This window comes from [Clostridium] fimetarium (assembly GCF_900111235.1).
GTDB lineage: Bacteria > Bacillota > Clostridia > Lachnospirales > Lachnospiraceae > Clostridium_N > Clostridium_N fimetarium.
Genome location: NZ_FOJI01000016.1, coordinates 1 through 85853, shown reverse-complemented (window position 1 = coordinate 85853; position 85853 = coordinate 1). Strand labels below are relative to the sequence as shown.

Below are 85853 nucleotides of genomic sequence, written 5' to 3'. Positions count from 1 at the left end.
TGGTACACAAAATCTCTTCTTTTTTTCCAAAACCACCAATATTCAATTGTCAATTTACATTTGCACCAGTAGATGCTAACTCCGAGAAGTTATTTAATAAAAATATATTTCCCTCCTAATTCAAAAATTATTCATAAAGTCTATGCAACAATTTCGTTGGGAATCATATTCTATAATTAGTTTTTTTATAATAGTATTTCACTAATTTATGCTAAATATTGCATATTATGACACATAGTACTATAATCTACATATTATAATTATGAAATTTAGTTTTAATTATATAAAAAGAGGAGTGAATATTATGTGTTGCTTTTTTGGATGTAGACGTAGGCGTAGACGTTGCAGAAATAGATTCTAAATTTGTACCAAACATTATTAATTAATTGAAAGGCGCCTGAGCTTCCATTCTCTAGCGCCTTTACTGAAAGTTTTAATATTAATGGCTATGAAATCCTAAACACGAACATAATAGGGCTCTTTACACTTCTCGCCTTTTAATGGACAGAATAATCAAGTTGGTTATATGAATGATGTGACAGCGTATGAAAGAGATGGAGTTACAGCTTTTAAAGATGAAAATGATGTTATACATACAGTAAAGTTGAGGTTTTATAACTTATCTTTATTTCACATAAAAAAATCAACTTATATTATTATAATAGCGAAATTGCGACAGCCAAACTATTGATTGTATTGTGGGTATGGTAAGTTCTATATGGTGTTTTGATAAATCGCGTAAAGTTATCTTCGGTAAATTAATAGAACAAAAAGAAGAGTTAATAAAGGAACTAAGAACTCATCCATCGGGCTGGGATTATGCGGAAAGAATCAGAGGGGTTATACCAGGACTTAATCATCAAAGCATGAAGTGGATGCAACGATTAATTAATCAGGCATTAGATGCCTGAAACAAGAAATTTATAAATTACTTACAAGCAGTAGGCTTAAAGGAGTCAAGAAATTTAGTCAAATGGAATCCTTGAGTTTTGTTTTTCGTATACTAAAATAGATAATCAAAAATGGATTCAAAAAAATATATAAAAAAGATGGAAAAAAAAGAGCAAGTATATTAAACTAAAGAAAGTAAATCATAATCTTAATTAATCTGGTAATTTCTTACCACTTGTTCCCGAAAATAAATTAACGCTATCGTTTTGATACCATTACTTGTTTTGTTTGTGTTTTTAGTTTATAACATTATGTATCCCCCATCTCATGTGTTTCTGTCAAAAGAGGAAATTTTATTGAAGGATTGTTAATTAGATAAAAGCCGAGAAAGCATGTAAATACAAGCCTTTTCGACTTTTTTTGTTATGAATGGTGATAGCCTATTTGGGGAACACTTAGATTGCTTGATTGTAATTATCACCATCTTAGTATATAATTTATATATAAATCTAATGAATAAATATTGATTTTTATTCATTAGATTAGAAATAGATAGCATTAATTTATAATGAAAGGATAAAAAAGCGTTGAGTAAAATTAGCAGAGTACTAAAGTTAACATTTGTACTAACAGTATTTTTATGTATCGCTATGAAGCCGAAAATAGTAGTAGCATCAGATATATCAAGTGATTTATATGTTACAGATAATGCAGGTATGTTGTCAGACAGTGAGGAAAAGCAACTAGAACAAATATTAACATCACTAGAGAAACAAACCACGATTGAATATGCAGTTGTAACCGTAAAATCATTAAATGGAGATACGATTGAAACTGTAGCAAATAAAACATTTCGTGATATGGGATTAGGTAATAAAGATAAGAATAATGGTTTATTATTATTTATCAGTTTAGATGATAGAAAGTTCCGATTAGAAGTTGGGTATGGTTTAGAAGGCGTAATACCTGATACAACTGCGCAAAAGATTAATGACGTAATGACACCTTATTTTAAAGATCAAAAATATTATGATGGCATTAAGCAAGCATTAGCAAACACATTCTATTATTTACAAAAGAGTGGTGAATATCCAAACCTATCCATAAATAATGATTATGGACTTAAGTATGAAGACACATCAAATACGGGTACTAATCCATGGGCTTTTGGAGGTGTTATTATTTTTATGATAATATTAATAATATCGCGTAAAAGAGGTGGACGTGGAGGCTCATCAGGTGGTGGATTTTGGTTTCTTGGCGGCGGTTCATCAGGTGGCGGTTTTGGCGGCGGTTCATCAGGTGGCAGTTTCGGTGGCGGTTCATCCGGTGGTGGCGGTTCATCCGGCGGTTGGTAATAGTAAAACAAATCAGAAAATAGGAGTAATAAAACATGAAAAATAAAGGAATATTGATTGGAATAGGCGTTGTAGTTTTAATAATTGTAATATGGATAGCAACTTTTAACTCATTACAGTCAGCAGATGAGAATGTGGATTCTAAGTGGGCGCAGGTGGAAAATCAATTAAAACGTAGATATGATTTGATTCCTAACTTGATAGAAACAGTAAAAGGATATACCACATATGAGTCAAGTACACTAGAAGCAATTACAGCAGCAAGAAGTGCTTCTCAATCAGCATCAAATTTATCTGAATTATCAGATGCAAATAATCAATTAACATCATCACTTCAGAAGTTAAGCGTAGTTGTTGAAGCTTATCCTGATTTAAAGGCAAATGAGCAATATCAGAGCTTAATGACGGAGTTGGCTGGCACGGAAAATAGAATTGCAGTAGCAAGAATGGATTATAATAATGCAGTTCAATCATTAAATAAGTCAATTAGAACATTTCCTTCATCATTAATTGCTGGAATGTCTGGAGTTGAAAAGAGAGATTACTTTGAAATTTCACAAGCAGAGACAGAAAATCCAACTGTGAACTTTAGTAAATAATTAAATATCCAAAGGTTGTAAATGCAATCATTGTGAAATTTTATAGACAAATAAAAAATAGTTTGGAAAGATTTATACTATAAGGAGGCTCATATGGAAAAACAACAAGTTGGAGTAATCGGATTGGCAGTAATGGGGAAAAACTTGGCTTTGAATATAGCTGAGCATGGTTTCGCAGTTTCTGTTTACAACAGATCCCCAGAAAAAACTGATGAATTATTAAAGGAATCCGAATTTGAGCATTTAATTGGTACTTTCAACATACAGGAATTTGTAGATTCTTTAGAAATGCCTAGAAAAATTATTATGATGGTAAAAGCAGGAAACCCTGTAGATGATACAATACAGCAATTACTTCCTTTCCTTTCTGAAGGTGACATCGTTATGGACGGTGGAAATTCATTTTTCAAGGATACGATTAGGAGAAACATTGAACTAAAACAAAAGAAGATTCATTTCATGGGAATAGGAATATCTGGTGGTGAAGAAGGCGCTAGAAACGGTCCGGCCATTATGCCAGGAGGAGATTTTGAAACATATAAGCTTATAGAACCTATTTTAAATTCTATCTCTGCAAAAGTAGATGATGAACCATGTTGTACGTATATCGGTGATAACGGAGCTGGTCATTTTGTAAAGATGGTGCATAATGGGATTGAATATGCTGATATGCAGTTAATTTGTGAGTCATACTTCATTTTGAAGAATATGCTTCATCTAACACCTCCCCAACTTCATAAAATATTTGCTGAGTGGAACGAAGGCGAGTTAAATAGCTATTTAATAGAAATTACTTCTGATATATTTGCAAAGAAGGATGACAAAGCAGACGGATATCTTGTTGATAAAATTCTTGATGTTGCTGGCCAAAAAGGAACTGGAAAGTGGACAAGCCAGGTTTCTTTGGATATGGGAATTGCAATACCAACAATAACTGAAGCTGTATTTGAACGATGTTTATCCGCAGTAAAAGGGGAGAGAGTATTAGCCAACCATGCAATTGCCATTGAGATTCCAGATATTCATATAGAAAATGAAGCAGAATTTATTGAATCAATCAGAAGAGCATTATATGCAAGTAAAATATGTGCTTATGCGCAAGGGTTTAGCTTAATGAGAGAGGCATCCAAGGAATATGACTGGGCTCTTCAATTAGGTGAAATTTCAAAGATATTTCGTGGTGGATGTATTATTAGAGCACAATTTTTAAATAAAATCAAAGATGCATATCAAAAAGATTCGAATTTAACCAATTTGATTTTGGATGATTATTTCAAAGAAATTTTAGGAAAGTATCAGAAAGATTGGAGGAAGGTAGTGTCAATTGCGATTGAAGCTGGGATAGCAATTCCTGGATTTAGTAGCGCAATATCATATTTTGATGGTTATCGCACACTAGAACTTCCGATGAATTTGTTACAGGCACAAAGAGATTATTTTGGTGCGCATACGTATCAACGGACTGATATGGAAGGAACTTTTCATACAAATTGGTAAACTGGGTTTTAAAATATTGATTAGATATTATGTTTTTACTAGATAGAAGGACTTAAGGAGCTATATATGATCATAGAGAATAATGATGAAACAAAAGCAAAAGATTTATCCGCGATAATGGTTATATTTGGAGGAACTGGTGATTTAACTCATAGGAAATTAATTCCGGCATTGTATAATCTTGTACACGATAATTTGCTTTCTGAGAATTTTGCAATTGTTACGATAGGTAGAAAAACAAAAACAAATGAAGAATATAAAAACGAGATACTTGTCTCACTGAAACAATATTCGCGAAACAAAATAGAAGACAATGTTTTAGAAAAATTAAATAATATTTTGTATTATTATGAATTAGATTTCACTAAAGTTGATGGATATAAATCACTTAAAGACTATTTGTGCAATTTAGATGAACAATATAAAACAAACGGTAATCGTCTTTTTTATCTAGCTGTAGCACCACAATATTTTGAGACAATAGTTGAAAGCTTAAGTCTGAACAACTTGGCACCCGGTGAAAAAGGTTCAAAAAAACTTGTGATTGAAAAACCATTTGGTAAAGATCTTAAAACTGCAAAGAAACTCAATGAAAGTCTGCTAAAAGTATTTGGTGAAAAAGAAATATACCGAATTGATCATTATCTTGGAAAAGAGATGATACAAAACATTATGGTTCTTAGATTTTGCAATCCAATCTTTGAGTCACTGTGGAGTAATAAATATATCGATAATATTCAAATTACACTTAGTGAGCAATACGGAGTAGGCTCAAGGGCCGGCTATTATGAGAATTCTGGTGCCTTAAGAGACATGATTCAGAATCATATTACTCAGATTTTATCGTTGGTAGCAATGGAACCTCCTGTGAATTTAAAAACTGAATCGATACGAAGTGAAAAGTTAAAGGTGATTCATGCAATAGAAGAATTTACGCCTGAAAGCTTAAGAGATGATGTAGTATTTGGACAATATGGAAAAGGGTTTATTGATGGACAGCCAGTACAAGGTTATCGTGATGAAGATATGGTCTTACCACAATCGAATACTGAAACATTTGTCGCGTTGAAATTTCATATTAACAATTTTAGATGGGCAGGAACGCCATTTTATGTAAGGACTGGAAAAAGGTTAAGTACACAAGCAGCACAAATTGTAATTCAATTTAAATCATTTCCCGATATATTGTATTTTAAAGACAGAATACAGGAACCTAATTTATTGGTAATTCAAATACAACCAAAAGTAGGCGTATTCTTTCAATTTAACACAAAAGATTTCACTACATTAGAAGACATTGTCCCAACTAAAATGGAAACAAGTCATGTAGCTGAAATGCAGGGAAATACACCAGAAGCATATGAACGATTGATTTTTGATGCACTTCGTGGCGATGCTACTTTGTTTACAAGATGGGATGAATTGGAAGCCTCATGGACAATTGCTGACCAAATAATCGCTCACCGGGAAAAAAGTAAATTGATTTTCCCTAATTATGATTCAGGAACTATGGGACCAGTAAAAGCATTTGAGCTTCTCGCAAGAGATGGCAAAAAGTGGTGGACTATATAACCAAGTTTTCAACATATTCGTTACAAAAATCTGGAGGTTGTGAAATGAAAATAATAGATATCTCAATGCCAATCACTCATTATATGCCTGTATACAAAGGTAAAGAAGAGAAAAGGCCAAATTTAAAAATACAAAGTGATTTTACGACAGGTAGTGCATTCGAGAGTAGAATTGATATGAATATGCATACAGGAACTCATTTAGACCGTTCCCAGCACATAGTGCCAAATGGTACACTCATAGAGAGCCTAGATCTTTCAAAAGTTATTACAAAATGTAAAGTTCTTGATTTAACCATGGTTGATGATAAAATAACTGCTGAGGATTTAAAAACCAAAAATATAAAAGAAGGTGATTTTGTATTACTCAAAACGAAGAATTCCTATCTTGATATATTAGAAGGTGATTTTATATTTTTAGATGAATCAGGCGCACAGTATCTAAAAGAAAAAAAAGTAAAAGGCGCTGGCACGGATGGCCTAGGAATTGAAAGAAGTCAGCCAGGTCACGAAACGCATAAGCTTTTATTTGAAATCGATAGTGTTATTATTGAAGGCTTAAGATTAAAAGATGTTGAGGAAGGTGAGTACTTTCTCTTTGCTGCACCAATATATATAGTGGGAGCGGAAGCGGCTCCATTAAGAGCTGTATTATTACAAGATTTTTTATAACCCTAATAAGAAAATCATCGGGCGAAACATATTTACATCTGAAAATATTGATGATTTACCAAAGAATCTTAATATATTTGTCTGTAGCATAAATTCAACATATTTGGCTGTGGCAAACTTGACACATCTGAGTATCCAGTGGTATACTTTTATATGCAAAATACAAGACAGTTTATTTGTACCATCCTGTCTCTAAACAAAACTAGGGCTATTATTTTAATATGAATTGGATTGATAATAGGCGACACATTTTCGCATATTATCTGTGGAATTATATTAAAAAAATAGGCATAGTTGATATGCCTATTTTTTTATGGAAAGGATTATTCGTATGTATAGTTTAAAAACAGAAGACAGCTTTGATTCAGCACATTTTTTATCTGGCTATGAAGGAAAATGTAGTAATATTCATGGACATAGATGGCGTGTTATTATCGAAGTGAAAAGCAATACATTACAAACCGATCAGCAGTCAAATGGAATGCTAGTTGATTTTGGAGATTTGAAAAAAGATATCAAAGAAGAAGTGGATTTTATGGATCATGCGTTTATTATAGAGAAAAACACATTGAAGCCCGGAACTGTTGCGGCATTAGAAGAAGAAGGTTTTAGAATCATCATGATGGAGTTTCGCCCAACGGCAGAAAACCTTGCAAAGTATTTCTATGACCAAATGGTGCAAAAAGGATATCAGGTGAAATCGGCTACCGTATATGAGACACCTAATAATTGCGCTTCTTATGAGGAGGATTTTAATGTCACAATATAAAGTAGTAGAAAAATTTGTAAGTATTAATGGAGAAGGCGTATTTGCAGGACAGTTGGCTGTATTCATTCGTTTTCAAGGTTGTAATCTTTCCTGTTCCTTTTGCGATACTTTATGGGCTAATGCGAAGAATGCACCTTATACGCTCATGTCAGAGCATCAAATCTATGATTATATTAAAGAGACAGGGATCAAAAATGTGACTTTGACAGGTGGGGAACCTTTGCTTGTGCCAGATATATTAACACTTCTTCAATTACTTGCAACAGACCAGTTCTTACGCGTTGAAATAGAAACGAACGGAAGTATAGCATTGGATTCATTTGTTGGAATTAGCAATTCTCCTACATTTACGATGGACTATAAGCTCCCAGGAAGCTTAATGGAAGCAAATATGTTAGTTTCAAATTTTAATATACTTTCAAAGCAGGATACCGTAAAATTTGTGGTTGGTAGTACTGAGGATTTAAATCGTGCTAAAGATATCATAACGATATATGGTCTGACAACAAAATGTCACGTATATATAAGCCCCGTATTTGGTAAAATCCAGTTGCAAGAAATAGTGGATTTCTTAATAGCAAACTGTTTGAACGATGTAACTATGCAGATTCAGATGCACAAAGTGATATGGGATCCAAATAAACGTGGAGTGTAAGTTCATTACTACATATACAAAAAAATATATAAGAACCGGGGGTAGATGAAATGGCAATTGATATAGAAGCAATTCAAGAACATATAAAAGGTATTCTAGTAGCATTAGGAGATAATCCTGACCGTGAAGGATTAAAAGGTACTCCGGAGCGGGTTGCACGTATGTATGCGGAAGTATTTGAAGGCATGAATTATAGCAACCATGAAATCGCTGTCATGTTTAACAAAACATTTGAAGATGATTTAGAATTTGTTCAAGGCAATCAGGATTTAATCGTTGTGAAGGATATTGAAATATTTAGTTATTGTGAACATCATATGGCCTTGATGTATGATATGAAGGTTTCTGTTGCATACGTACCAAATGGTAAAGTGATTGGATTAAGTAAAATCGCAAGAATTGCAGATATGGTATCGAAGCGTCTTCAACTTCAAGAACGTATTGGATCTGATATTGCTGAAATCATGCAAGAAGTTACCGAATCGGTTGATGTTGCAGTCCTAATTGAAGGGTGCCACAGTTGCATGAGCACCAGAGGAATCAAGAAAACTTCTGCGAAAACACAAACTTCAACTTTACGTGGACGGTTTATGACCGATATTAATTTGCAAATGCGTTTAAAATAAAATAGACATAACTTGGTATGCGCAAAAAGCTGCGCAGGAATGGAGCATGTATGAAAGCATTAGTTTTATTTAGTGGCGGCGTGGATAGTACCACCTGCTTAGGTTTGGCAATTGATCAATATGGAAAAGAAAATGTAATTGCACTATCCATTTCTTACGGGCAAAAGCATTCTAAAGAGATAGATGCTTCTCGAAAAATAGCGCAATATTATCAGGTGGAACACATTTATTTGGATTTGGCTAAGATATTTGAATATAGTGAATGTAGTCTTTTAGATCATTCAACAGAGGCAATCCCAAAAAGTGATTATGCGGAACAAATAAAACATACTAACGGAAAACCAGTATCAACCTATGTACCCTTTCGAAATGGTTTGTTCTTATCGTCGGCTGCAAGTATCGCCTTATCAAAAGACTGTAGTGTGATTTATTATGGTTCACATAGCGATGATGCGGCTGGGGATGCATATCCAGATTGTAGTAGTTCATTTAATAATGCAATGAATGAAGCGATTTATTTAGGAAGTGGAAAACAGTTGCGCATTGAAGCTCCTTTTGTTACATGGACAAAACCAGATGTTGTCAAAAAAGGAATTGAACTTAAGGTTCCTTATGAATTAACTTGGAGCTGCTATGAAGGTGGAGAGAAACCATGTGGAACCTGTGGTACCTGCATTGACCGTGCTAAAGCATTCGAAAAAAATGGTATCAGCGACCCAGCATTATAAAAGAAGGTGAAGGACACAATGAGCGGACGAAATAACGAAGAAACAGTTGGAATTACTCTTTTAGGAAATCAAGGGACAAAATACGATTTCAATTATAATCCAGATATATTAGAAACTTTTATAAATAAGCACCAGGACAATGACTATTTTGTTAAATTTAATTGCCCTGAATTTACTAGCCTCTGCCCAATCACTGGACAACCGGATTTTGCGACGATTACAATATCCTATGTTCCAAACGTTAATATGGTAGAGAGTAAATCATTAAAACTTTATCTTTTTAGTTTTCGCAATCATGGTGATTTTCATGAAGATTGTATCAACATAATTATGAAAGATTTGATCCGACTTATGGATCCAAAATATATTGAAGTATGGGGAAAATTCACTCCTCGCGGTGGCATCTCAATTGATCCTTATTGCAATTATGGACAGGCGCATACAAAATGGGTAGATATTGCTTTCAACCGCATGGCAAATCACGACCTATATCCAGAGAAAGTAGATAATCGGTGAAGAAATGATAATACATGATATTTCACAAGAAGTTTTCAGTTCTGCGATTTTTCCAGGAGATGCGAAACCAACAAAACGTACTATATTGTCATTAGATAAGAAAATACCAGACATTTGTCAATTGTCAGAAATTACATTAGGAAGTCACACTGGAACTCATATGGATGCGCCAAGACATTTTTATAAAGACGGCAAATGCATTGACCAGATTGATTTGGACAAATGCGTAGGACACTGTAAGGTAGTAGCGGCAAGCGGAGTAATTACCGTCGACGAAATGGAAGATCTTTTAAAGGACGGCACACAACGAATTCTTATCAAGGGTAATATTGAGATTACTTTAGAGGTGGCAAAAATACTGACACGTATGAAAATCAAATGCATTGGCGTGGAAGGTTTAACGATAGGACCTTTATCGTCACCCAAAGAGGTACATTTGGAATTATTGGGACAAGAAGTTGTAATGATTGAAGGCCTTCGATTAGCTGCTGTAAAACCAGGAAACTATATGTTGGCTGCACAACCATTAAAATTAGGCGGCTTGGATGGTTCTCCATTAAGAGCTATTTTGATAGAAGAATAGTTAAATAATCGTTCTAATTTATGTTTTTACACTAATATACTATCATGAGGATGAAGCAATCCTTTATCAGGAGGGATAGTATTGTGTATGGGCTATTTTTTAAGGCAATAACGAGCATTTATGAAATACCGAAAACAACAAAAATCACGGAATATGGAAGTGCTTCCTCTATTTCAGACGAAGGATTGCATGGAATGGGCGTTACAATTACAGGTGGCGAAGAAAATGGATTTTTACCCATTAGAACGTTTTATAATTATACTGGATATGTTAAAAAAGAGGAACTTCACTTACTTCCATTACTCGCTTTAAAAGAGTGGGAGAACTCTGATTTAATGGTAATAGATGCATTTACTGCTGATATCCAATCAATGCCTAAAGTTCAAGCTGTTCGTCTGAGTATTTTACCCAAAGGATCTATTGTTGAGGTTGTTGACTGGAGAAATGATAATATAGGTTGGGTAAAAGTACGTTTGGTAAATGGACTATGTGGCTATATAAAGAATCAGTTACTCAAAGAAAAGGAATTCTCACAAAAGGGGTTGTGGGAAGATACGTTGCCGCAAAACTCAAATATTAATATTGCTAGTTTTCGGGAAAAAGTAATACTAGAGGCTAAAAAATATTGCAGTATTCAATATCGATGGGGTGGCAAAACCACATTGGGAATTGACTGTTCAGGATTAACCTCTATGTGCTATATGTTCCAAGGAATTTTAATTTATCGAGATGCACAAATTATGCGTGGATTTCCAATAAAAGAAATACCCTTTCATAGAATGAAAAAAGGTGATTTGTTATATTTTCCAGGACATATTGCGATGTATATCGATGGAGATCGCTATATTCATGCAACCGCGAGAGCCGGAAGCGATGGAGTCGTGATTAATAGTTTGAATCCAAATGACCCAGATTACAGAGAAGATTTAGCAAAATCTTTGTATGCAGTTGGCAGTATTTTTGGTTAGAATCTTTGTTTACTTATTGTATGAACTTATAGAAAAATTTGTCGTTATAGATGTTCTATGAAATAATTCGATGTGTCTTGCATTAGCAAGCCTTAGAAATGGCGTGAATTATGAAAGTATTTGATATGCATTGTGATACATTGTTTGAATTAAATGAAGCAATGAAAGCAGGCAGAGAGAAAAGCTTCTTGAAAAATGATTTGCATATTGATTTGCAGAAATTAAAAAAGGGCGATTATTTGTTGCAGTGTTTTGCCGCTTATGTAGACCTTTCATCTAAGGAAAATGCTTTGGTTAGTGCCTTAGAGGAAATTGACATCTTTTATGAAATTCTAAATACATATCCTAATGAAATCGCACAAGTGAAAACATATCTTGATATTTTAGAGAACCAAAAAGTCGGAAAACTATCAGCCATGCTTACTATAGAGGAAGGTGGCTGCTGTTTAGGGAGCCTTTCAGTACTTCGTATGTTCTATAAATTAGGTGTTCGTATGATGACTCTGACATGGAATTATGAAAATGAGCTTGCTTATCCCAATATTATTCCACACAGTAAAGAAAACATTTTTCCATGTCGAGCAAATACGGAGAATGGTTTAAAAGAAAAAGGCATAGAATTTTTGCAAGAAATGGAACATCTTCATATAATAGTTGATGTATCACACTTGTCAGATGCAGGATTTTGGGATGTTGCCAAACATACGCAAAGACCTTTTGTTGCAAGTCATTCGAATGTAAGAACAATTTCTCCTCATATCAGGAATTTAACCGATGAAATGATAAGAACAATTGGCGATAGAGGTGGCTTATTAGGAATTAATTATTGCGCTGCATTTTTGGATAATAAAGAAAATGAATTTGAATGTCAAAGTAACGTTTCAATTATGGCAGAACATATCATATATATAAAAAACATAGCTGGAATAGATGTCATTGGATTAGGTTCGGATTTTGACGGAATTTCTTGTGAATTAGAAATGAAAGATGCATCTTATTTACCATTATTAGAACAAGAATTAATCAGTAGAGGGTTTCATGAGTCTGAAATTGAGAAAATTTTTTATAAAAATTCAATGCGTATATTCAAAGAACTCTTGTAATATTACCTTTTTCTCTCTATTGACATTAAAATTACATAAGCCTATACTTATTATGTTGACTTTGATTCACAATTATAATCGTGAAAGCTTATAAATATTGGCTTACACGATTTTTTTTATGAATAAGAGCATATATGAATTGCTCATTTATTTCTAAGGTATACTTATCATAAGAAAAATATATAGATATAGGAGGCCAAAATGATAATATCAGGAGTGAAATGCGATATATGTAATCGTACCGATGTAGGTGAATTTACAGATAAAAACATTATTATAATTGTATATAAAACAAAAGGCTGGGAAATTGATGATTCAAGAACGATATGTCCCATATGTAAAATTAGAGAAAATGTGAAATAATGACTTTCTTGCTTTCAATTTAATTTCAAAAATTATGATTGAATTTTTATTAGTCTCAAGTGAAATACTATGCTTGAGACTTTTTTATTATACATTTAACAAACGAAAAACAAATAGATATTTCAACAGCAGCTGTTATTAGTTGAACATAACTTGATTTTGTGATAATCTTATATAAGAAAATAATCGTTTTAATATCTTGATTGTAAGATAAGGAGCAACTATGGATTGTAAACAGATTCAAAAGTCAATAGGGGCATTTGATAAGGACCAATTATCTATAAAAGAAAAGGAAATATTTATAGATCATATACTTGGATGCAAAGAATGTCAGGAAGAATTGGAGATTTATTATATCGTTGAGTATGGACTAGCAGAAGACGGGGCTGATTTGGATTACGGCTTAGATGAATACAAAAAATTGATTGAGTCTTACGATTTTAGAGGGCTAGTTGATAAAAAGCTGAATGACTCAAAACTTAGTATCGTAAAATATAAAAAGAAACAACGTCATATAAAATTTGCAATTCTAACATTAATATTTTGCATTTTGGTAGCTGGCGGTTTATACATATACACAATCATATAAAGAATGGAGTAATCATGAGCAAAAAATTAGTATTAATAGATGGTCACAGTATTCTTAACAGAGCATTTTATGGTGTTCCAGATTTGACAAATTCAGAGGGCACTCATACGAATGCAATGTATGGATTTTTGAATATAATGTTTAAAATTCTCGATGAAGAGCATGCAGATTATCTAACAGTTGCATTCGACCTTAGTGCACCCACTTTTCGTCATAAGTTATTTGAGGGTTACAAAGGTACTAGAAAGTCTATGCCGGAGGAGCTTAGACAACAAGTTCCATTAATAAAAGAAGTACTTAAGGCAATGAATGTCACAATTATCGAAAAAGAAGGCTATGAAGCTGATGATTTACTTGGAACACTTGCAAAATCCGGAGAATCAATAGGGCTTGATGTCTCTTTGATTTCTGGAGATCGTGACATGCTTCAGCTTGCTACTCAAAAGGTTAAAATTCGAATACCTAAGACAAAAAAAGGTGTTACTGAAGTAGAGGATTATAACTTCAAAGAAGTATTTGAATTATATGGGGTTACACCTACTGAATTCATAGATATTAAAGCGTTGATGGGAGATGCTTCTGATAATATACCGGGGGCTCCAGGCATTGGTGAAAAAACTGCTTCAGCCATCATTCAAAAATACAAGTCCATTGAGAATGCTTATGCCAATATTGAACAGATAACACCTAACAAAGCAAAGACTTCGTTATCAGAGAATTATGAACAGGTTCAATTAAGTAAAGTACTTGCAACAATTGATACGGATGCGCCTATAGACTATAATATAGATGATGCAACATTTAACAATCTATACACCAAGGAATCTTATGAATTATTCAAAAAATATAATTTCAAATCTTTACTTAAAAAGTTTGATAGTGAAATTGTTTCTACCGAACCAGAAGTTTATAAGCAGATTAAGATTTTATCTGAATTAAGCGATATTGAAAATGCATTTTCAGCTATGGAAAAAGCTGAACATATAGGTGTATTTTTCGCATATGAAGATAATCAACTTTTTGGTGCGTCATTCACATTTGCATCCAAAGAAAAGTTATCATTATATATTCCGATTCAAGGATTTATTAATGAAGGTTATTTAATTGGGAAAATTGCTGATTTATCAAATATGATTCATAACAAGAAAAATAAATTGATATTTTTGAACCTCAAAGAGCAATTGGATGTTTTAAAAGATTGCGAATTTGATATGCTCACAGATGTTGGCTTGGCTGCATACCTTCTAAATCCATTGAAAGAAAGTTATCTTTTTGATGAACTTGGACGAGATTATTTAAAATTGTCATTACCAACGAAGGCAGATATACTTGGCAAACTTGGGTTCAAAGAAGCTGCTTTTGTAAATGAAGAGGCGCTGTCAAAATATGCTTGTCTCAGCTCTTATGTAATCTATAATGCATGGGAAACGATTGAAGATGAATTGAAAAACTCTAATATGTTGGAGCTTTTTGAAACAATTGAAATGCCTTTATTATTTGTATTATATAGTATGCAAAAAGAAGGTATTATGGTAGATAAAGAGGGCCTGAAAATATATGGTGATAAATTGCAGATAAGAATTCTCGAACTTGAAAAAGAGATATACGAACTTTCTGGAACAGAATTTAATATTAATTCACCGAAGCAACTAGGCGTTGTTTTATTTGAAACATTACAGATGCCGAATGGCAAGAAAACCAAGAGTGGCTATTCTACGGCAGCCGACGTGCTTGAAAAACTAGCAGGAGAATATCCTATTGTAGGGAAAATACTTGAATATCGACAACTGACAAAGCTAAAATCAACTTATGCGGATGGATTGTCTTCATACATCGGCGAAGATGGTAGAATTCATGGTAAATTCAATCAGACGATTACAGCGACAGGACGAATCAGTAGCACAGAGCCTAATCTTCAAAACATTCCAATCCGAATGGAACTTGGCCGTGAAATCAGAAAAGCATTTATTGCAAAACCTGGTTGCGTATTTATTGATGCGGATTATTCGCAGATTGAGCTTCGAATATTGGCCCATATGTCAGGAGACATAAAGCTGATTGAAGCCTATAATTCAGAACAAGATATTCATAGAATTACAGCTTCACAGGTATTTCATGTACCACTTGAAGAAGTTAGTAATACACAACGAAGCAACGCAAAAGCGGTTAACTTTGGTATCATATATGGTATAAGTTCATTTGGACTTAGCCAAGGTTTAAGTATTTCAAGAAAAGAAGCAAATGAATATATCGAAAAATATTTTGAAACGTATCCAGATATCAAAGCATTTATAAATGGATTAGTTGAAGATGCAAAGGAAAAAGGTTATTCCACAACAATATTTGATAGAAAGCGACCAATTCCAGAGTTAAGTTCAAGTAATTTTATGCAACGTGCATTTGGCGAAAGAATTGCAATGAATTCACCAATACAGGGCACTGCAGCTGATATCATTAAAATTGCGATGATTAAGGTTTATGAAGCACTCAAAGACAATAAGCTCAAATCAAAATTAATTTTACAGATACACGATGAACTATTAGTAGAGACTTATGAAGATGAAGTAGATCAAGTCAAGAAAATACTGAAAGAAAACATGTTAGGCGCTGCAAAATTATTGGTTTCACTTGAAATTGATATGAATGAAGGTAAGAATTGGTTTGAGGCCCATTAACGATAACGATATTGTGTTCGCGCAATTGAACGCAGATAATCCGGGGGGGGAGAATAAATGGTAGAATTTATTATTGTAATGGTATTTATAATAATATTCAGTATAGCAGTTGCATTTGGTACTCGTGGAATAAAAACAACAATACTGAATATGAAAACAATGCAAGAGCAACAAGGGGAATTAATCATACAGCAAAATGGGGAAATAATAGAGCTATTACATGAGATATCAGAACAAAATAAGATAAAGTAGGCAATTATGAAAATTATTGGAATAACAGGTGGAATTGGTTCGGGTAAGTCAGCTGTTTTGGAATTACTTAAAAATAATTTCAATGCATTTGTAATCAAAGCGGATGATGTAGCAAAAGAGACTATGGAAGCTGGACATGTAGGATATAAAAAGGTTTTAGAAGTTTTTGGTGAAGATATTCTTGATTGCAATAAAAATATCATAAGAACGAAACTTGCTGAAATCGTTTTTCATAATAAGCATAAATTGATTGTCTTAAATAGTATAATTCACCCATTAGTAAAGAAACTGATTACCGAGCAGATTGGTCAGTTAAAATGTGAAGAAAAATATGATTATATATTTATTGAAGCAGCTTTATTGATTGAGGATCATTATGAGATATTATGTGATGAATTATGGTATATATACGCACATGAAGATGTAAGAATTGAACGATTGAAAGCAAGCAGAGGTTATGATGACAATAAAATCAAAGAAATATTTGCGAATCAATTAGGTCCTGAGGATTTTAAAAAACATTGTAAAACAATCATTAATAATAACAAAACATTAGAAGATACTTTGCTGCAATTGAAAACATTACTATAGGTTAAAGATTTTATATAAATATACAAAAGCGTAGTGTACATTATCTCTCAATCATAGATTGAAAGCTTTTGAAAGCAGTGCGGGAATGGGGACAATTATGGACAATTCGAAAAAAATTCAAGATGATTGGGTCTTTGGACTTGATATAGGGACACGTAATATTGTAGGCGTTGTTGGATATCTTGATCGAGGTAATTTCAAAGTAGTTGCTATGGCAGTCAAGGAACATGAGACTCGCGCTATGCTTGATGGTCAGATTCATGATATCTATAAGGTAGGAGAGACAATCCGTGATGTTAAGAATCAGTTGGAAGCTCAGCTTGATAAAGAGCTTACCGATGTATGTATCGCAGCTGCTGGACGTGTGCTTAAAACTGTTAATATCACAAAAGAATTTGAATTTGAAGAAGAAACTAGAGTTTTGCAGGAACACATATATTCACTGAATCTTTTAGCTGTTGAAGAAGCACATTATCAACTAAATGGTGGTTCCAATAAAGCAAAATTTTTCTGCGTAGGAAATACGCCTATTCGCTATATGTTAAATGATTATGATATCAAAAATCTTGAAGGTCACAAGGCGAATAAGATTGGCGTTGAACTAATTGCAACATTTCTACCAGAAGAAGTGGTGGATGGTTTATATGAGGCGGTTAATTTTGCTGGGCTTCAAGTAGCCAGTCTCACATTAGAGCCAATTGCTGCGATCAATATAGCAATTCCGGAACAGTTTAGACTTCTTAATATTGCACTAATTGATGTTGGAGCAGGCACGTCAGATATTTGTATCACAAAGGATGGAAGTATTGTTTCTTATGGAATGATTCCATTTGCGGGAGATGAAATAACCGAGGTTATTGCTAGAAAATGCCTTGTAGATTTCAATACTGCTGAAGTGATCAAATTAAGCATTAACAATCAAAACAGTTCAATTACTTACAAAGATATTATGGGCCTAACGCAAGAGGTCCAAGTAGAAGAACTAATGCAAGAGGCGGAACCAATTATAGATCGAATTGCAAAAGAAGCAGCCGAAAAAATAATTGAGATTAATGGTGGAAAATCTACTAGCGCTGTATTTATTGTTGGTGGTGGTGGAAAAATTTTTGGTTATACAGAAAAAGTGGCAGAGTATTTGAATTTACCGAAAGAAAGAGTTGCTGTAAGAGGTGAAGAAGTTCTTACAACTGTTGATTTTATGGTTGAAGATTTCAAGAAAGATTCATTATATGTAACCCCTATTGGCATTTGTACGAATTATTATAGTCAAAAAAATAATTTCGTGTTTGTAACGGTAAATAATCAACGTTTGAAATTATATGATAACAATAAGCTCACCGTTGTAGATGCAGTTATGCAAATTGGTTTTCCGAATGAGAAGCTTTTCCCAAGACGTGGAAAAGAACTAAACTTTACAATTAATAACAAATCCCGATTAGTTCGTGGACTATCCGGCGAAGGTGCAGTTGTAAAGCTCAATGAAAAGCTTACTAATTTAAATGCAGAAATCAATCAAAATGACATTATAGAAGTATTAGAATCGACGATAGGGGAACCTGCGTCCTGTTCAATTGGCCAACTGGAAGAACACCATTCAAGCATTTATTTTATTGTAAATAACAAAAAAATCATCTGTCCTAGATTTGCTTATGTAAATGGTGAACTAAAGTCTGAATTCTATTCAATTCATGAGAATGATATTATTCAGATTGAAAATTATTACACCGTAGCGCAATTGTTTGAATTCATGGATTATGATGTATCTAATGTTGAAGTGTATGTAAATAATGAATTAGCGAACGCAGATACCAAAGTTTATGAGAACTTTTCTATTCGAACAACCTTAGTTGATGAAAAATTTAGCCAGAATTATTCTGAATTAAAAGATGAAGAAATATATAAGGATATTGCTAACTCAAAACATATTTCGAATAACGCAATCAATCCGACTACAGAGGGTGCACATAATATGCATACTTCAAAGACTGAAAATACTACAAACACCGCAAACACTAGCAACAATGCAAACACTAATAACAATGCAAACACTAATAACACTGCAAGCACTTCAGCTGCTAAAGACATAACCAAAACTACAAGCACTGCAAATACTACAGATATTATAATTATAATAAACAGACAACCTGTAAAATTAACAGGAAAAAAAGAATATATATTAGTCGATTTATTTCAATTCTACGCATTTGATTTATCAAGTCCAAAGGGAAATATTGTACTGAAGTTAAATGGTGCACCAGGCGACTACACCGGCCCAATCAAAGACGGAGATATCGTTGAAATATATTGGGAAAAATAAATTTAAGGAAAAAGTATACTATGAGAATGATGACCATCGCTAGTGGAAGCAGCGGAAATTGCATCTACATAGGCTCGAATAATACACATATTTTAATCGATGCCGGTGTTAGCAAAAAAAAGATTATTGAAGGACTTAAGGCAGCTGATTTGAGCATTGATGACATTTCAGGAATCTTTGTGACGCATGAACATTCTGACCATATTAAAGGACTCGGAGTTCTAACAAGAAAAAAAGAAATTCCAATATATGCAACCGAAGGTACACTAAAAGGAATCAAAGGAAGCACATCGCTTGGTGAAATGCCATCGGACATATTTAATCCAATCAATGCAGATCATGATATTTATATAGATGATTTATGCATACACTCATTTCGAACCTCGCATGATGCGAATGAACCAACTGCATACACTGTAACTTGTGGTAAGAATAAAATGGGCGTTATTACAGATCTTGGAAAATATGATGACTACATAATTGATAATTTAAAAGGAACAACATCAATTCTAATTGAAGCGAATCATGATATCAATATGCTTCAAGTTGGAAGTTATCCATATTATTTGAAACAAAGAATATTAGGGGATAAAGGCCATCTTTCTAATGAATCATCAGGAAGACTTTTATGTGAGTTGCTAAATGATGATTTGAAAAGTATTATGTTAGGCCATTTAAGTAAAGAAAACAATTATGAAAGACTTGCATACGAAACGGTAAGACTAGAACTTGATATGGGCGATAATGAATATAAAGCAAGTGATTTTGCAATGTCAGTAGCCCCAAGAGATATTCATTCGGAAATATTTGAAATATAATATATTTTGTGATATATTATTATAATTATGTTTATATTAATATTTTATAATAAAAAAACAAAAATTTAAATTAAGAGGTGCTAATATGAAAAAGACTATTATTACTGTAGTTGGTAAAGATACCGTTGGAATAATTGCTAAAGTTTGTACTTATTTAGCAGAAACACAGATTAATATTCTTGATATTTCTCAAACGATTGTTCAAGATTATTTTAATATGATGATGGTAGTTGAAACAAGTGGAGCAAATAAGAAATTTGATGTAATATCAAATGATTTGGACGGACTTGGCAAAGAAATTGGTGTAGTTATTATGTGCCAAAGAGAAGAAATTTTTAGTAAAATGCATAGAATATAACGCAAATGCTAACGCAGATGGACAGGAGCTAATGCGAAAAAACAAAAGCATATTTTCGCAATCCTGATTTAAGTATCTGCTAACGCAGATGGATAGGAGCTAATTTTGATAAATATTTTCGAGGTAAATGAAACAAATAAAATGATTCAGCAAGAGAATCTTGATGTTAGAACAATTACAATGGGTATCAGCCTTTTAGATTGTGCAAGCATGAATTTAGAAGAGGTTAATAATAACATCTATAATAAAATCACTCGAGTTGCAAAAGACCTTGTGTCAACTGGACAAGATATTGAAAAGGAATTTGGAATTCCAATTATACACAAACGTATTTCAATCACACCTATTTCATTAGTTGGTGCTTCTGCATGTAAGACTTCAGAAGACTACGTTACAATTGCAAAGACACTCGACCGAGCAGCAAAAGCTGTGGGTGTTAATTTTATTGGTGGATTTTCTGCACTTGTTTCAAAAGGAATGACAAAAAGTGATGAGCTTTTAATCAGAGCAATACCAAAGGCTATGGCTTGCACAGATTTGATTTGTAGTTCTGTTAACATTGGATCTACAAAGACTGGTATTAACATGGATGCAGTTAAACTTATGGGCGAAATAATCAAAGAAACTGCCGAATGTACAAAAGATGTTAACTCTCTAGGTTGTGCAAAATTAGTTGTATTATGTAATGCTCCAGATGACAATCCATTTATGGCTGGCGCTTTTCATGGTGTTACCGAAGATGATGTCATCATAAATGTAGGCGTAAGTGGACCCGGTGTTGTAAAACATGCACTCGAACAAGTTCGTGGTCAAAACTTCGAAGTATTATGTGAAACAATCAAAAAAACAGCATTTAAAATTACAAGAGTTGGACAACTTGTTGCCCAGGAAGCATCTAGAAGATTAGGCGTACCATTTGGTATTATTGATTTGTCACTTGCTCCAACACCCGCTATCGGCGACAGTGTTGCAGAAATCCTTGAAGAAATGGGATTAGAACGCGTTGGTGCTCCAGGTACAACGGCTGCGCTTGCATTATTAAATGATCAGGTTAAAAAAGGTGGCGTTATGGCTTCCTCATACGTTGGCGGCTTAAGCGGTGCATTTATACCTGTAAGCGAAGATCAAGGAATGATTGATGCAGTTAGACTTGGCGCATTAACAATAGAAAAACTTGAAGCAATGACTTGTGTATGTTCAGTAGGACTTGATATGATTGCAATCCCTGGTGATACACCAGCAACAACGATTTCAGGCATTATTGCGGATGAAGCAGCGATTGGTATGATCAATCAGAAAACAACCGCAGTTAGACTGATTCCAGTAGTAGGGAAAAGTGTTGGCGATACAGTAGAATTTGGTGGCCTTTTAGGATATGCACCAGTTATGACTGTTAATCCATTTGACTGTAGTGTATTTGTAAATCGTGGCGGTAGGATTCCGGCTCCAATTCACAGTTTTAAGAATTGATGTGAAAAATCACTTATGTGGTGACATGAATATGGATTTGTAATTATTCGTTTTGACTGCCTTTCCTTCAAGCAGCATGTTTCTTACAAGCCTCAAAGATGATAAAAAGACTCGCTTGCGCTCATTTTTTATCTGAGTCTTGACGTAACATTAGCGCTGCTTTCAGCCGGTCTAGTCAAAATGAACAATTACAAATCCATATTCACTATTTACACTGTGTAAGGGATTTTTACGGGCGAAAAAAAAAGAAAAATAGAAATATTGATACGATTAAAAACACAAAAAGATGCTAGTGTATGGCATCTTTTTGTGTTTTTATTTAATATAATTAAGTTTGAGTGGAAAAGTATAAAAAAGGAATATATTAGGAGGTTCATTAATTTTATGAATTTCTAAGGGGAGATTGTTTGTATTCGCTTGTGAGTTTTGTTCTGTATTTATGGAATACGGATATATTGTATATTTCAGTAGCAAATATATCTTCATTTAGGAGTTCTTTATAGTCGGCGGTTTTTGTGATTAGGGGAACTTTGCATTCTTTTTTTGTTTTGTTTAGAAAGATCTGGCCAAGTTCGTCAAAGCCTAAAAGTCTAATGTATGGAATGCTTTCACCTTTGGTGTATTTTATGGCAGAGTCATCTGTGATTTCTAAAAGAATATGCAATAGGCTACGGCTTACTCTTGTATACGTGAGTTGCTTATTCTTGAGTTTTTCGATTAATTCTGTAAATGTTTCAAATCCCGTAAACACATTTAGAATTCTATTTGCAAAATCAATAGTAACATCCAAATATCTAGTTAATTGGGTGTAATCGGTATATATCAAATATTTTAACTTTGAATTTAACATTACGGTAAAATCATCAATACAGATTGGGAAGTTTATTCCTATAGAGGATAGAAGAGAAGTATATACACTTTCTGGAATAGAACATTGCAAACTGTTATTATCGTTCTTAATATCACGCTTAATATCATCGTTGCTTTCATTATGATTACTATCAATATCACTTTTGCCTTCATTATAATTACTATCAAAATCCGCTGCATTTAAAAAAGCATTTCTGATTGCAGACGCAGAAGACAAATCAGTATTAATCTTTGTATCATTGTAATCACTTCCAACACGTTTGATTGTATAGGGTTTTATAGTTAGACTGTATTTCTTGATTGTTTTGATATATTCAATTCCTAAAATATTATTTGGACTTTTTAGAACCTTTTCAATCATAGAAATATCATGGGTACAATTTATACTTTTAATATACTGGCAGAGTGAATCATTACGAGCTTTTGGATAGGATAGTCCACTTGACAGTTTTTCTTTTATAAGTTCGGAGAGCCGTGCTGGTTCATTAATCAAGAGCTCAGCAATGTAGGAAAGGACATCAATATCACCGCACTCACTTCCAAAGCTTACAAAATCTACCCCAAGTGCTTCTAACGTCATGATTGCACCATAACTGAAATACTCAGCACTAGAACATGCATAGAATGTTGGGAGTTCCACGAGTAGGTTAACTCCATTCGTAAGAGCCATTTCAGTTCTAGTATATTTGTCAATTACGGCAGGTTCGCCTCTTTGAACAAAAGAACCACTCATTACGCAAATAACGGTATCCGCACCTGTAATCTTCTTTGAAGTTTCAAGATGATATAAATGACCATTATGAAATGGATTATATTCTGTAATCAAACCGACTGTACTCATATTAACTCCTATCAGATCTGCATCATATTATGCAGTTTTTAATATTTTATCATAGATAGAACAAATTTTAAAGTCGTATGGGTGACTTTATTACAGGAGAAAAATAATTAATAACGTTATTTTGCATAATTTTGTATATAAATTGTATTAAAGTAAAAACTTGTTAATATAGGGAAAATGTTATATAATCTAAAGAATCATGGAGAATTATGTATCTCATAACCAATATGTATTTTCATGAACGGAATCAGCTATTAAAATATGCTGAATAACAAAAAAACTTAAGGAGGCGTCACAAATCATGGGATTTATTGACACTATAAAAGCCAGAGCTAAGTCTGACAAGAAAACAATTGTATTACCAGAATCTATGGACAAAAGAACATTTGAAGCAGCTGAGAAAATATTAAAAGAAGGTATTGCTAACTTAATCATTATTGGTACACCTGAACAAATTGCAGAAAACGGCAAAGGATTTGATATTTCAGGCGCAACTATCGTGGATCCATTTAATGATCCAAACAAGCAGAAATATATTGATTTATTTGTTGAATTACGTAAATCAAAAGGTCTTACAGCAGAAGAAGCAAAGACTACGATTGAAACTGATTATATGTACTATGCATGTCTTATTTGTAAAGCCGGAGATGCTGATGGAGCTGTTTCAGGTGCTTGTCACTCAACAGCTAACACAATCAGACCATGTCTTCAGCTTATTAAAACAAAACCAGGTACAAAGCTTGTATCTGCATTCTTCTTAATGCAAGTTCCTGACTGTGAATATGGCGAAGATGGAATATTCGTATTCTCTGATTGTGGTTTGAATCAAAATCCAACTGCAGAAGAATTAGCAGCAATTGCTGGTTCATCAGCTGCTTCATTTAAAATGCTTACAGGAAAAGAACCTAAAGTTGCTATGCTTTCATACTCATCAATGGGTAGTGCGAAACATGATGATGTAACGAAAGTACAAGAAGCTACAAAAATCGCAAAAGAGAACTATCCTGATTTATTAGTTGATGGCGAACTTCAATTAGATGCTGCACTTGTTCCAAGCGTAGGTTCATCAAAAGCTCCAGGTAGCGCAGTTGCCGGACATGCTAACACATTGATTTTCCCTAATCTTGATGCAGGTAATATTGGTTACAAACTTGTTCAAAGACTTGCAAAAGCAGACGCTTATGGTCCAGTTTTACAAGGCATTGCAATGCCAGTTAATGATTTATCAAGAGGCTGTTTCTCAGATGATATCGTTGGAGTAGTAGCAATTACAGCTCTACAGGCTCAAAATAAATAATTAAGAAATTGAAATGAAAATTAAGGAGAATTTATAAAATGAATATTCTTGTATTAAACTGTGGTAGTTCATCATTGAAGTACCAGTTAATAAACATGACAGATGAAAGCATATTAGCAAAAGGTATTGTTGAAAGAATCGGTATTGAAGGTTCAATACTCACACATAAGCCAACTAGAAAAGCGAAATATGAAGTAGAACAAACAATGCCAGATCACAATGTTGCTGTAAAGTTAGTACTTGATGCTCTTGTTGATTCAGATCATGGCGTACTTAAAAATGTAAATGAAATCAATGCAGTAGGTCATCGTGTACTTCACGCTGGAAAATATTACAGTGATTCAATTATCGTAAACGAAGATGTTAAGAAAGTAATAAGAGATTGTTTCGACTTAGGTCCTCTACATAATCCTGCTAACTTAATTGGTATCGAAGCTTGCGAAGCTGCTATGCCAGGTGTTCCTAATATTGCAGTATTTGATACAGCATTTCATGGCACTATGCCACCAAAAGCTTATCTTTATGCTATTCCTCGTGAATATTATGAAAAATATGATGTTAGAAGATATGGTTTTCACGGAACAAGTCACAGCTTTGTTTCAAAAGAAACAATCAAATTTGCTGGGTTAGATATAAACAATTCAAAAGTAATTGTTGCACATTTAGGTAATGGTGCTTCTATTTCTGCAGTAGTTAACGGCAAATGTGTAGATACTAGTATGGGACTTACACCTCTAGAAGGCCTTATCATGGGTACTAGAAGTGGTGATTTGGATCCAGCTATTGTTGAATTTGTTTCAAAAAGAGAAAATATTTCAGTCAGCGAAATGATTAAAATCCTTAACAAAAAATCAGGCGTACTTGGTATGTCAGGTGGAATCTCAAGCGATTTTAGAGATTTGAAAGCTGCTATGGATAACAAAAATGAGTTAGCAACTGAAACATTACAAGCATATACTTACCGTGTAGCAAAATACATTGGTTCATATGTTGCAGCAATGAATGGTATTGATGCAATCGCATTTACAGCCGGCGTTGGTGAAAATGCTTTCTATATAAGAACAATGGTATGTGCATACCTTGGATATTTAGGTGTAACACTTGATGAAGAAGCTAACCACGCTGCTGTTGGTGAAGAAGCCGTTATCACAACTGCTGATTCTAAAGTTAAAGTATGTGTAATACCTACAAATGAAGAACTTGCAATTGCTAGAGAAACACTTGATTTAGTTAAATAATTGTAATCTTTAAAATGCTGCATAATACCAACGTAATTACAATACAATAACAACAAAATTACAATACAATTATTATGCAATTACTATTCAAGTACAATGCAAATATTGCTAAATTTCTATTGACAAATACAGGCTCCATGCGTATAATAGAAAAAGTGTGGAAAATGTAGACTATTTTGTGATAACAAGATTATTTTTGCATATATAAAATAGTGTGAATTGGAGACAATTGTGCTAATTAATTTAACAGAACTTTTATCAAACGTAGGATATACCAAGACTTTTCAGACTGATATTCTTTTAAATGTATATGAGTCAAACATTGGAACATATGATATTGTTGACAAACAACCACTTGAACTTATTATTACTAATATAGCTAAAAATAAGTTAACAATTAGTGGAGAAGTTGATTTGACTTTCAATATTCCTTGTGATAGATGTCTTGAAGATGTTAAAACGAATATTCGTTTTTCTATAGAGAAAAGCATAGATATGAGTGATGATGTTTCAGACGAGGTAAAAGAATTAGAAGAACAAGACTATATTAATGGATACAATCTAGACGTGGACAAACTTGTTTATGATGAGATTTTGATTAATTTTCCAAGCAAAACTATTTGTAAAGAAGCCTGCAAGGGCTTATGTATGAAGTGTGGAGCGAACTTGAATATTTCAGAATGTAATTGTGACAGACATGTACTCGACCCTAGGATGGCTGCTATCCAAGATATTTACAACAATTATAAGGAGGTGTAACTATGTCAATTTGTCCAAAGAATAAATCCTCAAAAGCCAGAAGAGATAAAAGAAGAGCTAACTGGAAAATGAGCGTACCAAATTTAGTTAAATGTAGCAAGTGTGGCGCATTAATGATGCCTCATAGAGTTTGTAAAGCTTGTGGATCATACAACAAAAAAGAAATTATCAAAGTTGACTAATTTTGATTGAGTGAGAGTTTCGGTAACCCGAAGCTCTTATTTTTTTTGCATTTAATGGTTGTATCAATGTCGAATTGTTGTCATTGACATTAGAATAATAAAATGCTATCGTCAGAATTAGGGGAAGTAATCATAATGAATTCAAGTAATACAATTTATGAGGGAAAAACCACTAACATTGATAAAATTAAATTTCCAGTTAGTGGTGGAAAGGGCGTAGAAAATGGAAAGACAACGGAAGTTGACTACTCAATTTATATTCAAGATATAGGCGCAGATTCTAAAAAGAAATACAAAATGAGAATTTATGGATACCAAGTTTGTACTGCTGATGAAAAAAAAGGTAGGTATATCAGAAATTCATATTGAATCTGAAGATGGAAAAGAATTCAGTATTGGAAAGCTTATAAAATGATAAAAAATTGCAAATGGTGATAAGAGGCTTTTATTCCTAACTAGGATGATAATATATGAATGAATTATATAAATAACATCAAAATTGTTGATTATTATCAATTAAATATATTACAAATTGCACATGTGAAAGGAAGGGAATTCAATGAAGCTTTGTATTGTATCGGCTCCATGCAAAGTCTGATGAGGACGAACCTGTATGGAGCAATAAAATAGTGTCCGTCCAAATGGACTTTGCATTTTAATTTTTCTATATTTATAAAATTAAAAGGAGCAAAGTCAATATGATAAAATTAAAAACACTCTTCAAAGAGCTTCATAGCTTTTTGATTTTATGGTCTACACAATCGTTTTCAGCTTTGGGTAGTTCCATGACAAGCTTTTCCTTGATTATATGGTCATATCAACAACAAGGTTCAGCCCTTACAACAGCATTGTTATCCGTCTGCTCGTATGCACCGTATGTGATTATGAGCATATTTGCGGGTGCGTTAAGCGACAAGTGGAGCAAAAAGGTTACCATGCTTGTGAGCGATAGCTTTGCAGCACTGTGTACAGTCGCTATATTGCTTTTGCTGCAGACCGGTAGACTGGAAATTTGGCATTTATATTTTCTCAATGCTTTAAATGGTTTAATGAATACCGTACAACAGCCTGCTGCAGATGTTACAATTAGCCTATTAACTCCAAAAAAACATTATCAAAAGATCAGTGGAATGCGCTCATTTTCAAATTCCATTGTGAGCATTTTGACCCCTATTATTGCAACAACATTGCTTACCTTAATCAACATTCAAGCAGTCATTGTTTTTGATTTGGTAACTTTTGCAGTGGCGTTTTTTACACTCATGTGTTTTGTTAAAATACCAAAGCTTCAAGATGAGAGTAGTAAGAATGAAACCGTATTGCAATCTGCAAGAGCCGGGCTATGGTATCTGAAGGAAAACAGAGGAATTTTGGATTTGATTCTATTTTTAGCAGTTATTAATTTGATTGCTTCCGTATACAATGCGGCATTTCCAGCTATGATTCTTTCAAGAGAGGGTGGTGGAGATGTAGCACTTGGTATTGTTAATGCGGTTACAGGCGTTGCATTACTGGCGGGAAGTATTATCATTTCTGTATTACCCGAGCCCAAGAGCCGAGTGGGAATGATATGCAATACATTGCTTGTTTCCATGAGTACTGAAAATTTCTTCCTTGCTTTTGGGCGTTCTATTCCCATTTGGTGTATCGGTGCGGCTTTAGGTTGGATTTGCATTCCGATTATGAATGCAAATATGGATGTGTTATTTAGAAATCACATCCCAATTTCAATGCAGGGGCGCGTATTTTCGGCAAGGAATACGCTTCAATTCTTTACAATACCAATCGGTTATTTTCTAGGTGGATTCCTAGTTGACAAAATATTTGAACCACTCATGGCGTCACTTCCAAACGAAAACTTTTTAATAAGCATTTTTGGAAGTGGAAAAGGATCCGGAGCAGCTTTCTTATTCTTTATTATCGCTATAATGGGCATAATAACTTGTCTTTCTTTTAGAAAAGACCCCCATATTTGGGAATTAGAGAATTAGAGAAGCAACCAATTTACTTAATATAACATGATTATGCGCAACACCTTCTCAAACAACGTATATATCAACCACCGAATCACAAAAAGCAAACATAGTAAACATAGTAAACATAGTAAACAAAGCAGACATAGAACCGGCTAGTCAAAATTGAGTAGTCTGTTCTATGTCTGTTCTATGTTTGTTACCTGAATATTGTGAAATTAACATATGAAAACAGTAGAAAATCCAAAAACTCAGCCCCGCTTCTTTTGCACTTTACGCCCCCACTCAACATGTAACCATGAATATTCATTTATACGGATACGATCTGACGCAGACCGGCTGAAAGCAGTGCTCATGTTTTGTCAAGACTCAGATGAAAATCGAACGAAGTGAGAGTTTTCATCATCTCTGAGGCTCGTAAAAAACATACTGCTTGAAGGAAAGGCAAGTCAAATCGTATCCGTATAAATGAATATTCATTCTACCCCCCCCCTCCTTTGCTTTTCTCCCCCCCCCAATATAATCATGCATTTTACGCAGACCGGCTGAGGGATACGAAGTAGCTCGAAGGAAAGGCAAGTAAAATTCATGATTATATTTCCTCTTGATTTTAGTTAGGATATCTAGTATATTATTAGAAGAAACGTCTAGGAGGTAAATAATGGGCGAAATAGTAATAGTTGCCGTTGATGCCATGGGTGGTGATAATGCTCCAGTCGAAATCATACATGGAGCAATTGATGCGGTAAATGCAAAAGAGAACATTAAAGTTATTCTTGTTGGTAAAGAAGATGTCATAAAGAAGGAACTTCTTAACTATAACTTTAATAAAGATCAAATTGAAATTGTACATGCACCTGACATAATTGAAACTTGTGAGCCACCAGTTATGGCAATAAGGAAGAAGAAAGAATCTTCATTAGTTGTCGCACTTAATTTGGTAAAAGACAAAACTGCAGATGCATTTGTATCAGCTGGTAGTTCTGGGGCAATACTTGTTGGTGGACAGTTGATTGTCGGGCGAATCAAAGGCGTAGAAAGACCTCCTCTAGCACCATTAATTCCTACCAAAGACGGTGTTTCACTTTTAGTTGATTGTGGTGCAAATGTGGATGCAAGACCATCTCATTTGGTTCAATTTGCTAAAATGGGTTCAATATATATGGAGAATGTAATGGGTATTAAGAACCCGACTGTTGCCATTGTTAATATTGGAGCTGAAGAAGAAAAAGGAAATCAACTTGTAAAAGAAACTTTTCCATTACTAAAAGCGTGCAGCGATATTAATTTTATTGGAAGCATTGAAGCAAGAGACATTCCGAACGGATATGCAGATGTTATTGTTTGTGAAGCATTTGTTGGCAATGTTATTTTGAAACTCTACGAAGGCCTTGGAGCAACGCTGATTGGCAAGATAAAAGAAGGAATGATGTCATCATTTAGAAGTAAAATTGGTGCATTATTAGTTAAACCAGCACTTAAAAAGACACTGAAATCTTTTGATGCAAGTGAGTATGGCGGAGCACCACTGATTGGATTGAATGGCTTAGTAATCAAAACACATGGTAGTTCAAAAGCGAAGGAAGTTTGCAACTCGATTTTACAATGCCAAAAATTTAAAGAACATAAGATTAATGAAATAATCAAAGAAATAATCGGTAAAGACATCGTAAAAAAAGAAGTACTTAATAAAGAAGTAACTAGTAATGAAGCAACTAGTAAGGAAGAATAAAACTCAGTTTGATATGAAGGAAGGAATATTAATTATGGAATTTGAAAAAATACAGAAAATTATTGCAGAAGTTTTAAATGTTGAGGCTGATGATATTTCGATAGAAACTACATTTGTAGATGATTTGGGAGCTGATTCTTTAGATATTTTCCAAATTATTATGGGTATGGAAGAAGAATTCGATATCGAAATTGCAAATGATGCAGCTGAAAAAATCGTAACCGTTGGAGACGCTGTTGATCAAATCAAAGCAGCTATGAACTAGAATATAACCAATATATAATCTGTGTTATAAGACTGCCATAATAATTATATTGGGCAGTCTTATGACATGTTTGGATATAAAAATATGAAAGCTTGTGTCTTTCAAAAGCAAGCCAAAGGAAAGGAGAAATAATGAGACATAACATCGATTTAAATGGATTTCAGAAATTAATTGGATATCAATTCAAGGACATAACGATGCTAAGAAATGCACTAACGCATAGTTCTTATGCGAATGAGAAGAAAAGCAATAAGTTTAAAGATAATGAACGACTAGAATTTCTTGGTGATGCAGTATTAGAACTTACATCAAGCGAATATTTATTCAAAGAAAATCCCGATTTGGATGAGGGCGATCTCACTAGAATTAGAGCCAGTGTTGTATGTGAGCCTACTCTTGCTTATTGTGCAAGAATGATTCATCTTAGGGATTATATTATGTTAGGGAAAGGTGAAGACCTGACTGGTGGAAGATACCGTGATTCAATCACTTCTGATGCGTTAGAAGCGCTAATAGGCGCAATATATTTAGATGGTAGTTTTGCTAATGCAAAAGAATTTATTCATAAATTCATTTTAAATGATTTAGAGAATAAGAAACTCTTTTTTGATAGCAAGACTATCTTGCAGGAGATTGTTCAAGCAAAAAATAGTGAAGTTGAATATAAGCTATTGAAAGAATGTGGACCGGATCACAGTAAAACATTTGAAGTTATTGTAGTGGTAGATGGTAAAGATATGGAAATTGGTACAGGTAGGACAAAAAAATCAGCTGAGCAACAAGCAGCTTATAATACGATTTTAAAAATTAAAGGAAATACAATTTAAGCGGCAGATGGGAGCAAGATATATATGTATTTAAAAAGTATAGAAGTACAGGGCTTTAAGTCATTTGCCAACAAGATTATATTCGATTTTCACAATGGTATCACAGGGATTGTAGGTCCGAATGGAAGCGGCAAGAGTAATGTTGCGGATGCGGTTAGATGGGTACTTGGTGAACAGAGTGCAAAGCAGCTTCGTGGTTCTAAGATGGAAGATATTATCTTTGCAGGAACGGAAACAAGGAAACCCGTTGGATATGCTTATGTATCAATTACACTAGATAATTCTGATCATGCACTTCAAGTTGAATATGATGAGGTTATTGTTACACGACGCGTGTTTCGTTCAGGCGAGAGTGAATATTTACTGAATGGTCATAACTGTAGATTGAAAGATATCAATGAACTATTCTATGATACAGGTATTGGTAAAGAAGGTTATTCCATTATTGGACAGGGTCAGATAGATAAGATTTTAAGTGGTAAACCAGATGAACGTCGGGAATTATTTGACGAAGCAGCTGGTATTGTTAAGTTTAAGCGAAGAAAAGAAACCGCACAAAAGAAGCTGGAAAATGAAAAAGCGAATTTAGTACGTGTGAACGATATTTTTATGGAACTTGAAAAACAAGTAGGTCCACTTGAAAAGCAGTCTGAAAAGGCCAGAGAATATCTGAAATTAAAAGATAATCTTAAAGTATATGATGTAAATTCATTTTTATTAGAATCTGATCGAATTAAAACAGTATTAGCTGAATTAAATATTAAGCTTGAAATTGCAAACACTGATCTTAACAGTGCTAATTCATCTTATGAAAACACGAAATCCGAATATGAGCAAGCTGAATTACAGTTGTCTCAGATTAATAATGATATTGAAACGACAGCATCACTTCAGTCTGATTCAGAATTAGCGAAAGGCCGTCTAGAAGGCCAGATTAATGTCTTAAATGAGCAAATCAAAACAATTCAGGTCAACGACAAACATTTTAGTGAACGAATTTCCTCAATCAATGATGATATTGCAAAACGTATAGAAAACAATCAGAAATTCACTGAAGAAAAAGCTGAAATCACAAAAAAATTGCAGGAAATAAACGAAAAAGAAGATACCGCGAATCGTTTTCGAAACACGATTGTTGCAACGATTGAAGAACTAACGAAGAATATTGAAAGTAATAAAGATGAAATCTTCGAGATTCTGAATGAAAAATCTTCTGTTAAAGCCAAAAACCAACGCTATCAGACTATGCTTGAGCAGATTAATATTCGAAAATCTGAACTAAATAGCAAAATTATTACTGGCAAGAGTGAAGAAGGCAGTCAAAACATTATAATCAAAGATTTAATTAATGATTTGAATCAAGTTAATAATGATATAAAAGATCTAACTGTTATTATAAAAGACTATGATGATAAAGTAATTCAAATTAAGTCTGAAATAACTGAATTACTTGCTACGATTGATAAGAAACAACAGCAGTATCACAAAGACTTATCTACACTTGAATCTTTAAGAAATATTACAGAGCGATATGATGGATACGGTAATAGTATTCGAAAGATTATGGAATTAAAATCTTCAAAACCAGGTATACTAGGTGTTATTGCAGATATCGTTAAAGTTGAGAAAAAGTATGAAGTTGCTATAGAAACTGCACTTGGTGGTACAATTCAAAATATTGTTACAGATAATGAACAAACGGCTAAAAACCTAATTGAATATTTGAAAGTCAACAAATTTGGACGAGCTACTTTTTTACCATTGGCTTCTATTTCGAATAAAAACACTTTAGAAAAGGATGCTTGCATTAAGGAACCTGGCGTTATTGGCATCGCAAGCAATCTGGTAAAAGTATCATTTGAATATGAAAATCTTGCAAAATACCTACTTGGTAGAGTCCTTGTAGTTGACAATATTAATAACGCTTTAATGATTGCTAAAAAATACAAATATTCGCTTAAAATTGTTACGTTAGAAGGCGAGCAACTTAATCCAGGTGGTTCAATGACTGGTGGTGCATTTAAAAACTCAAGTAATTTACTTGGACGTCGCCGTGAAATTGAAGAATTAAAGGTAAGTGTTGTAGCGATAACAAAGTCCATTGAAGAGCAGAAAGCGATTCTTGCTGACAACAAAAAAACTGTTTCTGAAATTAGAGAACAACTAGATATTAACAACAAACGACTTAGAGAAAAGCAATTGAGCAAAAACACAATTGAAATGAACTATAAGCAGGCTATTATAAAAAAAGATGAAATAATAGCATCTTATAGTGATAGCGCAAACGAAGTAGCAGAAATCGATCGACAAAACGAAGAGATCAACGGTAATCTGCTAGCTGTAAATAATGATATGCAAGCGTTGGACTCTAAGACGAGTGATACTGAATTTACAATTAATGATTTATCAGCACAATTAGAGTTAGAAAAATCGAATGAGTCAAAACATAGCTCCAGCGTCGAAGCAATTCATATTGAATATTCAGAATTGGCGCAGAAAAATTCATTTGTTCAAGAAAATATGAATCGTATAGATTTAGAAATTATGGAATTACATGATGAAATTACAGAACTCCAGAGTCGAATGGGTGAAACTGGAAATGAAATCACAGAAAAGAATAAATCAATAGAGACTATTCAACTAACGATCAATGATGCCCAAAAGCAAATAACCGAATGTATAGAGAAAACCATTTTATTTAAAACACAACGAGACAAGGTTCAAAACAGCCACAAGGCATTTTTTGATAAGCGAGAGACTCTTAGTCAACAAATCAGCAATTTGGATAAAGAGTGTTTTAGATTGAATTCACAAAAAGAAAAGCTGGATGAAACTTATGAATTTCAAATTGATTATATGTGGAACGAGTATGAAATCACATTTAGTTTAGCTGCTAAGTTGCGTGATGAAAACCTTACCGATTTAAGTGAAATTAAAAAGATGATTAATCAGTTAAAAAATACGATCAAATCATTAGGTGATGTGAATGTCAACTCGATTGAAGAGTATAAAAATGTTTCAGAGCGTTATGAGTTCTTGAAAAAGCAACAAGATGACTTGGTTGAAGCAGAGAATACACTACTTAAAATCATTGAAGAACTTGATACTGGAATGAGAATTCAGTTTGAATCCAAATTCAATGAAATCAAAGATGAATTTGATAAAGTGTTTAAGGAGTTATTTGGTGGTGGACGTGGTACTATCGAGCTCGTTGAAGGAGAAGATATCCTTGAGGCAGGAATAACAATTGTTTCTCAACCGCCTGGGAAAAAGCTCCAAAATATGATGCAGTTGTCTGGTGGTGAAAAATCGCTTACAGCAATTTCATTATTATTTGCAATCCAAAACTTAAAGCCTTCACCATTTTGTCTATTAGATGAAATTGAAGCCGCTCTGGATGACTCAAATGTTGCTCGTTATGCCAATTATTTACATAAGCTTACGAAACATACGCAATTTATTGTTATCACTCATAGACGTGGTACAATGGCCGCTGCAGATAGGCTTTATGGTATTACAATGCAGGAAAAGGGTATCTCAACCTTAGTATCAGTTGATCTGATCGTAGATGATTTAGATAAGGCTGATTCAAAGAAAGACTAATATTAGAGACTAATTTAAATACATATATATATTTATATATAAATCACATAATTTATATCGGAGGATGAAAATGCTTGAAGATTTGAGTAGTTCTAGTGATAGTGATACTAGTGATAGTAACTTTAAAGATATCAGTAGCGAAATCGATCAAAAACCAGTTAAAAAAGGCTTCTTCACAAAATTAAAAGAAGGGCTTTCAAAAACCAGAAATAACATTGTTTCCGGAATAGATAATATTTTTAGTGCATTTACAACTATCGATGATGACTTTTATGAAGAACTTGAAGAAACGCTTATTATGGGCGATCTTGGCGTTCATGCAACAATGGCTATCATTCAAGATTTAAAAGAAAAAGTGAAAACAAATAAAATCAAAGATCCCAAAGAATGCAAGTCACTCCTAATTGAGAGTATCAAAGAGCGTATGGATCTAGGTGAAAATGCTTACGAATTTGAAAATCAAAAATCAATCGTTATGTTGATTGGCGTGAATGGTGTTGGTAAAACGACTTCTGTTGGTAAATTAGCTGGACTTTTGAAATCACAAAACAAAAAAGTGCTTATGGCAGCTGCAGATACGTTTAGAGCTGCTGCAATTGAGCAGTTAACTGAATGGGCCCACAGAACGAATTCAGAGATCATTGCACAGCATGAAGGGTCTGACCCAGCTGCGGTTATATTTGATGCAATCGCCGCTGCAAAAGCCCGAAAAACCGATGTTCTTATATGTGATACAGCCGGAAGACTTCATAATAAAAAGAATCTTATGGCCGAATTAGGAAAGATTGACAGAGTAATTGAAAGAGAGTATTCTGATGCATACAGAGAAAATCTAATTGTGCTTGATGGTACAACTGGTCAAAATGCATTGTCTCAGCTTAAGGAATTCAAGGAAGTAACGAATATTACTGGAATCATTCTAACGAAGATGGATGGAACTGCAAAGGGCGGTATTGCTATTGCAATTCAAGCAGAATACGGAATCCCCGTTAAATACATTGGTGTTGGCGAAAAAGTGGAAGACTTACAAAAGTTTAATTCAAACGATTTTGTAAATGCATTATTTGATGCATCAAACGAAGAATAGCTGTAAATACAATATAGTTTATGTATCTATCGAAGTATAAACTTAGATATAGCTTTATCATAAAGAAATCACAAAACAAGCAATTTGCTTACAAATAGGAAGGAAGATCTAGGATGTTAACTTTAAAAAAATTTGAAGAGGCTGCAGAAAAAGTAAAAGAGGTTACACTCCAGACGAATCTTGTCTACAGTGAATATTTTAGTGCACAAAGCGGAAATAGTATTTATTTCAAGCCGGAAAACATGCAATATACAGGGGCTTATAAGGTAAGAGGCGCTTATTACAAAATCAGTACACTTACAGATGAAGAACGTGCAAAAGGATTAATTACAGCATCTGCTGGGAATCACGCACAAGGTGTAGCCTATGCAGCCAAAATCTATGGCGCGAAAGCTATCATCGTTATGCCAACTACAACTCCACTAATCAAGGTAAACAGAACTAAGAGTTATGGTGCTGAGGTTATATTATACGGAAATGTATATGATGAATCATGTGAATATGCGTTATCACTTGCGAAAGAAAAAGGACTTACATTTATTCATCCATTTGATGATTTGGATGTTGCAACTGGTCAAGGTTCAATTGCAATGGAGATTATTAATGAATTACCTACAGTTGATTACATATTAGTACCAGTTGGTGGCGGCGGATTAGCAACAGGTGTTTCTGTACTTGCAAAGCTTCTCAATCCTCACATAAAAGTAATCGGTGTTGAACCTGCCGGCGCTAATTGTCTACAGGAATCACTTAACGCTGGTGAAGTTGTAACTTTACAAAATGTTTGTACAATTGCAGATGGTACTGCTGTTCAAACTCCAGGTAAGAAGTTATTTCCATACCTCCAACAAAACTTAGATGATATCATAACAATTGAAGATGAAGAGTTAATTGTTGCTTTCCTCGATATGGTAGAAAATCATAAAATGATTGTAGAAAACTCAGGACTTTTGACCGTAGCTGCTATCAAACATCTTGAAGTGAAAGATAAAAAGATTGTTTCTATCCTTAGTGGTGGGAACATGGATGTTATTACAATGTCATCAATCGTTCAGCATGGTCTGATTCAAAGAGATAGAATCTTCACAGTTTCCGTTCTTCTTCCAGATAAACCAGGTGAACTTGTTCGTGTTGCTGATATTATTGCAAAAGCAAAAGGCAATGTTGTAAAACTTGAACACAATCAGTTTGTAAGCATCAATAGAAATGCTGCAGTTGAGCTTAGAATTACGCTTGAGGCATTTGGTCATGAACATAAAAATGAAATTGTTGAAAAGCTAGAAGAAAATGGGCTTCGTCCACGGATTGTGAAGACTAATTTGTAGGTTGGTGGGACGGACGACATGGGGGCCATCTAGTTATGCACATACTTCGATTAACGGACACGGCTGCAAATATGTATGCGACTCAGCCTGACACCTGCGGTGTCGGCTGGCTGCACACATATTTGCAGCCGTGTCCGTTAAACTACGTACTTAGCATAACTAGATGGCCCCCGTGTCTGCGCGTTGATGCAACGTACTGCATTAGTAGCGATTAGGGGCTAAGTTTGCTTTGTGGCTGACGGATGAAAGTTGGCGTACCGCCGGAGGCGGTCGCCCGGGCGAACAGAAGAACAGGGGATTAGGAGATGGGGGGATTTGTAATGGAAAAGATAAATGAATATATTAAAAACGTGAAGAGAGTTGAATTTACGGTTACGCATTGTTGCACTAGCAAATGTAAGCATTGCTCTGTTGGTGATGAAAAAGGAAATGAAAGTTTGGATATTGATAGTGCAACTGATTTGTTAGAGGAACTGTCAAAAGTGTTCGAAATAGAATCAGTTATGACATTTGGAGGGGAACCATTGTTGGTTCCTGATATCACATGTGCAATACATAAAAAGGCGAAAGAATGTGACATTCCTGTTCGCCAAATTATTACTAATGGATTTTTTTCAAAGGATAATGAAAAAATCAACAATGTTGCTGCTTTATTAGTAGATAGTGGTGTCAATGATATAATGCTCTCTGTAGATTGTTTTCATGAAGAATTTATCCCATTGCCGAAAGTTTATATGTTTGCTGAAGCATTAAATAAAATTTATCAGAATAAATTACGTTTACATCCAGCATGGGTAATTAATGAAGAAAATGATAATTCATATAATAGAAAAACAAAAGAATGTATTTCTTATTTTGATGAATTAAAGTTAAAAGTGAGTTCCGGAAATAATATATTTCCAGCTGGAAACGCTTTAAAATACCTTTCTCAATATTTTAAAAAGCAACCTATTGATATGAATTTCAAGTGTGGTCAGGCACCATACACCTCAAAATTAACAGAAATCAATCAAATATCCGTGAATCCAAATGGAGATATAATCGTATGTAGTTTTCCTATTGGAAATATAAGAAAACAACATATTCTCGATATTATTAGTAATTATGATCCATTTAGGAATCCATATACAAATGCATTATTACATGGAGGCATTAGCGAACTTTTAACATGTGCCAATAACAATGGTATGAACATTGATAGTTCAAAATTTTATACACCTTGCGATATCTGCCATGAAATTTCAAAGAATTCAAACAGCAAAAAATCGAAACATACAAATAGGGAGTATTAGCAGTTGTTCTTACTGGTAAAGGTCATGCGATTGTTGTAACAAATGTTTATAGAGATATGAATAATCCTTTAGAATATAGAGTCTGTATATACGATTCTAATAGTCCAAATGTCTTTTTATCAGAACAATAGAAAATTACTTCAAAAAAAAATTCACATTGATTCCACAATTTAGTCACATTTGTTACAATGATAAATTGTAAAATCCATATATACGAAACATATAAGGAATGTAATAAAGTGAAAAATAAAACTAGTGTTTTTCACATCCCTTATTTGATTGTCCGCAAAAAAGGACAGATAGGAGTTTATATGAGAAATATAAGGCGATTTAGTGCATTACTTTTAATATGTGCTTTAGCTGCTTTTAGTTTGATCGGTTGTAAATCCACTACGGATAGTAACAGTGTTAGTGATACAACTGTTTCAGCTACTCAAATTGTAGAATCAACAAATACGCAGAATCTTACACCCACCTATGATGATGAAGATTTTGTATCAACTTGGACTGACAGTTCAGCTACTCACATTACTTTAAGCAATTCAAGTGCTTCGGTATCTGGAAGTGGTGCAACTGCAAGCGGCTCGGTAGTGACCATTACGCAAGCAGGTACCTATGTTGTGTCAGGAACAATTAGTGAAGGTCAGATAGTAGTAAATGCGACAGACAAAGGAACAGTAAGAATCATCTTAAACAATGCTAATATTACGAATTCAAAAACGGCACCGATTAATGTGATTGAAGCAAAGAAAGTCTTACTTACAATCGCTGAGGGAACTACAAATACGGTTACAGACAAAGCAAGGACTGCTACCGCTGATGAAGAGTATTCAGCCGCAATCTACTCAACTGCTGACATGGTAATCAATGGTTCTGGAAAATTAACGGTTAATGCAGGTTACAATGATGGTATCACTTCAAAAGATAGTTTGATTATGATCTCTGGTGACCTCAATATTACAGCTACTGATGATGGTATAATCGGTAAAGATTTGCTAAATATATATAATGGTACCCTAATAATAAATTCTGGTGGTGACGGTTTGAAATCAACTTATGACACTGATACAACAAAAGGTGATATCTTAATCAACAACGGAACAATTACTATTACTTCAAAAAATGATGCGATTCAAGCTGAAAACATTCTAAAAATTGAAGGTGGTACGTTTACAATCAAGACTGGTGGTGGAAGTACAGCTGCCAAAGCAAAGACCGAATCCAATATGCCTAATATGATGGGTAAAACAACAACGACCGCTACAACAGCTACCACTGGTGATTCAGATAGTATGAAGGCACTTAAAGCAACCAATTATTTATATGTAAGTGGTGGTCTATTTACAATTAATGCACAAGACGATTCTCTTCACACCTCTGGCACGGCACTTGTAAGCGGTGGCACATTTGAAATAGCTACAGGCGATGACGCTATTCATGCAGATAATTTGGTTCAAATCGATGGTGGAACTATTAATATCACAACCTGTTACGAAGGTCTTGAGGGTACAACAATCACAATTAACGGAGGGGATATCAAGCTTGTTTCCAGCGATGATGGATTAAATGCATCTGATGGAAGTTCTTCAAGCACAGGTGGCTTTGGAGGGCAGGCTTCTGCTTCAACCTCAAGTTGTAAAGTAAATATAAATGGTGGAACGCTATATGTTAATGCTGGAGGTGATGGCCTTGATTCAAATGGTGCTATGGCTATGACAGGCGGAACTGTTTGTGTAGATGGACCTACCGATAATGGAAATGGTCCACTAGATTATGACAGTACCTTCACGATTTCAGGCGGTACATTAGTTGCTGCTGGTTCAAGCGGAATGGCACAAGCTCCTTCCACTGCAACAAATGGAGTTACAATATTAATGATATTTTCAACAGCAAAAGCAGCAAAATCTATTTATACAATAAAAGATTCAAGTGGTAATACAGTATTTGAATATACACCATCAAAAACATATGCTAGTGTTGTTGTTTATACAGCAGCAATTAAAACTGGAAGTGCATATACAATTACAAATGCTGGCAAAGATATCGTAACGGCAACAATATCAACTGCAATTACTAATATGAATGAAAGTGGAATTACAACAGGAACAACGAATGGTGGAATGGGCGGCGCTCCACAAGGTGGCGGAAGAGTTCGCTAAATTCCTTTGATTGATCTTTTAAATAATATAGAAAAATCCTGTCAAGAAAAAACACTTGACAGCTTTTTCTATCTATAGTACTATAACTAAGGTGATTCGAATGGAAAAGATTGTAGAGCAAACATTATTATATGATTTCTATGGTAAATTATTAACTGAACATCAGAAGAGTATCTATGAAGACGTTATTTTGAATGATTATTCTTTAAGTGAGATAGCTGAAGAAAATGGTATTAGTCGTCAAGGTGTTCACGATTTGGTGAAGCGTTGCAATAAGATTTTGAAAGACTATGAAGAAAAACTTCATTTAGTTGAAAAATTTATTGAAACGAAAGACATGGTTAATAAAATAAACCAATTAACAAAAGATTACTTACAGTCAAAAGACATTCAATGTATAGAGGAGATTCAAGAAATTTCCAATCATATAGTTAAGAATTTTTAAAAATCGGAGGTTCCTTGTATATGGCATTTGATAGTTTGTCAGATAAATTACAAAATATATTTAAGAACTTACGAGGCAGAGGCAGATTAACTGAGGCTGATGTCAAAGCTGCTTTAAAGGAAGTAAAATTAGCACTTCTCGAAGCAGATGTTAACTTTAAGGTAGTGAAGCAATTTATAAAAGCAGTAGAAGAGCGCGCTATTGGATTAGATGTTATGCAAAGTCTTACACCTGGTCAGATGGTAATTAAGATTGTTAACGAAGAGATGGTTACGTTAATGGGCTCAGAAACAACTGAAATTGCTTTAAAACCGGGCAACGAGATTACAGTTATTTTAATGGCTGGACTTCAAGGTGCTGGTAAAACCACTACAACAGCAAAGTTAGCTGGTAAGTTTAAAACAAAAGGAAAGAAACCGTTGCTTGTTGCCTGTGATATTTACAGACCAGCTGCAATTGAACAGTTACAGATTAATGGTGATAAACAAGGAGTTCCAGTTTTTTCTATGGGAACCAATATCAAACCAGTTGATATTGCAAAAGCATCCATTGAACATGCAAAAAGTAATAACTATAATGTTGTTATTTTAGATACAGCCGGACGACTTCATGTAGATGAAGATATGATGGCAGAGTTACAAGAAATCAAAGAGGCAGTTCATGTTGATCAGACGATTTTTGTTGTAGATTCAATGACAGGGCAAGATGCAGTTAATGTTGCATCAACATTTAATGAAAAAATTTCTATTGATGGCGTTATTCTTACGAAGTTAGATGGTGATACGCGTGGTGGTGCTGCTTTATCAATTAGAGCAGTAACAGGAAAGCCTATTTTATATGTTGGTATGGGTGAAAAGCTTACAGATCTAGAACAGTTTTATCCAGAACGAATGGCTTCAAGAATTCTTGGTATGGGAGATATACTTTCTCTTATTGAAAAAGCGGAGTCCCAGATGGATGCCGACAAAGCAATAGAGATGGAAAAGCGCCTAAAGAAGGCTGAATTTGATTTTACTGATTATCTTGAATACATGAGTCAGATCAAAAACATGGGCGGTATGGGTTCAATCATGAGTATGCTTCCAGGACTTGGTATGGGAAATCAGATGAAGAATGTTGCTATACCAGATAATGCAGATGACAGCCTAAAGCGGACAGAAGCAATTATTTTGTCTATGTCTTTTAAAGAAAGAAGCAAACCAGAGCTTTTAAATCCTTCAAGAAAGAATCGTATTGCAAGAGGTGCAGGTGTTGACATTAGTGAAGTCAACAAAGTCGTTAAGCAGTTTGAGCAGATGAAGAAGATGATGAAACAGATGCCTGGAATGATGAGTGGTGGCAAAAAAGGTAAGTTTAAGCTTCCTTTTTAACATAAATAACAAAAATAATCTAGGAGGTGAATTAAAGTGGCAGTTAAAATTAGATTGAAAAGATTAGGTGAGAAAAAGTCTCCATTCTATAGAATAATAGTTGCAGATTCAAGAGCACCAAGAAACGGTAGATTTATCGAAGAGATCGGTACTTATGATCCTAATTACGAACCAAGCAAAATCATTGTTAATGAAGAATTAGCAAAAAAATGGTTAGGTAATGGCGCACAACCTACAGAAGTTGTTAGCAGACTCTTCAAACTTGCAGGTATTCAAAAATAATACTAGTGGAGGTATCAGTTATGAAAGAATTAGTTGAAATTATTGCTAAAGCACTAGTTGATAATCCTGATGAAGTTGTTGTAACAGAAACCGAAAAAGACAAGTCAGTCGTAGTTGAACTCAGAGTTGCTTCTTCCGATATGGGAAAAGTAATTGGAAAGCAGGGACGTATTGCAAAGTCAATTCGCGCTGTTGTAACAGCGGCAGCATCTAAAACCGACAAAAAGGTTATAGTTGAAATTGTCTAACTAAAACTAGAACATACACATTATTCGTATAAAACAAGGGTGCTGATTATGTTCAGTACTCTTATTTTATATCAAATTAGAAAGGCTTGGTTTAAAATAATTATGGAAAACTTATTGAGAGTAGGAGTGATTGCGTCTACACATGGTCTTAAAGGTGAAGTCAACGTATTCCCAACAACTGATGATCTAAATAGATTTAAAAATTTGAAAAATGTTATATTAGATTTAAAAAGAGAACAGATTGACTTAGAGATTGAAGGCGTAAAATTTTTCAAAAAATTTGCCATTTTAAAATTCAAAGGATACGATCATATTGACGATGTTCAGCGTTTCTTAAAAAAAGATTTGTTGGTTACAAGAGAAAATGCCGTTAAATTAAAAGAAGGTGAATACTTCATATGTGATTTAATCGGTCTAAAGGTTATCACTGACGAAGATGTAGAACTTGGAACATTGACTGATATTTTCCAAACTGGTGCAAATGATGTATACGTTGTAACAAATAAAGATAACAAAGAAATTTTGCTTCCCTCTATTCCACAGTGTATTTTAAATAAGGATTTAGAACAAGGAATCATTAAAGTTCATATCTTAAAAGGATTATTGGATTTGTAAGAAATAACTTGCAAACAAATATCATATATGATAAACTTAATTGTTGTGAGAAAGAGATGGTCCTCTGTTACATGAGTATTATGAACATCCAAAATATCAAGGAGGTCACACATGAGTAATAGTAGTATTATTAAAAGCATCGAAGATGCACAATTAAAGGCAGAGGTTCCACAGTTTAATGTTGGTGATACAGTTAAAGTATATGCTAAGATTAAAGAAGGAACTCGCGAAAGAACTCAGATTTTTGAGGGTACTGTTCTCAAGAAACAAGGTACCGGAGTTAGAGCAACATTTACAGTAAGAAAAAGTTCTAACGGTGTTGGCGTTGATAAAACATGGCCTTTACATTCCCCTATCGTTGAAAAAGTTGAAGTTATTAGAATGGGTAAAGTTAGAAGAGCGAAACTTAATTACTTGAGATTCAGAACAGGTAAGAAAGCTAAAGTTAAAGAATTAGTAAGATAAATAATTGATTGGCAATTATATAATTAGCTAATTAAAAAGGGACAAGTACTTATGTATCTGTCTCTTTTTTAAAATTATTTTTAATTTTTATATTAAAGGGGTTTCTTATGGCAAATTATCAAAAAAGATATAGAGAAAATGTTAAACTTCAAATAGCTGCAAAATTTATTGTTGACGTAATAACGGTGATTTGCGTCGCATTTATTTTGATTACTTATACATGTGATAAAGTGACAATTTCCGGAAATTCAATGAATACTTCATTAACACATGGAGATACTCTTTTAATTGATAAGATGAGATTTGCATTTTCTTCACCTAAAAGATTTGATATAATCGCATTTAATCAACCTAATATTACATCTTCAAAGACATACATTAAGAGAGTGATTGCGCTTCCGGGTGAAGTAGTTCAGATAATGAATGGTAGCGTTTATATTAATGGAAATGTCTTAGAAAATGATATTATTAAGGATAAAATCATGACCGCGGGGCTTGCTTCTAATCCAATCACGTTGGATAAAGGTGAGTATTTTGTATTAGGGGATAATAGAAACAATAGTGAAGATAGTCGTTTCGCAAATATAGGTACGGTAAAAATGGAAGATATTATTGGCGCACCATGGCTTGTTATCATACCATTTAATCACTTTAAGTTTATAAGATAGTGCCACAAAATAATGCGAATTGCATTCGCGTAACAGATAGGAGCATATAATGAATTTTCAATGGTACCCTGGTCACATGACCAAAGCAAAGAGAATGATGGAAGAAAATATAAAGGTTATTGATCTTATTATCGAATTAGTTGATGCTCGCGTTCCTCTTAGTAGTAGGAATCCAGATATCGATGAATTAGGAAAAAACAAATCTAGAATAATTCTTTTAAACAAATCAGATTTGGCTTCAGATAAAGGAAATGAATTATGGGCAGAATATTTCAAGCAAAAAGGCTTTTATGTGTTAAAAATCAATGCCAAAAGTGGTGCAGGCGTAAAGTCAATCACTGGTGTTATCGCTGAAGCTTGTAAAGAAAAGATTGAAAGAGACAGGCGAAAAGGCATTTTAGTCAGACCTATTAGAGCTATGGTTGTTGGAATTCCCAACGTTGGAAAATCAACATTTATTAACTCATTAGTAGGCAAAGCTTGTACAAAAACTGGGAACAAACCCGGTGTTACAAAAGGAAAGCAATGGATTAGACTCAACAAAACGGTTGAATTACTAGATACTCCTGGAATTTTATGGCCTAGATTTGATAATCAAATCGTAGGAATGCGTCTTGCACTAATTGGTTCAATGAATGATCAAGTACTTAATATTGAAGATCTTGCAATTGAGTTAATTAAATTTTTACAAGATAAATACCCCGCTTTATTAAATAGAAGATATGACATAGATGTTGCAAAAGAACCTTTTGAAGTACTAGGCGGCGTTGCTAAAAGTCGTTCTTGTTTAAAAAAAGGCAATGAATTAGATTACCAAAAAGCTGCATATATACTTATTGATGACTTTAGAAGCGGAAAAATCGGCAAAGTAACTCTAGAAATGCCTGAGTTAACAGAGGTTATATAAATTTTATGACAGAAGAAAAAAAAGCATTAAAAATGCAAATAGAGATTGAACGAATTGAAGCGCTTAGAGTATATGAAAATGAATATGATTATTGTGAATTTATATGTGGCATAGATGAAGCTGGACGAGGTCCTTTATCTGGTCCGGTTGTTGCAGGCGCAGTTATACTTCCGAAGGGATGCAGAATCCTTTACGTCAATGATTCAAAAAAGCTGAGTGAAAAGAAGCGAAGTGAATTATATGATATCATAATGCAAGAAGCGATAAGTGTAGGTGTTGGAATTATTTCACCTGCCAGAATTGATGAAATCAATATTTTGCAGGCAACTTATGAAGCAATGAGAGAAGCTATTCAGAAATTAACCATAACACCCGATATATTATTAAATGATGCAGTAACTATACCACGTATTGATATTGTACAAGTTCCAATCATAAAAGGTGATGCAAAAAGTTTAACCATAGGAGCAGCAAGTATAATTGCAAAAGTAACAAGGGATCGTATGATGATTGAATACGCTGATATTTTTCCTGAATATGGTTTTGAAAAGCACAAAGGATATGGAACCGCTGCACATATCCAAGCCTTAAAAGAATTTGGACCTTGTCCGATACATAGACGATCATTTATCAAAAATTTTGTAAAAGAGTGATGATTTATGAACTTAAATATTGGGAATTTTACAAGTAATACGACGAATGATAATAATGCAAAGAGTAATACTGTAACCAGCAATACGACAAATAGTAATGCGGCGACCAGTAATACTTCGGGCAATATTAACGTAAATAATAATACAGTAACAATATCAGGCGCAACAGCAGCTACTGCTCTTGCTGTCTTAAAAAACATGCTTGTGGGTGATACATTTTCAGGCCATATTACAAATATAAAAGGCAACGATATCATTCTTCAATTAAATAATGGTATGAGTTTTCCAGCAACACTTCTAGGAAGTTCCAATCTAAGTGTAGGGCAAAATATTACATTTATGATTAATAACAATTCCAATAATAAAATATCAATTAAACCCTTAATGCTTGACCAACAAGAACTTGTAATTGTTAATCGCGCTCTTGAGGCTTCAAATCTTCCCTTTAGTGAAAATAATGTACAGTTAGTAAAACAACTTTTAATGCAAAATATGTCTATAGATACAAATACGCTTAATAATTTATCAAAAGAAATCAATAAGTTTTCAAGTGCAAACATTGATACCATTGTAAGCCTCAGCAAGCTCGATATACCAATTACAGAAGAAAATATCAAGCAATTTGAAGCGTACAAAAGTTATGAACATAGTATTTCTAATGATATGAATACATTAAGCAAAAGTTTTGGTGATTTCTTATCGTCCTCTTTGAATAAAAATGGCATAAATGACGCTGTAAATTTATCTCAGAAGTTAATTGATATTTTATATAATACAAATACTTCAAGTGCCAATAATAGTAATATGAATACTAACAGTAATATAAATGACAGCAATATAAACAATGGCAATGCAAACAATAGCATGAATACCGTTGATATTAATAAGGCTTTACTTTCCGAACAAGGTAATAATATGGCGGGAAATTCCGAAAATAATGCTGAATCCATCAATAAATTTATAAGTACACAGTCCAGAAAAGATCTTGCTCAAAATATGATTGAAACGTTTGGAAAAGAAGCTAGTTTTGGTGTAGTGGAAGATTTGAAAAGCGGTAATCTATCTGCAAAATCCTTGCTGGAGAATATCAACCAACTTGTTAAAGACAATCCAATGCTAAATAAAGATGGACTTGATAAATTATTTCAATCAAAAGAATTCTCGGAAATCATAAGAATGATTGTAAGAGATAAGATGCGAATAACACCAGAGAATGTGAAAAATTCTGATGGTATCAAAGAATTTTACAAAAGAGTCCGTGAGGATGTAAGCCATTTATCTGATGTTGCAAGTCAAAGCGATAAAGAATCTTCTTTTTCAAAGAGCCTTGATGGATTAAAAAACAATATAGATTTTATGAATGATTTAAATAAAAACATGTCATACTTTCAATTGCCAATTAAATTTTCGGCAGGCGATGCGGAAAGTGAGCTCTATGTCTTTACAAATAAGAAAAAGTCTTCTGATAAAACAGATACATTAAGTGCGTTACTTCATTTGGATATGGAAAACTTAGGTCCACTAGATGTATTTATTAAATTAGCAGGTAAAAATATTTCCACTAATTTTTGTTTAGAGAGTGAAAATATGCTAGATTTTGTATATTCGCATATCGACCAATTGAACAGTAAATTAGAGTCACTAGGATACAATGTCAATTTTGAAATGACCGTTAGAGAAGATGATAAACTTGGTATCGATTTTGTCCAGGACTTTCTAGATCAAAGTAAAAGTGCTTTCATTCCAAGTCAATTTATATTTGATACAAAAGCATAATAGAAGGGAGTAGACATGAATGATGATAATAAAAAAGTAGACCTTTCCAAAGTTTCTGTCGCTCTTAAATATGAGCCTGGCGAACATGCCCCCAAAATAATTGCAAGTGGACGAGGACTTCTGGCCGATAAGATTATTGAAAAAGCGGAAGAAGTACATATCCCCGTATATAAAGATGATAAATTAGCGAACACTTTATCAAAGCTAGAAATTGGTGATATGATACCTCCTGAATTGTATGCTGTCGTAGCTGAAATCCTTGTTTTTATTGATGACATGGATAATATCAAGGGAAAGCTAGGTAATATAAATGGCACTAAATAAAAGAGTGATAGGTGCAATATGGGAACAGGCAGCAATCAATTATCTCAAAAATATCGGATATGAAATTCTTGAGACAAATTATAGATGTAGAATTGGGGAAATTGATATAATCGCTAAGGATGAAGAATATTTTGTTTTTATAGAAGTGAAATATCGCAAAACGTCTTTTATGGGAGATCCATTTGATGCAATTAACAGTAAGAAACAAAATACAATCAGAAAGACCGCCTCTTACTATTTATTATGTCATAATCTTGGCGAAAATACACCCTGCAGATTTGATGCAGTCGGAATTTTAGGAATTACAATAACATTAATAAAGGATGCCTTTTAAATGAATATTAAATATATAAATTGTAAGAATATAAATATAGATACTAATATAGACAATACAAATAGTAATAGTAATACCGAGACGAATAGAACCACAGAACTTATGAACATTAATTCTGAACATACATTAAATAAAGTTCCTTACATAAAATTCAAATGCTTTGAAGGCATTGATTTTATAAACTATGGTTTTTCTACCAGACTAGGTGGCACAAGTAAAGGAATATTTTCCTCTATGAATCTTAGTTTTGCAAGAGGTGATGATAAAAATTGTGTTTCCAAAAATTTTGAGTTAATTGCAGATGCAATTGGTACAACTCCTCAAAATATGGTATATGCAATGCAAACGCATACAACTAATGTCTTAAAAGTTGGCAAAAACGAATGTGGAATGGGAGTGGTGCGAGATCGTGATTTTTCTGATATTGATGGATTGATTACAAATGAGCCAGGTGTGTGCTTAGTAACCTCCTATGCTGATTGTGTACCGTTGTATTTTATAGATACTAAGAAAAAATGTATTGGACTTTCCCATGCGGGTTGGAGAGGAACAGTTGGTAAAATTGGAATTGAAACTGTAAAAATGATGACACAAGCGTATGATAGCAATCCACAAGATATAATTGCATTTATTGGTCCAAGCATATGCATAGACTGCTATGAGGTAAGCCAAGATGTTGCTGATGAATTTTCTAACGCTTATTCAAAAAAGCAGATGAGTCATATATTAATTTCTAAATCAAACAAAAAATTCCAGCTTAATCTGCATCAGGCAAATAAATATAATTTGTTAGATGCAGGATTAAAACTGGAAAATATATTTCTTACAGATATATGTACCTGCTGCAACCCGGATTTGCTTTATTCACATAGAGCAAGTAAAGGTCAGCGTGGAGGATTGTGCGGCTTTTTGGAAATAAAAGAATAACAAACTTATTATTTCTTCTTATTGCTACTTTTTATCACTAATAGGATGATTCCACCCAATACACCAACGGTCAATAATAGCCCCAATAGATACCCTGATAATTCTGTAAAGATTGGAGATTCAAAAATAGATGGATTAATCTGTTTATAGACTGTACTATCAACAACTGCCTTTAACTGACTGGCTTGAACATCTGTTACTGCAACATCCTTTGATTGAACTGTGAAATTTAATTCTTTTCCTTGCATTACGGTATAATATTTTTGGACATATACAGTTACATTTTCCGTTACTGTTTTAAAATCCGCCTGATAAAATATAGTAGTATTATTTTTGTAAGTTTTAATATCTATAATCTCATCGGTTGTAACTGATTCACATTTTTCCCTATATGTTTGTAAACCTTGTTTTAGTTCGGCATCGCTCAACGTATTGAGATCTTTAATATCTTCAGAAACAGCCTTCCCGCTTACAACAAGTTCATATGAAACATCCGTAGGAAACGCTTCCAAATATATTCCATATTCTTGGAACATAACCAAAAGTTCATCGGAAGTAGTTTGAATGAGTTCTAAACTTTTATCAGCCGAAGTTACATTTCTAGTGAATACGGCTAATTCACTAGGTACTTCAATTTCTATGTCTAAATCAGAAAATGAGTATGTTCTTGCGGCGGCATAAGTCGCACACGCCCCGCCAATGACAAATGTAGCAGCTAACAGGGAACAAAATAGACGTTTCAAAATATTGTTAAATTTCACGACAAATCCTCCATAGTTTTCAAATTATTATTTATGAATATAGCATAATTCTTTACAAAATGCAATTTTGTTGGTATTATATAGTAGGTTATTTGCGTAAACCTGAGTAAGTACACCGTATTTGATTGCGGTATGAAGGAGAAATAAAAAAATGAGTAAACCAATAGTTGCTGTTGTCGGAAGACCTAATGTTGGAAAATCAACGTTATTTAATATGTTGGCTGGCCAACAAATTTCAATTGTCAAAGACACCCCAGGTGTTACAAGAGATAGAATATATGCTGAAGTTACATGGCTGGACAAGACATTTACATTAATTGATACTGGTGGTATTGAACCAGATAGTAATGATATAATTCTTACACAAATGAGAGAGCAAGCTGAAATTGCTATGGAAACTGCTGATGTTATAATTTTTATGGTAGATGTTAGACAAGGTCTCGTTGATTCAGATGGCAAAGTTGCTGATATGCTTAGACGTTCTAAGAAACCAGTAATACTTGCTGTTAATAAAGTAGATAATTTTGATCTCATGATGTCTGACGTATTTGAATTCTATAATTTAGGAATAGGTGAACCAATTCCTATTTCTTCAACTGCAAAATTAGGGCTAGGCGAACTACTTGATGAAGTTACCAAGCACTTTTATGATCTTCCAGTTGATGACGAAGAAGATGAACGACCAAGAGTAGCGATTGTCGGAAAACCGAATGTAGGAAAATCTTCAATTGTCAACAAGTTACTTGGTGAAAACAGAGTTATTGTATCAGATATTGCAGGGACTACGCGTGATGCTATTGATACAACGATTACACATGATGGAAAAGAATATGTATTTATTGATACCGCAGGTATCAGACGTAAAAGCAAAGTCAAAGAAGACCTTGAACGTTATAGCATCATTCGTACTGTAGCTGCCGTAGAGCGCGCAGATGTTGTTATTGTAGTTATTGATGCAATTGATGGCATTACTGAGCAGGATGCCAAAATAGCAGGTATTGCACATGAATGTGGAAAAGGTGTTATTATTGCCATTAACAAATGGGATGCCATTGAAAAGACTGACAAAACAATCTATGAATATACAAGATTAATTCGCGAAACACTTGCTTATATGGCATATGCTGAATTAATATTTGTTTCTGCCGTTACCGGTCAACGACTACCAAAGTTGTTTGAAATCATTGATACAATTATAGAGAATCGAACACTTAGAATTGCAACTGGCGTTTTAAATGAAATTATGATAGATGCAACAGCTATGCAACAGCCTCCTTCTGATAAAGGTAGAAGACTTAAGCTTTACTACATTACTCAAGTTGCTGTTAAGCCACCAACATTTGTTATATTTGTAAATAGTAAGGATTTAATGCATTTTTCTTATACAAGATATATTGAGAATAAAATCAGAGAAGCATTTGGATTTAGAGGAACATCTGTGAAAATGCTGATTAGAGAACGAAAAGAAAAGGAGCAATAAAATAATATGGAACGTATTATTTGCATAATTATTGGTTATGTTATGGGGCTATTTCAGACTGGTTATTTGTATGGAAAACTGAACCATATAGATATCAGACAGCACGGAAGTGGAAATGCAGGAACCACAAATATTACAAGAACCCTTGGAAAGAAAGCAGGTATAATAACTTATATTGGAGATACTTTAAAATCAGTAGTCTCCGCAGTTATTATTCATTTGCTCTTTGGAAAAGGGAATTCTGACATAGAATTTTTGCTTGTGATTTATGGAGGTTTAGGAGTTGTTCTTGGTCATAACTTCCCTTTCTATTTAAAGTTCAAAGGTGGAAAGGGTATTGCCGCAACCTCTGGAGTAGCTTTATCACTTTTACCTTATAATTGGGTTTTCCCAGTATTCGGATTCTTAACATTTACACTTGGTTCTTTAATTACAAAATATGTTTCTATGGGTTCACTTATATTTGTGACTAGTTTTTTGATTGAGATAATTATTTTTGGTCAATTGGATTATTTTGGTCTTTCAACGAATGCGCTTTATGAAGCTTATGCTATTGTCTTTGCAATTACGTTGCTTGCATATATAAGGCATATTGCTAATATCAAGCGTTTATTAAATGGAACCGAACGAAAAATAGGACAAAAAAAGACTGAAATATAAAGTAAACAAACCAAATAAATTTATGAATAGAGGTTTTAAATGGCAGAGATTAGTATTATTGGAGCAGGAAGCTGGGGAATAGCATTATCTTTATTACTTACCAAAAATGGTCATAAGGTTACCGTTTGGTCCGTACTGAAAGATGAAATCACGATGTTAAATCTTGAAAGAGAACACAAAAAATGTCTCCCTGGTGTTAAAATCCCTAATGAAATTACATTTACAAGTGATTTGGAAAGCACAATCATTCATAATGATATGATGATACTAGCAGTTGCATCACCTTATACAAGGAGTACCGCTAAAATGATAGCTCCTTTTGTGAAACAAGGGCAAATAATAGTTAATGTGGGAAAAGGAATTGAAGAGTCATCTTTATTAACTTTATGCCAGGTTATTGAGCAAGAGATTCCTCAAGCAAATGTTGCAGTATTATCAGGGCCTAGTCATGCAGAAGAAGTTGGAAGAGGGATTCCAACAACATGTGTTGTCGGTGCACACAAGAAGGCTGATGCTGAATTCATTCAGAATATTTTCATGAGTGAAGTATTTAGAGTATATACAAGTCCTGATATTTTAGGAATATGTATAGGTGCTGCTTTGAAAAATGTAATTGCTCTTGCTGCTGGTATGGCTGATGGACTTGGTTATGGAGATAATACAAAGGCTGCACTTATCACAAGAGGGATTGCCGAAATTGCTAGACTAGGACTTGCAATGGGTGGTAAACTTCAGACATTTTCAGGGCTTTCTGGAATTGGCGATTTAATTGTCACTTGTGAAAGTATGCATAGCAGAAATAGAAGAGCCGGAATTTTGATTGGCAAAGGCTATACTCCTGATGAAGCAATGAAAGAAGTGCAAATGGTTGTTGAAGGCGTATATTCTGCAAAAGCAGCTGCATCATTGGCTCACAAATACAATATAAGTATGCCAATTGTAGAACAGGTTAATGAAATACTTTTTAATCACAAGAAAGCATCAGAAGCCGTTAATGAACTTATGCTTCGAGATAAAACAATTGAAAGTTCAGATTTGCCTTGGCAAGAGTAATGGTTTAGTAAGAGGAGTTCATATTATGGCAAATACCAAAACCGAGAAGAAAAAGATCTATATTTCTAAGAATTTAAGAAAAAAACTATTCGTATTTGAAAATTATTCATGTACTGTCGTTACTGCGCCCACAGGTTATGGTAAAACAACAGTATTAAAGCAATATTTTAATTCGTTAGATTACAGAACTTTTTGGATAGATGGTGATTCGTCACAGGAACTTTTTTGGTTTAATTTATGTATAGCAATTGAATCAACCAATCCTGAAATTGCAACGCAACTCAGGAAAGTAGAAATTCCAACCACCGATAAAGATTTTTCTATAATCATTAGTTTGTTACGTAAACTAAAAGATTTAGAAAAGACTGTTCTTATCATTGATGATTATTATTTGGTTGAGAATGAAATAAACAATAAAATTTTTTCGTCCCTTATCAATTTATCTATTGATAATTTAAAAATAATATTTATTACTAGATCTATCAAATCAACTTTAATTATTAATTTAGTTTTAAGAGACAAAGTTGGGACTATAAATAAAGAGGACTTCAAATACACTCCTGCAGATATTAATGAATACTTTCGTTTGAATGAAGTGTTAATTAGTTCGGAGGATGTAAAACAAATATATGATTATAGTTGTGGTTGGCCCTTTATAATTAAATTACAATTATTAAGTTATGCTACTTATAAAAAACTTGATGCCTTTGATAGTATCACAACATTTATACAAAATGATATTTGGAAGATGATTTCAGAAAAAGAAAGAGATTTTTTGATTAGAGTATGCCTTTTTGAAGAGTTTTCACTTGCACAAGCAATTGCTGTGTCAGAATTTTCACCGAATGAAGTAATGACTTTTTTGGACTACAATGAGCATATTGATTATAATTATGAAAGAAGAACATATCATATTAATCCAATTTATCTCGAATATATTCGCAAGTTTTTCATCGAACTTCCTGTTGAGATCACAAAAAACATAACAATAGAAACAGGTAAGTTATATGAAAATAAGAATGATTTCTTTTCAGCGATTCAATGTTTCCATTCAGTGAAGGCATTCGATTTGATTTATTCAATAAAGCCTCAATTAAATGATTTATATGGCTTTATTATCAAAGAGAACAAACGACTTTTTTTTGATATCGCAAATAATTATTGGACAACCGATAAGCATGGAAATTATGAATTTGGAATTATATTAAGTTTTATTCTTTTTATTTACAACGAACGTCAGATGATGGAATCTTTAGTTTCATCGATTTCAAAGGATATCAAAAATGATGATAACTTATCAGTTGAACAGCAAGCCAAGCTTCATTGCGAATTAACCTATATATCTGCTTATTATGAATTTAATGATTTTTCTAAAATGAATGACCATTTTATGAATGTATGTAATGATTCAAATGAACCTTTGAAAATAATCGTTGGGAAAGTACCGTTTTCGTTAGGCTCACCATCAATTATGGCTTTATATCATACGCAATCTGGTATGTTAGATAATGAATTAAACACGTTAGAGGTATGTGCTCCTAATTATTATAGAATCACCAATGGCCATGGCAAAGGATTTGAAGCCATTATGAAGGCTGAAATACTCTATAATAGAGGCGAATACGAAAGTTCTGAGATCCTTTGCCACAAAGCAATGTATATGGCTGATAGCCGGAGTCAAAGTAGCATGTACATATGTGCATTATTGCTTTTAGCAAGACTTGCAATCTGTACGGGAGATAATGATGCATTCAATGAATATATAAATTCTATCTCTAGTAATGCAATCAACTACTTTCAATTAAATACAATGGCTGATATATCCAAATCTTTTTTGTATGCCACAATTTGTGACAAAGATAATATAAATAGTTGGCTAAAAGATCATAAGTTAATTGAAGAAAAGACGAATATTATTACGCTTAGTTATACGAATCTTATATATGGTAAATATTTAATATTAAATCAACAATATCATCATTTTCTTGGGATTAGTGGACAGTTTATTGGTCTTACAAAAGTATTTTCTTATGTTTTACCAAGAATTTATACATATATATATTTGGCAATTGCAAACAAAGAAGTACAAGAATTGCAAAAGTCTCATAAATTCCTTTTAGAAGCGATTGAATTAGCGGTTAAAGATAATGTATATATGCCATTCGTAGAAAATTATAGCTATTTAGAAATTTTATTTGATGAAACCAATCTAGAAATATCTTTTTTGATATTCTTAAAAAATGTCAAAAAACTAGCAAGAGAATATAGTAAAGGCTTAAAAGTGATTCAAAAAGCGAATAGTTATTCGTCCAACTTTGGATTAACACATAGAGAAATTGAAATTGCTAAATTAGCAGTCAAACGATTCAGTAATAAAGAAATTGGAGATTTTTTATTTATTGCTGAAAGCACAGTAAAATCAAATATGAAGATGATTTTCAATAAATTATCTATCAATTCAAGAGTAGAATTAAATAAATATTTTAATTCGTAAGAAGGGACAATAATCCATGAGAGTAATCGCCGGAAAGGCCAGAAGCTTGCCTTTAAAAACAATAGAAGGTATAGACACAAGACCTACAACTGATAGAATTAAGGAAACAATATTTAATATATTACAAATAGATATCGCTGGATGCAAATTCCTTGATTTATTTTCAGGAAGTGGTTCAATTGGAATTGAAGCTTTAAGTAGAGGCGCAAGTAAAGCCTATTTTGTAGAAAGTAATCGTAAAGCAGTTGCGTGTATTCGTGAGAATCTTGAATTTACGAAATTAATAGATAGTGCTTCAATTATGGAATGTGATTCAATGACGGCAATCAACAAATTAGCAGGTCAAGAATTATTTGATATTGTATATATGGATCCACCTTATAATTTAGATCACGAAAAAAATGTGTTGCAGGCATTACAAAACAGTAATATTATAGATAATTATACATTGATTGTCATTGAAGCTTCACTGCATACTGATTTTTCGTATTTAGATGAATTGGGATATGAGCTAGTTAAGGAAAAGAAATATAAAACCAACAAACATATATTTGCACATAAAAAATGAAACTTGAAGGGAGCCAACTTAAATGAGAGCAGCAATTTATCCAGGAAGCTTTGACCCTGTAACATTTGGCCATATAGATGTGATAGAACGATCATCAAAACTAGTAGACCAATTGATTGTAGGTGTACTTAATAATAATACAAAATCTCCATTGTTTTCTGTAGATGAACGTGTTAATATGTTAAAAGAAGCGACAAAAGACTTCGGCAATGTTGAGATAATCAGCTTTAGTGGCTTATTAGTAGATTTTGCCCAAAGTCATAATATTCATATACTTGTAAGGGGACTTAGAGCTATTACAGATTTTGAATTTGAATTGCAGATGGCTCAAACAAACAGAATTATTAATCCTGATATCGATACAATCTTTCTTACAACTAATTTACAGTACGCATATTTAAGTTCAAGTAATGTTAAAGAAGTTGCTATGTATAATGGTGACATTTCACATTTTGTACCTGGATTTGTTATTAATAAAGTTTACGAAAAATTTGGAATTCCAAAAAGATAAATATTATATTGAGAGGGAGTTATACAATGAGTAGAATTGAACAGATAATAAGTGAAATAGAAGAATACATAGATGGTTGTAAGTATCAGCCATTATCAAACACAAAAATTGTAGTAGTAAAAGAGGATCTTGAAGATTTATTATCAGAATTAAGATTAAAGACTCCTGACGAAATCAAAAAATATCAGAAAATTATCAATAATAAAGAAGCAATTATTGCTGATGCAAAAGAGCAAGCCGATTCAATTATCAATGCTGCACAAATTCATACAGAGGAATTAGTAAATGAGCACGAGATTATGCAAAGAGCCTATGCTCAAGCGAATCAATTGGTTGAAACCGCTTCAGCGCAAGCACAAGAAATATTAGATAGAGCCACTGAAGATGCCAATGGTATCAGAATGGGCGCACTTCAATATACAGACGATATGTTAGCTAATCTTCAATTAATTATTCAACATTCATTAGAATCAAACGAAATCAAATATAAAACATTAATCACATCATTAAATAAAGATTTAGAGATTGTCGTTAATAATCGTAATGAATTACGACCTACTCCTGAACCCCCTGAACAATTTCCTGAAAATAGACAGGAAATTCAAATGATGGAAGATGATAAACAACAGCAAAATTAATATTTGTACAACCAATATTAGTGTAGATTTATTGTAACTATTCAGAAGGCAGTATTTTGCGAGGCGTGTAATTGTTCAGGTACTGAACAGTTACAATTTATTTATAATACATATATCATAAAGCAAGCCATTATTGCCGTTAAAAGCATAATGATTATTTTATGATATATGTATTTTTTTATTGAAAATCCACTTTTATGTATTATGCTATGAGTTTGTGCTATGCATGACAGACCTCCAAATGCTGTAAACATACAAGCTAATATTTTCTTTAACTCCATCGAAAATCCAGCTTTTCCAATACTATCTATTCCTGTTGTGATTTCAAGCGTTCCCGAAATCACACATTTTAATATTTCATTTTTTATCGGCATACTTTGAATGTATGCACTTAGTATTGAAAATAAAATTATATAGCCGCCAACCTTTGTTACTATTTCAAAGCCAGTCATTATTGATGAATCGATTGCATTTATATTTATATTTTTCACAACCGATTTTTGAATAAGCGGTTTTAATCTATGTTGAAAGAGATTGCGATTCCATATCATAAATACGATTAAAAGTAGTAAGAGTGGAAAATATATGATTACTATCATTTGAAATAAGTTTGCTTTTTGATTTAACGTTGAAAGGATAATATAATTTGTAATAAACATAGGACTCGAATTATTACATATTGCCATTAGAAATTGCATCTTTTTAGTATCAATTCTATTCTTTTTTGATAACTGCACGGCGGTTGCTGCTCCTAATGGATATCCGCACAGTAATCCCGTAAATATGATATATAAAAATGGATTTTTAAAGGTTTCTCCATAAGCGGAGACTATCATATTTGAAATTATAATTGATGGTAGTAAGCTAGGGATAATCACATTAAACCAAAGCAACAGACCGTGCTTTGCACCGATAAGTGTTACTTCTGGATTAAACACCATAATTATAAATAAAAATATAATTATAAATTTAGATATTTTATAGGATTTAACAAATCGCATATTCCCTCTATTCTGACGTCATTAGCGGAATAAAATTTGAACAAAGCAGATAAAATGTTCGCATTATTCGCACTTTCCAATTCATATAGAATATATATATTAAATAAGACCCTGCAATATTCTATTATTGCATTCGCATCATGACTATATTATCTATGAGGAAGACTATGATACTTAAAAATGGCTGTGTAACATTAAGAGCAATCGAAAAAGAAGACTTTGAATTGCTTTTCTATTTGATAAATGCTCCAGAAATCGAAGAGATGATAGAAGGTTGGAATTTACCAATCAGTTCTGATGAGCAAAAAAATTGGATTCAAAATTATTCCAATACCAATAACAACATTAAATTAATGATTGAACTTTCCAATGGAAAAACAATTGGTATGATTATGTTAACAGATATTGACTGGAAAAATAGACAGGCGGCAATCGGTTATAAAATCAGTGCCCCCGCTGAGGATAGAATCAAGGGCGATATGAAAGATGCTATAAATGCGATTCTTACATATGCATTTTATGAACTAGGACTAAATTGTATTCGTTCATTAATATTAGAAGTAAACATTTTTTCGGTAAAATTAGCAAAAAAGCTCAATTTTCAAATGGAAGGGATTCTTAGAGAGCGCATTTTTAAGAATGGTATTTTTAATAATCAAATCATGTTTTCAATATTAAAAGCGGAATATGAAGCATTCAATATCGTATCAAAGGCGGATGATCATGGATAGTTTAATAGAAGAAATTAATCTTAAACTTAAAACCACAGATATTTATGATTATACAAATATATTGAAATTATCTAGGAAATTAAGCAAATTGCAAGCGGAGCAGTCATTACATTTGGAGCAATCAAGCATATTAAAGATTGCCGTTCTAGGCTCGTATAGTATTCAAAGTTTTGTTATGGTTTTGAAATCATTATTAAGCAGTAAGGGGATTGAAGCTTCTATTTATGAAGGTGAGTATAATGGAATTAATATGGATATATTAAATAAAGATTCTTCATTATACGAATTTTGTCCAACTATCGTTATTATTTTGTCTGATTACAGAGATATTAAAACTTTTCCGCAGATATTATCTGATTCCATTTCTGTAGATAAGTGCGTTAATGATTATGTTGTTTATTATAAATCACTTTGGGATAACCTATCCACAATCAAAGGCTGCCATATTTTTCAGTCTGATATTGTCTTGCCATTGGAGCGATCAATTGGAAATTTAGAGCAAAATTACTATTTTTCAACTAGAAATCTTCTTAATTTGATTAATATAGAATTAATTAAAAACCGTGCGAATAATGTTACAATCGTAGACTTGGATTATATAGCATCAAGTATAGGAAAGAAACAGTGGTTTGATCCATCTGCTTATGTGTTAAATAAAGCAGGATTTTCAATTCAATACATTGGAGTTGTATGTGAAACATTTGCAAAACAGATTAGTGCATTATGTGGAAATGTAAAAAAGTGTTTAGTTTTAGATTTAGATAATACATTATGGGGTGGAGTTGTAGGGGATGAAGGTTGGGAAGCCATCCAAGTGGATCCAAATAACCCAGAAGGTGAAGCGTATTTATCTTTTCAGAAATATATTTTGAATTTAAAAAACAGAGGTGTTATTTTAGCTATTTGTAGTAAAAACGATACTGACATTGCAAAAGAACCATTTATCAAAAATGATAATATGCTTTTAAAGCTCGATGATTTTTCTATATTTATAGCTAATTGGGAAGATAAAGCAGCAAATATAAGGAAGATTTCAAACGAATTAAATATTGGCATGGATAGCCTTGTTTTTTTTGATGATAATCCTGCGGAACGCGAAATAGTTAAGATGTATCTACCCGAAGTTACAGTAATTGATGTACCAAATGATCCAGCTTATTACGTTTTGGCGCTGGAATCGGCAAGCCCCTTTGAATGGATTCAAATTACAGCAGAAGATATAAAGCGTTCAGATTCATATGTGCAAAATAGTAAACGCGATGAATTGGCAATTCAATTTACTGACTATAATGAATATTTGAAAGCATTAGAAATGGAAGGCAATGTTGACGCATTAACGAGTAATCAAGTTGAGCGATTTTCACAATTAATTAATAAATCGAATCAGTTTAATTTGAGAACGCAAAGATATTGCGAAGCAGTTATTAATGAACTGTTACATGACAGAAATTTCAAGCTATTATCTGTTTCCTTAAAGGATAAATTTACTAACTATGGGATAATATCATGTGTCATATTGAAGAATACCGGTGATTGCTGTGTAATTGATACCTGGGTAATGAGTTGCCGCGTTTTAAAGCGTGGCGTAGAGCATTTGACATTGGAGACGATTTTAGAAGTGGCAAAGAATTGGAAATGTAGTCTATTAGTAGGAGAATATATTCCAAGTAAAAAAAATCTTATGGTAAAAGATCTTTATACTGAGCTTGGATTTCTAGTTTCTGATGATATTACGTTTAAAACAGATAAAGAAAGTAATATATATATTTATAATGTAAATATATTGCCTTCCACACAAATATATATTAAATCTAAGGGGAATTGTTTTGATGGTGTCTAAAATGGAAATTGAAAAGAAATTACAAGCGATATTTCAAGATATTTTTGAGGATGATCAAATTGTACTATTTGATGATATGAATGCAAATGATATTGAAGATTGGGATTCTTTAACGCATATTCAACTAATTGTTCAGATTGAAAAGTCCTTTGGGATTAAATTCACAACAGGAGAAGTCGCAAGATTAAAAAATGTTGGAGAATTTATAAAACTAGTTCAAGAGAAATTGTTGTAAAATATAGAACGCTTATAAACGCAGCTCCAAAATGAAGGGAAGTGCGAATAATTTCATCATACGCTGAAATGGAGACAATTATGCATGGGTATCAGGTTGAATTGCTATAAATTTGATGATATAGTAGAAAATGAAACAAAAGCTGATTTTGAAGTTACCGTTACGAGTGAAATGATGGATCAGTTCTTATCCATTTGTGGCGACATTAATCCTATGCATATTGATTCAAAATACGCTAAGAGTAAAGGTTATAATGATAGGTTAGTATATGGAATGATGACAGCATCGTTTTATTCCACTTTAGTAGGTGTATATTTGCCTGGAAAGTACTGTATATTACAAGAAATAGAAACTTCTTTCTATAATCCTGTATATATCGGTGACATTTTGACAATCAAAGGTGCTGTAACGCAAAAAGATAAAGTCTTAAAGCGCCTAGCCATTACTGCTAAAATAGTAAATCAGAATGAAAAAAGAATTAGTAAAGCTAAAATTATGGTAGGGTGCTTAGAATGAATTATGAAAATATTTATTTAATACTAGGGGGCTCATCTGATATTGGATGTGAATTATTAAACCAGTTAAATCACGACAAAAATAATTCTTTATTTTTAATGCATTATTTTTCAAATGATACTAAAATGAAAGAAATTAAAGCCAGTAATCATAATTATATAAAATGTATACAAGCTGATTTAAGTAAAATAGATCAGGTTAAAAAATTAACAGAAATTATAAAATCAGAATATGTATGCCCTACACATATTGTTCATTTACCTGCAAACAAGTTTGACTATACAAAATTAAAGGAGTTTGATTGGAATGCGTTTTGCTATGATATGGAAATACAAGTTCATTCATTAATTCAAATATTAAACTCTTTTTTGCCGGAAATGATTAAACGAAAGGATTATAATAAAGTAGTTATTATGCTTTCTTCGGTGACAATTTCCACACCTCCTAAATATTTGATGAGTTACAATATGATTAAATTCACATTATTAGGGTTAATGAAGTCACTGGTATCTGATTATTCTGGTAAAAAAATAAATATCAATGCTGTATCCCCATCAATGATAAATACTAAATTTTTAAGCAATATTGATAGTCGCATAATTGAACTGAATGCAACAAATAGTAATGAAAATAAGAATGCAGACATTTGCGATATCGTTCCAACAATAAAATTTTTGCTATCAAAGGATAGCAATTATATAAATGGCATTAATTTAAATGTTAGCAATGGAAATGTAATATAGAAAAAACAAAGGAGAGCAACCATATGAGTTCAAGATTAATTGATTTAAAACCAAATAAAGTATTTAAGTATTTTGAGGATATTTGTGATATTCCTCATGGATCTAGAAACACAAAAGCGATTAGCGATTATTGTGTAGAATTTGCAAAAGAGCATCATTTAAAATACATCCAAGATGATTCGAACAATGTAATTATTTTTAAAGACTCATCTTTAGGATTTGAAAATCATGATACTATTATAATGCAGGGGCACCTAGATATGGTGAATGAAAAGACTACTAATTCATTACATGATTTTGAAAAAGATGGATTAAATCTAATAATTGATGGTGATTCTATTCATTGCAAAGATACAACACTTGGTGCCGATGATGGGATTGCAATTGCATATGTTCTTGCTATTCTTGATGACAATTCACTTGCGCACCCTCCAATTGAAGCGGTGTTTACTGTTGATGAGGAAATAGGTCTATTAGGCGCCAGTGCATTAGATGTAACACCTCTAAAAGGAAAGTCTTTGATAAATATTGATTCGGAAGAAGAAGGAATATTTTTGGCGGGCTGTGCCGGCGGTGTGACAGCTGATATAACATTTCCAATTGATCGCATCAATATCAAAGGAATCTCTTACAACCTTAGTATTACAGGCTTAAATGGTGGCCATTCTGGAACAGAAATAGACAAAGGTTATGCAAATGCGCACAAATTACTAGGTAGAATATTATATAAATTCAAATCAAACGATGTATATTATGGAATTAATAATATTAGCGGCGGATCAAAAGATAATGTTATTCCAAACATTTGTAATGTAACGTTAATCATTCCAAATGACGAGGATAATAAGGCATTAGCCCTACAAACAGTAAAAGAAATAAATAGTGAATTTAAAACAGAATTTCAGGTTGCCGATTGTAATATTGAAATTAAACTAGAGGAAAATAATAATGGTGTTGAGGAAGAAATTGATATTATGTCAATGAAAAGCAACGTAATTATAACCTTTTTCCTGATGAATGCACCGAATGGTATTCAATATATGAATCAATCTATAAAAGGACTTGTTGAGACTTCTCTTAATATGGGAATTCTGAATTCTTCAAAAGAAAATATAAATATTGGATTTTCTGTAAGGAGTTCAGTTAAATCGGCCAAGCATAACCTAATGGATCAACTCACTTATATAACTGAATTTTTAGGTGGAGAATGTAACTTTAAGGGAGATTATCCATCATGGACATATAGATCGACTTCTAAGCTTAGAACTGTTTTTACAGAAACTTACAAAGAGCTGTATGGAAAAGAGGCCAAAGTTGAAACGATACATGCTGGCCTAGAATGTGGCATTTTTGATGAGAAATTCGAAAAACAAGGGAAAACTTTAGATATTATTTCATTTGGGCCTGATATGCAAAATATCCATACAACTAAAGAATCATTAAGCATTTCGTCGGTGCAAAGATGTTGGGAGTTCGTAATAAAAATATTAGGTGAATTGTAGGTAATGAGTGAATATTAATTGCTGATTATGTATTTACCTTGCCTTTCCTTCAAGTAGTATATTTTTTACAAGCCTCAAAGATGATGAAAAGCAGGTTAGAAATTGAATTATTTGTGAAAGTATGAATATTTTATTGATGTCTTGGCATAAAGATATATAGATGTGGGATGGCGAGATGGACAGGGAATGGATGAGAAAAGTGTATATAATGTAAAAAATATATATATTGCTCTTTGTTTGGTGATTTGTATTTTGATAAGTGTTATGCAGGACTATATTGTTGAGGAATATTCTGCATTGCCCGAAGGGGATTATACGATTACGGCGAGTAGGTTTCGGTCTATGGACTTTGGCGAAAACGGTATTGCTTCGATATTTGAATATTCTGATGAAATCAATATGAATCCTTATGAATTAATGGTTGTTCTTATGATAGACAATAAATTTGATTTGCAAAATGTCGATATACATTCTTATTCAAAAACTGAATTGGTAAGATTTCGAAATAAAATAATTCGTAAATATCCAAATGAATTCGCACAATTTAAAGATAGTTATAAATCTATATTTTCAAATCTATCATATTTTCCAGTACCGAAATCAACTGCTAAAAGAAAATGGGTAGAATATGTGGATTCGTGGGGGGGTACTCGAACTTATGGTGGTGAAAGAACACATGAAGGTACTGATGTTATGGCGCTTGAAAACACGAGAGGCATATATCCAATACTTTCCGTTACGAGTGGCACGATAGCAAATATTGGGTGGCTTGAACAGGGTGGTTATCGTATCGGTATTTTGGCTGAGAATGGAGCATATTTATACTATGCGCATATGGCGTCCTACGCCCCAGACATAAAAGAGGGTGGCAGTGTTGTCGCTGGTCAGTTTTTAGGCTATATGGGTGATACCGGATATAGTGTAGTAGAAGGTACCACTGGTAAATTTGATGTTCATCTGCATTTTGGCATATATTTAAATGAAACTGCTGATGAAATAAGCATTAACCCATATTGGATTTTAAGATATTTAGAAAATAAAACACTATATTATAGTTACTAAATATGATACAATGTGGTGTACATATTTCATGAAACATATATGAATGATCAGTGGGAAAAGCGGTTTGTGAGTATACAATTATTAAAAAGGGGATATATAATTAGGAGGGATTACATTACATGGAATTACAATTGTGGAAAGAAATTTTAACGCCTTATGATTTAGCTGTTGATGAGCTACAATTAAAATTTAATCATATTATTAAAGAATACAAACAATCAGGTAAATATTCACCAATCGAACAAGTCATCGGAAGAGTAAAAAGTATTTCTAGTATTCTCGAAAAAGCACAGAAGAAAAATATTGAAATTGATAAAATAGAAGTATCCTTAGATGATATTGCAGGTATCCGAATTATCTGCCAGTTTATTGATGATATATATACTGTTGTAAAACTAATACGTGAACGAAGCGATATGAAAATCAAAAGTGAAAAAGATTATATTACGAATATGAAGCGAAGTGGATATAGAAGTTATCACATTATAGTGATGTACAAAGTTGAAACATTAACTGGATCAAAGTCAATACCGGTCGAAATTCAAATAAGAACTTTGGCAATGAATTTTTGGGCAACAATTGAGCATTCCTTACAATATAAGTATCATCAAAACATTCCTAAACCGATTAGAGAACGTTTGAATTCTTCATCAGAAGCAATCATTACGTTAGACAATGAGATGTCCTCCATTCATGGTGAAATCATGGATGCGCAAAACTTTTATATCATAAAATCAAATGTTGTATCTGATATTTTAAATACGATACAGAACTTATATAAAGTTGCTAACAAAAGAGAAATCGTAAAAATCCAAGATGAATTTTATGAGTTATACGAAAAAAGTGATATTGAACAACTAGAACGATTTAATCGGCAGTTAGATATAATCTCCGAAGGATACAGAGCGCAAGGCATTTAACCATCATGTAAATACATAAGAATTTCAAAAAAGGATATCTATAAATTATGAATCTACCAGAAAAATATTTAACCACAATGAAAGATATGTTAGGAAATGAATTTGATGAATATCTAGAAAGTTTTAATGATAATAGATTATATGGTCTCAGGGTAAACACACTAAAGATTTCGGCAACTGATTTTTTAAAGATCTCACCATTTAGATTAAAACCTATTCCCTGGATAGAGAATGGGTTTTATTTTAGTGAAAATGATAAGCCAGCAAAGCATCCTTTTTACTTTGCTGGGCTATACTATATTCAAGAGCCAAGTGCAATGACACCAGCTAATGTTTTGCCCATTAATGAGGGGGACAAGGTGTTTGATATGTGCGCAGCTCCTGGTGGTAAATCCACTCAGTTAGGAGCAAAGCTAAATCGAACAGGCTTGCTAATTACAAATGATATCAGTAACACTAGAGCGAAGGCCCTTTTGAAAAATGTAGAGCTAGCCGGAATCCCAAATCTAATGGTATTAAGTGAAGATCCTAAGAAACTGATTCATTATTATAACGGTTTCTTTGATAAAGTCCTGATTGATGCGCCATGTTCTGGAGAAGGGATGTTTAGAAAAGACAGCAAACTAATTAAAAGCTGGGAGAGCAATGGTCCCGAATTCTATCATGAAATTCAAAAAGAATTATTACTGATTGGTGCAGACATGTTAAAGCCAGGAGGGATGATGTTATATTCAACTTGCACATTTTCAAAAGTTGAAGATGAACAGAGCATTCGGTATTTATTAAACAATAGACCAGAATTTTCAATCATTGATATAAAAGATTATAGTGGCTTTTCCCACGGGTATGAAGATACGGTTGAAGACACTAAAATGAATTTCAGTAAGATGGTTCGTATTTGGCCATATAAAATGAGTGGGGAAGGACATTTTGTAGCGTTATTGCAAAAATCCGTTGATCGAGAATTGATTAATCATTTAGATTCTCCTGCTCTAAAAGCAAAATTACCAGCGGAACTAATACAATTTATGGAAGCTGTAACTTACCCAATTAACAAAGATGAAATTGAGATTATCGATGATCACGTATATGTGATACCAAAATTAGCAGGAAATCATAAAGGTTTGAGAATGCTTAGATCTGGTCTGCTTTTAGGCATATGTAAAAAAAACAGGTTTGAACCAAGCCAAGCATTGGCGATGGCAATGAAGATGGATGACTATGCTTCATCAATTAATATGACCATCAGTGATCCAAACGTTATCAAATATTTAAAAGGTGAAACAATAGAAATTGAAGAGATAAAAACAGCAAAACCAGCTGGATGGCAATTAATATGTGTAGATAATTTTCCTCTTGGATGGGGGAAATTATCAGGAACAACATTAAAGAATAAATATTGTGCTAGTTGGCGATGGATGTAAGAGAGGTGTTTTAATGGCAAATATACGATTAGACAAATATTTGGCTGACATGCAATTGGGTACAAGAAGTCAAGTCAAAGAATATATCAGAAAAGGAAGAATATTAGTTAACAATAATAATGTTATGTCACCCAATGCTAAGGTTGATACAAAAATTGACATCATTTTATTTGATGGGCGTAATATTTCATATGAAGATTTTGAATATTATATGTTAAATAAGCCTGCAGGTGTTTTATCCGCTACAAGAGACAAGCATTCCGATACTGTCCTTGACATCATTCAAGGCTTTACACGTAAGGATTTATTCCCCGTTGGACGATTAGATAAAGATACAGAAGGGCTGTTGCTCATCACCAATGATGGTATGTTGGCGCATAATTTACTATCACCTAAAAAACATGTTGATAAAACATATTTTGCAAAAATAAATGGAAAAGTATTACCGAAACATATCTTAGAGTTTGCAAATGGAATTTATATTGAAGAAGATATTAAAACACTTCCTGCAACGCTTAAGATACTAACATCAGGAATAGAATCAGAAATCGAGCTTACAATTCATGAAGGAAAATTTCATCAAGTTAAGAAAATGTTTGAGAAAATAGATACGGAAGTCACTTACTTAAAACGACTTTCTATGGGCACGCTTGTTTTAGATGATAATTTACAGCCTGGAGAATATAGAAAATTAACCGATTCAGAAATTGAAGACTTAAAAAGTATTAAGGTGGAATAAAATTTATGTTAACAAATATCGAGGCAGTTATTTTTGATTTAGATGGAACGTTACTTGATTCTATGCAGGTATGGAAAAATATAGATATTGATTTTCTTGGTAAGAGACAACTTACCCCACCTCCAGATTTATCAAGACAAATAGAGGGGATGAGCTTTTGTGAAACAGCAGCCTGTTTTAAAGAACTCTTTTCATTATCAGAAAGTATTGAAGAAATACAAGATATTTGGCATTCTATGGCATTTGATAAATATAAAAATGAAATCAAATTAAAAGAGGGTGCCTATGACTTTCTTAACATACTGAAAGATAGAAATATAAAGCTTGGCATTGCAACTAGTAATTCAAGAAAATTAGTTGAAACATGTTTGATTTCTTTAGAGATTATTGATATGTTTGATGTTATTATTACAGGAAATGATATAACAAATGGAAAACCATCACCAGATATATATTTAAAAGCTGCTGATTTTATGAAAGTTTCACCTGAAAAATGTTTGATATTTGAAGATGTTCCAAATGGAATTCAGGCAGGTATCAATGCAAACATGAGAACCTGTGCAGTTTATGATGACTTTTCGGCACAATTAACAGATGAAAAGAAAGAATTAGCCAACTTCTACATTGAAAATTATTTTGATCTTTTAAAATATGTAAATAAAAATTAAAATGAATTTTACAAATAATATTTCGAAGGATAATTCGATTAATAATTTGAATGATAAATCGAATGATATTTATATAAGTTTTCGATGGAATTTCGAATTACAATTTGAATGATATTTATATATATTTTCGATGGAATTTCGAATGACAAATAGATTATGAAAGGCAACAAATGAATATAAATGATTTTTTACCAATCAGCAAAAAAGATATGAAGAAACGAGGATGGACTCAATGTGATTTTGTTTATATTATAGGTGATGCCTATGTGGATCACCCTTCCTTTGGTCCTGCAATCATCAGCCGAATTCTTGAGGCAAATGGATACAAAGTAGGGATTATTTCTCAGCCGGATTGGAAAGTCAAAGAAAGCCTTACCATATTTGGTGAGCCTCGATTGGGATTTCTCGTAAGTGGCGGAAATATGGATTCTATGGTAAACCATTACACCGTTTCAAAAAAACATCGAAAAAATGATGCATTTACTCCTGGAGGAGTAATGGGCAAGCGCCCTGATTATGCGACAATTGTATATTGTAATCTAATTCGTCAGACATATAAAACTGCACCAATCATCATTGGAGGTATTGAAGCCAGCCTAAGAAGGCTTGGTCACTATGATTATTGGTCGGATAAAGTCAAACACTCTATATTACTAGATTCTGGAGCTGATATCATATCTTATGGCATGGGCGAGCACTCCATTATAGAAATTGCAGATGCTTTAAATAGTGGGATTAACATTTCTGATATCACATTTATTAAAGGTACTGTTTACAAAGCAAAAAGTTTGGACAACATCTATGACTATATTCAATTGCCTGACTTTGATAGCATTGTTGCAGATAAAGAAATCTTTGCCAAAAGTTATTATACGCAATACTCTAACACCGATCCATTTGTTGGTAAGACACTGATTGAAAAATACAAAGAAAAAATGTATGTGGTTCAAAATCCACCTTCTACTCCACTTACAGAAGCTGAGATGGATGACGTTTATACGTATCCTTATATGCGTTCTTATCACCCAAGTTACGAAAAAGATGGAGGCATACCTGCTTTAGAAGAAATCAAGTTCAGTATTACTAGTAATCGTGGTTGCTTTGGCGGTTGCAGTTTCTGTGCATTAACGTTTCATCAGGGACGTATTATTCAAATCAGAAGCCAAAACTCTATTATCAAAGAAGCAACGCAAATGACGCAGGACCCAGAATTCAAAGGAAATATTCATGACGTTGGAGGACCTACGGCAAACTTTAGACATCCTTCCTGCGACAAACAACTTACAAAAGGCGTATGTTCAAATAAGCAATGCATGTTTCCAACACTATGTAAAAACCTGAAAGCTGATCATAAAGACTATGTGAGTCTTCTTCGCAAATTAAGAGATATTCCCAAAGTAAAAAAAGTATTTATTCGTTCCGGAATACGATTTGATTATGTTCTTGCAGACAAAGATGATACATTTCTAAACGAATTATGTCAGCACTATATAAGTGGACAATTAAGAGTCGCGCCTGAACATATATCCGATAATGTTCTAAAAAGAATGGGTAAACCAGCCAACAGTGTATACCAGGAATTTGTCAAAAAATTTGATATTGCGAATAAAAAAACTGGTAAAGAACAATTTATCGTTCCATATCTAATGTCCTCACATCCAGGATCTACAATGATTGAGGCCATTGAGCTTGCTGAATATATTAGAGATTTAGGATATATGCCAGAACAGGTGCAAGATTTTTATCCAACTCCTTCAACTATATCAACTTGTATGTATTATACCGGATATGATCCACGTACCATGGAAAAAGTATATACTCCAGTTAGCTTTCATGAAAAAGCAATACAAAGAGCACTTATTCAATATAAGAAACCTGAAAATTATGATTTAGTAAAAGAAGCGCTTCTTGAAAATAACCGTCAGGATTTAATTGGATTTGAAAAACATTGTTTGATTCCTCCTAGAAAATTCAAAAGTTCTAACTACAAGGATCATAAGGGCAGTAACGATAGCACAACAAATAGAAGTGATGTAAAAAGTAATAGCAGAACTGATAACAGAAGCAATACAAAAAGTAATAGCAGAACTGATAACAGAAGCAATACAAAAAACGATACTAGAAGTAACACAAGAAGTGATACCAGAAATAACACAAAAAGCGATACCAGAAGCAATACGAAAAGTGATATAATTAATAAGAGGACTTACGGCAATAGAAATAGTAAAGTTGTTCAAAATAAACCAAGAAATTCAAAGAATAACTAATTGTGATTTAATCTTTCTATTAACAAAGTTCCATTATATGTTTATAGGGAAATAGCAAAAAGGGAGGCCGGAAAAGAATGAACATAGCGATAATTACAGGCGCATCTTCAGGAATTGGTGAAGAGTTCGCGCTTCAGATATCAAATAAGTATTCTGATTTGGATGAAATTTGGATTATAGCACGACGTAAAGATAGACTTGAAATACTATCTGATAAGTTACGCGCAAAAGCCAGGATTTTAACTTTAGATCTAGCGCTTGATTCTGATTTAAGACAATTTAAAAATGAGCTTGATCTTATTAGCCCGTCTGTACAAATATTAGTAAATTGTGCGGGTTTTGGCAAAATTGGCCCTTTTGCATTAGGTTCATACGAAGAAGAAGTAGGTATGGTTAATGTCAATTGCAAAGCATTAACCGCAGTAACTTATTTCGTTCTTCCATATATGAAAGAACATGGCAGCATTATCCAGATATCTTCAGCTGCTGCATTTCTTCCCCAACCTGACTTTGCAGTATATGCTGCTTCAAAAGCTTATGTATTAAGCTTTTCACGTGCATTAAAATATGAATTACATAAGCGTAAAATCAATGTTACCGCAATATGTCCAGGTCCCGTTGATACAGCCTTCTTTGATAAAGCAGATCCAGACAATCAAGGAAAACAATACAAGAAAATATTTCGCGTGAAGCCACAAAAAGTTGTCACGAAGGCATTAAAAGATTCTACGTTAGGGAATGAACTTTCAATATACGGATGGCCTATGAAGTGTGTATTTGCATTTTCAAAAATACTACCTCACAAATTAATTCTTAAACTTGTTTATGAAACCCATTAAGTATTCTGATTAATGACAATATGAGAACATTGCTAATGAAGGCGATATCAAATAAAGCAAACTTGGATGTGTCCTGCTAAAGCAAGCCACAGGAATGGTGAAAAATATGAAACGAACAAATAAATGCCAATATGGCTATATCAAATACAAGAAGTATCAACAACTGTTAATAACCCTAATTGGATTATCTATCATTGCAGGATTTTTTATTGCAGGTATCATTATTTATGGTAGCAAGAACAATACTTTGACTGTTTTAGCTTCATTAAGTGCTTTACCATTTGCAAAAACTGCTTCTAATTTAATTATGTTTTTGCCACATAAGTCTACCACGAAAGAGCTATATAATAGTGTGGAACAGCGAAACAAATACTATATTACAAATTATGACTGTATTTTCACGTCAAAGGAACATGCTATGCCAATACAAGCTGTCATAACTACTGATAATACAATTTTAGCTTATACAGATTCTACCAAAGTTGAAGCAATCCATTTTGAGGAATCCTTAAGAAAATTCCTAAATAAAGCAGGTGAATTAGTTACAGTCAATCTATATAAAGATCAAAATAAGTTCCTAAAAAAAATAGAGTATTTAAACTCAGTTAAATATAATGAATTAACGGATGAAAGCAAAGAAGATATGAAAAAAATCAATGAAACAATGAAGGCTATGTGCCTATGAAACAACTAATAATCGAAAAAAATGAAGCTGGACAGCGTTTTGATAAGTTCCTAGCAAAACTTTTAAAGGAAGCTCCAAGTAGTTTTATTCATAAAATGCTTCGGAAGAAAAATATCACATTAAATGGCAAAAAAGCAGATGGTAGTGAAAAGCTCCTACTAAATGATGAAGTCAAACTATTTCTGGCTGATGAAACGATTGAAAAGTTTTCAGTACCAGCTGGTCAAATTGAAGCTGAAAGCGCCAATTTAACAAAGCATGATTCAAATAAGCTTGATATCGTATTTGAAAATGAAGATATTATTATGATAAATAAACCCTCAGGGATGCTTTCACAAAAAGCAAAGCCAGAAGATGTTTCATTAATTGAATATATGCTGTCATATTTGCTCCAAACGGGCGAATTAACAACTGAGATGTTAAAGACATTTAAACCCGGTATTTGCAACAGATTAGATCGAAACACAAGTGGTATCGTGGTTGGTGGCAAAACAATGAAAGGTCTTCAGAAAATGTCAGAAGCGTTTAAAGAGCGAACGATTCATAAATATTACCTATGCATTGTCAAAGGAATACTAAAGGATAGAAACACCATTGAAGGTTTTCTCGTGAAAGATCATTCCACAAATAAAGTGATAATAAGTAAAAATGATCCAAATGATTCTGAGTCTCTACCCATCAAAACTGAATATATACCAATTGCAAATAATGATACTTTGACTTTATTGAAAGTAAATCTAATTACTGGGCGTTCACACCAAATCAGAGCCCATTTATCATCTATTGGCCATCCTATTATAGGAGATTTCAAATATGGTAGTGCAACGATCAATGAACAATACAATAAAAAATATAATATAAAATCTCAGTTATTGCATGCATATGAAGTTGTATATACGCCTATGCAATTAAAAGTTCATACTGAGATTCCTAAAGACATGGATCATGTTTTGAGAGGTGAAAACATATGGCAACCTGGAATTCAAGAGGCCTTAGAGGCTCAATATTAGAAGAATTAATTAATCATTGCAACGATAAATATCTAGAGAATAATCTTGCACTTATTCAAAAGATACCTACACCCATTAAGCCCATTAATATAGATAAGGAAACTCGTCATATTACTTTGGCATATTTTGATCAAAAGAGTACCGTTGATTATATTGGTGTTGTACAAGGAATTCCTGTATGTTTTGATGCAAAAGAATGTAGTTCCAATACGTTTCCGATTCAAAACATCCACGAACATCAGATCGAATTTATGAGTAATTATGAAAAGCAAGGTGGAGTTGCATTTATTATATTATACTTTTCAACTTGTGATGAAAAATATTACATACCGTTTACCGATATCATGCTTTTTTGGAATCGATCGAAGGAGGGTGGGCGAAAAAGTTTCACCTATGATGAGATAAATAAAGAGTATAAAATCAGGTCTGTACGTGGTATAATGGTACATTATATCGAGATGATTCAAAAAGATTTAGATAGTAGAAATTAAGTCAAAATTTTATGGGGCAAAATGAACGATGAATATGAAAAAGTTTGATGAATACGAGTTAACAGATGGTAGTGCAATTATAGATAATAATTTTGTTATTATTACTGCAAATGAAGCACTATATAGATTTATGGGTATTTTAACTTTATATACGGTTATTGATATTATTCATCAAGTTGACTTAGATGATTTTATTGATGTTGCTAATTCCTTACGACCAAACACAGAAAAATCAATGGTTATTCGAATGAAGCGCTTTGATAATTCCTATCGTTGGATGTTAGCGAAAGTAAAAAGATTCATTTCTAATAATGATGACTATTCAACAAAAGAATACATAGAGCTTCACGTGTCAGATATACTTGCAGTTGAAAAGCTAAAAAATAATTATAATGAGTTACTTTTAAAGGGCGACCATATCATGGCTGTTGAAGGTAATATTAATTTCTCATATGATTGTACGACGAATGTCATTTCATTTTATAGCTATGTAGACAATAAACTTATGCAAATGAGTGAATGTCCATTATCCACATGGATTAAAAACCTTATAGATACTGATTCTATTAGTGCAGAAGCGGTTACTGAATCAGCACTTTTGTATGATGATTTTATAAACTGTAAAAGCGAATTTTATTATAAGATAATATCTAATTACTTTTCTTTTGATAATGTGCCTGAGAACCTTTCTATAAAAGCTTCTACTATATTTGAAAATATGAAACCATCCATTATTGTAGGTAGCATTCAAAATAATGACAATTGTGGCATCGGATATTCTAGGTATACCTATCTTCATGCAAGAAAACATGAACTCTTTTCATTCAATGAGATTAATGACTATGTACGTGAAAACATTTCACTTAATCCAAAATGTGAAATTTCGTTGATCCTTATAGAAATCGATGGCTTTGATGTACTTAAAGATACAAAAGGTGATGATTTTGTAAACGAACTATATTCATCTGTTATTAGTACTGCAAAAGAGATTGTTGGATACAGAGGAGTAGTAGGTTCTTACAAATTTGGTACTGTATACATTGCAATCAAAAACATTATTTCTGATTTAAGTACAAGAGCTTTTATAGAGTCTCTAAGAAATCAGATTTCATGGAATTATAAACTGACAAATCAAAACTATGACATTACCTTTTCAATTGGAATCAGTAGACGCCCAATTAATGGTAAAGAGTACGAACTATTATTCAAAAAATCGTTAAGAGCACTTGAAATTGCGAAAGAAAAAGGAATGAATCGTTATATTATTTACCTTGATAATGTACATAGTGATATTAAATAATTTACATAGTGATATTGCATAGTTGACAAAGATTTATCGGTATTGTATAATTCACTATTATGTGGTATCAGATTAGCACGTTACAACAGTGAAGTGTATTCTGCTGATACAAGATTGGAGGATATTATGAAAAAAAAATTACTGCATACCCCTGAGGGAGTTAGAGATATACACAATGAAGAATGTGCCAAGAAATTGGTTCTTCAGTCAAGAATTCATGACGTTTTAAATCTTTATGGATATAGTGATATACAAACTCCGACATTTGAATTTTTTGATATATTTAATAAAGAACGTGGAAGTGTATCTTCTAATGAAATGTTCAAGTTTTTCGATAGAGATGGAAAAACTTTAGTTTTACGCCCAGATATGACGCCATCTATTGCTAGAACTGCAGCAAAATATTATGGTGAAACTAATTCAACGTTAAAGTTATGTTATTTAGGAAACACATTTATTAACAATAGTAGCTATCAAGGACGTTTAAAAGAGACTACTCAGATGGGTGCTGAATTGATAGGGGATGATTCCCTTGATGCTGATGCTGAAGTAATTGCTATGGTTATTGACTGTTTGCTTAATTCAGGACTCAAAGAATTCCAAGTTGAAATCGGACAAGTTCAATTTTTAAAAGGGCTCTTAAATGAAGCCGGCATTAGTGATGATGCTGAGGAAGAATTATGTGAACTTATTTTAAACAAAAGTTATTTTGGTGTGGAAGAACTTTTAAACACCCAAAATATTGATCGAAAGATTGCTGAAACATTGCTTTTATTACCACAATTATTTGGCTCAGTGGAAGTACTTGAAAAAGCAAAAACGCTTTCAAGTAATCCGCAATCACTTGCTGCAATAAAAAGACTAGAAGATTTATATCAGTTATTAAAAGTATATGGTTACGAAAAATATATTACATTTGATTTAGGAATGTTAAGTAAACATGCATATTACACTGGTGTAATATTTAATGCTTATACATATGGCACTGGCGATTCAGTTGTAAAAGGCGGTAGATATGATAAGCTTATTGGTCAGTTTGGTAGCGACAAAGCATCTATTGGATTTTCTATTACCGTAGACCAATTAATGATTGCACTTGAACGTCAAAAAATCGATATTCCACTTGATAAGAGCGGAACTTTGGTTTTATATAAGTCAGATGATAGAAATATTTCAATTCATCTTTCTAAATATATAAGATCAATTGGAACAAATGTCAATATGATCCATCATGATTTTGCAAAAAATATAAAAGAATATATAGAATACGCAAAGTCAACAAATCTTGATCAAATTCTCAACATTAAAACAGATAAAGAAGTTGAAATTATAAATGTAGCAACAGGTGTTAGCCGTATAGCAAACATCTCATCTTTGATGGGAGGTAACAACGAATGAGATATATAACATTTGCACTTGCAAAAGGCAGACTTGCCAAAAAGACTTTAGAAATTTTCGAACAAATCGGAATTACCTGTGAAGAAATGAAAGACGATAAATCCAGAAAACTGATTTTTACAAATGAAGAATTGGGACTTCGTTTTTTCCTCGCAAAAGCAACCGATGTACCAACCTATGTGGAATATGGAGCTGCCGATATTGGTATCGTTGGTAAAGATACTATTTTAGAAGAAGGCAGAAAACTATACGAAGTATTTGATTTAAAAACTGGTAACTGTAAAATGTGTGTATGTGGTCCCGCTTCAGCGAGGGAACTTCTAAAACATCATGAGTTAATTAGAGTTGCTACAAAATATCCAAATATTGCAAAAGATTATTTCTATAATAAGAAACATCAGACAGTTGAAATAATCAAACTGAATGGTTCGATTGAATTAGCACCTATTGTAGGTCTTTCAGAAGTTATCGTCGATATTGTAGAAACAGGAGCAACTCTGCGAGAAAATGGACTTGAAATTTTAGAAGAAATATGTCCACTTTCTGCAAGAATGGTTGTTAATCAAGTCAGTATGAAAATGGAAAACGAACGTATCACGAAATTGATCAGTGATCTTAAGAATTTTCTTGAAAATGAGAATAAATAGATAGGAGGTAATTGTAATTATGAGAATTATAAAACTTACAGAAGCGAGTAAATATAATATTTTAGAGAATTTATTAAAAAGAAGTCCGAATAGTTATGACCAATTTGAATCCGTTGTGGCTGATATTTTATACGATATCAAAAAAAATGGTGACGAAGCGATTTTTAGATATACGAAAAAGTTCGATGGTGCTGATATAAATGCACAAAATATTGTTGTAACACAAGAAGAAATTGAAGAAGCTTATAATCTTGTAGATTCAAGCCTAATTGAGGTAATTAGAAAAGCAATTATAAACATAAGAGAGTTTCATATAAAGCAAAAACAATACAGTTGGTTTGATAGTAAGCCTGATGGTACAATCCTTGGTCAAAAAATTACAGCTCTTTCAAGAGTTGGTGTATATGTTCCAGGTGGTAAGGCAGCCTATCCATCCTCTGTTCTTATGAATATTATCCCAGCAAAGGTTGCTGGAGTTGAAACGATTATTATGACAACACCTCCAGGCGTTGATGGGAAAGTAAATCCAGGTACTTTAGTTGCTGCAAATGAAGCTGGAGTCGATATCATCTATAAAGTAGGTGGTGCCCAAGCAATTGGTGCGCTAGCATATGGTACAGAATCAATTCCTAAGGTTGATAAGATCGTAGGCCCTGGTAATATTTATGTAGCACTTGCTAAAAAAGCAGTATTTGGATATGTAAGTATTGATTCTGTTGCAGGACCTAGTGAAATCCTTATTATCGCTGATGAAGCAGCAAATCCACGTTTTATAGCTGCAGATCTTTTATCTCAGGCAGAACATGATGAGATGGCTTCCGCAATTCTTATTACAACCAGTGAAGAACTTGCGAATAAAGTATCCGCTCAGGTTGATCTATTTGTAAAAGAATTATCGCGAACTGAAATCATACAAAAATCGCTTGATAACTACGGATATATTTTAATTGCGCAGTCTATGGAGGAAGCAATTCAGGTTGCAAATGAAATTGCTTCTGAACATTTAGAAATCGTTACAAAAGATCCATTTAACATTATGACAAAGATTAAAAATGCTGGTGCAATATTTCTTGGTGAATATAGCTCCGAGCCTTTGGGCGACTATTTTGCAGGTCCTAACCATGTATTACCAACGAATGGAACTGCAAAATTCTTCTCTGCGCTTAGTGTTGATGATTTCATTAAGAAATCGAGTATTATTTCTTACTCAAGAGAAGCATTAGAACCAATCCATAAGGATATTGAACTATTTGCGGAGGCAGAACAGCTTACGGCACATGCAAATTCCATAAAGGTTAGGTTTGAGAAATAAAGGTGTGATTGATTTTGGTTGTGAAGGGCATACGAATATATCATTATTAATTTCGCCTGCCTTTCCTTCAAGCAGCATGTTTTTTTGCAAGCCTCAGAGATGATAAAAAGTCTCACTTCGTTCGGCTTTTTATCTGAGTCTTGGAAAAAACATGGGCGCTGCTTTCAGCCGGTCTACGGCGAAATCAATAATGATATATTCGTATGCCTTGGGAACTTTATAGAAAACCGAAAATCAAGATAACACGTATTTATTTAAAAACCGTATTGAGCGTGAGGGCGGAACGGGAATGTATGGGTGATTGGGTGGGAATATGAATCAAACATACTTTTCGCTTGCCTGTGGCTTGCTGCGCAAGCACAGGCACAAATTGTTTATACTGTGGACGTCTTGTTTGCGTTACAAATGGCAAATTAGACTTAAGAAAAGCACATAAGCGGCATTCTTTTAAGCGAAAGCTTTGATTGCTGTATTTATTAATATTTGCATGATATTGAGTGGTGCGAAGGCACGGGATGGAGGATATATGACTAATAATGGGAAGCGTAATGCGATTATGGAAAGAAAGACTAGTGAGACGGATATTAAGTTGCGTTTTTGTGTGGATGGGCAGGGCGAAGCTGACGTGGATACGGGGATTGGGTTCTTTGATCATATGTTAAAGAGCTTTGCGAAACATGGATTATTTGACCTTCAGGTAAGTGTGAAGGGGGATTTATTTGTGGATTGTCACCATACGATTGAAGATGTGGGGATTGTTCTTGGTGAGGCGATTAAGGAAGCAATCGGTGATAAGAAATCCATTAAACGATATGGGTCTGTTATGCTTCCTATGGATGAAACATTGATATTGTGTGCGATTGATTTATCTGGGCGCCCTTATCTTGTATTTAATGGCGAATTTCAGGCTAGTAGTGTTGGATATTTTGATACGCAGATGGTAAAAGAATTCTTTTATGCTATATCCTATTCCGCTGGTATGAATCTACATATAAAACAGATGTCTGGTGAAAATGACCATCACATAATTGAAGGTATGTTTAAAGCCTTCGCAAAAGCCCTTGATGAAGCTACTTTAAAGGATCCAAGAATCAAATCGGTCCTTTCAACAAAAGGTGCATTATAATTTACCAATAGGAAGGAAATATCCAAAATGGCATATAAAAAGTTAATTCCAATTATTTTTTTAAAAAATGAAAAAGCATATTTGACATCTGATTGTGATGCGTTAATTAGTATTGCTACACCTGTTGAAATTGCTATGAAATATAGTGAAAATGGTGCAGATGAAATCATCATTATTGATTTATCATATGATGATGATTCTCATGAAAAAGCGATTAATATGATTAGACAGATATCAAAAACAATTGATATTCCTCTAATTGTTGGTGGCAACGTTAAGAGAGTAGAAGATGTAAAAAAATATTTATATGCAGGTGCATCTATTGCACTTTTAGAAGATTGCAAAGAGTCAAACTTACTCATGATGAAAGAAGTTGTAGATCGATTTGGAAAGTCAAAAATTGGTCTTTGGTTCGCAAATGTTGACGAAGAATCAATTAATTTGGCTTCTGACAACCAAGTATCTTGCATTTTAGTGTCTAATATTGACAATAATTCTATTAATAGCATTGATTTTGCAGGAATTCCTGCAATCGTAAGCGCTGAAGATAATATTCAAGAATTGTTAGAAAAAGACTTTGTCCTAGGGGTCACTGGTCCTTTCGTCAGTGTTCCAAATTATGATTTTATGGCTTCAAAGCAAGCACTTACCGATATAGGGATTAGAATGAATACATTTAAAAGCGCAATTCCATTTGTAGATTTCAAGTTAAATAGTGACGGTTTAATTCCTGTAATTGTACAAGATTATAAGACTGATGAAGTTCTTATGCTGGCTTATATGAACAAAGAAGCGTATGATAAAACCATTTCAACAGGTAGAATGTCATATTTTAGTAGAAGCAGACAGGAACTTTGGATAAAAGGCTTAACATCTGGTCATTATCAATATGTAAAATCAATTGAAATTGATTGTGATAACGATACGCTTCTAGCCAAAGTAAAACAAATAGGTGCAGCTTGTCACACCGGAAATAGAAGCTGTTTCTATAGAAATCTTGTTTCATCATCATATGCTCAAACAAATCCACTGAAAGTATTTAATGATGTAATGAGTGTAATAGAAGATAGAAAGCTTCATCCAAAAGAGGGCTCCTACACAAATTACTTATTTGACAAAGGAATTGATAAAATTCTTAAGAAAGTCGGCGAAGAAGCTACCGAAATTATTATTGCAGCTAAAAATCCCGATGCGGAAGAAATCAAATATGAAATTTCAGATTTTCTATATCATGTTATGGTTCTTATGGTATTAAGAGACGTTTCCTGGGAAGATATTGTAAAAGAACTTGCTAATCGTTAATAATCATCATTTATAATCATAATAGTTGTGAGGTTTGCCATACATGAATAAAAAATTAGTCATTACCAGAATCAACAATAGAATAATAAGTTCTGTATACGAAGATTTAAATATGACAGAAGTTAATATTTCCGAAGAGAACACTACCGGTCTTCATAATATATACCTTGGCCGAGTTGAAAATATTGTCAAAAACATTAACTGCGCTTTTGTCGAAATCGAAAAAGGCATCAAATGTTACTATTCACTAGATGAAAATACGAACCATGTTTTTCTTAACAGGAAGAATTCCGACAAAGTTAATGTTGGAGACCTATTACTTGTTCAGATTTCAAAAGAAGGTATTAAATCAAAACTACCTTCTCTTAGCTGCGATATCAATCTACCAGGGAAATATGTAGTATTAGTAAGAGATGCAACTAACATTATGGTATCAAACAAAATCAAAGATAAAAATCGCTGTGGCGCTATCAAGTCACTTTTGAATCCTTTAATGAATGATACAGTAAATCAATTCGGCTACATTGTCCGTACGAATGCAGAAATGGCAGATGACAACAGTATTTTTGCTGAAGCATCTAAACTCAAGGAAAAATATGAGCACATTATGGAGATTGCCCCTTTTAGAGGCGCATTTACTCAAGTTTACTGTAGTGACCCTTCCTATATTGATGATATTATGAATATTAAAACGATTGAATTAGAATCAATTATAACAGATGAGGTTGACTTATACGAAGAACTCAAAAGCTATTTTGAAAATGGTTATTCGAATGAACTTGGTAAATTAAAATTATATGAAGACAAATTATTATCCCTTTCAAAATTATACAACGTTGAAGGTTCTATTAGAAATGCGATCAATAAAAAAGTTTGGCTAAAATCAGGAGGATATCTTGTGATTGAGCCGACTGAAGCACTTACTGTAATTGATGTTAATACTGGTAAGTTTGCTGGAAACAAAAAGATCAAAGAAGATACCTTTTTAAAAATAAACCTTGAAGCAGCCGACGAAATTGGTAAGCAGCTTAAACTACGTAATCTATCTGGAATTATAATTGTGGATTTCATTAATCAAAGCACCCCCGAAAACAAACAGATTCTTTGGGATGCTTTTGATAAAATCGTAAATAAAGATTCTATATCAACTACACTAGTTGATATGACAAAGCTTGATTTAGTTGAACTTACAAGAAAAAAGATACGAAAGCCACTGCATGAAACATGTAATGAATTATTTCTTAAAATTTAGATGACCTAGGAGAATCCTTTTGAATGAAATAAATTATGCAAAAATAAGATTATGGTTATTAGCTGAAAATAGAAGAATTAAATCATTTATGTTTCTATACAAAACATTACCTCTGATTGTATTTATTTCATATATTATTCTATGTGGCTGGCTATTTATAAACGGTGATACACGTATTTTTAAGGTAATTTTAATTCCACTGGTTATTTTTGTATTGGTAAGCATTATCAGAAAAATTATTGACTCACCTCGCCCCTATGTAGTTTTAAATATTGAACCACTCGTAAAAAAAGACAAGGTTGGTGAATCATTTCCAAGCAGACATGTTCTATCTGTTTGTATTATCGCTGTGGCCTGTTTCTATATAAATCCTTGGCTTGGTGTTTTCATGTCAGTAATCGCTTCTTTAATTGCTATTATACGTGTACTAGCTGGCGTTCATTTTATAAAAGATGTTATAGTTGGTGCATTCATTAGTTATGTGATTGGTGGTTTGTCTTTTTGGCTGTTTTAGATTTAAATTCAATGAACAACACAGCTTTTCATTCCTTGTGCTTGCTTTCGCAAGACACATTCCAGCATTTGTAAATTACTATATATAAAATATTAGGAGATACTACTATGAAAAATATTAAAATTGCTTATTTGGGCGGTGGTTCAAAACAATGGGCACGTGTATTTATGACAGATTTAGCAGTAAGTGAAGATTTGGAAGGTGAGATTGCACTCTATGACATTGATATTGAATCTGCAGTTTGCAATCAAAAAATTGGAGCAAACATAAACCTTTCCCCAAACACAAAATCACACTGGGATTATACGATGTGTGAAAATATTGAAGATGCATTAAAAAATGCAACCTTTGTAGTTATTTCCATACTACCTGGTACATTTAATGAGATGCGAAGTGATGTTCATGCGCCTGAAAAATACGAAACTTACCAAAGTGTCGGTGACACAGCTGGTCCCGGTGGTGTTCTTCGAAGCATGCGAACCGTTCCTATCTATGAATTTTTTGCTCAAAAGATAAAAGAATGCTGTCCTAAAACCTGGGTAATTAATTTCACGAATCCAATGAGTATCTGTACAAAAGCTTTATATGATGTATTTCCTGAAATCAAAGCGTTTGGCTGTTGTCATGAAGTATTTCACACACAAGACTTCTTATGTGACATTTTAAAAGAAGAAACTGGAATAGATGCAAAACGAAGTGAATTATATACGGACGTGATTGGAATCAATCATTTTACCTGGATTACAAGTGCCAAGTATAAAAATATTGAGATTATGGATTACATGGATGATTATATCAATAAATTCTATGAGATAGGCCACTATGAGCATGGACCTGCCGACGCTTACAAAACAGATAGCTTTGCATATGCCAATCGTGTCAAAATGGATATGTACAAGCGCTACGGTGTATTGCCTGCAGCCGGTGACAGACATTTAGCGGAATTCATGAACAGTAGCTGGTATCTTGATTCTCCTAAACAGGTTGCTGATTGGAAATTTGCTTTGACAACCGTTGATTTTCGTGTAAAACAACAGCACGAACGTATTGAAGAATCAATCGAAATGGCTGAAGGAACCAAGCCTGTGGAAGTCAAAAAATCGGATGAGGAAGCTGTTGATATTATGCGTGCACTTCTTGGATTCTCCACTAAAATATGCAATGTGAATCTCCCTAATGTTGGACAGATGCCAGGTTATCCACTAGGTGCCATTGTTGAAACAAACGCAGTATTTTCAAATGACTCCGTGAATCCAATTACTGCAAAACCATTACCAATAGCTCCAACGAATCTTATAATGAGATGTTTGTATAATATTGAAAATTTATATGAAGGCATCAAAGAACGAGATCTAGATAAGATATTTGCTAGCTTTGTGAACCAGCCTCTATGCTCAAAATTAACACTCACACAGGCAAATGAGCTGTTTAAAGAGATGGTTATGAATACACGAGAGTATTTAGATGAATACTATGAATTAGATGAATATTTTGATAAATAATTTTATGGTGTATCCTTTCATGCTATATATAACGATATAGGATTTTATTGTATATCATTTAATGCTATATAATTTAAGGTATCGTCCTTTTTAGAATTTTAGATAAACTTACCTAAGTTTATTCATTATAAAGTTGGTCGAATGAAAAGTTAAATTCCATATTGTAAGGTTAAATTCCACCGGTTAAGGATAGAAATAAAATAATTTATAAAATTATTGTTTTATACTA

Annotated in this window: 84 protein-coding genes; 81 read left to right on the top strand and 3 right to left on the bottom strand. The window is 33.1% G+C overall.

Features of this window, described 5'->3' with window-relative positions:
- Positions 1–1478: 1478 nt before the first annotated feature.
- From BMY18_RS17190 to BMY18_RS17090, 22 genes are all read left to right on the top strand, one after another.
- On the top strand, positions 1479–2249 hold the full coding sequence (locus BMY18_RS17190; protein WP_092456550.1) for a TPM domain-containing protein: 771 nt from the start codon (positions 1479–1481) through the stop codon (positions 2247–2249).
- A 35-nt stretch (positions 2250–2284) separates the two neighbouring features.
- The gene (locus tag BMY18_RS17185) at positions 2285–2848 is read left to right on the top strand and encodes a LemA family protein (RefSeq protein ID WP_092456548.1); all 564 of its coding nucleotides are present in this window, start codon (positions 2285–2287) and stop codon (positions 2846–2848) included.
- Between the two features lie 93 nt (positions 2849–2941).
- Positions 2942–4345, top strand: coding sequence for an NADP-dependent phosphogluconate dehydrogenase (gene gndA / locus BMY18_RS17180; RefSeq protein WP_092456546.1), 1404 nt, complete (start codon positions 2942–2944; stop codon positions 4343–4345).
- A 66-nt stretch (positions 4346–4411) separates the two neighbouring features.
- Positions 4412–5917, top strand: coding sequence for a glucose-6-phosphate dehydrogenase (gene zwf / locus BMY18_RS17175; RefSeq protein WP_092456542.1), 1506 nt, complete (start codon positions 4412–4414; stop codon positions 5915–5917).
- A 44-nt stretch (positions 5918–5961) separates the two neighbouring features.
- The gene (locus tag BMY18_RS17170) at positions 5962–6588 is read left to right on the top strand and encodes a cyclase family protein (protein WP_092456539.1); all 627 of its coding nucleotides are present in this window, start codon (positions 5962–5964) and stop codon (positions 6586–6588) included.
- Positions 6589–6919: 331 nt separating this feature from the next.
- Positions 6920–7357: a 6-carboxytetrahydropterin synthase QueD gene (queD, locus tag BMY18_RS17165; RefSeq protein ID WP_092456536.1), complete on the top strand. Its 438-nt coding sequence runs from the start codon at positions 6920–6922 to the stop codon at positions 7355–7357.
- A complete protein-coding gene (gene queE, locus BMY18_RS17160) occupies positions 7344–8012 on the top strand; it encodes a putative 7-carboxy-7-deazaguanine synthase QueE (protein ID WP_092456532.1) in 669 nt (222 codons plus the stop codon). The genes queD and queE overlap by 14 nt, the downstream gene beginning before the upstream one ends.
- Before the next feature lie 50 nt (positions 8013–8062).
- Positions 8063–8638, top strand: coding sequence for a GTP cyclohydrolase I FolE (gene folE / locus BMY18_RS17155; RefSeq protein WP_092456529.1), 576 nt, complete (start codon positions 8063–8065; stop codon positions 8636–8638).
- A gap of 17 nt (positions 8639–8655) precedes the next feature.
- The gene (queC, locus tag BMY18_RS17150) at positions 8656–9366 is read left to right on the top strand and encodes a 7-cyano-7-deazaguanine synthase QueC (protein ID WP_092456524.1); all 711 of its coding nucleotides are present in this window, start codon (positions 8656–8658) and stop codon (positions 9364–9366) included.
- An 18-nt stretch (positions 9367–9384) separates the two neighbouring features.
- Positions 9385–9882 carry a preQ(1) synthase gene (gene queF, locus BMY18_RS17145; protein ID WP_092456521.1) on the top strand — a complete coding sequence of 166 codons (498 nt, stop codon included), beginning with the start codon at positions 9385–9387 and terminating at the stop codon, positions 9880–9882.
- A gap of 4 nt (positions 9883–9886) precedes the next feature.
- The gene (locus BMY18_RS17140) at positions 9887–10465 is read left to right on the top strand and encodes a cyclase family protein (protein ID WP_092456518.1); all 579 of its coding nucleotides are present in this window, start codon (positions 9887–9889) and stop codon (positions 10463–10465) included.
- An 83-nt stretch (positions 10466–10548) separates the two neighbouring features.
- Positions 10549–11433, top strand: a complete 885-nt coding sequence (locus tag BMY18_RS17135) for a C40 family peptidase (RefSeq protein ID WP_242941065.1) — start codon at positions 10549–10551, stop codon at positions 11431–11433.
- 110 nt (positions 11434–11543) lie between these two features.
- A complete protein-coding gene (locus tag BMY18_RS17130) occupies positions 11544–12536 on the top strand; it encodes a dipeptidase (RefSeq protein WP_092456512.1) in 993 nt (330 codons plus the stop codon).
- 201 nt (positions 12537–12737) lie between these two features.
- A complete protein-coding gene (locus BMY18_RS21190; RefSeq protein WP_170841465.1) occupies positions 12738–12899 on the top strand; it encodes a hypothetical protein in 162 nt (53 codons plus the stop codon).
- Between the two features lie 223 nt (positions 12900–13122).
- Positions 13123–13488, top strand: coding sequence for a zf-HC2 domain-containing protein (locus tag BMY18_RS17125; protein ID WP_092456509.1), 366 nt, complete (start codon positions 13123–13125; stop codon positions 13486–13488).
- A 14-nt stretch (positions 13489–13502) separates the two neighbouring features.
- Positions 13503–16163 carry a DNA polymerase I gene (gene polA, locus BMY18_RS17120; RefSeq protein WP_092456506.1) on the top strand — a complete coding sequence of 887 codons (2661 nt, stop codon included), beginning with the start codon at positions 13503–13505 and terminating at the stop codon, positions 16161–16163.
- A gap of 57 nt (positions 16164–16220) precedes the next feature.
- Positions 16221–16415 (top strand): hypothetical protein, encoded by a 195-nt coding sequence (locus tag BMY18_RS17115; RefSeq protein WP_092456503.1) that lies wholly within the window; start codon positions 16221–16223, stop codon positions 16413–16415.
- Positions 16416–16421: 6 nt separating this feature from the next.
- Entirely contained in the window at positions 16422–17006 is a 585-nt protein-coding gene (coaE, locus tag BMY18_RS17110; RefSeq protein WP_092456500.1) for a dephospho-CoA kinase, read from the top strand.
- A 97-nt stretch (positions 17007–17103) separates the two neighbouring features.
- Complete coding sequence (locus BMY18_RS17105) at positions 17104–19323, top strand: cell division FtsA domain-containing protein (RefSeq protein ID WP_092456496.1); 2220 nt, start codon at positions 17104–17106, stop codon at positions 19321–19323.
- A 20-nt stretch (positions 19324–19343) separates the two neighbouring features.
- Entirely contained in the window at positions 19344–20141 is a 798-nt protein-coding gene (locus BMY18_RS17100; RefSeq protein ID WP_092456493.1) for an MBL fold metallo-hydrolase, read from the top strand.
- Positions 20142–20226: 85 nt separating this feature from the next.
- Positions 20227–20499 (top strand): ACT domain-containing protein, encoded by a 273-nt coding sequence (locus tag BMY18_RS17095; RefSeq protein WP_092456490.1) that lies wholly within the window; start codon positions 20227–20229, stop codon positions 20497–20499.
- A gap of 105 nt (positions 20500–20604) precedes the next feature.
- Entirely contained in the window at positions 20605–21969 is a 1365-nt protein-coding gene (locus BMY18_RS17090) for a PFL family protein (protein ID WP_092456487.1), read from the top strand.
- Positions 21970–22351: 382 nt separating this feature from the next.
- Here BMY18_RS17090 and BMY18_RS17085 read toward each other — a convergent pair whose 3' ends face one another.
- Positions 22352–23680, bottom strand: a complete 1329-nt coding sequence (locus tag BMY18_RS17085) for a nucleotidyltransferase (RefSeq protein ID WP_092456484.1) — start codon at positions 23678–23680, stop codon at positions 22352–22354.
- 301 nt (positions 23681–23981) lie between these two features.
- Here BMY18_RS17085 and pta point away from each other — a divergent pair, with 301 nt between their 5' ends.
- From pta to pgeF, 27 genes are all read left to right on the top strand, one after another.
- On the top strand, positions 23982–24977 hold the full coding sequence (gene pta, locus BMY18_RS17080) for a phosphate acetyltransferase (protein ID WP_092456481.1): 996 nt from the start codon (positions 23982–23984) through the stop codon (positions 24975–24977).
- A gap of 38 nt (positions 24978–25015) precedes the next feature.
- On the top strand, positions 25016–26215 hold the full coding sequence (locus BMY18_RS17075) for an acetate/propionate family kinase (protein ID WP_092456477.1): 1200 nt from the start codon (positions 25016–25018) through the stop codon (positions 26213–26215).
- A 231-nt stretch (positions 26216–26446) separates the two neighbouring features.
- Positions 26447–26974, top strand: a complete 528-nt coding sequence (locus tag BMY18_RS17070; RefSeq protein WP_092456474.1) for a YceD family protein — start codon at positions 26447–26449, stop codon at positions 26972–26974.
- A 2-nt stretch (positions 26975–26976) separates the two neighbouring features.
- The gene (gene rpmF, locus BMY18_RS17065) at positions 26977–27156 is read left to right on the top strand and encodes a 50S ribosomal protein L32 (RefSeq protein WP_092456471.1); all 180 of its coding nucleotides are present in this window, start codon (positions 26977–26979) and stop codon (positions 27154–27156) included.
- A gap of 135 nt (positions 27157–27291) precedes the next feature.
- Positions 27292–27525, top strand: a complete 234-nt coding sequence (locus BMY18_RS17060; RefSeq protein ID WP_092456468.1) for a hypothetical protein — start codon at positions 27292–27294, stop codon at positions 27523–27525.
- Between the two features lie 329 nt (positions 27526–27854).
- The gene (locus tag BMY18_RS17055) at positions 27855–29147 is read left to right on the top strand and encodes an MFS transporter (RefSeq protein WP_092456465.1); all 1293 of its coding nucleotides are present in this window, start codon (positions 27855–27857) and stop codon (positions 29145–29147) included.
- A 643-nt stretch (positions 29148–29790) separates the two neighbouring features.
- Positions 29791–30861 carry a phosphate acyltransferase PlsX gene (plsX, locus tag BMY18_RS17050; RefSeq protein WP_092456462.1) on the top strand — a complete coding sequence of 357 codons (1071 nt, stop codon included), beginning with the start codon at positions 29791–29793 and terminating at the stop codon, positions 30859–30861.
- 34 nt (positions 30862–30895) lie between these two features.
- Positions 30896–31126 carry an acyl carrier protein gene (gene acpP, locus BMY18_RS17045; protein WP_092456569.1) on the top strand — a complete coding sequence of 77 codons (231 nt, stop codon included), beginning with the start codon at positions 30896–30898 and terminating at the stop codon, positions 31124–31126.
- Between the two features lie 131 nt (positions 31127–31257).
- Positions 31258–31953: a ribonuclease III gene (gene rnc / locus BMY18_RS17040; protein WP_092456459.1), complete on the top strand. Its 696-nt coding sequence runs from the start codon at positions 31258–31260 to the stop codon at positions 31951–31953.
- A gap of 24 nt (positions 31954–31977) precedes the next feature.
- The gene (smc, locus tag BMY18_RS17035; RefSeq protein ID WP_092456456.1) at positions 31978–35556 is read left to right on the top strand and encodes a chromosome segregation protein SMC; all 3579 of its coding nucleotides are present in this window, start codon (positions 31978–31980) and stop codon (positions 35554–35556) included.
- 64 nt (positions 35557–35620) lie between these two features.
- On the top strand, positions 35621–36643 hold the full coding sequence (ftsY, locus tag BMY18_RS17030; protein ID WP_408645350.1) for a signal recognition particle-docking protein FtsY: 1023 nt from the start codon (positions 35621–35623) through the stop codon (positions 36641–36643).
- 113 nt (positions 36644–36756) lie between these two features.
- Entirely contained in the window at positions 36757–37968 is a 1212-nt protein-coding gene (ilvA, locus tag BMY18_RS17025; RefSeq protein WP_092456450.1) for a threonine ammonia-lyase, read from the top strand.
- Positions 37969–38288: 320 nt separating this feature from the next.
- Entirely contained in the window at positions 38289–39260 is a 972-nt protein-coding gene (locus tag BMY18_RS17020) for a radical SAM protein (RefSeq protein ID WP_170841464.1), read from the top strand.
- Positions 39261–39571: 311 nt separating this feature from the next.
- Entirely contained in the window at positions 39572–41419 is a 1848-nt protein-coding gene (locus BMY18_RS17015; protein ID WP_170841463.1) for a carbohydrate-binding domain-containing protein, read from the top strand.
- A gap of 100 nt (positions 41420–41519) precedes the next feature.
- On the top strand, positions 41520–41864 hold the full coding sequence (gene ylxM / locus BMY18_RS17010) for a YlxM family DNA-binding protein (RefSeq protein WP_092456441.1): 345 nt from the start codon (positions 41520–41522) through the stop codon (positions 41862–41864).
- Between the two features lie 20 nt (positions 41865–41884).
- Positions 41885–43234, top strand: coding sequence for a signal recognition particle protein (gene ffh, locus BMY18_RS17005; protein WP_092456438.1), 1350 nt, complete (start codon positions 41885–41887; stop codon positions 43232–43234).
- 36 nt (positions 43235–43270) lie between these two features.
- Positions 43271–43516 (top strand): 30S ribosomal protein S16, encoded by a 246-nt coding sequence (rpsP, locus tag BMY18_RS17000; protein ID WP_092456435.1) that lies wholly within the window; start codon positions 43271–43273, stop codon positions 43514–43516.
- Positions 43517–43536: 20 nt separating this feature from the next.
- Positions 43537–43764: a KH domain-containing protein gene (locus BMY18_RS16995; protein WP_092456431.1), complete on the top strand. Its 228-nt coding sequence runs from the start codon at positions 43537–43539 to the stop codon at positions 43762–43764.
- A gap of 102 nt (positions 43765–43866) precedes the next feature.
- Entirely contained in the window at positions 43867–44379 is a 513-nt protein-coding gene (rimM, locus tag BMY18_RS16990; RefSeq protein ID WP_092456567.1) for a ribosome maturation factor RimM, read from the top strand.
- A gap of 111 nt (positions 44380–44490) precedes the next feature.
- Positions 44491–44844, top strand: a complete 354-nt coding sequence (gene rplS / locus BMY18_RS16985) for a 50S ribosomal protein L19 (protein WP_092456428.1) — start codon at positions 44491–44493, stop codon at positions 44842–44844.
- A 107-nt stretch (positions 44845–44951) separates the two neighbouring features.
- Complete coding sequence (gene lepB / locus BMY18_RS16980) at positions 44952–45512, top strand: signal peptidase I (RefSeq protein WP_092456425.1); 561 nt, start codon at positions 44952–44954, stop codon at positions 45510–45512.
- A 49-nt stretch (positions 45513–45561) separates the two neighbouring features.
- The gene (gene ylqF, locus BMY18_RS16975; RefSeq protein WP_092456421.1) at positions 45562–46419 is read left to right on the top strand and encodes a ribosome biogenesis GTPase YlqF; all 858 of its coding nucleotides are present in this window, start codon (positions 45562–45564) and stop codon (positions 46417–46419) included.
- Positions 46420–46424: 5 nt separating this feature from the next.
- Positions 46425–47072, top strand: coding sequence for a ribonuclease HII (locus tag BMY18_RS16970; RefSeq protein ID WP_092456418.1), 648 nt, complete (start codon positions 46425–46427; stop codon positions 47070–47072).
- Between the two features lie 6 nt (positions 47073–47078).
- Positions 47079–48848, top strand: coding sequence for a flagellar hook-length control protein FliK (gene fliK, locus BMY18_RS16965; protein WP_092456415.1), 1770 nt, complete (start codon positions 47079–47081; stop codon positions 48846–48848).
- Positions 48849–48863: 15 nt separating this feature from the next.
- Positions 48864–49172 carry an EscU/YscU/HrcU family type III secretion system export apparatus switch protein gene (locus BMY18_RS16960; protein WP_092456412.1) on the top strand — a complete coding sequence of 103 codons (309 nt, stop codon included), beginning with the start codon at positions 48864–48866 and terminating at the stop codon, positions 49170–49172.
- Complete coding sequence (locus BMY18_RS16955) at positions 49159–49506, top strand: YraN family protein (RefSeq protein WP_092456409.1); 348 nt, start codon at positions 49159–49161, stop codon at positions 49504–49506. The genes BMY18_RS16960 and BMY18_RS16955 overlap by 14 nt, the downstream gene beginning before the upstream one ends.
- On the top strand, positions 49507–50433 hold the full coding sequence (gene pgeF, locus BMY18_RS16950) for a peptidoglycan editing factor PgeF (protein WP_242941064.1): 927 nt from the start codon (positions 49507–49509) through the stop codon (positions 50431–50433).
- An 8-nt stretch (positions 50434–50441) separates the two neighbouring features.
- Here the strand turns inward: pgeF and BMY18_RS16945 are convergent, their stop codons facing one another.
- Positions 50442–51194, bottom strand: coding sequence for a hypothetical protein (locus BMY18_RS16945; protein WP_092456406.1), 753 nt, complete (start codon positions 51192–51194; stop codon positions 50442–50444).
- Between the two features lie 151 nt (positions 51195–51345).
- On the opposite strand from BMY18_RS16945, the gene der reads away from it, so the two are divergent.
- The 7 genes from der to BMY18_RS16910 are packed head-to-tail and all read left to right on the top strand — an operon-like array spanning position 51346 to position 58598.
- Positions 51346–52674: a ribosome biogenesis GTPase Der gene (gene der, locus BMY18_RS16940; RefSeq protein WP_092456403.1), complete on the top strand. Its 1329-nt coding sequence runs from the start codon at positions 51346–51348 to the stop codon at positions 52672–52674.
- Between the two features lie 6 nt (positions 52675–52680).
- A complete protein-coding gene (gene plsY / locus BMY18_RS16935) occupies positions 52681–53334 on the top strand; it encodes a glycerol-3-phosphate 1-O-acyltransferase PlsY (RefSeq protein ID WP_092456400.1) in 654 nt (217 codons plus the stop codon).
- 39 nt (positions 53335–53373) lie between these two features.
- On the top strand, positions 53374–54387 hold the full coding sequence (locus tag BMY18_RS16930) for an NAD(P)H-dependent glycerol-3-phosphate dehydrogenase (protein WP_092456397.1): 1014 nt from the start codon (positions 53374–53376) through the stop codon (positions 54385–54387).
- Between the two features lie 25 nt (positions 54388–54412).
- Complete coding sequence (locus BMY18_RS16925) at positions 54413–56881, top strand: helix-turn-helix transcriptional regulator (RefSeq protein WP_170841462.1); 2469 nt, start codon at positions 54413–54415, stop codon at positions 56879–56881.
- 16 nt (positions 56882–56897) lie between these two features.
- A complete protein-coding gene (rsmD, locus tag BMY18_RS16920) occupies positions 56898–57449 on the top strand; it encodes a 16S rRNA (guanine(966)-N(2))-methyltransferase RsmD (protein ID WP_092456391.1) in 552 nt (183 codons plus the stop codon).
- 22 nt (positions 57450–57471) lie between these two features.
- A complete protein-coding gene (gene coaD, locus BMY18_RS16915) occupies positions 57472–57960 on the top strand; it encodes a pantetheine-phosphate adenylyltransferase (protein WP_092456388.1) in 489 nt (162 codons plus the stop codon).
- A gap of 26 nt (positions 57961–57986) precedes the next feature.
- Positions 57987–58598 carry a vacuolar family H+-ATPase subunit H gene (locus tag BMY18_RS16910; protein WP_092456384.1) on the top strand — a complete coding sequence of 204 codons (612 nt, stop codon included), beginning with the start codon at positions 57987–57989 and terminating at the stop codon, positions 58596–58598.
- A gap of 101 nt (positions 58599–58699) precedes the next feature.
- Here the strand turns inward: BMY18_RS16910 and BMY18_RS16905 are convergent, their stop codons facing one another.
- Positions 58700–59599, bottom strand: a complete 900-nt coding sequence (locus BMY18_RS16905; protein WP_092456381.1) for a hypothetical protein — start codon at positions 59597–59599, stop codon at positions 58700–58702.
- A 167-nt stretch (positions 59600–59766) separates the two neighbouring features.
- Between BMY18_RS16905 and BMY18_RS16900 the strand changes: the two genes are divergently transcribed.
- The 25 genes from BMY18_RS16900 to BMY18_RS16780 all read left to right on the top strand — a co-directional run bounded on the left by BMY18_RS16900 (position 59767) and on the right by BMY18_RS16780 (position 85624).
- Positions 59767–60330, top strand: a complete 564-nt coding sequence (locus BMY18_RS16900) for a GNAT family N-acetyltransferase (RefSeq protein WP_170841461.1) — start codon at positions 59767–59769, stop codon at positions 60328–60330.
- The gene (locus BMY18_RS16895) at positions 60323–62170 is read left to right on the top strand and encodes an HAD-IIIC family phosphatase (protein ID WP_170841460.1); all 1848 of its coding nucleotides are present in this window, start codon (positions 60323–60325) and stop codon (positions 62168–62170) included. Before BMY18_RS16900 ends, BMY18_RS16895 begins: the two co-directional genes overlap by 8 nt.
- Positions 62160–62405 (top strand): acyl carrier protein, encoded by a 246-nt coding sequence (locus BMY18_RS16890; RefSeq protein WP_242941063.1) that lies wholly within the window; start codon positions 62160–62162, stop codon positions 62403–62405. Before BMY18_RS16895 ends, BMY18_RS16890 begins: the two co-directional genes overlap by 11 nt.
- 84 nt (positions 62406–62489) lie before the next feature.
- Positions 62490–62921 carry a MaoC/PaaZ C-terminal domain-containing protein gene (locus BMY18_RS16885; RefSeq protein ID WP_092456372.1) on the top strand — a complete coding sequence of 144 codons (432 nt, stop codon included), beginning with the start codon at positions 62490–62492 and terminating at the stop codon, positions 62919–62921.
- Complete coding sequence (locus BMY18_RS16880; protein WP_092456370.1) at positions 62918–63664, top strand: SDR family oxidoreductase; 747 nt, start codon at positions 62918–62920, stop codon at positions 63662–63664. Before BMY18_RS16885 ends, BMY18_RS16880 begins: the two co-directional genes overlap by 4 nt.
- A gap of 23 nt (positions 63665–63687) precedes the next feature.
- A complete protein-coding gene (locus BMY18_RS16875) occupies positions 63688–65166 on the top strand; it encodes an aminoacyl-histidine dipeptidase (RefSeq protein WP_092456367.1) in 1479 nt (492 codons plus the stop codon).
- Between the two features lie 186 nt (positions 65167–65352).
- Positions 65353–66228, top strand: coding sequence for a M23 family metallopeptidase (locus BMY18_RS16870; protein ID WP_242941062.1), 876 nt, complete (start codon positions 65353–65355; stop codon positions 66226–66228).
- 119 nt (positions 66229–66347) lie between these two features.
- A complete protein-coding gene (locus BMY18_RS16865; protein ID WP_092456364.1) occupies positions 66348–67148 on the top strand; it encodes a GTP pyrophosphokinase in 801 nt (266 codons plus the stop codon).
- 47 nt (positions 67149–67195) lie between these two features.
- The gene (locus BMY18_RS16860; RefSeq protein WP_092456359.1) at positions 67196–68572 is read left to right on the top strand and encodes an RsmF rRNA methyltransferase first C-terminal domain-containing protein; all 1377 of its coding nucleotides are present in this window, start codon (positions 67196–67198) and stop codon (positions 68570–68572) included.
- A 13-nt stretch (positions 68573–68585) separates the two neighbouring features.
- On the top strand, positions 68586–69311 hold the full coding sequence (locus BMY18_RS16855; RefSeq protein WP_092456356.1) for a pseudouridine synthase: 726 nt from the start codon (positions 68586–68588) through the stop codon (positions 69309–69311).
- Between the two features lie 5 nt (positions 69312–69316).
- A complete protein-coding gene (locus BMY18_RS16850; RefSeq protein WP_092456353.1) occupies positions 69317–69979 on the top strand; it encodes an HAD family hydrolase in 663 nt (220 codons plus the stop codon).
- 170 nt (positions 69980–70149) lie between these two features.
- On the top strand, positions 70150–72246 hold the full coding sequence (locus BMY18_RS16845; protein WP_092456350.1) for a YgiQ family radical SAM protein: 2097 nt from the start codon (positions 70150–70152) through the stop codon (positions 72244–72246).
- Positions 72247–72323: 77 nt separating this feature from the next.
- Positions 72324–73085, top strand: a complete 762-nt coding sequence (locus tag BMY18_RS16840) for an SDR family NAD(P)-dependent oxidoreductase (RefSeq protein ID WP_092456347.1) — start codon at positions 72324–72326, stop codon at positions 73083–73085.
- 106 nt (positions 73086–73191) lie between these two features.
- Positions 73192–73770 (top strand): hypothetical protein, encoded by a 579-nt coding sequence (locus BMY18_RS16835; RefSeq protein WP_139197318.1) that lies wholly within the window; start codon positions 73192–73194, stop codon positions 73768–73770.
- Positions 73767–74780: an RluA family pseudouridine synthase gene (locus BMY18_RS16830; protein ID WP_092456340.1), complete on the top strand. Its 1014-nt coding sequence runs from the start codon at positions 73767–73769 to the stop codon at positions 74778–74780. Before BMY18_RS16835 ends, BMY18_RS16830 begins: the two co-directional genes overlap by 4 nt.
- Positions 74738–75271 carry a Holliday junction resolvase RecU gene (locus tag BMY18_RS16825; RefSeq protein ID WP_092456337.1) on the top strand — a complete coding sequence of 178 codons (534 nt, stop codon included), beginning with the start codon at positions 74738–74740 and terminating at the stop codon, positions 75269–75271. Before BMY18_RS16830 ends, BMY18_RS16825 begins: the two co-directional genes overlap by 43 nt.
- A 28-nt stretch (positions 75272–75299) precedes the next feature.
- The gene (locus BMY18_RS16820; protein ID WP_092456334.1) at positions 75300–76571 is read left to right on the top strand and encodes a GGDEF domain-containing protein; all 1272 of its coding nucleotides are present in this window, start codon (positions 75300–75302) and stop codon (positions 76569–76571) included.
- A gap of 126 nt (positions 76572–76697) precedes the next feature.
- Positions 76698–77969: an ATP phosphoribosyltransferase regulatory subunit gene (gene hisZ / locus BMY18_RS16815; RefSeq protein WP_092456331.1), complete on the top strand. Its 1272-nt coding sequence runs from the start codon at positions 76698–76700 to the stop codon at positions 77967–77969.
- Complete coding sequence (gene hisG, locus BMY18_RS16810; RefSeq protein ID WP_092456328.1) at positions 77966–78616, top strand: ATP phosphoribosyltransferase; 651 nt, start codon at positions 77966–77968, stop codon at positions 78614–78616. Before hisZ ends, hisG begins: the two co-directional genes overlap by 4 nt.
- A 19-nt stretch (positions 78617–78635) precedes the next feature.
- Complete coding sequence (hisD, locus tag BMY18_RS16805) at positions 78636–79928, top strand: histidinol dehydrogenase (RefSeq protein ID WP_092456326.1); 1293 nt, start codon at positions 78636–78638, stop codon at positions 79926–79928.
- A 526-nt stretch (positions 79929–80454) separates the two neighbouring features.
- Positions 80455–81054, top strand: coding sequence for an imidazoleglycerol-phosphate dehydratase HisB (gene hisB, locus BMY18_RS16800; protein ID WP_092456322.1), 600 nt, complete (start codon positions 80455–80457; stop codon positions 81052–81054).
- A 27-nt stretch (positions 81055–81081) separates the two neighbouring features.
- Positions 81082–82356, top strand: a complete 1275-nt coding sequence (gene hisIE / locus BMY18_RS16795; RefSeq protein ID WP_092456319.1) for a bifunctional phosphoribosyl-AMP cyclohydrolase/phosphoribosyl-ATP diphosphatase HisIE — start codon at positions 81082–81084, stop codon at positions 82354–82356.
- 43 nt (positions 82357–82399) lie between these two features.
- A complete protein-coding gene (locus BMY18_RS16790) occupies positions 82400–83608 on the top strand; it encodes a ribonuclease E/G (RefSeq protein WP_092456316.1) in 1209 nt (402 codons plus the stop codon).
- A 19-nt stretch (positions 83609–83627) separates the two neighbouring features.
- Positions 83628–84122, top strand: coding sequence for a phosphatase PAP2 family protein (locus BMY18_RS16785; protein WP_092456314.1), 495 nt, complete (start codon positions 83628–83630; stop codon positions 84120–84122).
- Between the two features lie 107 nt (positions 84123–84229).
- Positions 84230–85624 (top strand): family 4 glycosyl hydrolase, encoded by a 1395-nt coding sequence (locus BMY18_RS16780; RefSeq protein WP_092456311.1) that lies wholly within the window; start codon positions 84230–84232, stop codon positions 85622–85624.
- Positions 85625–85853 lie beyond the last annotated feature (229 nt).

Excerpts from the sequence above, each read along its gene's own strand:
- BMY18_RS17185 (WP_092456548.1), top strand. The coding sequence starts at position 2,285 with ATGAAAAATAAAGGAATATTGATTGGAATAGGCGTTGTAGTTTTAATA.
- gndA (WP_092456546.1), top strand. The coding sequence starts at position 2,942 with ATGGAAAAACAACAAGTTGGAGTAATCGGATTGGCAGTAATGGGGAAA.
- zwf (WP_092456542.1), top strand. The coding sequence starts at position 4,412 with ATGATCATAGAGAATAATGATGAAACAAAAGCAAAAGATTTATCCGCG.
- BMY18_RS17170 (WP_092456539.1), top strand. The coding sequence starts at position 5,962 with ATGAAAATAATAGATATCTCAATGCCAATCACTCATTATATGCCTGTA.
- queD (WP_092456536.1), top strand. The coding sequence starts at position 6,920 with ATGTATAGTTTAAAAACAGAAGACAGCTTTGATTCAGCACATTTTTTA.
- queE (WP_092456532.1), top strand. The coding sequence starts at position 7,344 with ATGTCACAATATAAAGTAGTAGAAAAATTTGTAAGTATTAATGGAGAA.
- folE (WP_092456529.1), top strand. The coding sequence starts at position 8,063 with ATGGCAATTGATATAGAAGCAATTCAAGAACATATAAAAGGTATTCTA.
- queC (WP_092456524.1), top strand. The coding sequence starts at position 8,656 with ATGCGCAAAAAGCTGCGCAGGAATGGAGCATGTATGAAAGCATTAGTT.
- queF (WP_092456521.1), top strand. The coding sequence starts at position 9,385 with ATGAGCGGACGAAATAACGAAGAAACAGTTGGAATTACTCTTTTAGGA.
- BMY18_RS17140 (WP_092456518.1), top strand. The coding sequence starts at position 9,887 with ATGATAATACATGATATTTCACAAGAAGTTTTCAGTTCTGCGATTTTT.
- BMY18_RS17130 (WP_092456512.1), top strand. The coding sequence starts at position 11,544 with ATGAAAGTATTTGATATGCATTGTGATACATTGTTTGAATTAAATGAA.
- BMY18_RS21190 (WP_170841465.1), top strand. The coding sequence starts at position 12,738 with ATGATAATATCAGGAGTGAAATGCGATATATGTAATCGTACCGATGTA.
- BMY18_RS17125 (WP_092456509.1), top strand. The coding sequence starts at position 13,123 with ATGGATTGTAAACAGATTCAAAAGTCAATAGGGGCATTTGATAAGGAC.
- polA (WP_092456506.1), top strand. The coding sequence starts at position 13,503 with ATGAGCAAAAAATTAGTATTAATAGATGGTCACAGTATTCTTAACAGA.
- BMY18_RS17115 (WP_092456503.1), top strand. The coding sequence starts at position 16,221 with ATGGTAGAATTTATTATTGTAATGGTATTTATAATAATATTCAGTATA.
- coaE (WP_092456500.1), top strand. The coding sequence starts at position 16,422 with ATGAAAATTATTGGAATAACAGGTGGAATTGGTTCGGGTAAGTCAGCT.
- BMY18_RS17105 (WP_092456496.1), top strand. The coding sequence starts at position 17,104 with ATGGACAATTCGAAAAAAATTCAAGATGATTGGGTCTTTGGACTTGAT.
- BMY18_RS17100 (WP_092456493.1), top strand. The coding sequence starts at position 19,344 with ATGAGAATGATGACCATCGCTAGTGGAAGCAGCGGAAATTGCATCTAC.
- BMY18_RS17095 (WP_092456490.1), top strand. The coding sequence starts at position 20,227 with ATGAAAAAGACTATTATTACTGTAGTTGGTAAAGATACCGTTGGAATA.
- BMY18_RS17085 (WP_092456484.1), bottom strand. The coding sequence starts at position 23,680 with ATGAGTACAGTCGGTTTGATTACAGAATATAATCCATTTCATAATGGT.
- pta (WP_092456481.1), top strand. The coding sequence starts at position 23,982 with ATGGGATTTATTGACACTATAAAAGCCAGAGCTAAGTCTGACAAGAAA.
- BMY18_RS17075 (WP_092456477.1), top strand. The coding sequence starts at position 25,016 with ATGAATATTCTTGTATTAAACTGTGGTAGTTCATCATTGAAGTACCAG.
- rpmF (WP_092456471.1), top strand. The coding sequence starts at position 26,977 with ATGTCAATTTGTCCAAAGAATAAATCCTCAAAAGCCAGAAGAGATAAA.
- BMY18_RS17060 (WP_092456468.1), top strand. The coding sequence starts at position 27,292 with ATGAATTCAAGTAATACAATTTATGAGGGAAAAACCACTAACATTGAT.
- BMY18_RS17055 (WP_092456465.1), top strand. The coding sequence starts at position 27,855 with ATGATAAAATTAAAAACACTCTTCAAAGAGCTTCATAGCTTTTTGATT.
- plsX (WP_092456462.1), top strand. The coding sequence starts at position 29,791 with ATGGGCGAAATAGTAATAGTTGCCGTTGATGCCATGGGTGGTGATAAT.
- acpP (WP_092456569.1), top strand. The coding sequence starts at position 30,896 with ATGGAATTTGAAAAAATACAGAAAATTATTGCAGAAGTTTTAAATGTT.
- rnc (WP_092456459.1), top strand. The coding sequence starts at position 31,258 with ATGAGACATAACATCGATTTAAATGGATTTCAGAAATTAATTGGATAT.
- smc (WP_092456456.1), top strand. The coding sequence starts at position 31,978 with ATGTATTTAAAAAGTATAGAAGTACAGGGCTTTAAGTCATTTGCCAAC.
- ftsY (WP_408645350.1), top strand. The coding sequence starts at position 35,621 with ATGAAAATGCTTGAAGATTTGAGTAGTTCTAGTGATAGTGATACTAGT.
- ilvA (WP_092456450.1), top strand. The coding sequence starts at position 36,757 with ATGTTAACTTTAAAAAAATTTGAAGAGGCTGCAGAAAAAGTAAAAGAG.
- BMY18_RS17020 (WP_170841464.1), top strand. The coding sequence starts at position 38,289 with ATGGAAAAGATAAATGAATATATTAAAAACGTGAAGAGAGTTGAATTT.
- BMY18_RS17015 (WP_170841463.1), top strand. The coding sequence starts at position 39,572 with ATGAGAAATATAAGGCGATTTAGTGCATTACTTTTAATATGTGCTTTA.
- ylxM (WP_092456441.1), top strand. The coding sequence starts at position 41,520 with ATGGAAAAGATTGTAGAGCAAACATTATTATATGATTTCTATGGTAAA.
- ffh (WP_092456438.1), top strand. The coding sequence starts at position 41,885 with ATGGCATTTGATAGTTTGTCAGATAAATTACAAAATATATTTAAGAAC.
- BMY18_RS16995 (WP_092456431.1), top strand. The coding sequence starts at position 43,537 with ATGAAAGAATTAGTTGAAATTATTGCTAAAGCACTAGTTGATAATCCT.
- rimM (WP_092456567.1), top strand. The coding sequence starts at position 43,867 with ATGGAAAACTTATTGAGAGTAGGAGTGATTGCGTCTACACATGGTCTT.
- rplS (WP_092456428.1), top strand. The coding sequence starts at position 44,491 with ATGAGTAATAGTAGTATTATTAAAAGCATCGAAGATGCACAATTAAAG.
- lepB (WP_092456425.1), top strand. The coding sequence starts at position 44,952 with ATGGCAAATTATCAAAAAAGATATAGAGAAAATGTTAAACTTCAAATA.
- ylqF (WP_092456421.1), top strand. The coding sequence starts at position 45,562 with ATGAATTTTCAATGGTACCCTGGTCACATGACCAAAGCAAAGAGAATG.
- BMY18_RS16970 (WP_092456418.1), top strand. The coding sequence starts at position 46,425 with ATGACAGAAGAAAAAAAAGCATTAAAAATGCAAATAGAGATTGAACGA.
- fliK (WP_092456415.1), top strand. The coding sequence starts at position 47,079 with ATGAACTTAAATATTGGGAATTTTACAAGTAATACGACGAATGATAAT.
- BMY18_RS16960 (WP_092456412.1), top strand. The coding sequence starts at position 48,864 with ATGAATGATGATAATAAAAAAGTAGACCTTTCCAAAGTTTCTGTCGCT.
- BMY18_RS16955 (WP_092456409.1), top strand. The coding sequence starts at position 49,159 with ATGGCACTAAATAAAAGAGTGATAGGTGCAATATGGGAACAGGCAGCA.
- pgeF (WP_242941064.1), top strand. The coding sequence starts at position 49,507 with ATGAATATTAAATATATAAATTGTAAGAATATAAATATAGATACTAAT.
- der (WP_092456403.1), top strand. The coding sequence starts at position 51,346 with ATGAGTAAACCAATAGTTGCTGTTGTCGGAAGACCTAATGTTGGAAAA.
- plsY (WP_092456400.1), top strand. The coding sequence starts at position 52,681 with ATGGAACGTATTATTTGCATAATTATTGGTTATGTTATGGGGCTATTT.
- BMY18_RS16930 (WP_092456397.1), top strand. The coding sequence starts at position 53,374 with ATGGCAGAGATTAGTATTATTGGAGCAGGAAGCTGGGGAATAGCATTA.
- BMY18_RS16925 (WP_170841462.1), top strand. The coding sequence starts at position 54,413 with ATGGCAAATACCAAAACCGAGAAGAAAAAGATCTATATTTCTAAGAAT.
- rsmD (WP_092456391.1), top strand. The coding sequence starts at position 56,898 with ATGAGAGTAATCGCCGGAAAGGCCAGAAGCTTGCCTTTAAAAACAATA.
- coaD (WP_092456388.1), top strand. The coding sequence starts at position 57,472 with ATGAGAGCAGCAATTTATCCAGGAAGCTTTGACCCTGTAACATTTGGC.
- BMY18_RS16910 (WP_092456384.1), top strand. The coding sequence starts at position 57,987 with ATGAGTAGAATTGAACAGATAATAAGTGAAATAGAAGAATACATAGAT.
- BMY18_RS16905 (WP_092456381.1), bottom strand. The coding sequence starts at position 59,599 with ATGCGATTTGTTAAATCCTATAAAATATCTAAATTTATAATTATATTT.
- BMY18_RS16900 (WP_170841461.1), top strand. The coding sequence starts at position 59,767 with ATGATACTTAAAAATGGCTGTGTAACATTAAGAGCAATCGAAAAAGAA.
- BMY18_RS16895 (WP_170841460.1), top strand. The coding sequence starts at position 60,323 with ATGGATAGTTTAATAGAAGAAATTAATCTTAAACTTAAAACCACAGAT.
- BMY18_RS16890 (WP_242941063.1), top strand. The coding sequence starts at position 62,160 with ATGGTGTCTAAAATGGAAATTGAAAAGAAATTACAAGCGATATTTCAA.
- BMY18_RS16885 (WP_092456372.1), top strand. The coding sequence starts at position 62,490 with ATGGGTATCAGGTTGAATTGCTATAAATTTGATGATATAGTAGAAAAT.
- BMY18_RS16880 (WP_092456370.1), top strand. The coding sequence starts at position 62,918 with ATGAATTATGAAAATATTTATTTAATACTAGGGGGCTCATCTGATATT.
- BMY18_RS16875 (WP_092456367.1), top strand. The coding sequence starts at position 63,688 with ATGAGTTCAAGATTAATTGATTTAAAACCAAATAAAGTATTTAAGTAT.
- BMY18_RS16870 (WP_242941062.1), top strand. The coding sequence starts at position 65,353 with ATGGATGAGAAAAGTGTATATAATGTAAAAAATATATATATTGCTCTT.
- BMY18_RS16865 (WP_092456364.1), top strand. The coding sequence starts at position 66,348 with ATGGAATTACAATTGTGGAAAGAAATTTTAACGCCTTATGATTTAGCT.
- BMY18_RS16860 (WP_092456359.1), top strand. The coding sequence starts at position 67,196 with ATGAATCTACCAGAAAAATATTTAACCACAATGAAAGATATGTTAGGA.
- BMY18_RS16855 (WP_092456356.1), top strand. The coding sequence starts at position 68,586 with ATGGCAAATATACGATTAGACAAATATTTGGCTGACATGCAATTGGGT.
- BMY18_RS16850 (WP_092456353.1), top strand. The coding sequence starts at position 69,317 with ATGTTAACAAATATCGAGGCAGTTATTTTTGATTTAGATGGAACGTTA.
- BMY18_RS16845 (WP_092456350.1), top strand. The coding sequence starts at position 70,150 with ATGAATATAAATGATTTTTTACCAATCAGCAAAAAAGATATGAAGAAA.
- BMY18_RS16840 (WP_092456347.1), top strand. The coding sequence starts at position 72,324 with ATGAACATAGCGATAATTACAGGCGCATCTTCAGGAATTGGTGAAGAG.
- BMY18_RS16835 (WP_139197318.1), top strand. The coding sequence starts at position 73,192 with ATGAAACGAACAAATAAATGCCAATATGGCTATATCAAATACAAGAAG.
- BMY18_RS16830 (WP_092456340.1), top strand. The coding sequence starts at position 73,767 with ATGAAACAACTAATAATCGAAAAAAATGAAGCTGGACAGCGTTTTGAT.
- BMY18_RS16825 (WP_092456337.1), top strand. The coding sequence starts at position 74,738 with ATGGCAACCTGGAATTCAAGAGGCCTTAGAGGCTCAATATTAGAAGAA.
- BMY18_RS16820 (WP_092456334.1), top strand. The coding sequence starts at position 75,300 with ATGAATATGAAAAAGTTTGATGAATACGAGTTAACAGATGGTAGTGCA.
- hisZ (WP_092456331.1), top strand. The coding sequence starts at position 76,698 with ATGAAAAAAAAATTACTGCATACCCCTGAGGGAGTTAGAGATATACAC.
- hisG (WP_092456328.1), top strand. The coding sequence starts at position 77,966 with ATGAGATATATAACATTTGCACTTGCAAAAGGCAGACTTGCCAAAAAG.
- hisD (WP_092456326.1), top strand. The coding sequence starts at position 78,636 with ATGAGAATTATAAAACTTACAGAAGCGAGTAAATATAATATTTTAGAG.
- hisB (WP_092456322.1), top strand. The coding sequence starts at position 80,455 with ATGACTAATAATGGGAAGCGTAATGCGATTATGGAAAGAAAGACTAGT.
- hisIE (WP_092456319.1), top strand. The coding sequence starts at position 81,082 with ATGGCATATAAAAAGTTAATTCCAATTATTTTTTTAAAAAATGAAAAA.
- BMY18_RS16790 (WP_092456316.1), top strand. The coding sequence starts at position 82,400 with ATGAATAAAAAATTAGTCATTACCAGAATCAACAATAGAATAATAAGT.
- BMY18_RS16780 (WP_092456311.1), top strand. The coding sequence starts at position 84,230 with ATGAAAAATATTAAAATTGCTTATTTGGGCGGTGGTTCAAAACAATGG.